This window comes from Pseudomonas chlororaphis (genome assembly GCA_001023535.1).
GTDB lineage: Bacteria > Pseudomonadota > Gammaproteobacteria > Pseudomonadales > Pseudomonadaceae > Aquipseudomonas > Aquipseudomonas chlororaphis_E.
In genome coordinates this window covers 3557368-3671360 of record CP011020.1, presented here as the reverse complement: position 1 = coordinate 3671360, position 113993 = coordinate 3557368, and the positions used below count along the sequence as shown (strand labels likewise).

General features: G+C 60.8%; 109 protein-coding genes and 2 pseudogenes (2 of these 111 only partly in view). 68 read left to right on the top strand and 43 right to left on the bottom strand.

Annotated features, from left to right (window positions below; translation table 11 throughout):
• From VM99_16285 to VM99_16190, 20 genes and pseudogenes are all read left to right on the top strand, one after another.
• A protein-coding gene (locus VM99_16285) for a cytidylate kinase (protein ID AKJ99552.1) crosses the window boundary here: on the top strand, window positions 1–129 show its final stretch. Its footprint begins 561 nt before the window's first position; 129 of the gene's 690 nt are visible here — the last part of the coding sequence; its start codon lies beyond the left edge, outside the window; it ends in the stop codon at window positions 127–129.
• Between the two features lie 120 nt (window positions 130–249).
• Window positions 250–1944 carry a 30S ribosomal protein S1 gene (rpsA, locus tag VM99_16280; GenBank protein AKJ99551.1) on the top strand — a complete coding sequence of 565 codons (1695 nt, stop codon included), beginning with the start codon at window positions 250–252 and terminating at the stop codon, window positions 1942–1944.
• A gap of 200 nt (window positions 1945–2144) precedes the next feature.
• A complete protein-coding gene (locus VM99_16275) occupies window positions 2145–2423 on the top strand; it encodes a lipoprotein (GenBank protein ID AKJ99550.1) in 279 nt (92 codons plus the stop codon).
• A gap of 144 nt (window positions 2424–2567) precedes the next feature.
• Complete coding sequence (locus VM99_16270) at window positions 2568–2861, top strand: integration host factor subunit beta (GenBank protein ID AKJ99549.1); 294 nt, start codon at window positions 2568–2570, stop codon at window positions 2859–2861.
• Between the two features lie 24 nt (window positions 2862–2885).
• A complete protein-coding gene (locus VM99_16265; GenBank protein AKJ99548.1) occupies window positions 2886–3125 on the top strand; it encodes a hypothetical protein in 240 nt (79 codons plus the stop codon).
• A gap of 208 nt (window positions 3126–3333) precedes the next feature.
• Entirely contained in the window at window positions 3334–4410 is a 1077-nt protein-coding gene (locus VM99_16260) for a dTDP-glucose 4,6-dehydratase (protein AKJ99547.1), read from the top strand.
• Window positions 4407–5303: a dTDP-4-dehydrorhamnose reductase gene (locus VM99_16255; protein ID AKJ99546.1), complete on the top strand. Its 897-nt coding sequence runs from the start codon at window positions 4407–4409 to the stop codon at window positions 5301–5303. The genes VM99_16260 and VM99_16255 overlap by 4 nt, the downstream gene beginning before the upstream one ends.
• A complete protein-coding gene (locus tag VM99_16250) occupies window positions 5300–6178 on the top strand; it encodes a glucose-1-phosphate thymidylyltransferase (GenBank protein ID AKJ99545.1) in 879 nt (292 codons plus the stop codon). The genes VM99_16255 and VM99_16250 overlap by 4 nt, the downstream gene beginning before the upstream one ends.
• A 162-nt stretch (window positions 6179–6340) precedes the next feature.
• Window positions 6341–7408, top strand: a complete 1068-nt coding sequence (locus tag VM99_16245; GenBank protein ID AKJ99544.1) for a hypothetical protein — start codon at window positions 6341–6343, stop codon at window positions 7406–7408.
• Between the two features lie 40 nt (window positions 7409–7448).
• Entirely contained in the window at window positions 7449–8444 is a 996-nt protein-coding gene (locus VM99_16240; protein ID AKJ99543.1) for a dTDP-4-dehydrorhamnose 3,5-epimerase, read from the top strand.
• Window positions 8445–8501: 57 nt separating this feature from the next.
• Window positions 8502–9623 (top strand): aminotransferase, encoded by a 1122-nt coding sequence (locus tag VM99_16235; protein ID AKJ99542.1) that lies wholly within the window; start codon window positions 8502–8504, stop codon window positions 9621–9623.
• Between the two features lie 6 nt (window positions 9624–9629).
• Window positions 9630–10901: a polysaccharide biosynthesis protein gene (locus VM99_16230; GenBank protein ID AKJ99541.1), complete on the top strand. Its 1272-nt coding sequence runs from the start codon at window positions 9630–9632 to the stop codon at window positions 10899–10901.
• A 71-nt stretch (window positions 10902–10972) separates the two neighbouring features.
• Window positions 10973–11659: pseudogene (locus VM99_16225) on the top strand (hypothetical protein).
• Window positions 11660–11914: 255 nt separating this feature from the next.
• Window positions 11915–13090 (top strand): hypothetical protein, encoded by a 1176-nt coding sequence (locus VM99_16220; protein AKJ99540.1) that lies wholly within the window; start codon window positions 11915–11917, stop codon window positions 13088–13090.
• Between the two features lie 53 nt (window positions 13091–13143).
• Window positions 13144–14277, top strand: a complete 1134-nt coding sequence (locus tag VM99_16215; protein AKJ99539.1) for an epimerase — start codon at window positions 13144–13146, stop codon at window positions 14275–14277.
• A 10-nt stretch (window positions 14278–14287) separates the two neighbouring features.
• Window positions 14288–14854 carry a hypothetical protein gene (locus VM99_16210; GenBank protein AKJ99538.1) on the top strand — a complete coding sequence of 189 codons (567 nt, stop codon included), beginning with the start codon at window positions 14288–14290 and terminating at the stop codon, window positions 14852–14854.
• A 41-nt stretch (window positions 14855–14895) separates the two neighbouring features.
• Entirely contained in the window at window positions 14896–15849 is a 954-nt protein-coding gene (locus VM99_16205) for a hypothetical protein (protein ID AKJ99537.1), read from the top strand.
• The gene (locus tag VM99_16200) at window positions 15846–16826 is read left to right on the top strand and encodes a hypothetical protein (GenBank protein AKJ99536.1); all 981 of its coding nucleotides are present in this window, start codon (window positions 15846–15848) and stop codon (window positions 16824–16826) included. The genes VM99_16205 and VM99_16200 overlap by 4 nt, the downstream gene beginning before the upstream one ends.
• Window positions 16827–16837: 11 nt before the next feature.
• Window positions 16838–17863 (top strand): glycosyl transferase, encoded by a 1026-nt coding sequence (locus tag VM99_16195; protein AKJ99535.1) that lies wholly within the window; start codon window positions 16838–16840, stop codon window positions 17861–17863.
• A gap of 72 nt (window positions 17864–17935) precedes the next feature.
• Complete coding sequence (locus VM99_16190) at window positions 17936–19930, top strand: membrane protein (GenBank protein AKJ99534.1); 1995 nt, start codon at window positions 17936–17938, stop codon at window positions 19928–19930.
• 158 nt (window positions 19931–20088) lie between these two features.
• On the opposite strand, the gene VM99_16185 is transcribed toward VM99_16190, so the two are convergent.
• Window positions 20089–20583: a dTDP-6-deoxy-3,4-keto-hexulose isomerase gene (locus tag VM99_16185; GenBank protein AKJ99533.1), complete on the bottom strand. Its 495-nt coding sequence runs from the start codon at window positions 20581–20583 to the stop codon at window positions 20089–20091.
• A gap of 425 nt (window positions 20584–21008) precedes the next feature.
• On the opposite strand from VM99_16185, the gene VM99_16180 reads away from it, so the two are divergent.
• Together VM99_16180 and VM99_16175 are read left to right on the top strand one after the other, a co-directional pair.
• Window positions 21009–21341 (top strand): competence protein ComEA, encoded by a 333-nt coding sequence (locus VM99_16180; protein ID AKJ99532.1) that lies wholly within the window; start codon window positions 21009–21011, stop codon window positions 21339–21341.
• Between the two features lie 227 nt (window positions 21342–21568).
• Window positions 21569–22420, top strand: a complete 852-nt coding sequence (locus VM99_16175) for a hypothetical protein (protein AKJ99531.1) — start codon at window positions 21569–21571, stop codon at window positions 22418–22420.
• 501 nt (window positions 22421–22921) lie between these two features.
• Here VM99_16175 and VM99_16170 read toward each other — a convergent pair.
• Window positions 22922–24286 carry an ethanolamin permease gene (locus VM99_16170; protein ID AKJ99530.1) on the bottom strand — a complete coding sequence of 455 codons (1365 nt, stop codon included), beginning with the start codon at window positions 24284–24286 and terminating at the stop codon, window positions 22922–22924.
• A 374-nt stretch (window positions 24287–24660) separates the two neighbouring features.
• On the opposite strand from VM99_16170, the gene VM99_16165 reads away from it, so the two are divergent.
• The 6 genes from VM99_16165 to VM99_16140 all read left to right on the top strand — a co-directional run bounded on the left by VM99_16165 (window position 24661) and on the right by VM99_16140 (window position 32660).
• Window positions 24661–24750 carry a potassium ABC transporter ATPase gene (locus VM99_16165; protein AKJ99529.1) on the top strand — a complete coding sequence of 30 codons (90 nt, stop codon included), beginning with the start codon at window positions 24661–24663 and terminating at the stop codon, window positions 24748–24750.
• Window positions 24751–24758: 8 nt separating this feature from the next.
• Entirely contained in the window at window positions 24759–26453 is a 1695-nt protein-coding gene (locus tag VM99_16160; GenBank protein AKJ99528.1) for an ATPase, read from the top strand.
• Between the two features lie 10 nt (window positions 26454–26463).
• The gene (locus VM99_16155; GenBank protein AKJ99527.1) at window positions 26464–28518 is read left to right on the top strand and encodes a potassium-transporting ATPase subunit B; all 2055 of its coding nucleotides are present in this window, start codon (window positions 26464–26466) and stop codon (window positions 28516–28518) included.
• Between the two features lie 63 nt (window positions 28519–28581).
• Complete coding sequence (locus VM99_16150) at window positions 28582–29127, top strand: ATPase (GenBank protein AKJ99526.1); 546 nt, start codon at window positions 28582–28584, stop codon at window positions 29125–29127.
• A 128-nt stretch (window positions 29128–29255) separates the two neighbouring features.
• Window positions 29256–31907 carry a histidine kinase gene (locus tag VM99_16145; protein AKJ99525.1) on the top strand — a complete coding sequence of 884 codons (2652 nt, stop codon included), beginning with the start codon at window positions 29256–29258 and terminating at the stop codon, window positions 31905–31907.
• A gap of 54 nt (window positions 31908–31961) precedes the next feature.
• Entirely contained in the window at window positions 31962–32660 is a 699-nt protein-coding gene (locus VM99_16140) for a transcriptional regulator (protein ID AKJ99524.1), read from the top strand.
• A gap of 168 nt (window positions 32661–32828) precedes the next feature.
• Here VM99_16140 and VM99_16135 read toward each other — a convergent pair whose 3' ends face one another.
• Window positions 32829–33866 (bottom strand): alpha/beta hydrolase, encoded by a 1038-nt coding sequence (locus VM99_16135; protein AKJ99523.1) that lies wholly within the window; start codon window positions 33864–33866, stop codon window positions 32829–32831.
• A gap of 206 nt (window positions 33867–34072) precedes the next feature.
• On the opposite strand from VM99_16135, the gene VM99_16130 reads away from it, so the two are divergent.
• The 3 genes from VM99_16130 (at window position 34073) to VM99_16120 (ending at window position 36193) form a co-directional block, all read left to right on the top strand.
• Entirely contained in the window at window positions 34073–34363 is a 291-nt protein-coding gene (locus VM99_16130) for a lipoprotein (protein ID AKJ99522.1), read from the top strand.
• A 126-nt stretch (window positions 34364–34489) separates the two neighbouring features.
• Complete coding sequence (locus VM99_16125; protein AKJ99521.1) at window positions 34490–35251, top strand: metal-chelation protein CHAD; 762 nt, start codon at window positions 34490–34492, stop codon at window positions 35249–35251.
• A gap of 144 nt (window positions 35252–35395) precedes the next feature.
• Window positions 35396–36193: an acyl-CoA thioesterase gene (locus VM99_16120; GenBank protein ID AKJ99520.1), complete on the top strand. Its 798-nt coding sequence runs from the start codon at window positions 35396–35398 to the stop codon at window positions 36191–36193.
• Between the two features lie 18 nt (window positions 36194–36211).
• On the opposite strand, the pseudogene VM99_16115 reads toward VM99_16120, so the two are convergent.
• From VM99_16115 to VM99_16105, 3 genes and pseudogenes are all read right to left on the bottom strand, one after another.
• Window positions 36212–36424 (bottom strand): annotated as a pseudogene (locus VM99_16115) (terminase).
• A 286-nt stretch (window positions 36425–36710) separates the two neighbouring features.
• On the bottom strand, window positions 36711–38192 hold the full coding sequence (locus VM99_16110) for a chemotaxis protein (GenBank protein AKJ99519.1): 1482 nt from the start codon (window positions 38190–38192) through the stop codon (window positions 36711–36713).
• A 207-nt stretch (window positions 38193–38399) separates the two neighbouring features.
• Window positions 38400–39209 (bottom strand): preprotein translocase subunit TatD, encoded by an 810-nt coding sequence (locus VM99_16105; protein AKJ99518.1) that lies wholly within the window; start codon window positions 39207–39209, stop codon window positions 38400–38402.
• A gap of 231 nt (window positions 39210–39440) precedes the next feature.
• On the opposite strand from VM99_16105, the gene VM99_16100 reads away from it, so the two are divergent.
• The 3 genes from VM99_16100 (at window position 39441) to VM99_16090 (ending at window position 42008) form a co-directional block, all read left to right on the top strand.
• Complete coding sequence (locus tag VM99_16100) at window positions 39441–40862, top strand: glycosylase (GenBank protein AKJ99517.1); 1422 nt, start codon at window positions 39441–39443, stop codon at window positions 40860–40862.
• A gap of 98 nt (window positions 40863–40960) precedes the next feature.
• Complete coding sequence (locus VM99_16095) at window positions 40961–41395, top strand: DoxX family protein (GenBank protein AKJ99516.1); 435 nt, start codon at window positions 40961–40963, stop codon at window positions 41393–41395.
• Window positions 41396–41699: 304 nt separating this feature from the next.
• The gene (locus VM99_16090) at window positions 41700–42008 is read left to right on the top strand and encodes a hypothetical protein (GenBank protein ID AKJ99515.1); all 309 of its coding nucleotides are present in this window, start codon (window positions 41700–41702) and stop codon (window positions 42006–42008) included.
• 12 nt (window positions 42009–42020) lie between these two features.
• Here the strand turns inward: VM99_16090 and VM99_16085 are convergent, their stop codons facing one another.
• From VM99_16085 to VM99_16075, 3 genes are read right to left on the bottom strand one after another with little or no spacing between them, the layout of a single operon-like run.
• On the bottom strand, window positions 42021–42518 hold the full coding sequence (locus VM99_16085) for a transcription elongation factor GreB (protein ID AKJ99514.1): 498 nt from the start codon (window positions 42516–42518) through the stop codon (window positions 42021–42023).
• A gap of 34 nt (window positions 42519–42552) precedes the next feature.
• Window positions 42553–45057, bottom strand: a complete 2505-nt coding sequence (locus VM99_16080; GenBank protein AKJ99513.1) for an ABC transporter permease — start codon at window positions 45055–45057, stop codon at window positions 42553–42555.
• A complete protein-coding gene (locus tag VM99_16075; protein ID AKJ99512.1) occupies window positions 45057–45740 on the bottom strand; it encodes an ABC transporter in 684 nt (227 codons plus the stop codon). The genes VM99_16080 and VM99_16075 overlap by 1 nt, the downstream gene beginning before the upstream one ends.
• Before the next feature lie 10 nt (window positions 45741–45750).
• Here VM99_16075 and VM99_16070 point away from each other — a divergent pair, with 10 nt between their 5' ends.
• The 3 genes from VM99_16070 (at window position 45751) to VM99_16060 (ending at window position 47812) form a co-directional block, all read left to right on the top strand.
• The gene (locus VM99_16070; protein AKJ99511.1) at window positions 45751–46356 is read left to right on the top strand and encodes an esterase; all 606 of its coding nucleotides are present in this window, start codon (window positions 45751–45753) and stop codon (window positions 46354–46356) included.
• Window positions 46357–46412: 56 nt separating this feature from the next.
• Window positions 46413–46706 carry a hypothetical protein gene (locus VM99_16065; protein ID AKJ99510.1) on the top strand — a complete coding sequence of 98 codons (294 nt, stop codon included), beginning with the start codon at window positions 46413–46415 and terminating at the stop codon, window positions 46704–46706.
• A gap of 134 nt (window positions 46707–46840) precedes the next feature.
• On the top strand, window positions 46841–47812 hold the full coding sequence (locus VM99_16060; protein AKJ99509.1) for an ErfK/YbiS/YcfS/YnhG family protein: 972 nt from the start codon (window positions 46841–46843) through the stop codon (window positions 47810–47812).
• 126 nt (window positions 47813–47938) lie between these two features.
• Here the strand turns inward: VM99_16060 and VM99_16055 are convergent, their stop codons facing one another.
• The gene (locus VM99_16055; protein ID AKJ99508.1) at window positions 47939–48190 is read right to left on the bottom strand and encodes a lipoprotein; all 252 of its coding nucleotides are present in this window, start codon (window positions 48188–48190) and stop codon (window positions 47939–47941) included.
• Between the two features lie 635 nt (window positions 48191–48825).
• On the opposite strand from VM99_16055, the gene VM99_16050 reads away from it, so the two are divergent.
• Complete coding sequence (locus VM99_16050; GenBank protein AKJ99507.1) at window positions 48826–49107, top strand: acetyltransferase; 282 nt, start codon at window positions 48826–48828, stop codon at window positions 49105–49107.
• An 87-nt stretch (window positions 49108–49194) separates the two neighbouring features.
• Here the strand turns inward: VM99_16050 and VM99_16045 are convergent, their stop codons facing one another.
• Complete coding sequence (locus VM99_16045; GenBank protein ID AKJ99506.1) at window positions 49195–50271, bottom strand: phospho-2-dehydro-3-deoxyheptonate aldolase; 1077 nt, start codon at window positions 50269–50271, stop codon at window positions 49195–49197.
• Between the two features lie 222 nt (window positions 50272–50493).
• Between VM99_16045 and VM99_16040 the strand changes: the two genes are divergently transcribed.
• The 4 genes from VM99_16040 to cysB all read left to right on the top strand — a co-directional run bounded on the left by VM99_16040 (window position 50494) and on the right by cysB (window position 54053).
• Window positions 50494–51447 carry a 2-dehydropantoate 2-reductase gene (locus tag VM99_16040; protein ID AKJ99505.1) on the top strand — a complete coding sequence of 318 codons (954 nt, stop codon included), beginning with the start codon at window positions 50494–50496 and terminating at the stop codon, window positions 51445–51447.
• Between the two features lie 18 nt (window positions 51448–51465).
• A complete protein-coding gene (locus VM99_16035; GenBank protein ID AKK01773.1) occupies window positions 51466–52371 on the top strand; it encodes a 5'-nucleotidase in 906 nt (301 codons plus the stop codon).
• Between the two features lie 96 nt (window positions 52372–52467).
• Window positions 52468–52968, top strand: a complete 501-nt coding sequence (locus VM99_16030) for a universal stress protein UspA (protein ID AKJ99504.1) — start codon at window positions 52468–52470, stop codon at window positions 52966–52968.
• 110 nt (window positions 52969–53078) lie between these two features.
• Complete coding sequence (gene cysB, locus VM99_16025; protein AKJ99503.1) at window positions 53079–54053, top strand: CysB family transcriptional regulator; 975 nt, start codon at window positions 53079–53081, stop codon at window positions 54051–54053.
• 9 nt (window positions 54054–54062) lie between these two features.
• Here the strand turns inward: cysB and VM99_16020 are convergent, their stop codons facing one another.
• Both VM99_16020 and VM99_16015 read right to left on the bottom strand, forming a co-directional pair.
• Window positions 54063–54545, bottom strand: coding sequence for an elongation factor GreAB (locus VM99_16020; protein ID AKJ99502.1), 483 nt, complete (start codon window positions 54543–54545; stop codon window positions 54063–54065).
• Between the two features lie 2 nt (window positions 54546–54547).
• Window positions 54548–54934 (bottom strand): hypothetical protein, encoded by a 387-nt coding sequence (locus VM99_16015; protein AKJ99501.1) that lies wholly within the window; start codon window positions 54932–54934, stop codon window positions 54548–54550.
• 127 nt (window positions 54935–55061) lie between these two features.
• Here VM99_16015 and VM99_16010 point away from each other — a divergent pair, with 127 nt between their 5' ends.
• Both VM99_16010 and VM99_16005 read left to right on the top strand, forming a co-directional pair.
• Window positions 55062–56195, top strand: coding sequence for a hypothetical protein (locus VM99_16010; GenBank protein ID AKJ99500.1), 1134 nt, complete (start codon window positions 55062–55064; stop codon window positions 56193–56195).
• A gap of 48 nt (window positions 56196–56243) precedes the next feature.
• Entirely contained in the window at window positions 56244–56813 is a 570-nt protein-coding gene (locus tag VM99_16005) for an elongation factor P (protein ID AKJ99499.1), read from the top strand.
• A gap of 120 nt (window positions 56814–56933) precedes the next feature.
• Here the strand turns inward: VM99_16005 and VM99_16000 are convergent, their stop codons facing one another.
• The 3 genes from VM99_16000 to VM99_15990 all read right to left on the bottom strand — a co-directional run bounded on the left by VM99_16000 (window position 56934) and on the right by VM99_15990 (window position 59211).
• Window positions 56934–57947: an alpha/beta hydrolase gene (locus tag VM99_16000; GenBank protein ID AKJ99498.1), complete on the bottom strand. Its 1014-nt coding sequence runs from the start codon at window positions 57945–57947 to the stop codon at window positions 56934–56936.
• 36 nt (window positions 57948–57983) lie between these two features.
• The gene (locus VM99_15995) at window positions 57984–58403 is read right to left on the bottom strand and encodes an organic hydroperoxide resistance protein (protein AKJ99497.1); all 420 of its coding nucleotides are present in this window, start codon (window positions 58401–58403) and stop codon (window positions 57984–57986) included.
• A gap of 346 nt (window positions 58404–58749) precedes the next feature.
• Window positions 58750–59211, bottom strand: coding sequence for a MarR family transcriptional regulator (locus tag VM99_15990; protein AKJ99496.1), 462 nt, complete (start codon window positions 59209–59211; stop codon window positions 58750–58752).
• A 145-nt stretch (window positions 59212–59356) separates the two neighbouring features.
• Here VM99_15990 and VM99_15985 point away from each other — a divergent pair, with 145 nt between their 5' ends.
• On the top strand, window positions 59357–60106 hold the full coding sequence (locus VM99_15985) for a membrane protein (GenBank protein AKJ99495.1): 750 nt from the start codon (window positions 59357–59359) through the stop codon (window positions 60104–60106).
• Here VM99_15985 and VM99_15980 read toward each other — a convergent pair.
• Window positions 60096–60986, bottom strand: coding sequence for a LysR family transcriptional regulator (locus tag VM99_15980; protein ID AKJ99494.1), 891 nt, complete (start codon window positions 60984–60986; stop codon window positions 60096–60098). The genes VM99_15985 and VM99_15980 overlap by 11 nt on opposite strands.
• 61 nt (window positions 60987–61047) lie before the next feature.
• Between VM99_15980 and VM99_15975 the strand changes: the two genes are divergently transcribed.
• On the top strand, window positions 61048–61266 hold the full coding sequence (locus VM99_15975) for a hypothetical protein (protein ID AKJ99493.1): 219 nt from the start codon (window positions 61048–61050) through the stop codon (window positions 61264–61266).
• 64 nt (window positions 61267–61330) lie between these two features.
• Entirely contained in the window at window positions 61331–62560 is a 1230-nt protein-coding gene (locus VM99_15970; protein ID AKJ99492.1) for a cytoplasmic protein, read from the top strand.
• A gap of 134 nt (window positions 62561–62694) precedes the next feature.
• On the opposite strand, the gene VM99_15965 is transcribed toward VM99_15970, so the two are convergent.
• Window positions 62695–64041, bottom strand: a complete 1347-nt coding sequence (locus VM99_15965; GenBank protein ID AKJ99491.1) for a phospho-2-dehydro-3-deoxyheptonate aldolase — start codon at window positions 64039–64041, stop codon at window positions 62695–62697.
• A 128-nt stretch (window positions 64042–64169) separates the two neighbouring features.
• Between VM99_15965 and VM99_15960 the strand changes: the two genes are divergently transcribed.
• A complete protein-coding gene (locus VM99_15960; GenBank protein ID AKJ99490.1) occupies window positions 64170–64925 on the top strand; it encodes a spermidine synthase in 756 nt (251 codons plus the stop codon).
• A 327-nt stretch (window positions 64926–65252) separates the two neighbouring features.
• Complete coding sequence (locus VM99_15955; protein AKJ99489.1) at window positions 65253–66926, top strand: RNA helicase; 1674 nt, start codon at window positions 65253–65255, stop codon at window positions 66924–66926.
• A gap of 178 nt (window positions 66927–67104) precedes the next feature.
• On the opposite strand, the gene VM99_15950 is transcribed toward VM99_15955, so the two are convergent.
• The gene (locus tag VM99_15950) at window positions 67105–67872 is read right to left on the bottom strand and encodes an aromatic ring-opening dioxygenase LigB (protein ID AKJ99488.1); all 768 of its coding nucleotides are present in this window, start codon (window positions 67870–67872) and stop codon (window positions 67105–67107) included.
• Between the two features lie 103 nt (window positions 67873–67975).
• Between VM99_15950 and VM99_15945 the strand changes: the two genes are divergently transcribed.
• Window positions 67976–68629, top strand: coding sequence for a thiopurine S-methyltransferase (locus VM99_15945; GenBank protein AKJ99487.1), 654 nt, complete (start codon window positions 67976–67978; stop codon window positions 68627–68629).
• A 98-nt stretch (window positions 68630–68727) separates the two neighbouring features.
• Here the strand turns inward: VM99_15945 and VM99_15940 are convergent, their stop codons facing one another.
• Complete coding sequence (locus tag VM99_15940) at window positions 68728–69615, bottom strand: protease HtpX (GenBank protein ID AKJ99486.1); 888 nt, start codon at window positions 69613–69615, stop codon at window positions 68728–68730.
• 301 nt (window positions 69616–69916) lie between these two features.
• Window positions 69917–71128 carry an aminotransferase gene (locus tag VM99_15935; GenBank protein ID AKJ99485.1) on the bottom strand — a complete coding sequence of 404 codons (1212 nt, stop codon included), beginning with the start codon at window positions 71126–71128 and terminating at the stop codon, window positions 69917–69919.
• Window positions 71129–71348: 220 nt separating this feature from the next.
• On the opposite strand from VM99_15935, the gene VM99_15930 reads away from it, so the two are divergent.
• From VM99_15930 to VM99_15920, 3 genes are all read left to right on the top strand, one after another.
• Window positions 71349–71744 carry a peptide methionine sulfoxide reductase gene (locus tag VM99_15930; protein ID AKJ99484.1) on the top strand — a complete coding sequence of 132 codons (396 nt, stop codon included), beginning with the start codon at window positions 71349–71351 and terminating at the stop codon, window positions 71742–71744.
• Between the two features lie 241 nt (window positions 71745–71985).
• Window positions 71986–72471 (top strand): glutathione peroxidase, encoded by a 486-nt coding sequence (locus tag VM99_15925; GenBank protein AKJ99483.1) that lies wholly within the window; start codon window positions 71986–71988, stop codon window positions 72469–72471.
• Entirely contained in the window at window positions 72468–72929 is a 462-nt protein-coding gene (locus VM99_15920; GenBank protein ID AKJ99482.1) for a MarR family transcriptional regulator, read from the top strand. The genes VM99_15925 and VM99_15920 overlap by 4 nt, the downstream gene beginning before the upstream one ends.
• Here VM99_15920 and VM99_15915 read toward each other — a convergent pair.
• Window positions 72913–75234, bottom strand: coding sequence for a histidine kinase (locus tag VM99_15915; protein AKJ99481.1), 2322 nt, complete (start codon window positions 75232–75234; stop codon window positions 72913–72915). The genes VM99_15920 and VM99_15915 overlap by 17 nt on opposite strands.
• A 163-nt stretch (window positions 75235–75397) precedes the next feature.
• Between VM99_15915 and VM99_15910 the strand changes: the two genes are divergently transcribed.
• Window positions 75398–76288, top strand: a complete 891-nt coding sequence (locus tag VM99_15910) for an ATPase AAA (GenBank protein ID AKJ99480.1) — start codon at window positions 75398–75400, stop codon at window positions 76286–76288.
• A complete protein-coding gene (locus VM99_15905; GenBank protein AKJ99479.1) occupies window positions 76285–76767 on the top strand; it encodes a GAF domain-containing protein in 483 nt (160 codons plus the stop codon). The genes VM99_15910 and VM99_15905 overlap by 4 nt, the downstream gene beginning before the upstream one ends.
• A gap of 110 nt (window positions 76768–76877) precedes the next feature.
• On the opposite strand, the gene VM99_15900 is transcribed toward VM99_15905, so the two are convergent.
• The 7 genes from VM99_15900 to VM99_15870 all read right to left on the bottom strand — a co-directional run bounded on the left by VM99_15900 (window position 76878) and on the right by VM99_15870 (window position 87095).
• Complete coding sequence (locus VM99_15900; GenBank protein ID AKJ99478.1) at window positions 76878–79829, bottom strand: membrane protein; 2952 nt, start codon at window positions 79827–79829, stop codon at window positions 76878–76880.
• Between the two features lie 115 nt (window positions 79830–79944).
• Window positions 79945–83562, bottom strand: a complete 3618-nt coding sequence (locus tag VM99_15895) for a histidine kinase (GenBank protein ID AKJ99477.1) — start codon at window positions 83560–83562, stop codon at window positions 79945–79947.
• Window positions 83563–83572: 10 nt separating this feature from the next.
• The gene (locus VM99_15890) at window positions 83573–84199 is read right to left on the bottom strand and encodes a LuxR family transcriptional regulator (GenBank protein ID AKJ99476.1); all 627 of its coding nucleotides are present in this window, start codon (window positions 84197–84199) and stop codon (window positions 83573–83575) included.
• A gap of 429 nt (window positions 84200–84628) precedes the next feature.
• Window positions 84629–85957, bottom strand: coding sequence for a deoxyguanosinetriphosphate triphosphohydrolase (locus tag VM99_15885; protein ID AKJ99475.1), 1329 nt, complete (start codon window positions 85955–85957; stop codon window positions 84629–84631).
• A 99-nt stretch (window positions 85958–86056) separates the two neighbouring features.
• A complete protein-coding gene (locus VM99_15880; protein ID AKJ99474.1) occupies window positions 86057–86392 on the bottom strand; it encodes a hypothetical protein in 336 nt (111 codons plus the stop codon).
• On the bottom strand, window positions 86389–86778 hold the full coding sequence (locus VM99_15875; GenBank protein AKK01772.1) for a membrane protein: 390 nt from the start codon (window positions 86776–86778) through the stop codon (window positions 86389–86391). The genes VM99_15880 and VM99_15875 overlap by 4 nt, the downstream gene beginning before the upstream one ends.
• A 2-nt stretch (window positions 86779–86780) precedes the next feature.
• Window positions 86781–87095, bottom strand: coding sequence for a membrane protein (locus VM99_15870; GenBank protein ID AKJ99473.1), 315 nt, complete (start codon window positions 87093–87095; stop codon window positions 86781–86783).
• Between the two features lie 339 nt (window positions 87096–87434).
• Here VM99_15870 and VM99_15865 point away from each other — a divergent pair, with 339 nt between their 5' ends.
• Window positions 87435–88643 (top strand): ammonium transporter, encoded by a 1209-nt coding sequence (locus tag VM99_15865; protein ID AKJ99472.1) that lies wholly within the window; start codon window positions 87435–87437, stop codon window positions 88641–88643.
• An 8-nt stretch (window positions 88644–88651) separates the two neighbouring features.
• On the opposite strand, the gene VM99_15860 is transcribed toward VM99_15865, so the two are convergent.
• Window positions 88652–90364, bottom strand: coding sequence for a sodium:proton antiporter (locus tag VM99_15860; GenBank protein AKJ99471.1), 1713 nt, complete (start codon window positions 90362–90364; stop codon window positions 88652–88654).
• A gap of 189 nt (window positions 90365–90553) precedes the next feature.
• Between VM99_15860 and VM99_15855 the strand changes: the two genes are divergently transcribed.
• The 3 genes from VM99_15855 (at window position 90554) to VM99_15845 (ending at window position 92165) form a co-directional block, all read left to right on the top strand.
• Window positions 90554–90832 carry a glutaredoxin gene (locus VM99_15855; protein AKJ99470.1) on the top strand — a complete coding sequence of 93 codons (279 nt, stop codon included), beginning with the start codon at window positions 90554–90556 and terminating at the stop codon, window positions 90830–90832.
• A 52-nt stretch (window positions 90833–90884) separates the two neighbouring features.
• The gene (locus VM99_15850; GenBank protein ID AKJ99469.1) at window positions 90885–91205 is read left to right on the top strand and encodes a transcriptional regulator; all 321 of its coding nucleotides are present in this window, start codon (window positions 90885–90887) and stop codon (window positions 91203–91205) included.
• Window positions 91206–91277: 72 nt separating this feature from the next.
• On the top strand, window positions 91278–92165 hold the full coding sequence (locus tag VM99_15845) for a pseudouridine synthase (protein ID AKJ99468.1): 888 nt from the start codon (window positions 91278–91280) through the stop codon (window positions 92163–92165).
• Between the two features lie 186 nt (window positions 92166–92351).
• On the opposite strand, the gene VM99_15840 is transcribed toward VM99_15845, so the two are convergent.
• On the bottom strand, window positions 92352–92573 hold the full coding sequence (locus tag VM99_15840) for a lipoprotein (GenBank protein ID AKJ99467.1): 222 nt from the start codon (window positions 92571–92573) through the stop codon (window positions 92352–92354).
• A gap of 75 nt (window positions 92574–92648) precedes the next feature.
• Window positions 92649–93248, bottom strand: coding sequence for a molybdopterin-guanine dinucleotide biosynthesis protein A (locus VM99_15835; GenBank protein AKJ99466.1), 600 nt, complete (start codon window positions 93246–93248; stop codon window positions 92649–92651).
• Between the two features lie 78 nt (window positions 93249–93326).
• On the opposite strand from VM99_15835, the gene VM99_15830 reads away from it, so the two are divergent.
• Both VM99_15830 and VM99_15825 read left to right on the top strand, forming a co-directional pair.
• The gene (locus tag VM99_15830; GenBank protein AKJ99465.1) at window positions 93327–93866 is read left to right on the top strand and encodes a molybdopterin biosynthesis protein B; all 540 of its coding nucleotides are present in this window, start codon (window positions 93327–93329) and stop codon (window positions 93864–93866) included.
• Window positions 93850–95076, top strand: coding sequence for a molybdenum cofactor biosynthesis protein MoaA (locus tag VM99_15825; GenBank protein ID AKJ99464.1), 1227 nt, complete (start codon window positions 93850–93852; stop codon window positions 95074–95076). Before VM99_15830 ends, VM99_15825 begins: the two co-directional genes overlap by 17 nt.
• Before the next feature lie 57 nt (window positions 95077–95133).
• Here the strand turns inward: VM99_15825 and VM99_15820 are convergent, their stop codons facing one another.
• Window positions 95134–95328, bottom strand: coding sequence for a hypothetical protein (locus VM99_15820; protein ID AKJ99463.1), 195 nt, complete (start codon window positions 95326–95328; stop codon window positions 95134–95136).
• A gap of 463 nt (window positions 95329–95791) precedes the next feature.
• Here VM99_15820 and VM99_15815 point away from each other — a divergent pair, with 463 nt between their 5' ends.
• Window positions 95792–96709, top strand: a complete 918-nt coding sequence (locus VM99_15815) for a lipid kinase (protein ID AKJ99462.1) — start codon at window positions 95792–95794, stop codon at window positions 96707–96709.
• Here the strand turns inward: VM99_15815 and VM99_15810 are convergent.
• The 3 genes from VM99_15810 to VM99_15800 form a co-directional block, all read right to left on the bottom strand.
• A complete protein-coding gene (locus VM99_15810) occupies window positions 96693–97352 on the bottom strand; it encodes a LuxR family transcriptional regulator (protein AKJ99461.1) in 660 nt (219 codons plus the stop codon). The genes VM99_15815 and VM99_15810 overlap by 17 nt on opposite strands.
• The gene (locus VM99_15805; GenBank protein ID AKJ99460.1) at window positions 97349–98242 is read right to left on the bottom strand and encodes a histidine kinase; all 894 of its coding nucleotides are present in this window, start codon (window positions 98240–98242) and stop codon (window positions 97349–97351) included. Before VM99_15805 ends, VM99_15810 begins: the two co-directional genes overlap by 4 nt.
• Before the next feature lie 196 nt (window positions 98243–98438).
• Entirely contained in the window at window positions 98439–98909 is a 471-nt protein-coding gene (locus VM99_15800; protein AKJ99459.1) for a hypothetical protein, read from the bottom strand.
• Between the two features lie 479 nt (window positions 98910–99388).
• On the opposite strand from VM99_15800, the gene VM99_15795 reads away from it, so the two are divergent.
• Together VM99_15795 and VM99_15790 are read left to right on the top strand one after the other, a co-directional pair.
• A complete protein-coding gene (locus VM99_15795) occupies window positions 99389–100312 on the top strand; it encodes a chemotaxis protein CheW (GenBank protein AKJ99458.1) in 924 nt (307 codons plus the stop codon).
• Window positions 100313–100384: 72 nt separating this feature from the next.
• Window positions 100385–101194 carry a molybdenum cofactor sulfurase gene (locus VM99_15790; protein ID AKJ99457.1) on the top strand — a complete coding sequence of 270 codons (810 nt, stop codon included), beginning with the start codon at window positions 100385–100387 and terminating at the stop codon, window positions 101192–101194.
• A gap of 83 nt (window positions 101195–101277) precedes the next feature.
• On the opposite strand, the gene VM99_15785 is transcribed toward VM99_15790, so the two are convergent.
• The 6 genes from VM99_15785 to VM99_15760 all read right to left on the bottom strand — a co-directional run bounded on the left by VM99_15785 (window position 101278) and on the right by VM99_15760 (window position 108906).
• The gene (locus VM99_15785; protein AKJ99456.1) at window positions 101278–101562 is read right to left on the bottom strand and encodes a hypothetical protein; all 285 of its coding nucleotides are present in this window, start codon (window positions 101560–101562) and stop codon (window positions 101278–101280) included.
• A gap of 93 nt (window positions 101563–101655) precedes the next feature.
• Window positions 101656–102198: an exonuclease gene (locus tag VM99_15780; GenBank protein ID AKJ99455.1), complete on the bottom strand. Its 543-nt coding sequence runs from the start codon at window positions 102196–102198 to the stop codon at window positions 101656–101658.
• A gap of 62 nt (window positions 102199–102260) precedes the next feature.
• Entirely contained in the window at window positions 102261–104234 is a 1974-nt protein-coding gene (locus VM99_15775) for a 3-methylcrotonyl-CoA carboxylase (GenBank protein AKJ99454.1), read from the bottom strand.
• 40 nt (window positions 104235–104274) lie between these two features.
• Window positions 104275–105432 (bottom strand): acyl-CoA dehydrogenase, encoded by a 1158-nt coding sequence (locus VM99_15770; GenBank protein AKJ99453.1) that lies wholly within the window; start codon window positions 105430–105432, stop codon window positions 104275–104277.
• Window positions 105433–105468: 36 nt separating this feature from the next.
• Entirely contained in the window at window positions 105469–107085 is a 1617-nt protein-coding gene (locus VM99_15765; GenBank protein ID AKJ99452.1) for an acetyl-CoA carboxylase, read from the bottom strand.
• Between the two features lie 30 nt (window positions 107086–107115).
• Window positions 107116–108906: a terpene utilization protein AtuA gene (locus VM99_15760; GenBank protein AKJ99451.1), complete on the bottom strand. Its 1791-nt coding sequence runs from the start codon at window positions 108904–108906 to the stop codon at window positions 107116–107118.
• Between the two features lie 177 nt (window positions 108907–109083).
• On the opposite strand from VM99_15760, the gene VM99_15755 reads away from it, so the two are divergent.
• The 3 genes from VM99_15755 (at window position 109084) to VM99_15745 (ending at window position 111685) form a co-directional block, all read left to right on the top strand.
• Entirely contained in the window at window positions 109084–109710 is a 627-nt protein-coding gene (locus VM99_15755; protein ID AKJ99450.1) for a TetR family transcriptional regulator, read from the top strand.
• A 114-nt stretch (window positions 109711–109824) separates the two neighbouring features.
• Window positions 109825–110601 (top strand): amino acid ABC transporter substrate-binding protein, encoded by a 777-nt coding sequence (locus VM99_15750; GenBank protein ID AKK01771.1) that lies wholly within the window; start codon window positions 109825–109827, stop codon window positions 110599–110601.
• Window positions 110602–110671: 70 nt separating this feature from the next.
• Window positions 110672–111685 (top strand): acetyltransferase, encoded by a 1014-nt coding sequence (locus tag VM99_15745; GenBank protein ID AKJ99449.1) that lies wholly within the window; start codon window positions 110672–110674, stop codon window positions 111683–111685.
• 69 nt (window positions 111686–111754) lie between these two features.
• On the opposite strand, the gene VM99_15740 is transcribed toward VM99_15745, so the two are convergent.
• Window positions 111755–112303 carry an RNA polymerase sigma70 gene (locus VM99_15740; protein ID AKJ99448.1) on the bottom strand — a complete coding sequence of 183 codons (549 nt, stop codon included), beginning with the start codon at window positions 112301–112303 and terminating at the stop codon, window positions 111755–111757.
• A 292-nt stretch (window positions 112304–112595) separates the two neighbouring features.
• Here VM99_15740 and VM99_15735 point away from each other — a divergent pair, with 292 nt between their 5' ends.
• Window positions 112596–113993, top strand: the beginning of a protein-coding gene (locus VM99_15735) for a peptide synthase (GenBank protein ID AKJ99447.1). It continues 11589 nt past the right edge of the window; 1398 of the gene's 12987 nt are visible here — the first part of the coding sequence; the start codon lies at window positions 112596–112598; the stop codon falls past the right edge of the window.

Sequence of the window (113993 nt, the reverse complement as noted above, 5' to 3'; positions counted from 1 at the left end):
ACCCAGCGCGCAGTGGCCCCGCTCAAGCCGGCGGCCGATGCGATACAGCTGGATTCCACGGAGTTGTCCATCGATCAGGTGTTGCAACGCATCATGAGCGAAATCGCACTGCGCGATCTCGCCGGGTGACCAGGAAGCTCTGCAGGGGACCAGTCATAGTCCTGCGGTGCTTCTTCTACATGAAACTAACCCACACCGTCTGGGGTGTGGAGCCGGGCGTATCCTTCGCCCCAATCATCAGGAATTAAAATGAGCGAAAGCTTTGCGGAACTCTTTGAAGAAAGCCTAAAAACCCTGAACCTTCAGGCTGGCTCCATCATCACCGGTGTTATCGTCGATATCGATTACCAGGCTCGCTGGGTAACCGTTCACGCTGGTCTGAAGTCTGAAGCACTCATCCCGCTTGAGCAGTTCTACAACGACGCTGGCGAACTGAACATCAACGTCGGTGACGAAGTTCACGTTGCGCTGGACTCGGTTGAAGACGGCTTTGGTGAAACCAAGCTGTCCCGTGAAAAAGCCAAGCGTGCTGAATGCTGGATCGTTCTGGAAGCGGCTTTCGCAGCTGAGGAAGTGGTCAAGGGCGTTATCAACGGTAAGGTTAAAGGCGGCTTCACTGTCGACGTTAACGGCATCCGTGCGTTCCTGCCAGGTTCCCTGGTTGACGTCCGTCCAGTGCGCGACACCACGCACCTGGAAGGCAAAGAGCTGGAATTCAAGGTCATCAAGCTGGACCAGAAGCGCAACAACGTTGTCGTTTCCCGTCGCAGCGTCCTGGAAGCCGAGAACTCCGCCGAGCGTGAAGCTCTGCTGGAATCGCTGCAGGAAGGCCAGCAGGTCAAGGGTATCGTCAAGAACCTCACCGACTACGGCGCATTCGTGGATCTGGGCGGCGTCGATGGCCTGCTGCACATCACCGACATGGCCTGGAAGCGTATCAAGCATCCTTCGGAAATCGTCAACGTTGGCGACGAGATCGATGTCAAGGTTCTGAAGTACGATCGCGAGCGCAATCGTGTTTCCCTGGGCCTGAAGCAACTGGGTGAAGACCCATGGGTTGCTATCAAAGCCCGTTACCCAGAAGGCACCCGCGTCACCGCTCGTGTTACCAACCTCACCGACTACGGCTGCTTCGCTGAGCTGGAAGAAGGCGTTGAAGGCCTGGTACACGTTTCCGAAATGGACTGGACCAACAAGAACATCCACCCTTCGAAAGTCGTACAAGTCGGCGACGAAGTGGAAGTCATGGTTCTGGACATCGACGAAGAGCGTCGTCGTATCTCCCTCGGCATCAAGCAGTGCAAGTCCAACCCATGGGAAGACTTCTCTGGCCAGTTCAACAAGGGCGATAAAATCTCCGGCACCATCAAGTCGATCACCGATTTCGGTATCTTCATTGGTCTGGACGGCGGCATCGACGGCCTGGTTCACCTGTCCGACATTTCCTGGAACGAAGTGGGCGAAGAAGCCGTACGCCGTTTCAAGAAGGGCGACGAGCTGGACACTGTTATCCTGTCGGTTGACCCAGAGCGCGAGCGCATCTCCCTGGGTATCAAGCAACTGGAAAGCGATCCGTTCTCCGAGTACGTTCAAGAGAACGACAAAGGCGCAATCGTTAAGGGCATCGTGAAAGAAGTTGACGCCAAAGGCGCCATCATCACTCTGGCCGACGATATCGAAGCGACTCTGAAAGCCTCCGAAATCAGCCGTGACCGCGTTGAAGACGCGCGCAACGTCCTGAAGGAAGGCGAAGAAGTAGAAGCCAAGATCATCAGCGTTGACCGCAAGAGCCGCGTAATCCAGCTCTCGATCAAGTCGAAAGACGTTGAAGACGAGAAAGAAGCTATCCAAAGCCTGCGCGACAAGCCAGCTTCGGACAGCGTCGCTGCTGGTCCTACCACTCTGGGCGACCTGCTGCGTGCACAAATGGAAAAACAGAACTGAGTTCTGTCAGACCATAAAAAAGGGGCGACTTCGGTCGCCCTTTTTTGTGGCCGCGATTTGCCTTGGTTTCTTAAGGAGCCGGGGTTTCACGTTGGCCATGAAACCTATCCCTTAATAAAACTGTCTCTTTTGTTATGCAGATCAATCATCTATATAACGACTAAGGGTTGCCTTGAGGTGCTGGGGTGATAGGGATTTGAATGAACAGACTCTTTCTCGTGCTGTTGGTTGCAGCCCTGGCAGGTTGCTCTACCAGTGCAAAGACGCATGCCGTGCGTGGTGTCAGTGGTGTCGAGGTCGACTGCTCGGGGTTGGGTTCGGGCTGGGAAAAGTGCCAGAAGCGGGCAGCGAGGGAATGCAAAGGGGCGGGCTACAAGGTGATTACCCGATCCGACGACGCCAGGGACGACGACCAATATCCCTTCGGCTTCAATCCGGCAGGCTACCTGACTCGCACGATGCTGGTCATGTGTCGTTAGCGCCTGAAATGACGCCCATCTGCCCAAAAAAGGGGCAGGCTGAGCTTGTAGGCGATATGTCAATACTTGGGCTGTTCAAAATCCTCCGGGCATGCTAAAACCTTTGAAGCGCTGATCTAGCTGCTTGAAAAAGAAGGGAAAAATATGACGAAGTCGGAGTTGATCGAACGAATTGTCACCCATCAAGGGCTACTCTCATCCAAGGATGTAGAGCTGGCCATCAAGACAATGCTTGAACAAATGTCCCAATGCCTGGCGACTGGAGATCGTATCGAGATCCGTGGCTTCGGCAGCTTTTCCCTGCATTACCGCGCTCCTCGGGTGGGTCGCAACCCCAAGACCGGTCAGTCCGTCAGTCTCGACGGTAAATTCGTCCCTCATTTCAAGCCGGGCAAGGAGCTCAGGGATCGTGTCAACGAAGAGGAGGAGGCGGATTGAAGGCTACTAACCAAGGGGCAGGCCATGCGTAATCTAAAGCGTGTTGTCCTTGCCGTATTCCTGCTGCTGGTGATTCTGATTGTCCTGGCGTTCGTGCTGGAAAATCAGCAATCGGTTTCCTTGCTATTCTTGGGTTGGAGCGGGCCTGAGCTACCTGTCTCTGTAATCATCGTTCTTGCACTGTTGATGGGCATGTTAATTGGCCCATTATTGGGATGGCTTGTCACTCGTCTAATGCGATCTTCGCGGAAGCAGCTTATTTAACAAAAAAATAGGAAGGTTCCTACAGACAGCTCAGGAGTTGCCGGTCTATATCCATTAGTAAATCATTTATTTACCTGTAAAATGCACCGCTTGACCGCAACATGGCACATGTATGCGCCAGTCGGGGTGACGAGGCCTAGGCTTCGTATTCAAGGATTAGACAGCGCTCGGTTGGCAGCCCTGTCGTCAACTCAAGGTACGGTTTCGCGTGAAAATTCTAGTCACCGGCGGCGCAGGGTTCATCGGTTCGGCCGTCATTCGGCATATCATTTCCGACACGGCTGACTCTGTCGTGAATGTCGACAAGCTGACGTATGCCGGCAATCTCGAGTCCCTGATTGATGTGTGCCAGAGTCCTCGCTATGCATTCGAGCATGTCGATATCTGCGATCGTGCAGCCATTGACCGGGTCTTGAGAGAGCATCAACCGGATGCCATCATGCACCTGGCTGCTGAGTCCCATGTGGATCGCTCCATTTCCGGGCCCTCGGAATTTATCCAGACCAACATTATCGGCACCTATGTCTTATTGGAAGCGGCGCGCCATTATTGGGCCACTTTAGATGAGGCGCGCAAGCCCGGCTTTCGTTTTCATCATATTTCCACAGACGAAGTGTACGGCGATCTTGAAGGCCCCGAAGAGTTGTTCACCGAAACGACACCTTATCAACCCAGCTCTCCGTATTCGGCCAGCAAGGCAAGCTCCGATCACTTGGTACGCGCATGGGCCCGTACTTACGGTTTACCGACGCTGGTCACCAATTGTTCGAACAATTACGGCCCATACCATTTCCCCGAAAAATTGATTCCTCTGATCATCCTCAATGCACTTGAGGGGAAGCCGCTGCCCGTATATGGCAAAGGCGACCAGGTTCGGGATTGGCTTTATGTGGAAGACCACGCTCGGGCCCTCTACAAGGTCGTGACCGAGGGTGTCGTCGGCCAGACGTACAACATCGGCGGCCATAACGAGAAACAGAACATTGAGGTCGTGCGCACCCTTTGCGCCTTGCTGGATGAGTTGCGTCCGGGCTCGCCTTACTGTCCCCATGCAGAATTGATCAGCTACGTTCAGGATCGCCCTGGCCACGATCAGCGTTACGCCATCGATGCGAGTAAAATTCAACGGGAGTTGGGCTGGGTGCCTGAGGAAACGTTTGAAAGTGGCATTCGCAAGACTGTGGAGTGGTACCTGAACAACACCGAGTGGGTGGCGCATGTAAAGAGCGGAAGCTATCAGCAATGGATTGACCAGCACTACAACGATCCTTCGAGTGAATCATGAAGATCCTTCTGCTTGGGAAAAACGGGCAGGTAGGCTGGGAGCTTCAACGTTCACTTGCGCCACTGGGAGATGTGATTGCACTGGATCGTCAAACAGTGGATGGGCTTTGTGGTGATTTGACCGATGTTGAGGCTCTGCGCGAGACGATTCGGCAAGTCAGCCCGGACATCATCGTTAACGCAGCCGCTTACACGGCTGTGGACAAGGCTGAGCACGACGAACCTGAGCTGGCTGATCGTATAAATGGCGACGCCTGTCGGATAATGGCACAGGAAGCTGCATCGTTGGATGCCTGGCTTATTCACTATTCCACGGATTATGTCTTCAATGGCCAAGGGAGCAGGCCTTGGCAGGAAACAGATCCCACGGCACCGGTCAACCACTACGGTGCCAGTAAGCTGGCCGGCGAGCAGGTGATTATCGCATCTGGTTGCAACTACCTGATATTGCGTACGAGTTGGGTATATGGTGCTCGCGGTAATAACTTTGCCAAGACCATGTTACGTCTGGCGAAAGAACGCGAAACATTAAACGTCATTGCCGATCAAATTGGCGCGCCAACTGGGGCGGATCTCATTGCTGATGTCACTGCCCTGGTGATTCGGCGACTGGATGAAGGGGCGGGCTCTAGCGGCATTTATCATTTGGCCGCGAGTGGAGAGGTTTCCTGGCACGGCTACGCCAGTCACGTCATCGATTTCGCCCGTAGCCATGGCGAGCCGTTGATGGTAAGCGCAGTAAATCCCATCGAAACCAATGCTTATCCAACCCCGGCAAAACGCCCGCTGAACTCACGCTTGAATACCCAGAAACTGCGCGATCAATTTTCACTGCATCTGCCGGATTGGCAGAGCGGCGTCACCCGAATGCTTAGGGAAGTAATGAATAAATGACAACAACAAACCGTAAAGGGATCATTCTCGCTGGTGGATCGGGCACTCGGTTGCACCCATTGACGCTCGGTGTATCGAAACAGATGTTGCCGATCTACGATAAGCCGATGATTTTTTATCCGCTTTCAGTGCTGATGCTTGCGGGGATGCGGGAGATCTTGATTATTTCCACCCCCGAAGACCTGCCTTGTTTCAAGAAGCTGCTGGGTGATGGCAGCCTTTACGGTATTCAATTGACCTACGCCGAGCAGCCAAGTCCCGATGGCCTGGCCCAGGCGTTCATTATTGGTGAAGCGTTCATCGGTAACGATCCTTGCTGCCTGATTTTGGGTGACAACATTTTTTACGGGCAACACTTTTCGGATAATTTGCGTTCGGCCACCCATCAAAAGGAAGGCGCAACGGTATTTGGTTATCACGTGTCTGATCCGGAGCGTTTTGGGGTAGTGGAGTTCGATGACTCGGGACGTGCCCTCAGCATCGAAGAGAAACCCGTCGCTCCCAAGTCAAATTACGCCGTCACTGGTCTTTATTTTTACGATAATGATGTGGTTGGCATAGCAAAGAGCATAAAGCCTTCTGCCCGCGGTGAGTTGGAAATCACCGACGTCAATCGTGTCTACCTGGAGCGCAAGAAACTCCGTGTGGAAATGCTCGGCCGCGGTTTTGCATGGCTTGACACAGGGACCCATGATTCTCTTCTGGAGGCCAGCCATTTCGTTCATACCATTGAGCAACGACAGGGCCTTAAAGTAGCTTGCCTGGAGGAGATAGCTTTTACCAATGGCTGGATAAACAGAGCGCAATTGGCTGAGCAGGCTGAACGCCTTAAAAAGACCGGATACGGCCACTATCTTTCCAAGCTTTTGAGTTAATCGATACCCATCCGCACCAGGATTTGTTTCCTGTTGCTTAATAGATCTTAAGTAGCACATCGACGTAGCGACTGCTTAATGACAGTCGCTGTGGAATGGGCAGAAAACTCAAACTCGCTCTCAACAGCGTGCTGAAGTAGATTAAAACAAGGCTTAAAGACTATGCAAAGTGATACTGCGAATAATCAATACGCCAATGAATTTGATGCCTTCCAGATCGCGCGAGCGTTATGGAGCCAGGTGTGGGTCATTATCAGCGTAACCGCTATTGCCGTTGTCCTGGGGCTGATGTATGCGTTTTTCAGCGAGCGAGTCTTTGAAGCCCGCGCCTATCTGGTGCCTCCGACCCAAAGTGATATTGCCGAGTTAAATGCAGGGCGTACCAGGGAATTCGAGCTTGAGCCCTATACCATTGAGCAGGTATATCGTTTATTTGTGCGAAATCTACTCTCCGAGACACTGCGCCAGGAGTTTTTTGAAAGTACGTACCTTCCATCGCTGAGTGAAGATGAAAAAAAACGCTCGCAGGATGCGTTGTACGCCGAGTTCCTGAAGAAACTGAAGGTGACTCCGGTTACGGCTGATGAGGTGGGTCGCTACTCCGTGATTGCCCAGACGGGTAATGCAGAACAGTCAGTGGACTGGGTCAAGAAATATATCAAGCATGCAGAGTTACAAGCAGTCAGCGAAATCACCAAGAACGTTTCATATGAAGCCAAGGTCCGTGCCCAGAATATGGGGCGGGAGATAGATGCAAAGCGTGAAACAGGTGAGGCCATGCGTGCGGATACGTTGGTCAAATTACGAGCGGCGCTAGGTGTCGCTGAGGCGGTTGGCGTGCAGAAACCTACGATGATATTCGATGGTACCCCGAACGCGGCAACCACGAACATGACAGGGGAAATGAGCTTCTTGAGAGGCGTCGAGGCGCTTAAGGCTGAAATAAAAAGCATGGAGGACAGGTCTTCCAATGACGCATTCCTGTCCGGCTTGAGGGACCTTCAAGCCAAGAAGAGCTTTTTTGAAAAGCTGGCAGTCACCCCCCTGAAAATCGATATGTACCGCTATGACGGCAATGTTGAAGTGCCACAAGAGGCTATCAAGCCGAAAAGAACACTTGTTGTGTTGCTGGCATTGGTCCTCGGCCTGATGCTGGGTGTCTTGGCAGCGCTTTCGGTCCATCACCTGGGCGGGAAGTCGGCAAAAAAATCTCCAGGTTATCAAGTCTGAACCCTATTTTGATGTGCCCAGTTGGTTAAGGAAACACTCCATGAAATTGCTAAAAACCGATTTGCAGGACGTAGTGATTATAGAACCGACGGTTTTTAGGGATGATCGGGGCTGGTTTTTTGAAAGTTTTAATGAGCCGCGCTTTCACGACGAGCTCTCAAAGTTAGGTTTGCCCATACCCAGAAGCTTTATTCAAGACAACCATTCCTCCTCGCAAAAGGGCGTTCTTCGTGGCTTGCATTATCAGCTCGCACCCCACGCTCAGGGTAAGTTGGTCAGAGTTGTCTCGGGATCGGCCTATGACGTTGCTGTCGATATTCGCAAGGGGTCGCCCACCTATGGGAAATGGGTGGGTGCCGAGCTAAGCGCAGAAAACCATCGCATGCTGTGGATTCCTGAAGGATTCGCACACGGCTTTGTAGCGTTGGAAGATAACACGCACTTTTTATACAAGACCACGGATGTCTACAGTAAAGAACTTGAGCGCAGCATCAAGTGGGACGACCCTGATTTAGGCATCGACTGGCCTGCTGGGGCTGATTTTATTATCAGTGAAAAAGACAGGCAGGCGAGCCCGTTGAAAGACGCTGATCTTCCAAGTCTGTATACCCCCGGCAGTACTCAAGCGCTGACGCTGGACATCATTGGGGATAGCCGAGGGAGTCTGATCGCCTTGGAAAAGTCGAGTCAGATACCATTTGAGTTTAGACGCGTCTATTATATTTTTGGCACGCAACCTGAGGTCAGCCGAGGGTTTCATGCGCACAAAGATCTTCGTCAACTGGCCGTGTGTGTTTCGGGCAAGTGCCGGATGTTGATGGATAACGGCGTGACGAAGGAAGAGATCTGGTTGGACTCGCCGACAAAAGGTGTTCTGATCAATAATCTTGTCTGGCGGGAAATGCATGATTTTAGCCCGGACTGTGTGTTGGTCGTATTCGCCAGCCATGAATATGACGAAAAAGACTATATTCGAAATTACAAAGAATTTACCAATTTAGTAGCCGCCGCTGCCGTATCCAATGAGGCTGTTTGATCCCGGCTTGCTCTTGAAGCCAGCTGATTTGATCTACACGCAAAGAACAGGTGTTTAATGATTGAGTTTCTAAGTTTGAAAGATGTAAACGCGGCCTACGCTTCCGAACTCAAAGCTGCCTGTGCGCGAGTCATCGATTCTGGCTGGTATATTCAAGGAAAAGAGCTGGAGGCCTTCGAGAGTGATTTTGCGAAGGCGTGTGGCGTGCAATTTTGTCTTGGCGTAGCGAATGGGCTGGACGCGCTGACGCTAACCTTGAGAGCGTGGAAGCTCCTCGGCAGGTTGACCGAAGGCGATGAAGTGATCGTCCCTGCCAACACTTATATAGCGAGTGTCCTGGCCATTACCGAAAATGGCTTGACCCCTGTGCTCGTTGAGCCTGATGAAACCTTGAACATTTCGCCGGCGTTGATAGAGTCTTCTATCGGCCCCAAAACCAAGGCAATTATTCCCGTTCATCTTTATGGTCGCTTGGCTGATATGCCAAGTATCATGAGTATCGCAAAAAAGCATAATCTTTTGGTTTTGGAGGACTCCGCACAGGCGCACGGTGCGAGTATTGACGCAAAAGTGGCCGGTAGTTGGGGCGATGCAGCCGGATTCAGCTTCTATCCAGGGAAAAATCTCGGCGCACTGGGTGATGCTGGGGCGATTACCACGAATGACCCGGAACTGGCTACAGTACTAAAAGCACTACGCAATTATGGTTCTCACGAGAAATACAAGAATATCTACCAAGGTGTCAACAGCCGGCTTGATGAAATACAAGCCGCAATGTTGAGCGTTAAATTAAAATATCTGTCGACTGATATTCAAAGTCGCAGAAAGATTGCGCGTGCGTACAGTGACGGTATCCGTAATGCTGCGATCCGTCTGCCCATCCAGGAAAATGTGTCTCCCTTGGATTTTGAAGGCCATGTCTGGCATCTTTATGTTGTTCGCTGCCAGCACCGTGATGCTTTGCAGAAGCACTTGGCTGCATCAGGTATCCAGACATTGATACATTATCCAATACCTCCGCATAAACAGCTTGCTTACAAAAACTGGAATAGCCAGTCGTTCCCGTTAACCGAGAGGATACACGACGAGGTACTCAGCCTTCCGATTGGTCCCACCATGACCCTCGAAGACGCGAGCGCTGTGATTGATGCCTGCAATAGTTTTAATGGCCTTGGTTGAAGGCTAATGACGCTGATAAAAACAAGTCTGCTTAACGGGGTTGCCGTACTCGTTAAAATGTTGACGTTGCTTGGAATAAATAAAGTCCTGGCCATCTACGTTGGTCCTGTGGGTTATGCAGCGCTTGGGCAGTTTCAAAACGCTATTCAAATGATCACTACTTTTGCCAGTGGTGCTATTAATACAGGTGTTACGAAGTACACGGCGGAATATCATTATAACGAGGACAAGCAGCACGCCGTCTGGCGGAGTGCTGGGACTATAGCCTTGTTAGGCTCACTGCTTTGCAGTGTCGTTATAATGATATTCAGTGATGAGCTGGCGGTTGCATTTCTAAAGAACTCCGACTTTGGCGGTGTCTTCAGATGGTTTGCGGCTACGCTGGTATTCTTTACATTAAATGCGCTTTTGCTGGCGATACTTAACGGTAAAAAAGATCTGCTTCGTTACGTTTTCGCAAATATTGCTGGAAGCGTCTTTGCCTTTCTAGTGACTACGGCTTTATCAATGTATTTCGGCCTGTATGGTGCGTTGATAGCTCTGGCTATTTATCAATCAATTAGTTTTTTTGTGACTCTTGTTATTTGTCTGAAAGCGCCTTGGTTTCGCTTTAACTATATGGTGGGGCGCGTCGATTATGCAGTGGCCAAAAATTTTCTGAAATATACGGCCATGGCCCTTACATCAGCTATTTGCGTACCGGTCAGCCATATCTTCGTGCGAAACTACCTGGGTTCATCATTTGGTTGGGATGCGGCCGGCTACTGGGAAGCCATGTGGCGTCTTAGTGCCGCCTACCTCATGCTCGTAACAACGACCCTCAGCGTTTATTATTTGCCCAGGCTTTCTGAATTGGAAAGCCGGGAAGCGATAAGAGCGGAAGTTCTATTGGGCTACCGTGTCATATTGCCCTGTGCCGCGTTGTGCGGACTGATTATCTTTGTCTTGCGTGACTTCATCATACATGTGTTGTTTACAGCGGATTTCCTGCCCATGAGGAGTCTTTTCGCCTGGCAGATCGTTGGCGATACTCTCAAGATAGGTAGCTGGATCCTTGCTTATGTCATGCTGGGTAAGGCCATGTTCAAGCTCTTTATCTTTTCCGAAGTGCTTTCTGCAATTTCTTTTTATGTCATGACGGTCGTTTTTACAAAATTATTGGGCTTGGAGGGAGTGTCTCTGGCTCACGCGGTGAACTATGCAGTTTACTGGGCGTTGTTAATGCTGTTCGTTACGATGGAGTTGAAGAAAGTGAAAGCTGACGGGCTAGTTGGCTGAATGATTTGCTGGATAATGGTTTTTCTGTTGAGGCGCTTGCGTTGAATATTTATAATCCAAAAGTTTCTGTGATGATCATTACTTACAATCAGCAGCATCTGATTGCGGAAACGATCGAGAGTGTATTGACGCAAGACTATGACAATTTCGAGATTGTGGTAGCAGACGACGCCTCTACAGACGGTACGCGCGAAGTTATTCTGGACTTTTATAATAAATATCCTGATGTGATTGTGCCGGTCTTGAATGAGAAGAATCTCGGCATTACCGGCAACTCCAATGCGGCTTTTTTTGCCTGCAGCGGAGAGCTGGTCGCAGTGCTAGGTGGCGATGATCTGTTTTTACCCGGGAAGTTGAAGGCCCAGGTGGCGCTTTTCGAGGATCCCAAGGTCGTACTGTCTTACCATCCTGTGGATATTTTTAATCACGCTGATGGTGCGTTGATTTTTCGTACCAATACTACTGAAAAAGAGCGAATCAATAACGTCCACGATTTAATATCGAAGGGGGGTATTCCAGGTGCTTCTTCGGTCATGGTTAGACGTTCTGCTTGTCCTACGCACGGCTTCGATCCGCTCTTTCCCGTCGTTTCAGACTGGATCTTTTATATTGAAGTCGCGTTGCAAGGCGAAATTCGTGAACTCCCGGGTGTCTATGGCAAGTATCGTAAGCATGGCCTAGGGGCTAGCGACAGGACATTCGAATTGCTGCAAGAGTCTCTTCTGACCGTCGATCTCATTGCCGAACGTTATGAACATGATCCGGCCATTAGGGAAGCGTGCCAGCAAGGTGGCTACCGTTATCTTCTAGGTGAGCTTTTCAGGCAGGTTGTTAAGAAGAACAAGGCCAATGTCGAGGCGCTGCGTCCGTTATTCCTGAAGTACTCATCCGGAAACAAACGAACAATGACCAATTTGCTTTTTGGGATTCTGCGTCGCCCCATGATTTTCAATGTTGCTTCGGGGGTGCTGCCCCGGCTGAAAAATGCCCTAAAGCGACAGGTATAAACGACTATGCTGAACCCTGCATTTGTTTATATTGCCATGTGGTCGCTGGTCCTGTTGCTGTATTTTTTTGACTTGACCACAAATTTGGTCTCCCCCTCGGCGGTGGGACTGATGGTGATAATCATGAATATGGTCAGCATACTGTTATTGTATTTGCTTTTAAGGGGGCGGAAAAAGATCGAAGTTCCCAGTGAAGCACAGACCGATTTTTATATAAGTGTCGTGTCGCGTTTTTTAATGTTGTTAGGGTGTGTGTGGTTTCTTGGCACCGCTTTCGAGATTTATTATTCGGGGGGCGTGCCTCTTTATTGGCGTTTGGTGGGTATTAATAAACTGTACACCGAGTTCGGTGTGCCTTCCCTCCATGGAGTCATGAATGCCTGCTATCTGCAGGTGCTGTCAATGGCGACTTATTTGTCTATAAAAAAACACTCCAAAAAAATGGCTGTATTGATTCTGGTTCTTTTGCTATGGCCGGTGTTGATGCTGGGCCGCGGTATTCTGCTGAGCGGATTGATTCAGGTCGTTTGTGTTGCGTTGCTACTGACGAAGGTATCCTCTAAGAAGATACTTTCGCTGGCTGTCGTCGCTGTGGCGGTTGTGGTGATTTTTGGCTACCTGGGTGACATGCGGCAAACCTCAAACCCCTTTGCCTATTTGGTATCTGGTCAATCCGGAGAAGTGTTTGATGCCTTGCCCAGCGGTTTTCTCTGGTTTTACGTCTACCTGACAGCCGGGCTCAGTAATTTTTTCCACAACATTGATACTGTGATTCCAAACTGGTCGGTATCCTATTCGATGTCCAATATGCTGCCTTCGATTGTGAAGGCGTATTTTGAGTTGGATGCCAGGAACGATCTGTTCACGTTTGTGGATAACAATTTGAATACCTCTACTATTTATGCGGGTTTCGTATCGGACACCGGGGCTTTGGGTGGCTTTATATTTGTTGCGCTGATTCAATTGGTTTGCTGCTGTGTATACAAGGTCTCGCTCAGGGGGCGACCCTGGGGGATCTTTGCTTATTCGGTAGCCTTTCAGATTCTCGTGTTTTCAATTTTCTATGATATGTTTTTCCTGTTGCCGACATTGTTCCAATTTTTTATCTGCTGTTCTCTGTATGTTTTTGCCGGCCTCCGTTCCGGTAGACATGAAAAATACGCGCGGCAAGACGCACCCTAAGCGCCCATGTCAGACGCAAAGATGTTTTACTGTTGATGGATAGAGGTACCGTTATGAAAAAGATTCTAATCACTGGTGGTGCAGGGTTCATAGGTTCGCACCTCGTTCCCAAACTGTTGAAAACGAACCATACCGTTAGAATTCTGGATCCTCTAACCGTTCAGGTGCATGGCAGTCTACCTGTTGACCTCGATTGGTTGAATGGTGAAGGCATCGAGTTCATTCGCGGAAGTGTCACTTCGCGAGAAGATTGGACAAAGGCGCTTGAAGGCGTTGACGGCATCGTTCATTTGGCGGCAGAAACCGGCACTGGTCAATCGATGTACGAGATTGCCCGCTATAACGAGGTTAACTCCCAAGGCACTGCCTTGATGTTTGACGTTCTGGGCAAGTTACCGGCGCATCGTGTTAAGAGAATTATTCTCTCCTCAAGTCGTTCGGTATATGGAGAGGGGGCCTATATCAACCCTCTCACTCAACAGCGTGTATGCCCGACCGCTCGTTCCGCTGACGCGCTGAGTAAACAAATGTGGGAACCTCTTTGCCCCTTTACAGGCGATGCATTGCAACTTGTACCGACGAAGGAAACGGATCTGATCGCCCCGTCCTCGTTCTATGCGGCGACCAAGTATGCGCAAGAGGATCTTGTCAGGATTGGCAGTCAGTCAATGGGCATAGATTATACGATTTTCCGTTTGCAGAATGTTTACGGTGAGCGACAGTCGCTCAATAATCCGTACACTGGCATATTGTCCATATTTTCCACCAAGATTCGTCGCGATACCGTTCTTCCACTTTTCGAAGATGGCCTCGAGAGCCGCGATTTTGTGCATGTCGATGATGTGACAGATGCGTTGGTTGCGGGTTTGCTTGTTGAAAAATCACCCAATACCGTCGTTAATGTGGGTAGCGGGATTGCCACCTCTGTTAAGGAAGTCGCCGAGGAGTTGACAGTCGCGTTCGGGAAAAAACCGAATGTTCAAGTGACCGGGCAGTTTAGAGTTGGCGATATTCGTCATAATTACGCTGATATTGAACGGTTGAATAAGTTGCTCGGTATTCATCCCAAGATTACGCTGAAAGAAGGTCTCAAGCGCTTCGCTGAGTGGGTGCTCCAGCAGCCGTTGCCAGAGGATCAGCTGGAAAAGGCTAATCAAGAATTACGCGCTCGAAAGTTGATGAATTAAGGAGCTCGCCATGGAGCAGGACAACCCGGGTTTGTGGCGTCTGTTGTGCGCAGACATTGAGAGGCAGAGGGCACTATTCAAGGCTCCTGCGACCAGGTCAAAGATGAAGTTGGTGTTGGCTATGGTTTCTCCTAGATTTGCTCCCGTGCTGCTCTACAGGCTAGCATATTCAATGAATTCCAACGGGCTGAAAATAATCGGCCGGTTTTTTTCCTTGTTGAATTACACCGTCTTTGGGATAGAAATAGCGGTTGCCTGCAAAATTGGTCCGGGCCTGTTTTTCCCCCATACCCAGGGAACCGTTATCGGTGCTGTCAGCGTAGGCGCAAACGCTGTTATCTATCAAGGCGTGACGCTGGGCGCCAAGGATCTGGATTTTACCTACGACGCGGACCACCGTCCCGTTATTGGTAACGATGTGGTAGTCGGTGCCGGGGCGAAAGTGCTGGGGGGGATAACGGTGGGCGATAATGTTACGGTGGCCGCCAACTCGGTGTTGCTGACGAGCATGCCGGCAAATGTCATCGTCGCCGGCATGCCTGCAAAAATCGTTAAACAGCGAGCGACGTTGGTGTGAATGAATTGTTAAAGAATAAAAACGTCTTATACGTGGCTCCGATGTTTTTTGGTTATGAGTCCGAGATAAAGGGAGAACTGGAGCAACAGGGCGCCAGCGTCACTTTTCTATTGGACCGTCCATTCGAATCGCCTTTTCTAAAGGCGCTCACAAAGTTTCGTCACGCGTGGGTAATCGGCGCTGCCGATCGATATTATGAACGACAGATGAGCTCCGTTCATACGGAGTTTGACTACGTTTTTGTTGTCAATGGACAGACGCTCTCTGCGAAAACACTTTCTGCGTGGCGTGAACGGTATCCAAAGGCAAAATTTATCCTATATATGTGGGATTCTTTTTCCAATCGACAACAGACGCTTCATAATCTAAAGTATTTTGATAGTGTGTTTACCTTCGATAAAAATGATGCTGAAAAGTACAATGTCAATTTTCGACCTTTATTTTTTTCTGCGGGTTTTAATGCTGTCGTCGAGACGAAGACAGAATACGATATAAGTTTTATTGGTACAGCACACACCGATCGGTTTTTTATTGTCGATAAAATAGATCGCCAATTGGATGCGTCAACAAGAAGATATTGGTATCTTTACTTGCAGGCCAACTGGGTTTATTGGTTCTATCGCTGCTTTAATCGCGCCTATCGGAATGCCAGGAAAAGTAATTTCAAATTCGCGTCGATACCCAAGTCTGAGGTTCAGCGTGTTTTTAACGTTTCAAATGCGATACTCGATATAGAGCATCCTCAGCAGACGGGGTTGACCATGCGTACGTTGGAAACATTAGGGGCAAGGAAGAAGCTGGTTACCACCAATGCAAGCGTTAAACAGTACGATTTTTACGCTGAAGATAATATTCTTGTCATTGATCGTTGGGAACCCGTTATCAGCAAGGCGTTTCTTGAACGGCCTTATAGGGCTGTTGATCCTCATATTTATCATCGCTATAGCCTGGCCGGCTGGCTTGATGAAATTATTATGCTGGTGAACAAAAAATGAAAATCCTAGTGACGGGGGCAAGTGGCTTTATTGGGCGTTCTTTGTGTCTTGATCTTCAGGCAAAGGGGTTTGCCGTGCGTGCGCTTATGCGCAAGCCTTCGGCGGCCGCCGCAGATTATGAATGCCTGTTCGGTGAGCTGGACAATGAAGAGTTCCTTTCCGAAGCGTTGTCTGGCGTAGATATCGTTGTCCATCTCGCGGGCAGGGCGCATCAATTTGGCAAAGCCGCCAAGGATGTCTCGGCGATGTTCAAGGTGAACAGAGACTTCACCTTGAGGCTCGCCTCCATTGCGGAGCAGCGCGGAGTCAAGCGCTTTATTTTCGTCAGTTCTATTGGTGTCAACGGGGTCGAAACCGGATTAGCGCCTATTGACGAAACCAGCCCTGCCACCCCCGTCAAGGATTATGCTTTATCCAAGTACGAGGCCGAAGTCGCCCTCAGCCGTGCATACATAGAGGGTGCCAGTGGGATGGAATTGGTTATTATCCGTCCGCCCCTTGTTTATGCGGCCAATGCGCCGGGTAATTTCCAACGTCTGTTGAAACTCGTCAGGAGCGGTTTGCCCTTGCCCTTTTCTGGGGTCGCCAACCGAAGAAGCATGATCTCTCTTGATAATTTGACTGATTTTATACGCGTGTGCGCCATTCATCCCGATGCCGCTGGAGAGTTATTTCTTGTATCCGACGGTGACGACCTCGCCTTGCCGGAAATCATTGATGCTCTTTCTGTTGGCATGGGGAAGCGGCCCCGGGTTTTCTATTTTCCTGTCAAGCTCATTTATGCGGCCGGCCAGCTCGTCGGTAAGCGTGCTTTGGTAACCCAGTTGTGTGGATCTTTCGTTGTCAACCCCGCAAAGGCGATGAAACTATTAGGGTGGACACCACCTTTTTCTTCTCGCAATGAGCTTGTCAGGTCGGCACGGGAGTTTATGTTGTCCGCAGAAAAGTGTCGTTCAAGACCGGAACAGTCTGAATAAAGGAGTTTTTAATGCTGTGGTTCGTTTTGCCGGTTATCGCGATTGCTTCCTTCCTGCTGACCTGGGTCCTGCGTCGGTATGCATTGGCTCGCAGTCTTATAGACGTACCTAACGCCCGCAGTTCCCATACTGCACCCACGCCCAGAGGCGGCGGGGTGGCAATTGTCCTATGCTTTTTCGCAGCGGTGGCGGCATCGTTTTTCCTGGGCATCCTGCCATTGAATCCGGTCGCGGCGCTCTTAGGGGCAGGATCGTTGGTGGCTATCCTGGGTTTTCTGGATGATCATGGGCATATTGCTGCCAGATGGCGCCTGTTGGGTCACTTTATCGCCGCGTTTTGGGCGTTATACTGGGTCGGTGGCCTTGCACCGCTTTCCATGTTCGGCATGAACGTGGAGTTTGGTGTTTTTGGTTATGTGGTTGCGGCGTTGTTCCTGGTCTGGATGTTGAATCTTTATAATTTTATGGATGGTATCGACGGGATCGCCAGTGTCGAGGCTATAACGGTCTGCCTGAGTGCTGCGCTGCTAGGTGGGTTGCAGGGTGCTGGCAACTTTGTCGGTCCGTTGTTGCTTGCCAGTGCTGTGCTGGGCTTCCTGTGCTGGAATTACCCGCCTGCGAGGATTTTCATGGGCGATGCCGGGAGTGGTTTCCTGGGTATCACGTTGGGCATTTTTGCACTTCAGTCTGCCTGGATATCGTCTGATCTGTTTTTTGCCTGGCTGATCTTGCTCGGCGTTTTTATCGTGGATGCAACAGTGACGCTGATTCGCCGTCTACTGAGAGGAGAAAAGCTCTACGAAGCTCATCGCAGCCATGCCTACCAATTCGCCTCGCGGCATTACAAGCAACATTTGCCTGTGACATTGACAGTGGGAGCACTTAATCTGCTGTGGCTGCTGCCTATGGCTTTTCTGGTGGTCGAGGGGGTTGTGCAAGGCGTTGTTGGGGTACTGGTAGCGTATGTACCTTTGATTTTATTGGCACTGAAGTTTCGAGCTGGCTTGGCAGAGGGTACTCAGCAGAAACTGGTTTAGGTTTCTGGCCTCTGGATCTTCATCGAGAAGAGACTGACTGTTCAGCCGTTTTATTAGGTACCCAAAGGATTTATGGATAAATTACGAACTTTCTTGCTGGAGCTATCGCGCCGGCAGAAGCGCTTGATTCAAGTGTCTGCGGATATCGTTCTGGTCTGGTTGGCGCTGTGGCTTTCGTTTGTGGTGCGTTTGGGCGTCGATGCGCTGATCAATCCATTCACTGCCCATCAGGTTCTGTTCCTGAGTGCGCCGGCCATCGCGATTCCGTTGTTTATCCGTTTTGGAATGTACCGCGCGGTGATGAGGTACTTTGGCAATGACGCACTTATCGCCATCATCAAGGCTGTCAGCCTCTCTTCGTTGATTCTGGGGATCGTCGTCTTCTGGTACAGCAATCATCAGAACATTGTGCCCAGGTCGATCATCTTCAACTATTGGTGGCTTAGTCTGATCATGATTGGCGGACTGCGCCTGGCGATGCGTCAGTACTTCCTGGGCGACTGGTTCACGGCGGCGCAGCATGTTCCTTTCACGAATCGTGACGATGGATTGCCAAAGGTCGCCATCTATGGCGCAGGTGCTGCCGGTAACCAATTGGTAGCTGCACTGCGTATGGGGCGTGTCATGCGTCCGATAGCGTTTATCGACGACGATAGCAGTATCGCCGATCGGGTGATCGCGGGTCTGCAGGTCTACAAACCCAAAAACATTCAGCGCATGATCGATGTCACGGGGGCTCAGGAAATTCTACTGGCCATTCCCTCGGCAAACCGGGTAAGGCGTCGTGAGATCTTGGGCTTCCTCGAAGGCTTCCCCCTTCACGTACGCAGTATTCCCGGCTTTATGGACTTGGCAAGCGGGCGCGTAAAAGTTGACGACATTCAGGAAGTCGATATCGCCGATCTGTTAGGCCGTGATGCAGTACCGGCCCAGGAGAGCTTGCTCGAGCATTGCATCAAGGAGCAGGTGGTTATGGTGACGGGCGCCGGAGGGTCGATCGGCTCGGAACTGTGCCGCCAGATACTTGAATTGCGCCCGTCGACATTAATAATGTTCGAACATAGCGAGTTCAATCTGTACAGCATCTTGTCCGAGTTGGAGCAGCAGGTTGCCAGGAAGTCCCTTTCCGTACGTCTTTTGCCGATCCTGGGTTCAGTAACCAACCCGCGTAAACTGCTTGACGTGATGAATGTATGGCAAGTGAACACTGTCTACCATGCAGCAGCCTATAAACACGTTCCTATAGTCGAACATAATATTGCCGAAGGTGTTCTGAACAACGTCATTGGTACATTGAATACCGCCCAAGCGGCTCTGCAGGCAGGGGTTGCCAATTTTGTTTTGATTTCCACAGACAAGGCTGTACGTCCTACCAACGTCATGGGCAGTACCAAACGTCTGGCAGAGCTAACGCTGCAGGCGCTTAGCCGGGAAATAGCACCGGTGCTTTTTGGCGATAATGCCAACGTATCACGTGTCAATAAAACCCGTTTCACGATGGTTCGTTTCGGTAATGTTCTCGGCTCGTCAGGTTCGGTCATCCCTTTGTTCCATAAGCAGATAAAGTCAGGTGGACCGCTGACCGTCACTCATCCGAAAATCACCCGATATTTCATGACGATCCCAGAAGCTGCACAACTGGTTATTCAGGCCGGGGCCATGGGGATGGGGGGGGATGTTTTCGTATTGGACATGGGAGAACCGGTCAGGATCGTCGAACTGGCCGAGAAGATGATTCATCTGTCGGGCTTCAGTGTGCGTTCGGAAAAGAACCCCCATGGAGACATTGCCATAGAGTTCACGGGGCTGCGGCCTGGAGAGAAGTTGTACGAAGAGTTATTGATTGGCGATAACGTAGTGCAAACTTCTCATCCGATGATTATGAGTGCCAATGAAGACTTCATACCTTGGGATGCGTTGAAGGGTAAATTGGCTGAGTTGATCACCGCCGTCGAGACTGACGATTATTCGCGTGTACGCCAGTTGTTGCGCGATACAGTCAGTGGTTATGCACCCGATGGAGAAATAGTGGACTGGATCCACCAGCAAAGACGACGCGACCCTTGATCAAGACTGAGCGTTCACTGGTCAGGGTAAGCAACGGTCTCTGCCCCGCTTGTTCTTGAACGATGATAAAGACGTTCGATAAATGCGCAGGGCACACCTTCAGGAAAATTGAGGATGTGCCCATTCTGTTTGGGTGCCGAAACCGTCCAAAGGCTCGTTCAAGCCTGGTTTTGGCCTTCATCCTTGCGCTGCAGTATCTTTGCTGGGTTACCCACCACCGTGACATTGGCGGGCACTGAACGGGTGACCACCGCCCCTGCGCCAATCATCGCGTTCTCCCCAATAGTTATTCCTGGAAGAATAGTGCAATTGGCGCCCAAGGAGGCGCCTTTGCTTATTACGGTTCTGTCGAAGCTTTCAGGATAGACCTTGCTTCTCGGAAAGCGGTCATTGGTGAATGTGGCGTTGGGACCAATAAACACATCGTCTCCGATGGAAACACCATCCCACAGCTGAACACCGCATTTGATTGTTACCCGGTCTCCTACGACGACGTCGTTTTCGATGAACACGTGGTCGCAGATATTGCAGTCCTGGCCGATTTTGGCCCCGGGTAGCAAGTGGGTGAAGGCCCAAACCCGAGTGCCTTTGCCTATCTGGGAGGTTTCGCATAAAGCGTGGGAATGCACGAAGTAATCTTTATGATCGCTCATTGTTATCCGTTCCATTGGATGGTTGGAACACCACCCTGTGTTGGCAAGTTTCGTTAGATTATTGGCTTATAAGCCATTGATCCAGCGGCTGATAATAAAGTAACTGCTCAAATTTTTCTGTGCTACAGGCAAAGCGAAAGAGTCATGGCGATTGATAAACTCGGGAGCAGGGGCCCTTGCAGGGGATTTCGCAGCTCGAAGTAGGTGGCCTTAGCTTGAGCATCGATGTGTTTTTGCCGTCACCGTTTCGCTCGCGTGGGATGCGATTGACCTACCCATTCGCGTGAGCCCCTGAAAGTCTAATACGCCTCGTTATTACATTTTTTGCAATGGTCGCCTTTTTGACAGCCCTCAATCATCGCCTAAGTTTGGAATGCAGCGTCACAAAGCTGCTTCCTCTTGACGGTATCAAGGAGCTTCATTTTATGCGTAAAGGATATTTTTACCCGCTGATTTTTGCCCTCCTGGCCAATGCCTCAGTCGCGGTAGGCGCGACCGCAGTGGTCAAGCCCGAGGTGGCAATGCCTCCTGTGGTGCAGAGCTCGGTGTCTTCGCAAGAGGGCAAGGTGGATTTAAACCAGGCAGATGCTACGACGCTTCAGCGTGAGCTGACTGGGATAGGTAAGGCGAAGGCTGATGCAATTGTTGCATATCGTGAAAGTAATGGCGCTTTTTCGTCAGTCGAAGAGTTGCTGGAGGTCAAGGGCATTGGTAAAGCAATCCTGGACAAAAATCGGGATAAACTGGAAGTGAATTGAGCTGAATCGAAAGGAATGGCCAGTCGATGGGACTGGCTTTTTCCGTTTTATCGATAGCGGGCTGCGTGGGTTCGCTCTTTGAGTGAATTGATCCACTTTTTTGCCGCTTATAGGCCATTCAAACTGAAGCATGACGCTGGACTCGACCTCACCGTTCATATCCCGTTGGATGAGCAGCCTCATAGCCTCATCGGCCGCTCGCTAACAGGCGATCAAGGAGCCTTGCCATGTACAAAGACTACCCAGCTGCCTACCAGGTCAGCAAAGGTTCCGCCCTCCAGGTGGACAAGCCTTTCTACGACCGAATCCGTACCCGGCAGGACCAGCGCACGCTGATCGAGCAGTTCGAAGTCCCCATTCGCACTGGCCGTGCCTGGCATGTACCCGCCGGGCACGTCTTTCGTGTCACCACGCCGCAGGGCCCGCAGGTCGGCGACTTCAACGTCTGGAACGCCCACGACCCGCGGGAGCGATTGTGGGCCGCGCGTACCCGGCAGTTGCAGGGCGCCCATGTCAGTACCCACGACCGTTTGTGGTCGAACTTGCCGTTCCTGCGGCCGCTGGTGACCATCACCGACGACAGCCTGGCCGGTTATGGCATCGATGAGCACGGGGGGCGGTTGCACGATCTGCTGGGCACGCGTTGCGACCCTTACGTCAACAAGATGCTGACCGGCGAGGATTTCCACCATCACTGCCATTCGAACCTGACTCGCGCGGTGTTGCCCCACGGCTTGACCGAGTTCGATGTACACGACGTGCTGAATATCTTCCAGTGCACCGGGCTGAACCATGACGACATGTACTTCATGAAGGCCTGTCCGGCACAGAAAGGCGATTACCTGGAGTTCTTTGCCGAAATTGATCTGTTGTGCGCCCTGTCCACCTGCCCGGGCGGTGACCTGTCACTGGCCATGTGGGGGCCGGATGCGCAGGATCCATTGAGCGTCTGTCGGCCACTGGGGGTGGAGATCTATCGGTTGGACGACGCATTGTTGGAAGGCTGGAGCCAGCCTGAGCGGGCGGCGTACAAGGGGTTGCATGGCTTGCACATTGCCAGGGCGGATTGGGAGAAGTAACGCAGTAGGCGGACAGGACGCGGCCTTCTGTGGCGAGGGGATTTATCCCCGCTGGGGCGCGCAGCGGCCCCTTTTAAAACCCACCCAGTCGATCAGATAGACCGCGTGACAGGTTTTGGGGCTGCTGCGCAGCCCAACGGGGATAAATCCCCTCGCCACAAAAGTTTTGTGTCAGGCAGCACTCCACAGTGTTGTGCCAGCCAGCAGCCAGCACTCAACGATCCTTGGCCTCCTTCGCGTCCATCTCGGCGTTGCGCTCGGCAACACGCTTGCGTTGTTCGTCCGTCAACTCGACCTTGTTGGCGGTGTCGCGCAGCATCATCAGACCACCAACGATCGAGCCGATTGCAACAATCAGAATCAACCAGGCATACCAGGGCATAGGGCTCTCCTTGAGGGCGCGGCCAGTGGGCGTCTGTTCGCCAATCTGCCGCGCCTACCACTTATGAGCGAAGCTCGTTCGCAGTGGTTCCATACTACGCCCGTTCGGCCGGCTTCACCTCAAGGCCCGGTCAGCATTGCATCGGCTGGAGCCGCCGCTCGCAGTTGTGCGGTCAGGGTGAAGTAGACGAAGCCCGCCGCCATGAACGCGACGAAGATCAGGCCGATCAGCGCATTGAACCAGGCCATCGCCACCAGGCATACCACCGCCAATACCAGGGCGATTCCCGGTACGAGAGGGTAGCCCGGCGCGCGGAAGGTGCGCTCCAGGTTGGGCTCGGTTTTGCGCAGTTTGAACAGGCTGAGCATGCTCATGATGTACATGACGATCGCACCGAACACCGCCATGGTGATCATCGCGGCGGTCAGGGTCATGCCGCCGAGGTTGATCAGGCCGTCGCTGTAGATAGCGGCAATGCCGATCAGGCCTCCGGCGATGATGGCGCGGTGTGGCGTCTGGAAGCGTGAGAGCTTGGCCAGGGAGGCGGGCAGGTAGCCGGCGCGCGCCAGGGCGAAGAACTGCCGCGAGTAGCCCAGGATGATGCCGTGGAAACTCGCCACCAGGCCGAACAGGCCGATCCACACCAGCATGTGCAACCAGCCGGAGCTTTCGCCGACCACGGTTTTCATGGCCTGTGGCAGCGGGTCGTTGATGTTCGACAGGGTGCGCCAGTCACCGACGCCGCCGGCGAAGAACATCACTCCCATCGCCAGCACCACCAGGGTCAGGATGCCACTGATGTAGGCCTTGGGGATGGTGCGTTTCGGGTCCCTGGCTTCTTCGGCCGCCATGGCCGCGCCTTCGATGGCCAGGAAGAACCAGATGGCAAACGGGATGGCGGCGAACATTCCGGCAATGGCAGGGGCACCGAATACGTCGGAGCCGGCCCAGCCGTTCAAGGCGAAGTGACTGAAGCTGAAGGCCGGGGCCACGACGCCCATGAACACCAGCAACTCGGCCACCGCCAGGACGCAGACGATCAGTTCGAACGTCGCGGCCAGCTTGACCCCGAGGATGTTCAGGCCCATGAACACGATGTAGGCGCCAACCGCCGCGTGCTTGGGGTCCAGGGCCGGGAATTGCACGTTCAGGTAGGCCCCGATGGCCAAGGCAATGGCGGGCGGCGCGAAGACGAACTCGATCAGCGTCGCCAGCCCGGCGATCAATCCGCCTTTCGCGCCGAAGGCACGACGGCTGTAGGCAAACGGTCCGCCGGCATGGGGAATGGCCGTGGTCAGTTCGGTGAAGCTGAAGATGAAGCAGGTGTACATGGCCGCGACCATGAATGACGTCACCAGAAAACCCAGTGTTCCGGCCACGCCCCAGCCGTAGCTCCAGCCGAAATACTCGCCGGATATCACCAACCCGACGGCGATCCCCCATAAATGCAGGGTGCCCAGCGTGGGTTTGAGTTGTGTGTTCATCGGTGGCTCCCCTCGATCCATAGCAAAAGCGCTGGGGAAGGCAGTGCAGTGGGCGTGCCAGTGTGTCGGGGGCGGTCGCAACGGGTGAAATCCTGTCGTATCGGGGATGTTCCTTGCTTGATGTGCCCCTGTTGTGCGCCAGTTGAGGGCGTTGGCGCTGATGGTGCCGCCTTCGCGGGCAAGCCCGCTCCCACACTGGACTTGCGCTGAGCAGTCGGCGGGCTGGCTCGCGAAGAAGCCCGCCCAACCATCGATTCAGCCGTTTTTTTACAGATTCTTTATCCCCCAACCGCTCTCTCGATCTCGTTCCTTTACGCACGCCGTGCCGACAATCACTCCACACACGGCACGACGCCGTACGACGGAGAAATCCCATGAGTGTTCTGGACGGGGTGTCGCTGCTGTTGGCAGTGGCGCTGTTCATTTACCTGCTGGTTGCGCTGTTGCGCGCGGATCGGAACTAGGAGCGGCTATGCACGGTTATGATTTCGGGCTGATCCTCGCTTTTTTCGCCCTGGTGCTGATTCCAGCACCGTTGCTGGGGCGTTTTTACTACCGGGTGATGGAGGGCCAGCGTACCTGGCTCTCTCCGATTCTCGGGCCCGTGGAGCGGGGTTGCTATCGGCTGGCAGGCGTTGATCCCGGCGCTGAGCAGAGCTGGCAGAAATACACCCTGGCCTTGCTCGCGTTCAACCTGGCGGGCTTTGTGCTGTTGTTTGCGATTCTTCTGTTTCAAGGGCATCTGCCGCTCAACACCGAACAACTGCCGGACATGGAATGGACCCAGGCTTTCAACACGGCCGTGAGTTTCATGACCAACACCAACTGGCAGTCCTACAGTGGCGAGGCGTCGGTGAGCTACCTGAGCCAGATGGTCGGCCTGACGGTGCAGAACTTTGTCAGCGCCGCCACCGGCCTGGCGGTGCTGGTAGCGTTGTGTCGCGGGATCGGGCGCAAGTCCGCCGCGACGCTGGGCAACTTCTGGGTCGACATGACCCGCGCCACCCTTTACGGGCTGTTGCCGTTGTGCCTGCTGTTGGCGCTCTTCCTGGTGTGGCAGGGCGTGCCGCAGACCTTCGCTCACTATGTGCATGGGATGACCCTGCAGGGCGCCGATCAGGTGATCCCGCTGGGGCCGGCGGCCAGCCAGATTGCGATCAAGCAATTGGGCACCAACGGTGGTGGGTTCTTCGGCGTCAACTCGGCGCACCCGTTCGAGAACCCGACGGCCTGGAGCAACCTGTTCGAGCTCGCGTCGATCATCCTGATTCCTGCCGCGCTGGTGTTCACCTTCGGCCATTACGTCAAGGACCTGCGCCAGAGCCGGGCAATCATCGCCTGCATGCTGGTGCTGTTTCTGATCGGTGGTGCCACGTCGCTGTGGGCCGAGTACCAGCCCAACCCGACCTTGAACAACCCCGCCGTCGAACAAACCGCGTCGCTGGAAGGCAAGGAAGCGCGCTTCGGGACCACCGCGACGGTGCTCTGGTCGGTGACTACCACGGCGGCCTCCAATGGCTCGGTCAACGGCATGCACGACAGCCTCAACCCGCTGAGCGGCATGGTTGCGCTGGTGAACATGATGGTCGGCGAGGTGATTTTCGGCGGTGTCGGCGCAGGGCTCTACGGCATGTTGCTGAACGTGCTGATCGCGGTGTTCCTGTCCGGGTTGATGATCGGCCGCACACCGGAATACCTGGGCAAGAAGCTCGGCGCCCGGGAAGTTCAGTTGCTGGTGGTCACCCTGCTGGTGATGCCGGTGAGTGTGCTGGTGCTGGGCGCCATCGCCGCAAGCCTGCCCGGGCCGGCAGCCGCGGTGAGCAACCCGGGTGCCCACGGTTTCAGCCAGTTGCTGTACGCCTACACCTCGGCGGGGGCGAACAACGGCTCGGCCTTTGGTGGGTTCAGCGCCAATACCCCTTTCCACAACCTGATGCTGGGCCTGGGCATGTTGATCGGTCGTTTCGGCTACATCCTGCCGGTGCTGGCGTTGGCCGGTAGCCTGGCACTGAAGAAAACCGCGCCGATCGGGCAGAACAGCTTCCCCACCCACGGCCCGCTGTTCGTCACTTTGTTGACCGTGACGATTCTGCTGGTGGGCGGCCTGACCTTCCTGCCGACCCTGGCCTTGGGGCCGATCGCCGAACACCTGAGCATGGGCTTCTGAGGAATTGATGATGAATATGCCGATGAGCAAAGCCGTCGTCGCCAAGACGTCGGACCCCCTGAAAACCAACTTCTCGTCCTTGTGGCGGCCAGCGCTGGTGCAAGCGTTCGTCAAGCTCGACCCACGCCAGTTGCACCGGGCCCCGGTGATGCTGGTGGTGGAACTGACCGCTATCCTCACCACTGTGCTGTGCTTCGTTCCCGACACGGCGGTGCCGACGTTCGTCGCCGTGCAGATCGCTCTGTGGCTGTGGTTCACCGTACTGTTCGCCAACTTCGCCGAAGCCTTGGCCGAGGGGCGCGGCAAGGCGCGGGCCGACAGCCTCAAGGCCGGCAGCGAAGGCCTGAGCGCACGGCGCCAGACCGCCAACGGATTTGAAGTGGTGCCCGCTACCCGTCTGCGCAAGGGCGACGTGGTGCGTGTCGCGGCCGGGGAGATGATTCCCGGGGACGGCGAGGTGATCGAAGGCATCGCTGCCGTCAACGAGGCGGCGATCACGGGTGAGTCGGCGCCGGTGATCCGCGAGTCCGGCGGCGATCGTTCGGCGGTCACCGGCAACACTCGGCTGGTCTCCGACTGGTTGCTGGTGCGCATTACCAGCAACCCTGGCGAGTCCACCCTGGACCGCATGATCGCCCTGGTGGAGGGAGCCAAGCGCCAGAAAACCCCGAACGAAGTGGCACTGGACATCCTGCTGATTGGCCTGACGTTGATCTTCCTGCTGGTGGTGGTGACGCTGCAACCCTTCGCCCATTTCGCCAACGGCAGCCTGCCGCTGGTGTTCCTGGTGGCACTGTTGGTCACCCTGATTCCCACCACCATCGGTGGGCTGCTGTCGGCCATCGGCATCGCCGGCATGGATCGGCTGGTGCGCTTGAACGTGATCGCCAAGTCCGGTCGCGCGGTGGAGGCGGCGGGGGACGTGCATGTGCTGATGCTGGACAAGACCGGCACCATCACCTTTGGCAACCGACGCTGTGCCGCGGTGCATGCCGCCCCTGGGGTGAGCGCCAGGGAGTTGGCCGAAGGTACGCTGTTTGCCTCGCTGGCCGACGATACGGCCGAAGGCAAGTCTATCGTCGAGTATCTGCGAGGCCTGCATCCGCTGCCCGAACCTGGCCTCGAGTCGCTGACCGCCGTGCCGTTCAGCGCCGAAACGCGCTTGTCCGGGGGCGATTACCAAGGGCGCATTTATCGAAAGGGCGCCGTGGATTCGCTGCTGGATTTCATCGGTATGCCACGCAGCGAGTTGCCGGCGGCATTGGCCCGGGAAGTCGACAAAATCGCTCAGAGCGGTGGCACGCCGTTGTTGGTGTGCATGGACGGCAAGCTGCTGGGTGTCATTCATCTCAAGGACGTGGTCAAGCCAGGCATTCGCGAACGCTTCGCCGAGTTGCGCAAGTTGGGCATCCGCACGGTGATGGTGACGGGGGACAACCCGCTGACCGCCGCCGCGATTGCCGCAGAGGCAGGCGTCGACGACGTGCTGGCCGAGGCCACGCCGGAGAAAAAACTGGCGCGCATCCGCCATGAGCAGAATGACGGTCGGCTGGTGGCGATGTGCGGCGACGGTGCCAACGACGCCCCGGCCCTGGCCCAGGCCGATGTCGGCATGGCCATGAACGACGGCACCCAGGCGGCGCGGGAAGCGGCCAACATGGTCGACCTCGACAGCGACCCGACCAAGTTGCTGGACGTGGTGCAGATCGGCAAGGAATTGCTGGTGACCCGTGGTGCGCTGACGACGTTCTCCATCGCCAACGACATCGCCAAGTATTTCGCGATCCTGCCGGCGCTGTTCGCCTCGATTTATCCACAGCTCGGCGTGTTGAACGTGATGCACCTGAGCAGCCCGCAAAGCGCGATTGTGTCGGCCATTGTCTTCAACGCCCTGATCATCGTGGTGCTGATCCCCCTGGCCTTGCGCGGCGTACGGGTGCAAGCGGCGAACGCGGCGGCCTTGTTGCGGCGCAACCTGCTGATCTATGGCCTGGGTGGGATCGTGGTGCCGTTCGTGGGGATCAAGCTGATCGACATGGCGTTGACGGCGTTGAGGCTGGTTTGAGGTGACTGCACTTCTGGCAGGCGCCCTCGCCACACCTGTGTGTTCTGATTCGAGGAGTTTGAAATGTCCACTCTGATACGCCCGGCCCTGAGCCTGATTCTGCTGATGACCCTGGTCACCGGTGTCGCTTACCCACTGGTGGTCACGGGCGTGGCGCAAGTCGCGTTTCCCGCCCAGGCCAACGGCAGCCTGGTGAGGGATGCCGAGGGCAAGGTCCGCGGCTCGTTGTTGATCGCCCAGGACTTCACGGGCGATGCCTGGTTTCATCCACGGCCATCGGCCGCGGCCTTCGCCACGGTCGCCAGTGGCGCGAGCAATCTGTCGCCCAGCAATCCGGCCCTGGCGGCACGAGTGATCGCCGACGCCGAGAAGTTGCAGGTGCCCGGCGCAGGCCCAGTGCCGCTGGCGCTGCTGACCACCTCCGGCAGTGGCTTGGACCCGCACTTGCCACCGAGCGCAATTGCCTATCAACTGGCGCGTGTCGCTGCGGCGCGCAACCTGCCGGTCTCGACGCTGGAGCAACTGCTCGATGCCCATGTCGAGCAACCCCTGGTGGGGCCGCCGGTGGTGAATGTCCTGGCGCTGAACCTGGCGCTGCAAAAGCTGTAAACCCTGTGGGAGCGAGCTTGCTCGCGATGGCTTTGTATCAGTCGGCCTGAGTGGCGACTGTCCCACCGCCATCGCCAGCAAGCTCGCTCTCACAAGGGCTTGATTAATGCCTGAACGAGACCCCCAACATGAGCGATTCCGGCCGCGCCGACGCACTGTTAGCCCATCTACCGCGCAACGGCCGTGGCCGGCTCAAGGTCTTTCTTGGCGCGGCGCCCGGCGTCGGCAAGACCTACGCCATGCTGCAAGCGGCCCACACCCAACTGCGCCAGGGCGTGAAGGTGATTGCCGGTGTGGTCGAGACCCACGGACGCAGTGAAACCGAAGCGCTGTTGGGCGGCCTGCCGCAGCAGCCGCTGGTGCGTTCGGAGTATCGCGGCGTGATGCTCGAGGAGATGGACCTCGACGGTCTGCTCGCGGCCCGGCCGGCCCTGGCCCTGGTGGATGAGCTGGCCCACAGCAACGCCCCGGGCAGCCGCCACCTCAAGCGCTGGCAAGACATCCAGGACCTGCTCGCCGCCGGTATCGATGTCTACACCGCCGTCAACGTCCAGCACCTGGAAAGCCTCAACGACCAGGTGCGCGGCATCACGGGCGTGCAGGTGCGCGAGACGCTGCCGGACTGGGTCCTGCAGGAGGCCGACGAGTTGCTGCTGATCGACCTGCCGCCGCGCGAGCTGCTGGAGCGCCTGCGCGATGGCAAGGTCTACGTACCGGAACAGGCTCGCGCGGCCATCGACGCCTTCTTCACCCAGACCAACCTGACCGCCTTGCGCGAGCTGGCCATGCAGACCGCCGCTGCCCAGGTCGATAACGATCTGGCCCAGGGCTATCGGCAACTGGGCCAGGCCGCTCCGGCGGTACGCGGGCGATTGCTGGTGGGCGTGGACGGTGACCTCCAGGCGGAGCGTCTGGTACGCCACGCCAGTCGCGTCGCCCAGCGGCGGCATTTGCCATGGAGCCTGGTGCACGTGGACAACGGCAGTGTCCACGACGAAGCCTCGCGCCAGCGCTTGCAGAATGCTCAGCAACTGGCCGAACGCCTGGGTGGCGAAGTGGTGTTGCTGCGGGCCGCGGAGGTGGCTCGGACACTGATCCAGCATGCCAGCGAACGTCGCGCCACACTGTTGCTGGTGGGCCAGTCCAGCCCCCGTCTGCGTCGACGTTGGCTGGGCGGTGGCCTGGCCTCACGGCTGCTGCGCGATGCCCGAGGCCTGGAAATCAACGTGCTGGACGGCGACGAACAACCGCGCCCGGCTCGTGTGCGTTCAAGCCGCGTGCAGACCGGCTTCGATTACGCGCTGGCATTGGTCGCGACAGTCATGGCCAGTGCCCTGGCTTGGGGGATCTCGGGGGTGTTGGCGTTGCCCAATATTTCCCTGGTGTTCCTGATGGCGGTGTTGCTGGTGGCCGTGCGCAGCAGCCTCGGCCCGGCGCTGGCTTGCGCGGCGCTATCGTTCCTGGCCTACGACTTCCTGTTCATCCCGCCCAATTTTTCCCTCACCATCCAGCGCGAAGAAGATGTGCTGACCCTGGTGTTCTTTCTCTTGATGGCCGCGTTGACCGGCAACCTGGCCGCCCGCCAGCGTCGCCAGTTGCAGGCGCTGCGCGACACCCAGCAGGAAACCAGTGAACTGCTCGACCTGTCGCGCAAGCTCACCGCCGCTACCGATCGCCAGGCCGTCATCAGCGCCGCCACGCAGCACCTCGGTGGCGGGCACGACTTGCAACTGTGCCTGCTCAACCGCGACGGCCAAGGTCACTGGAAGGTCGAGAGCGGCGAACCGCTGACGTTCACCGAAGCCGAACGCGCGGCCGCCGATTGGTCCTGGCAGCACGATCAACCGGCCGGCGCCGGCACCGGGACGTTGCCATCCGGACGCTGGTGGTGGTGGCCGCTGTCGGCAGAGGGCGGCCCGCTGGCCTTGCTGGGTGTGTGTCCGATGGAAGGCGCGCAGCTCAGTGGCCAGCGCCGCCGTTTACTGGCGGCCCTCAGCCAGCCATTGGCCCAGGCGCTGGCCCGGGCACAATTGGCCCAGGACCTGGAAGCGGCGCGCCTGCACGGGGAAACCGAACAGTTGCGCAGTGCCTTGCTGGCGTCGGTGTCCCATGATTTGCGCACACCGCTGACCGCCATGCGCGGCAGCATCGACAGCCTGCTGGCGCTGGGCGAGGCGATCCCGCTGGAGGACCGCCGCGAATTGCTCGAAGGGACGCGCGATGAGGCCGAACGACTGGACCGCTATATCCAGAACCTGCTGGATATGACCCGCCTGGGGCACGGCGCGCTGAAACTGGCGCGCGATTGGGTGTCGCCGGCCGATATCGTCGGCAGTGCCCTGAACCGCCTGCGCGCGGTGTTGGCGCCCCTGGCGCTCGCGGTTGAAGCCTCGCCTGAACTGCCGTTGCTGTACGTCCATGCGGCGCTGATCGAGCAGGCGCTGGTGAACGTGCTGGAGAACGCTGCGCGTTTCTCGCCGGCCCATGGGCGGCTCCGGTTGAGTGCCGGGGCGACGGACAGCGAGGTGTTCTTTGCCGTCGCCGATGAAGGGCCGGGCATTCCCGAAGAGGAGCGGGAGAAGATTTTCGACATGTTCTACACCGCTGCCCGTGGCGACCGCGGCGGGCAGGGCACCGGGCTGGGGTTGGCGATCTGTCAGGGCATGGTCGGCGCCCATGGTGGGCGCATCAGCGTGGGTGATGGCCTGGACGGGCGCGGCACCTGCATCACTTTGCACCTGCCGTTGCAGACGCAACCGGGCCTGGACGATGAAGCCTGAGCGGCCCTGCGATATGCTTGCCGCTTGCTACCCACCCAGCGTTGAACGAGCCCCATGAACCAGACCGCGACCCTCTTGGTCATCGATGACGAACCGCAGATCCGCAAGTTCTTGCGTATCAGCCTGGCCTCCCAAGGCTACAAGGTGCTGGAGGCCGGCACGGGGGCGCAAGGGCTTGCCCAGGCGGCGCTGAACAAGCCCGATTTGCTGGTGCTCGACCTGGGGTTGCCGGACATGGACGGCCAGCAGGTGCTGCGTGAGTTGCGCCAATGGTCGACGGTGCCGGTAATGGTGCTCTCGGTGCGGGCCAGCGAAGCGCAGAAGGTCGAAGCGCTGGACAACGGCGCCAATGATTACGTGACCAAGCCGTTCGGGATCCAGGAATTCCTCGCCCGCATCCGCGCCCTGTTGCGCCAGGCCCCGGCCGGGGCGCCTGAGGAAGCGGCGCTGCGATTCGGCCCGCTGACGGTGGACCTGGCCTACCGACGGGTGTTGCTGGATGGCGCCGAGGTGGCCCTGACCCGCAAGGAATATGCGGTGCTGGCGCAGTTGGCGCGGCACCCGGGGCGGGTCATCACCCAGCAGCAACTGCTCAAGGACATCTGGGGCCCGACCCATGTCGAAGACAGCCATTACCTGCGGATCGTGGTCGGTCACCTGCGCCAGAAACTGGCCGACGACCCGACCCGGCCTCGCTTCATCGCGACCGAGGCGGGGGTGGGGTATCGGTTGTTGGGGGAGGGTGGGCCTTAACCCATCGGGCTTCAGTCAAACGACGTTGTGGCGAGGGGATTTATCCCCGCTGGGCTGCGAAGCAGCCCCAAACCAGGCCTTGGAGTGGGGCAGAACGATTGAAGGGAGGCGCTTGGCGCCCCAGCGGGGATAAATCCCCTCGCCACCAGAGCGTGGCGATGATCATGTCTATTTCTGCTCATTCTCATACCGATCCAGCGTGTCGCTGGCAATCTCCCGCCCCAGCGCGATCAGCTCCGGGGCCTTGTAGAACTCGAAGAAACGGCACACCCGCTTCGGCACGTTGATCAGTACATCTGGCGGATAACCGGCAATCTTGTACTGGGCCAATGACGTCTGCATCACCTCGAAACTCTGGTTGATCAAATCCAGCAACGAGGCGGGACCGACGTTGTCGATGATGAACGAACCCGTGGCGGATTTCGGCGCGCCTTCGGCCTCGGGCGCCGCGGCCGGTTGCTGGCCTTCGGGTTCCGCCGATTCCAGCCAGGGATTGATCTCGGCCGCCTCGGCCTTCAGCGCCTCCTGTTCCAACAGCAACAGTTGCTCGGCCTGCTTGCGGCGAAACGGCAGGCGCGAACCCAGCGAGCTGACGAGGGTGTCGAAGCGTCGCCGGAACGCGGCGGGTCGCTGGATGACCGGGAGCTTGTACTGCTTCTGGTTGGTGGCGTTGAGGTTGACCGCGATGATCAGGTCGCAATGGCTCGAGACTACCGGCACGATCGGCAGCGGGTTGAGCAGGCCACCGTCCACCAGCATGCGGTTGCCTTGCATCACCGGGGTGAACAGACTGGGGATGGCCGCCGAGGCACGCATCGCCTGATGCAGGCAGCCTTCCTGGAACCAGATTTCCTGCTGGTTGGTCAGGTCGGTGGCGACGGCGGTGTAGGGAATGCGCAGGTCTTCGATGTTGAGTTCGCCGACGATCTTGCGGATCTGGCCGAAGACTTTCTCGCCGCGAATCGCTCCCAGGCGAAAGCTCACGTCCACCAGCCGCAGGACATCCAGGTAGTCGAGGCTTTCAATCCAGTGGCGGTAATCCTTGAGCTTGCCGGCGGCATAGATCCCGCCGACCACCGCGCCCATCGAACAACCGGCGATGCAGGCAATGTCGTAGCCACGTCGTTCGATTTCTTCGATCACCCCGATATGGGCATAGCCCCGGGCGCCGCCCGATCCCAGTACCAATGCGACACGTTTTGTCATGACCCGGCCTCTTGTCGAACAGACTTCAACAATGCACTGATCAGCTGCTTGGCTCAATCGTTGTGGCGCAGGCGTCGTTTTTTGACACGCCGCCGTGGCATTTGCGTATGCTCGCCCACGCTGGAATATACGCGGCTGGCCTCGGCACTTTTTGCCGGCGAAACCGTCTTACCTGCACGACTGTTTACCTGACTCGAGGTGTAATGATGAAAGCCCGGATCTGCCTTCCCCTGGTAGCTTCCCTGATGGTTCTGGCCCTGACCGGTTGCGCGGCCAAGACCGCTTACCGTGACAGCTGCGGTACCCAGCTCGATGCCGCCTGGCATGAACTGGACCTGGCCAAGGCCGAAGGCTTTGCCGGCACCGTCAGCTACTCCAAGGCTCTGTCGCTGTTGACCGGCGCCAAGACCCAGCAGCAATTCGAAGCGTTCGAAGGTTGCTCCAAAAAAGCCGAGAAGGCGCGCTTCTACATTCGTGAGTCTCGCGCTGGCCGTTGAGCCTCGCGAATCCATTACAGGACGTTAAAAGCAGCGACAAGCGATGGGTTGCAGGCTACAAGTGAAGGGCGCACCGTGTTCTTCACTTGTAGCCCGCAGCGCTAAGCTGCTTACGGAGTAGTGTCCATGATCGATCGGCTGGTGGCCCGGATACTGGGCCTGGAAGTCCGCCTGCTGGCCTGTCAGGCCCGCCTCAATGCCCATACCGACAGCGAAGCGCTGCATGACCTGCGGACCACCGTCCGCCGCCTGCGCAGCCTGCTTCGTCCGCTGCGTGGCTTGCCCGGGGTCGAACAGCTGGAAACCGCCGCTTCGGCGGTCGGCACCCTGACCACGCCGTTGCGCGACCGGGAAGTCCTGGCGGCCTACCTCGAACAACATGGCCAGGTGGAGGCGGCGCGCCGCCGCCGGGCGCTGATGGCCGACGCGTACCCCAGCGTGGCCGGCAGCCCGGAGCTGGGCCAGTTGCTGATGATCCTCGATGCCTTTCCTCGCTTCATTCGCGCTGCCCAGCGGGAGGGACTGCTCAAGGGCTTGCGCAAGCGCATCGAAAAGCGCCTGGACAAACAATGGCAAAAACTCGGTGAAGCCTTGCGCGACCCTGCCCATGACCGTCACCGGTTGCGCCTGCTGATCAAGCGCGTGCGCTACGCCCTCGAAGCCTACCCTGAACTCGACCGCTTGCCCGAGGCGGCCATGCCACGGCTCAAGTCCGCCCAGGGCGCGCTGGGTGACTGGCACGACTGCTGGCAATGGCTGGCCAGGGCCGAGGAAGAGGCCGACCTGCGATCCTGCGTGCCCACCTGGCAGCGCACGATGGAAAAGGCCGAGGCCAAGTCCGACAAGGTGCTCGATAAGCTCATTGCGAGCTGCTTCGAAAAATCCTGAGTTTCCCTGTGTGGGGCGAGCTCGCTCCCACTGATTCAATAGCGGCGGCTTATCTGCCAGTCTCTTTGGCCGGAATGAGCGCTGTGCCGCTTGCCGGCGCTGGTTAAGATCCCTTCATCTCTTTTCCCTGCTTTCGAGGTCGTCATGCGCTTTTCCGATTTGATCGATGCCGTGCGCCGTCAACCAGAGGCCGTCACCATCGCGCCTGAATGGGGCCAGGGGCGCGCCACGTTTGGCGGGTTGGTGGCGGCGTTGCAGTATGAGGCGATGCGTGCCCGGGTGCCGGCGGATCGCCCGGTACGTTCACTGGCGATCACGTTTGTCGGCCCGGTCGAGCCGGATGTGCCGGTCAGCTTTGAAGTCGATGTACTGCGCGAAGGCAAGGCGGTGAGCCAGGTGTTGGGGCGCGCCGTGCAGAACGGCCAGGTGGTGACGGTGGTGCAGGGGAGTTTTGGCGCCTCGCGTTCTTCCGTGGTGGCGGTTCAGGCCGACCCGGCGCCGGAGTTCAAGAGCGTGGAACAGTGCCAGGAGCTGCCTTACGTCAAGGGCGCTACCCCTGAATTCATGCGTCACCTGGCCATGTGCTGGAGCGTCGGTGGATTGCCGTTCACCGGCAACACATCCCGCAGCATGGGTGGTTGGGTGCGTTTGCGCGGTGATGTTAAGGAAGAACCGTTGAACGAGAGCCACATCCTGGCGCTGGTGGATGCCTGGCCACCGGCATTGCTGCCTCATCTCAAGCAAATGGCCCCGGGCAGCACGCTGACCTGGACCATCGAGTTTGTCCAGCCGTTGCTGGAGCTGACGACCCTGGACTGGTGCAAGTACCTGGCCGAGATCGACCATGCCCAGGATGGCTACGGCCATGTCGCCGCCAAATTCTGGTGCGCCGATGGCCGCTTGATCGCCTTGAGCCGGCAGACGGTGACGATTTTCGCCTGAGGCGATGGATCACGGATGGTGGCGCTGCAACCCCAATGCGGCGACCACGCCGATGGTGCCGATGGCGATGTCCGCCGCGCTGGCACTGAACACCCCGGACACAAGCAGCAGGAACGCAATGATGAACAGCGGCACCGCCATCAGGTGCAACACCTGGTGGGTCGGTTGGCGGTCAGGGGCGGGCCAGGTGCGCCATTGCCAAGCGGGTAAGTGAGGGTGACGTTTGCCCATGATGCATGTCCTTGAGTTCACGAAATCGAATAACCCAAGAATAGGCCCGGCCGGGTGAAGCGGCGAATCGCGCTTGGCTATCGATGTGATAGGGCGAAACAGGTGTTGGGAAGATCCACTTTTTGTGGCGAGGGGATTTATCCCCGTTGGGGTGCGAAGCGCCCTCAAAGGCGCCTCCGTAAGGTTGGGTACCTCGGTCAAATGCTTTGGGGCCGCTGCGCGACCCAACGGGGATAAATCCCCTCGCCACAAACAGCAGCCACCCCAGGCCGGTAGGATTGGCGCCCTAAAACTTCAACTGCCCGATCGCTTTGTTCAACTCGCCCGCCAGGGTCGCCAGCTCATGGCTGGTGGTGGCCGAGTCGACGGTTTGGCGCACGGTGTTTTCGGTGACGTCGCGAATACTCACCACCGCCCGGTTCATGTCCTCGGCAACCTGGCTCTGCTGTTCGGCCGCGACGGCGATCTGGGTGTTGCTCTCGCGCATCTGGGCCACGGCGGCGGTGATCTGCGCCAACGCATCGCCGGCCTCGCGGGCCTGTTGCACGCAGTCGTCGGCCTTGTACGAGCTCTCCTGCATGAAGTCCACGGCGTCCCGTGTGCCGGCCTGCAGGGCCACGATCATGGTGGTGATTTCGTCCGTGGAAATCTGCACCCGCTTGGCCAGGTTACGGACCTCGTCGGCCACTACGGCAAAGCCCCGTCCCATTTCTCCGGCCCGTGCCGCCTCGATGGCAGCGTTCAACGCCAGCAGGTTGGTTTGTTCGGCAATGCTGTGGATCACACTGACCACGCCGCTGATCTTCTGGCTGTCTTCGGCCAGGCGCTGGATCATCTCGGCGGTCTGTTGCACCCCCGAGGACAGCCCGGTGATCGACTGCTGTACGCGGCTCACCACGTCATGACCGTTGCCGGCCAAGGTGTCGGCGGTCTTCGACAGGTCACGGGTGGCGCTGGCGTGCTGGGCGATGTGGTAGACCGTGGCAGACATCTCGTTGATCGCCGTGGCGGCCTGGTCGGTCTCGCTCTGCTGGCCGAGCATGCCGTGGCGCACGTCGGTCATGCTCGACGCCAGGCGTGCCGCGCCGGTGTCTAACTGCCGAGCCGTGCTGGCGACGGTGTCCACGACCCGTTGATAACCGGCCTGCATGGCATTGAACGCGGCCGCCATCTGGCCTACTTCATCCTTGCAGGCCAAGGGGACGCGGGCGGACAGGTCACCGGTTTTTTCCACGTGCAGCATGACGTCCTTCAGCGTGTTGAGCTGGCTGAGCAGGAAGCGGATCAACAGTTGCGAGGCCCCCAGCATTGCCAGCATCAGCACGAATACCGCCACGGCGTATTGGCTGAAGCGTTCGCCAAACACCTGGCCCAGGCTGACGCCATGGGCCAGGACGGCCAGTTGTTGGCCGTCGCCGCGCCGGATCACTTCGGCTCCCAGTAGCGGGTCGTCGCCCAACAACGGGCTGGCATCCAGTTCGACCCAGCCGTTGGCTTGCGTCAGCGCCGGCAGTGGCTGTTCATGGAACACCGGTACCTGGTCGCGCTGGAGCGCCAGGACGGTGTCGACCTTGGGCAGCGGCTGCCCGGCCGGCCAGGCGCCCAACAGGTACGCCTGGGCCTGGGCATTGGCCTGGGCCGCATGATTGCGCGCCTGCTGTTCAAGGTGCACTGCGTAGAGCACCAGCAGCAGGGTGGTGACAAAGGCGACCGCGTTGACCGCCCAGAATTTGTACTTCAGTGAGATATTGCTAAGCCAGGCACCCATGGAAGGTCTTCTCTGATAGCGGAAACAGTTTTGGCAAGGTGCCATTATTGTGCCGCTCCCCCAGGGCTGGGAGGTTGATGTGGGTCAACAGACACCCCAAAACCCTCTGTGGGAGTGGGCTTGCTCGCGAAAGCGGTGGGTCATTCACAGCAGGATGAACGGGTCTAGTGCATTCGCGAGCAAGCCCGCTCCCACACAGAGGTGTGTTTAAACCGATAGGACGGGCAATCCAAAAAACGCCCGTGCGCACGCAGTGGAATGGGCCGCCAGGTCTTCCGGGGTTTCGCCACGGTGTACGGCCACTTCCCGTAGCACCTCGGTCAGATAGGCCGGTTCGTTCCGGCCGTTTTTCGGCTTGGGCCGCAGCGTGCGCGGCAACAGGTATGGCGCGTCGCTTTCGAGCATCAGGCGGCCGTGAGGGATGTCGCGCACCAACGGATGCAGGTGCGTGCCCCGGCGTTCATCACAGATCCAGCCGGTGATACCGATGTGCAGGTCCAGGTCGAGGTAGCTGAACAGGGCCTTTTTTTCACCGGTGAAGCAGTGCACGACGGCGGCCGGCAACCGGTCGCGAAAATCCCGCAGGATGTCCAGCAGCCGCTGGTTGGCGTCACGCTCGTGGAGAAACACCGGCAATTGCAGTTGGACCGCCAAGGCCAGGTGCTCTTGCAGCACCTTCTCCTGCTGCGGCCTGGGGGAAAAGTCGCGGTTGAAATCCAGCCCGCATTCACCCACCGCCCGCACGCGGTCGTGGCTCAACAGGTCCTTGAGGTGCCTGGCGCTGTCGGCGGTCCAGTCGCTGGCGCTGTGGGGGTGAATACCGGCAGTGGCGAACAGACGCTCGCCGCGCTCATCCAGGCGCTCGCACAGTGCCAGGGCCTGTTCGCTGCCCTCGATGCTGGTGCCGGTCAAGACCAGTTGGCAGACCCCCGATACATAGGCGCGGTCGAGCACTGCCTGATGTTTATCGGCAAAACTGGGGTTGGTCAGGTTGACGCCGATATCGATGAGTTGCATGGTGCTACCTCGGCCCAAAGGCCGGAAAGCATATCAGAGCTGTAGATTTATAAGAAAAGCCAAGAACTACAACGAGTTGTGGCTGTCTGTTGAGGCCGCGAGACAGGTCGGGTTGGTATAAACGCTATCACTGTGCCAGTCTTTCGCACTTTTCAGCGCCCCAAGCGCTCTGTTTCTGTCGGCCCCGGCCTCGTTTTCGAGGCGGCCGGCAGTGTTCCTTCCGGAGAGTGGATGACACGTCCCCAGGCGTTGCTACTGCTGTGTTGCTCGCTGCTCTTGCCGATCCCGGCGGACGCGCGGCTGCCTGGGCCGGTGCAGGTCGTGGCGCCGGGCACCGTGCGCGACCTGGCGCAAATCCGCAGCAGCCGGGTGCTGAAGGTGCTGGTCAACCAGAGTCGCAACAGCTCCGGCGAAGTCCAGGGCCAGCCCATCGGTGTCGAATACCACCGGTTACGCGCCTTCGAGCAGTACCTCAACGGTCACGCCCGGGACGGCCAGGAAATCACCCTCAAGATCATCCCCAAGGCCAAGGATCAGTTGCTCGGTGCGTTGCAGCGTGGCGAGGGCGATCTCGTGGCCCCCGGCGAGCTGCTCGAGCCCCTGGCCAGCCATGCGGTCAGCCCCAGCGATCCGATCCGCAGCGATGTGCCATTGCTGCTGGTGGGCATCAAGGGCGAGAAGCGCTACAACCGCGTGGAACAACTTTCCGGTAAGACCCTGGCCCTGCCCAACGGCAGTGCGGCGGGGGATGCGGTGAGCCAGATCAACCAGAAACTGGCCCTGCTCAAATTGCCGCCGGTGAAAATCGAATGGGTCGACCCGACCCTGGCGGTGGAAGATGTGCTGGAGATGGTCCAGGGCGGGATTTTCCATCTGACCATCGTCGAGCAACCCATTGCCGAACGCTGGGGCAAGATTCTTCCCAAGTTGCGCTTCGACCGCCAGGTGCTGATCGGCGAGCCCGGCGATGAATACTGGTTCGTGCGTCGTGATGCCGCCATGCTCCGGGCTAGCATCGACCGGTTCCTGGCGACCTACAAAGTGCCGGACAACCAGGACGCAGCGTTCCTGCGCATCTACCGGCGGCTGTACCAGGTTCACTATCCGCTGGCCCGCGCCGATCGCCAGCGCCTGGAGAAGCTGCGTCCGGTGTTGCAAAAACATGCCGAGGCCCAGGGCATGGACTGGCTCAACCTGGCGGCCCTGGCCTTCAAGGAGTCAGCCCTGCAACCCAGCGCTCGCGGTAGCGGTGGCCCCACCGGGCTGATGCAGATCACCCCGTCGGCAGCCCAACGGGTGGGGGTGGACAACATCCAGAACCTCGACGCCAACGTGCAGGCGGGCGCCAAGTACCTGGCCATGATTCGCCGCAAGTTTTTCGCCAGCCCCAAGCTCAATGAGCGCGAGCGCATGGCATTCGTCCTGGCCGCCTACAACATGGGGCCGGAGCGCGTCCGGGGCATGCGCGCCGAAGCCCGGCGACGGGGGTTGAATCCCAACCAGTGGTTCTTCCAGGTCGAGCGCATTGCCATGGAGCAGGTGGGAATGGGCGCCGTCAGCTACGTTAATAGCGTGAACAAATACTATTTGGCTTTTGATCGGGAGCGAGAGTCCCTGGAGCCGAACGGGCAGAAGGTCGCTTTACGGAAATGATCAATTAAATTGATTGGTGTGTCGCAATTTTTGCGCTTTTAGCACAAGTTTTTTTGATTAATATGGCGTCCAACCACCACACATCTAGGGATGAACCCATGAGCTCGCTGATCAACAAAATAATGTCCACCCGTGCCGGCTACGGCCTGACTGTCCTGCGTATTGCCGTCGGCATCATCTTCGCCGCGCACGGTTCGCAGAAGCTCTTCGGCCTGTTCGGCGGCTACGGCCTGGCTGGCACGGCGCAATGGATGGAAAGCATTGGCCTAACCCCTGGCTACCTGATGGCGACATTGGCCGGCGGTACCGAGTTTTTCGCCGGGCTGGCGCTGATCATCGGCCTGCTGACCCGTCCGGCGGCACTGGGCCTGGCCTTCCTGTCACTGGTGGCGATTTTCTCGGTGCACATTGGTAACGGTTTGTTCATGGCCAACAACGGCTATGAGTTTGCCCTGGCGTTGTTGGCGGGCAGCGTTGCCATCCTGGTCGAAGGCGCTGGCAAACTGTCGGTGGATCGAGCCATCGCCGGCTGATGCTCAACTGAAAACAAAGGCGCTTTCCTTTTTCGAGGAAAGCGCCTTTTTCTTTTGCGGCTGACAGCCGCCATGGTCGTGCCCTCCCACAGGGGGTGACCCTGCCGCCGTTCTTGACACCGCCCGGTCAGCTTCTCTAGGATGCCGCTCATGCGCCGATTTAAACAGCTACTTGCGGGGCGCCAGGTGACTCATCCAGTTGCCGACAGAAGCCGGGTTACGTGGCTTCGAAGTACCGCTAAAGCGCTGGTTCGGTGTTGCCTCTCACCTGCCATGCAGACTTTTGAGGCAGAGACACGACACGATGAATGCACCCAGCCCCCTTGTACGTCTTGCGCCCATCACGGCGAACCTAGTGCAACGCAATCCGAAAATCCTCCTGGGTGGCACCCACCAGCCCACGTTGCTGCGCTATCTTGACGGCTGGCCGCGACGTAACCACGGGCCGGCCGCTTTCCTGATCCAGTTTGTCGAAGACGGTGAATCCTTGGCGCGTTTCGCCAATGACAGTTTCGACCTGGCCGTTATCCAATCACCCAGCGCGGCGGACGCCCCCGAGATGATCCGGCAACTGACCCGTGTCGCGCGGCAGGGGCTGATTACCCGCCGTTGAGGTGTCCGGCCCTTACGGATAGGTGATGTCGACGATATAGACCATTTTTTCGCCGGTCGGTGTCTGGACCTTGACTTCCGCATCCAGGGCCTTGCCAATCAGGGCCCGGGCCAGTGGCGAGTCGATGCTGATCAGGTTCTGTTTCAGATCCAGTTCGTCAGGGCCGACGATGCGATAGCGCGACGCCTTGCCTTCCTCGTCCTCGACGGTGACCCAGGCGCCGAAATACACCTTGTTGGGATCGCTGGGCTTTTCACTGACCACCTTCAGCGCTTCAAGGCGCTTGGTGAGAAAGCGCACGCGACTGTCGATTTCCCGCAGCATTTTCTTGCCGTAGGTGTACTCGGCATTTTCCGAGCGATCACCCTGGGCCGCCGCCTCGCTGACCGCCTGGGTCACCTGGGGGCGGCGCACATGCCACAGCTCATGGAACTCCGCGCGCATCCGCGCTTCACCCTCGGGGGTGATCAGCGCGGTACCGGCGGTGCGGGGTGGGCGATAGCGGCTCATGGCAACTTCTTGTAATGGCGAAGCCGGAAGTCTATCAACCCTCGCGCAACACTGTCAGCGGGCTGGCATTGAGCGCTCGTCGGGTGCCGAACACCCCGGCGCCGCCGATCAACAAAGCGCCCACCAACGGCAACAACAGCAGCCACGGATGCGGATGCCATGGCAGGTCGAACGCGTAGCGGTAGAGCACCAGGCTCACCAGCTCCGAGCCCAGGGCCGCGAGCAAGCCGCTGACCGCGCCCAGCAGGCCGAATTCGATGCGTCGGGCCTTGACCAGCAATGGTCGTTCGGCACCCAGGGCCCGCAACAGCGCACCCTGGCGAATCCGCTCATCGAGGGTCGCCTGCAGGCCGGAGAACAGCACGGCCATGCCTGCCGCCAGGACGAACAGCAGCACATATTCCACGGCCAGGGTGACCTGGGCCAGGATGCTGCGCAGCTGTTCGAGCAGCGCCTCGACTTGCAGGATCGTCACCGCCGGGAAGGCCCGGGACAGGTCGACGATCTGCTGGTCGTGGCCCGCCGCCAGATAGAAGCTGGTGAGGTAGGTGGCCGGCAGGTCCTTCAGCGTTCCGGGCTGGAAGATCATGAAGAAGTTGGGCTGGAAGTTGTCCCAGTTGATTTCCCGCAGGCTGGTGACCTTCGCTTCGCGGTTGACGCCGCCCACGCTGAAGACCAGGCGATCACCGAGCTTTATCTTGAGGTTGTCGGCGACTTTGCCTTCCACCGAAACCCCCGGGATATCGTCTGGTGGTTGTTGCGGCCACCAGGTGCCGGCCGTGACGACGTTGCCCGCCGGCAGGTCCGCGGCCCAGGTCAGGCTCAAGTCGCGCTGCAGGGCCCGGTCACCGGCGGAGTCCTTGGTGACGAACTCGCTGGCCGGCTCGCCATTGATACTGATCAGACGCCCCGGCACCACGGGGTAGAGTGGCGCCGATTGTGCCGACAGCGCCACCAGCTTGTCGGTGAAGGCCTGCTTGTCGTCGGGCAGGATGTTCAGGGCGAAATAATTGGGCGCGTTCTTCGGCAACTGGTTTTGCCAGGTGTCCAGCAGCTCGCCGCGCAACAGCGCAATCAGCGCCATGGACAACAGGATCAAGCCAAATGCCAGGGCCTGGCCGGCCGCCGCCAGGGGATGGCGCAGCAGTTGGCCGAGGCCGAGCCGCCAGGGCAGGGCGGCGCGGGCCAGCAGGCGACGCAGGCTCTGGAGCAGCAATAGCAACAGCCCACCGAGTACCAGCGCCGCGACGACGCCGCCACCGAGCAGGGCGAACGTGAGGACCAGGTCCAGGCTCAGGCGCCACATGATCAGGCCCAGGGCGCCCAATGCGGCGCCATAGACCACCCAGGTGCTGGACGGGATCGGCAGCATGTCCCGGCGCAGCACGCGCAGCGGCGGCACCCGGCCCAGCGCGGCCAACGGTGGCAGGGCAAACCCCGCCAGGGCCACCAGGCCGGTGCCGATCCCGGCGATTGCCGGCAGCACGCCCCCTGGCGGAACCGCCGTGGGCAAGAGGTCATGCAGCAGCGCGAACAGGCCCAATTGGGCGATCCAGCCGAGTAGGGCGCCGCTGATGCTGGCCAGGAGGCCGAGCACTGCCAATTGCAGGCTGAACAGCACCATGGTTTCCCGGCGTGACAAACCCAGGCAGCGCAGCAGGGCGCTGGCATCGAAACGGCGGGTGGCAAAACGGTTGGCCGACAGCGCGACCGCGACGCCGGATAACAGCACCGCCACCAGGCTGGCCATGTTCAAGTAGCGCTCGGCCTTGCCCAGGGCTCCACCGATCTGCCGGTTGCCGTCGCGGGCATCCTGCAGGCGCTGGTTAGGCTCAAGGCCTGGCTTGACCAGGTCGCGATAGGTTTGCAGCGCCGGCGCCGGGCCGCGCCACAGGTCGCGATAGCTGACACGGCTGCCGGGTTGCACCACGCCGGTGGCGTCCAGGTCCTTGAGGTTGATCATGACCCGCGGCGTGAGGCTATAGAAATTCCCGGCGCGATCGGGTTCATAGGTCAGGACCCGGCTCAGGCGCAGGGTCTTGTTGCCGATGTCGATGCTGTCGCCGATCTTCAGGTCCAGGGCCGTCAGTAGCCGGGACTCGACCCAGGCTTCGCCCGGGCTCGGACGCCCGCCGGTTTCTTCCGGCGCGAACGGCGCGGCGGCGCTCTTCAGCTCGCCGCGCAATGGGTAGAGGTCATCGGCAGCCTTGACGCTGGATAACTGGATGCCATTGTCAGTGGCGACGACGCTGGAGAACTCCACCACCCGGGCATGTTCCAGGCCCAGTTCGGTGCCGCTGCGGATCTGTTCCGCGCGGGCCGGCGAGCTGCCTTCGAGCAGCAGGTCGGCGCCGAGGAACTCGGTGGCACGCAACATCATCGCGCCGTTGAGGCGGGCACCGAAGTAGCCGATGGCGGTACTCGCCGCCACCGCCACCAGCAGGGCGAAGAACAACACCCGCAACTCGCCGGCGCGGGCGTCGCGCAGCAATTGACGAACAGCAAGACTGAACAGGCGCAACAGCGGCAAGCGTGCCATCAAGGCTCCAGGGGCGCGACCATCTGGCCGGCTTCAAGTCGGATCAGGCGCCGGCAGCGATGGGCCAGGCGTTCATCGTGGGTGACCAGCACCAGGGTCGTGCCGCGTTCCTTGTTCAGTTCGAACAGCAGGTCGCTGATGCGCTCGCCGGTGTGGCTGTCGAGGTTGCCGGTCGGTTCGTCGGCAAACAGCACATCGGGTTCGGCGGCAAAGGCGCGGGCAATCGCCACGCGTTGCTGCTCGCCGCCGGAGAGCTGGCGGGGCGAGTGGGTCAGGCGCTGGCCCAGGCCGACCCGTTGCAGCAGTTCGGCGGCGCGTTCGCGGGCGTCCTTGCGCCCGTCCAGCTCCAGCGGCAGCATGACGTTTTCGAGGGCGTTGAGGCTGTCGAGCAACTGGAACGACTGGAAGACGAAGCCTACGTGCTCGGCGCGGATCCGCGCCCTCTGGTCTTCATCAAGGGCGCTCAGGGCCTGGCCGGCGAGCGTGACCTCGCCGCTGCTGGGCAGGTCGAGGCCGGCCAGCAGGCCCAGCAGGGTGGATTTGCCGGAGCCGGACGCGCCGACGATCGCCAGGCTGTCGCCTTTGTTCAGTTCCAGGCTGAGTTCGTGCAGGATGGTCAGTTCACCTTCCGCGCTGGAGACCACTTTGCTAAGGTCCGTCGCGGTGAGAATGCTTGAGCCCATGGAGAATCCGATGCGTGTGTGGTTTTTGAGTGCCGGCCTGGCCTTGATGTGCATGGTCCAGAACGCAGCGGCGGGTACAGTCCTGATCGTTGGCGATAGTATCAGCGCGGCTTTCGGCCTGGATACCCGGCAGGGCTGGGTGTCGTTGCTTGAACAACGGCTCAAGGCCGAGGGTTTTGACGACAAAGTGGTCAATGCGTCGATCAGTGGCGACACCAGCGCGGGAGGCCAGGCGCGGCTGCCGGCGCTGCTTGCAGCCCATAAACCGGACCTGGTGGTCCTGGAACTGGGAGGCAACGATGGCTTGCGCGGACAACCGCCAACACAATTGCAACAAAACCTTGCAGCGATGATCGACAGCGCCCGTGCCAGCGGTGCCAAGGTCCTGCTGCTGGGCATGCAACTGCCGCCCAACTATGGGCGGCGGTACACCGATGCGTTTGCCCAGGTCTACAGCACCCTGGCCGAGGAGAAGAAAGTCCCCCTCGTGCCGTTTTTCCTCAAGGACGTCGGCGGTGTTCCGGGGATGATGCAGGGCGACGGATTGCACCCGTCCGTCGCCGCCCAGGGCAAGTTGCTGGAAAATGTCTGGCCGACGCTGAAACCGCTGCTTTGACGCTTTTCTAGAGGCGGGCTTTCGGCTAATGTGGCGCCCCCGATTTGGAGCCCCCGATGCCGCGTCCCGCCTGGTCCTTGTTTGCCTACCAACTGATCGAGCCTGACGAGCAGTTGGACCTGTTCGCCTGCCAGGAAGTGCGGGTGCATCTGGTGACTCGGCAGCTGGAACTTGGCGGCTCCGCCGACCGTACGCTCTGCGGCAGCCTGCTGCCGGCCCAGCCGCGCTGGTCGAGTGTCGATCGGCGGATCTTCCAGGACCATCGCCTGTGTTCCTTGTGCCGGGCGATCCTCGAATCCCAGAAGCGCGGCACCTCGCCGATCTGGCCGGAGCTGCGGTTCGAGCTGTAATGCCTGCGGGAGTCTGTGCAGCCCTCGATCTGCTGCACATCGGACGCCTTGATGCCGCCCTCCCCGAAGTAACAGGCTGCGGTGTACAATCGGCGCTTTCATACCCTCTGTTCGATCTGCGAAGGATTTCCCGGATGTTGCCGCGCTTGCCTGCCGTCGCCCGCTGCCTGTCTCTAGCCGCCCTGTGTATGGCCGGCCCCGTTGCAGCACTGGAGCTGCCTTTGCCACCGCCGGGTGAAGACATCATCGGCCAGGTGCAAGTCATCAAGGCCAAGTACGAAGACACCTTCGCCGACCTGGGCACCACCTATGACCTGGGCTACACCGAGATGGTCGCGGCCAACCCGGGCGTCGACCCCTGGTTGCCGGGCGCGGGCACCGAGATCGTGCTGCCGACCCGCTTCATCCTGCCGCCGGGGCCGCGCGAGGGGATCGTGATCAACCTGGCCGAGTACCGCCTCTACTACTTCCCCAAGGGCCGGAACGTGGTCTACACCTTCCCGCTGGGGATCGGCCGTGAAGGCTGGGGCTCGCCGATCGCCCACACCAGCATCATTGCCAAGACGCCTAACCCGACATGGACCCCGCCAGCCTCGATCAAGGCCGAGCACGCCGCCGATGGCGACCCGCTGCCGAATGTGGTGCCGGCCGGCCCGGATAACCCGCTGGGGCCTTTCAAGTTCACCCTGGGCACCCCGGGCTACCTGATCCATGGTTCGAACAAGAAATTCGGCATCGGCATGCGTACCAGCCACGGTTGCTTCCGGATGTTCAACAACAACGTCCTGGAAATGGCCGGCATGGTGCCGGTGGGCACGTCGGTGCGGATCATCAACGACCCCTACAAACTGGGCTTGAGCGGCGGCAAGGTTTACCTCGAAGCCCACACGCCGCTGGATGACAACGGCAACCCGTCGGTGGTGGACAAGCACACGGCGGTGATCAACGCGATGCTCAAGCGCGAAGACATCACCAGCAACCTGCGCATGAACTGGGATGTGGTGCGGGACGTGGTGGCGGCCGAAGATGGCCTGCCGGTGGAGATCGCCGTGCCGAGCACGTCGGCCCCGATGGTCTCGAGTGCACCGATCGACCTGCAGCAGTAATAACGCTCCAAGGCAACCCGCCGACGTCTCGCGAGGTCGGCGGGTTTTTTATTACCCGAAAAAAACACCGGGCAATAAAAAGCCGACCCATGAATGGGTCGGCTCGATAACAATCCCGAAGGACTATTACTTGCGGCTAGCTTTGTCCAGCATGCGCAGAGCACGCTCGTTAGCTTCGTCAGCAGTCTGTTGTGCTTTTTGAGCAGCAGCCAGAGCTTCATCAGCTTTACGGTAAGCTTCGTCTGCACGAGCTTGGGCGCGAGCAGCTGCGTCTTCGGTAGCAGTCAGACGTGCTTCGGTTTCTTTCGATGCGCTGCTGCAACCGGTAGCCAGAACTGCGGCCAGGGCCAAAGCAGAGAATTTCAGAACGTTGTTCATCGTGTTCCCCTTCAAGGACTTTCTATTAGTGACTGTCTCCCCAGACTGGGGAGTTAGCCGGCGTACATACTACCCATTACTTGTAGTAAGTAAACTGACGTAACGCAAGAAGCAAAAAAATTGTAGGCGGTGATTCTTTTTCGAGCAACTTTTCTGTGCGCTGTTGAACAAGCACCAGCGCCAAGCCCCAGACTGGAGTGTCTAGATGAAGAAAAGTTCCGCGCCGGGATCAACTCCCCAAAGGCCCGCTAACGTCGTTGTTGATTGATTCGCCTAGACTTTTGTACATTTTTTGCGCAATCTCCCAGGCATCTTTATTGGGTCTTGGCGGTGACTTTAACTACCGGCGCTCGTCTCAAGACTCAACAACTGGCGATGTTCAGCTATTGCACCGCGACACCGACTTCAGCACGGCGATGGCGCCCGGTCGATAAAACCGACGAGGTTACCCCTTCGATGACAGGTGTGTCTTGAGCATTTGCGTCATTGGTGCCTACTATTCACGACGTGCTCGGGTTTGAGCGGATCGGTTTTGGCGCTCGGTGACCAGGAAGGCACGGGGTGGCGTAGATGTTCCTTCGCCGGAAAAACATCGGTAAGGTAGGGGTCAGCATTCAGACCCGCGAGGAGTAGTGATGAGCGAGGCGTTGTCCATCCACCATGACCAGGCTGGTCATCAATTCGAGACCACCGTGGACGGTCATCGTGCCTATCTGACCTATATGGACCTGGGCAAGCAGACCCTGGACATCTATCGCACCTTCGTGCCCAACGCCCTGCGCGGCCGGGGCATTGCGGCGGCGCTGACCGAAAAGGCGCTGCAGTACGCCGAAGAGATGGGCTACACGGTGATCCCGTCCTGCTCCTACGTGGAGCGCTACATGGAGCGTCACCAGCGGCACGCGGCGAAGCTTTGACCGAAGACGGATTCCCCAATGAAAAATGCCGGGCTTTTCAGCCCGGCATTTTTTTGCCTCGATCTTCCTGATAGGGAAGACGCTCGATCAGCCGCGCTGACGCTTGGGCAGCACGTCCTTGAGTTTGGCGTGCATGCTGCGCAGGGTGTTTTCGGTCGCGCTCCAGTCGATGCAGGCATCGGTGATGGAGACGCCGTACTGCAAGTCGGCGAGGTCTTTCGGGATCGCCTGGCAACCCCAGTTCAGATGGCTTTCGACCATCAGGCCGATGATCGACTGGTTGCCTTCCAGGATCTGGTTGGCCACGTTCTCCATCACCAGCGGTTGCAAGGCGGGGTCCTTGTTGGAGTTGGCGTGGCTGCAGTCGACCATGATGTTCGGCTTGATCTTCGCCTTGTTCAGCGCCTGTTCACACAGCGCGACACTGACCGAGTCGTAGTTCGGCTTGCCGTTACCACCGCGCAGCACGACGTGACCGTAGGCGTTGCCCTTGGTGGTGACGATCGACACGCCGCCTTCCTGGTTGATGCCCAGGAAGCGGTGAGGGCTGGAAACCGATTGCAAGGCGTTGATGGCCACGGTGAGGCCACCGTCGGTGCCGTTCTTGAAGCCCACCGCCGAGGACAGGCCGGACGCCATCTCGCGGTGAGTCTGGGATTCGGTGGTGCGCGCACCGATGGCCGACCAACTGATCAGGTCCTGCAGGTATTGCGGCGAGATCGGGTCCAGCGCTTCGGTGGCGGTGGGCAGACCCATTTCAGCCAGGTCCAGCAACAACTGACGACCGATGTGCAGGCCGTCCTGGATCTTGAACGAGTCGTCCAGGTACGGGTCGTTGATCAGGCCTTTCCAGCCGACGGTGGTACGCGGCTTCTCGAAATACACCCGCATCACCAGGTACAGGGTGTCGGACACTTCCGCCGCCAGGACCTTCAGGCGCTCGGCGTATTCGTGGGCGGCCTTGATGTCATGGATCGAGCAGGGCCCGATGACCACGAACAGGCGATGGTCGCTGCCGTCGAGGATATTGCGGATGACTTCCCGGCCCTTGGTCACGGTGCGCAGGGCAGCGTCGCTCAGGGGGATATCGCGCTTGAGCTGGTCAGGCGTGATGAGGGTCTCGTTGGAGGCGACGTTAAGGTCATTGATCGGTAAATCAGCCATCGTGTTACTCGTCAGGTCACGGGTGCCGGCCGCCAGCGATCCCCGCGCGGCGGTGCACAGCGGATTTAAGCGCGTCGGGGAGCCGAACCTTATCGCGTTACGAGGGGGCTCGACAATGGGCAGGGGCCGGTTTGAAGGGGATTTATCCCCGGTGGGATAAGTCCCCGGGTCCCGGGGGGCTGTGCAATGATGTGCAGGGCCGTTTACCAGAGGAGCGCAAAGATGCAGGCAGGTGTTAAACCGCGGATCGGCATGATCGGCACCGGGGCCATTGGCGGGTTCTATGGCGTGATGTTGGCGCGTGCCGGTTTTGACGTGCACTTCTTGTTACGCAGTGAGTTCAATGCGGTGGCCGAAGGCGGGTTGCAGGTCGACAGTGCGGTTCATGGCGCACTGGCCCTCAACCCGGTCCAGGCCTACCGCTCGGCGGCCGAGATGCCGCCCTGCGACTGGTTGCTGGTGGGCGCCAAAACCACCAGCAACGCCGAGTTGGCCCCGGTCATCCGCCAGGCGGCTGCGCCCGGGGCAAAGGTCCTGCTATTGCAGAACGGCCTGGATGTCGAGGAGGCGCTGCGCCCCTTGCTGCCCGACTCGCTGCACCTGTTGGGCGGGCTCTGCCTGATCTGTGTTCATCGGGCCGGTCCCGGTGTCATCACCCACCAGGCGCTGGGCGCGGTCAACATCGGTTACCACATCGGTCCGTGCGGCGATCAGGCTGAACGCATGCTGATTGTCGAAGAGGCTGCGACGCTGTTTCGCCATGCCGGCATCGATGCCCAGGCCATGGCCGACCTGCAACAGGCCCGTTGGCAGAAATTGGTGTGGAACGTGCCCTACAACGGTCTCTCGGTGTTGCTGGGGGCCAGCACCACGCCGTTGATGGCCGATGCCGCCAGTCGCGAGCTGATCCAGGCGTTGATGCGCGAAGTGGTGCAGGGGGCCCAGGCCTGCGGTCATCACATCGCACCGGGCTACGCCGACTACCTGTTCGCGATGACCGAGAAGATGCCCGACTATTGGCCGAGCATGCACCACGATCATCTGCATAAACGCGCGCTGGAACTGGAGGCAATCTACGCCCGGCCGTTGGCGGCGGCGAAAGCGGCGGGGTGTGCGCTGCCGAAAATCGAAGCCTTGTACCAGGCGTTGGCGTTCATGGATCGGCATAACCGCTGAGCGCGGATGGGGGGCGACATGGCAAACAATATTGACGACAAGCTGGTGCTGGCGATTTCATCGCGGGCGTTGTTCGACCTCAGCGAAAGCCACAAGGTGTACCTGTCCAGTGGCGTCGAGGCCTACCGGCAATACCAGATCGAGCACGAAGATGAAGTCCTGGCGCGGGGAGACGCGTTCGCCCTGGTGGAGAAACTGCTGAGCCTCAATGCGCACCTGGGGCGTGCCCGGGTCGAAGTGGTGCTGGTCTCGCGCAACAGTGCCGACACCGGTCTTCGGGTGTTCAACTCGATTGGTCACTATGGCCTGGCGATCTCGCGTGCCGCGTTCGTCGGCGGCCGGAGTCCTTATCCCTACCTGAAGGCGTTCGGCTGCGACCTGTTCTTGTCCACCCATGCCGAAGACGTGCGCAGTGCCCTTGATGCCGGGTTCGCCGCGGCGACCATTCTCTCCGGCGGTGCCAGCCGCGCCGCCAGCGAGGAATTGCGCATCGCGTTCGACGGCGACGCGGTACTGTTCTCCGATGAGTCGGAGCGCGTTTATCAGGCTGGTGGTCTCGAAGCGTTCCAGGCCAGCGAACGGCAGGCGGCCCGTGAGCCCTTGCGAGGCGGACCGTTCAAGGGCTTCCTGGCCGCGCTCAATGCCCTGCAACGCGAGTTTCCCGAGGACGCTTGCCCGATTCGCACGGCGCTGGTGACGGCCCGTTCGGCACCGGCTCACGAGCGGGTCATCCGAACCTTGCGTGAATGGGATATTCGCCTGGACGAGTCGCTGTTCCTTGGCGGCCTGACCAAGTCGGCATTCCTTGAAGCCTTCGCCGCCGACGTGTTTTTCGACGACCAGACCGGCCACTGCGAATTGGCCCGTGAGGTGGTCGCCACGGGGCATGTCCCCCACGGCATCAGTAACGAGGTGAAGCCCTGACGACCGGTTGTTCAGGACGCTAAGCCGCACGTCGTGCTGGCGAAGGCGCTGCTAAGCTCAATCCATCTCCGCCATTCTGGCACGCGAGGAGGTCACATGATTCGTTCGATGCTGTACGCCACAGACCTGGGGCTCTACGCCCCTTATGTGATGCAGCATGCCTTGGCGTTGGCACGGACGTTTAAAGCCGAGTTGTATGTGGTGCATGCGGTAGAGCCGATGGGGTTGTTCGCCGAATCGGTGTTGCAAAGCTATCTCGACGAGCAGGCGCTGAACGAATTTCATCGCCAAGGTCTGAATACGGTGATGGCCAACATTGAGCAACGGGTGCTCGACAGTTTTCGCGAGGAGTTGGGCGAAGGGCAGCAGGACTTGCAACTGATCAAGTCGGTCAGGGTTTTCCAGGGGGATCCTTCCCAGGTCATCCTCGAGCAGGCTGCGAAGCTCTCGGTCGATTTGCTGATCGTCGGCAGTCATTGCCAGGGGGCCAATGGAGAAAGCCCCCTGGGCAGGACTGCCGCCCGGGTATTGCAGTTGTCCCGGGTGCCGGTCTACCTCGTGCCGCTGGTGCAGCGTCGACGCCAGGGAGAGGCTTGAGGCTAAATGATGGCTTTTTATAAAAAGTTCTAGATTTATTGCCAAAACCTTTCATATAGTTATATACCGTCGCTGATGCCCGTGGCGTCCAACTGCTTTGAGGGATACATATGAAGCTTCAACAACTGCGCTACATCTGGGAAGTGGCGCACCACGACCTCAACGTTTCCGCTACTGCCCAGAGCCTGTACACGTCACAACCCGGCATCAGCAAACAGATCCGCCTGTTGGAAGACGAACTGGGCGTCGAAGTCTTCGCCCGCAGCGGCAAGCACCTGACCCGCGTAACCCCGGCGGGCGAGCGCATCATCACCACGGCCGGCGAGATCCTGCGCAAGGTCGAAAGCATCAAGCAGATCGCCCAGGAGTTCTCCAACGAGAAAAAAGGCACCCTGTCGATCGCCACCACCCACACCCAGGCCCGTTATGCACTGCCGCCGGTGATCAGCAACTTCATCAAGCAATACCCGGACGTGGCGCTGCACATGCACCAGGGCTCGCCGATGCAGATCGCCGAAATGGCCGCCGACGGCACCGTGGATTTCGCTATCGCCACCGAAGCCCTGGAACTGTTCGGCGACTTGGTGATGATGCCGTGCTACCGCTGGAACCGTTGTGTGGTCGTGCCCCAGGGCCATCCCCTGACCAAGTTGCCGAAGCTGACCCTCGAAGCCCTGGCCGAGTACCCGATCGTGACCTACGTCTTCGGTTTCACCGGTCGTTCGAAGCTCGACGAAGCCTTCAGCCATCGCGGCCTGACCCCCAAGGTGGTGTTCACCGCCGCCGATGCCGACGTGATCAAGACCTACGTGCGCCTCGGCCTGGGCGTGGGCATCGTGGCCAAGATGGCGGTCGACACCAAGCTCGACAATGACCTGGTGGTGCTGGATGCCAGCGAGTTGTTCGAGTCCAGCGTGACCAAGATCGGTTTCCGTCGCGGTACTTTCCTGCGTGGCTTCATGTGCGATTTCATCGAGAAGTTCGCACCGCACCTGACCCGTGAAGTCATGGCCAAGGCCATCCAGTGCCACAACAAGCAGGAACTCGAAGAGCTGTTCGACGGCGTCGAACTGCCCGTGCATTAAGCCAGCTTTCTAGATCGCCTCGGTGACAGCGAACTGTTGCCGGGCGCCCGCCACGACAATCTCCACTTCATCCCCTTCGAACTTGCCCAGAAGGCCCCGGCCCAGCGGCGAGCGAGGGGTGATGACCGTGATCGGCTGGCCCACCAGCGAGACCTTCAACCCCGCCGCGTCCGGCCCCAGGAACAGCCACTGCTGGCGGCCGTCTTCATCTTCCAGCCCGATCAACGTACCGACCTCGATCCCGCGCTGCTCGCTGTAGGGCCTGGGCGAAAGGTTCTGGCAACGGGTGAGGGCCTGGCGGATTTCCTCCACGCGCCTGGCCTGGCCGGCGGCGAGGTAGGCGGCCTCAAGGCCGAGGGTGTCGTATTTGTTCTCGGCGATGTTTTCTTCGTGGGTCGCGGTTTCATACGCGGTCAGGGCCGCGCGTTCGGCGATGTCGAGATCGATCCTGAGCTTGTCCAGGATCAGTTGGTGGACGGTCTGTTTGTTCATGCTCATTCGCAGAATTGCAGCACGTTGGCGCGGCTTTTTTCGCTGGGCGCGTTCTGGTCCTGTTGCAACCAGAACTGGCACTTGGGGTTGGACAGGTTGCGGGGGTTGTTGCGGACCTGGTCCAGCGCTTGCCGCTGCTCGTTGCGTTGCAGGTTCTGCTGGTATTGCTCGAACATTGGCGTGGGCGGTGGCGGGGCCGGTTGCGCCGCCGGTGGTTGTGCCAGTTGATGCACGGCAGCGGCGACCGGCGCCAGGGTTTCACCCAGGAACAATCGCGACATGAGCCAGCCCGTCAGGACAATGGCAAGGAACCCCAGCCACAGGCCAAGGGCAATACTGACGGTCAGTTTCAAGGCTGAAAGACGTGGGGCGGGCGGGTAATCAGACATGGCTGCTTCCTGGCAGGGGCATGGGCATGGGCAGGGAGTGATTGTCGCATGAAGATTAATCGCCGTCGGCTCTTCTGCATGCCTGGTTTATTCGGGACAATCAGGCCTTTGCCACAGGGAGTCGGGAATGACCGTGCGCTGGGATATTTTTTGCACCGTCGTCGATAACTTTGGCGACATTGGCGTCACGTGGCGCCTGGCTCGGCAACTGGTGGCCGAGCATCGATGCGTGGTGCGGCTGTGGGTCGACGACCTGCGGGCGTTCGAGCGGCTGTGCCCGGAGGTCGACACCACGTTGTCCGAGCAATGGCAGCAGGGTGTGGAGGTGCGCCACTGGCCGCAGCAATGGCCGACCACCGAAGCCGCCGACGTGGTGATTGCCGCGTTCGCTTGCCAACTGCCAAGTGCCTACATGGACGCAATGGCCGAGCGCCCGACACCGCCGTTGTGGATGAACCTCGACTACCTGAGTGCCGAAGACTGGGTAATCGGTTGCCACGGCTTGCCGTCGGTCAAGTACCACCACGTGCAGAAGTATTTCTTTTTCCCGGGCTTTGCGCAGGGCACCGGAGGCTTGCTGCGCGAAGCGGGCCTGCTGGAGCGCCGTCGGCAATTTCAGCTGGATGCCCAGGCGCAGACGCTTTTCCTACAGGGGCTGGGCGTCGATCGGTCGCCCGATGCGTGCCTGATCTCGCTGTTTGCCTATGAAAACAGCGGGCTCGCCAGTTGGTTCGACGCCATGGCCGCCGATACCCAGGCGTTTCACGTGCTGGTGCCCGAAGGGCGGGTGCTGGGGGATGTCCAGCGCTGGCTCGGGGTCGATGGCCTGGCCGTGGGTGCGGTGCATCGACGCGGCGCCCTGACGGTGCAGGTGCTGCCGTTCATCCGCCAGGACGAATACGATCAACTGCTGTGGTGCTGCGATTTCAACGCCGTGCGTGGCGAAGACTCCTTCGTCCGTGCCCAATGGGCCGGCCGGCCACTGCTCTGGCATATCTACCAGCAGGAAGAAGACGTTCACCTGGAAAAACTCGAGGCGTTCCTCAGGCTGTACACCCAGGGTCTTTCGGAGGCGGCGCAAAATGCGATCAGCGGTCTTTGGCGGGCCTGGAATGCCGGCCAGGACATGGCCGAACACTGGCGATCGACCCGCCAACAGCAGCAGGAACTGGCCGAACATGCCCAGGCGTGGTGTCTGGAACAGGCCTCGCGACCCGATCTTGCCGCGGCGCTGGTGAAGTTTTATGGAAATTGGATATGATACGCGGCCTAGATTTTTGTAAATCCCATCCAAATTCGGATATTCGCAATGAAAACTGGTAAAGAACTCAAACCCGGTACCGTGATTCGTATCGACAACGATCCTTGGCTGGTTCAGAAAGCTGAATTCACCAAGTCGGGTCGTAACAGCGCGATCATGAAGACCAAGCTGAAGAACCTGCTGACCGGTTACAAGACCGAAACCGTTTACGGTGCGGACGACAAACTGGACGACGTGATCCTCGACCGCAAGGAAGCGACCCTGTCCTTCATCAGCGGCGACACCTACACGTTCATGGACACCACTGATTACACCATGTACGAGCTGAACGCCGAAGACATCGAAAGCGTTCTGCCATTCGTGGAAGAAGGCATGACCGACGTCTGCGAAGCCGTGTTCTTCGAAGAGCGCCTGGTGTCCGTAGAGCTGCCGACCACCATCGTGCGTCAGGTTGACTACACCGAAGGTTCCGCTCGCGGCGACACTTCCGGCAAGGTCATGAAGCCTGCCAAACTGAAGAACGGTACCGAACTGTCGGTGGCCGACTTCATCGAAATCGGTGACATGATCGAGATCGATACCCGCGAAGGCGGTTCCTACAAAGGCCGCGCTAAATAAGCGAAGCCTTTGCATGAAAAAGCCCGACCATCGAGTCGGGCTTTTTTATTTCAGGACTAGGCACCCAATCGCCTGTGGCGAGGGAGCTTGCTCCCTCGCCACAAAAGTTTCGGCGTGCAATCACTTCAAGTGCTGCTTGAGCTCTTGCGACACTTGCAACATCGCCGAGCGCACCGCTGGCACTTGGCTAACCACGTTGAGCAAACCGTAGTCGTGGATCATTCCGTTGTAGCGCACGGCCGTGACCGGCACTCCGGCGGCGTCCAGTTTGCGCGCATAGGCTTCACCTTCATCACGCAAGACATCGGCCTCGGCGGTCTGGACCAGCGCTGGCGGCAGGCCCTTGAGCTGCGCGGTACTGGCCCGCAACGGCGAGGCATAGATCTCGCTGCGTTGCCCGGCGTCGGTGGTGTAGTTGTCCCAGAACCATTTCATCATGTTCTTGCTGAGGAAATGCCCTTCGGCGAACTGGTTGTAGGACGCGGTCTCGAAGTTGGCGTCGGTCACGGGCCACAACAGCGCCTGGAAGCGGATCGCCGGGGTGCCCTTGTCCTTGGCCATCAGGGCCACGACGGCCGCCATGTTGCCACCCACGCTGTTGCCGACCACCGCCAGGCGCTTGCCGTCGACATTGATCTGCTTGCCGTGTTCGGCCACCCATTTCGTCGCGGCGTAGGCCTGGTTGATCGCCACCGGGTAATGCGCCTCAGGTGAAGGCGTGTAGTTGACGAACACCGCGACAGCACCCGAACCCGCCACCAGGTCCCGAACCAATCGCTCGTGGGTCGGGAAATCGCCCAGCACCCAGCCGCCGCCGTGGAAGAACATGAACACGGGCAACTCACCCTTGACCCCGGCCGGACGGACGATGGTCAGGCTGATCGACTGGCCATCGGCCTGGATGGTCTTCTCACTGACATCGGCCTTGGGCAAGGTCAGCTTGACCCCGGCCTGGGCGCCCACCAGCACGGCGCGAGCGTCCTTGGGCGACAGTTGTTCCAGTGGCTTGCCGGTGCCGGCGTTCAGCGCATCGAGAAATGCCTGGGTGTTGTGTTCCACGATGCCGTTGGCGAAAGCGCTGCTGACGCTGAGGGCGAGGAGGGTACCGGTCAAGGCTTTGCTGAGCGTGTTCATGTGAGCGTCCTTAGGTTCGAATTCGGGAACGGTGGGTTAAACCGTGACGTGCAGGCGCACATCGACGTTGCCACGGGTGGCGTTGGAGTACGGGCAGACCTGGTGGGCTGCGTCGACCAGCGCCTGGGCATCGGCTTGATCAAGGCCCGGCAGGCTGATGTGCAGGTCGATGTCCAGGCCGAAACCGCCGGGGATCTGGCCGATGCCGACGTGGGCGGTGATCGAGGCGTCGTCCGGGATCTTGCGCTTGCCCTGGCTGGCGACGAATTTCAGCGCGCCGATGAAGCAGGCCGAGTAACCGGCGGCAAACAGTTGTTCAGGGTTGGTTGCTGCACCGCCGGCACCGCCGAGTTCCTTGGGGGTGGCGAGTTTGACGTCGAGGATGTTGTCGCTGGAGATCGCACGGCCATCACGGCCGCCGGTGGAGGTTGCGATGGCGGTATAGAGTGTTTGCATGGTGAAATCCTCATTTCTGGTTGATGTTTTGCGCTAAATGTTTGCGCGCTAAGTAGGTGTGAAGAGAATGTATAGCGCTAATGTTTTGCGCGCAATATAAATTTTCAAGAAAGTTTTGGCGAAAGGCCTTTCATCAGGCTGAAACTATTGAGTTAGAGCTGTTTGAAGGAGGTGAGTTTTTTTTGGTGAGGGAGGGTTTTGGTGGAAGGGCTGGCGCTTTCGCGAGCAGGGGGGCGGCTGGACGTACGCCTATCCAAGATCCAGGGTGGGAGCGAGCCAGCTCGCGAAACGGTGTGTCAGCTATCGAAGTGCTGAATCGGCTCGCTCCACCGGGACGTTCTGATGGCTACAGGGTGTCTTGCAGATGGCTGCGCAATGCCTGGAGCTCGAGTTGCAGTTTTTTCAACTGCTCCATGGTCTGGCCGCTGGCGGCGAGGATGCATTGGGGGATGCCGAGGGCTTTTTCGCGCAGGGCACGGCCTTGCTCGGTGAGTTCGACGATCACCACGCGTTCATCTTCGCGGCTGCGGGTGCGGCTCAACAGGCCTTCGGCTTCCAGGCGCTTGAGCAATGGGGTGAGGGAGCCGGGATCGGTGAGCAGGCGGGTGCTGATTTCACCGACAGTCAGGCCATCTTTTTCCCACAGCACCATCATTGCCAGGTATTGCGGATACGTCAGGCCCAGTGCCTGGAGCAACGGCTTGTAGACCTTGGTCATCATCAAGGAGGTGGAATGCAGGGCGAAGCAGACCTGGTTGTCGAGCAACAGGGCTTCGCAAGCTTCGGGGGTGTCGCGCTGGGTGGTCATGGCAGAACCTTCAAACAGAGATGAGCTGAATCTAGCGGGCGAATCTTTAATGCGCCAGATAATTCTGACGATCTGATCAGATGTTGCGTTCCCTCGCTGGCGGCGACTGCGTAGGATAAGCGCCTTGGTGAAAGGGGAGTCGTCTGTGATCGAGTTTGTGGTGTTTCTGTTGTTCGGTGCCGCGCTGGGCACCCTGGGGGGATTGTTTGGCATCGGTGGCGGGCTGATTGCAATTCCGGTGCTGGGCGTATGGTTCGGGCTTGACCAGCAACTGGCCCAAGGCACGGCGCTGGTCATGGTGGTGCCCAATGTCATGCTCGCGCTATGGCGTTATCACCAGCGCAATCGTATCGAACTGCGCCATGTCCTGCCGTTGGCGTCCATGGGCTTCTGTTTTGCCTGGCTCGGATCGATCTGGGCCGTCGGTATCGATGCCCAGAGCATGCGGATCGGTTTCGTGGCGTTCCTGGTGGCGCTGACGCTCTACAACCTTGCCCGCATGTTCACCGCGACGGCACCGCCTTCGGCGCAGATGCGTCATGGCTGGCCATGGCTCGGTGTATTGGGGGCGGCGTCCGGTGCCATGGGCGGGTTGTTCGGTGTGGGCGGGGCGGTCGTTGCAACGCCGATCCTAACCAGCCTGTTCGGCACTACCCAGGTCGTTGCCCAAGGGTTGTCCCTGGCGCTGGCCTTGCCCAGCACTGGCGTGACCCTCGCCACGTATGCCTTCCATCACGAGGTGGACTGGAGCATCGGCCTGCCGCTGGCCGTCGGTGGCCTGTTGAGCATCAGCTGGGGCGTGAAGGTGGCCCATGCCTTGCCCGAGCGGCTGCTGCGCGGGCTGTTCTGCGGTTTCCTGGTGCTGTGCGCGGTGCTGCTCGCCCTTAAAGTTTGAAGCCCTCGACAATGTGCTCGGCCAGGCACTCGGTGATCGGCGACGGATTGTGCAGGTTGCGGATCAGCATGATGCTGGCCTCGGGCAATTCCGGCAGGTCTTCGGCCTCGCCCAGCACGCGCATGTCCGGGGTCAGCAGGCTTTCCAGCTGGGCGGTGATGGCCAGGCCCGCGCCCACCACTGCCATGAGCGCCGACAGGCTCGAACTGTTGTACGCCACGCGATACTCGCGGCCCATGGCATCCAGCGCGTTGCAGGCCCACTGCCGGCAGAAGCAATCGCTGTTGAACATCGCCAGTGGCAACGGCGTCTGTTCGTGAACGTTGAAGCACGCGGCTTCGGCCCAGACAAAACGTTCCTTGCGCAGCAGCTGGCCGATTTCGTCCCCCGGTTTGCGGGTGACGATGGACAGGTCCAGGTCCTGGCGAAGCAACAATTGCTTGGACGACTCGCAGTGCACCTCGATCTCTATCAGGGGATAGAACTGGGCAAAGCGCTGCAGGATCCCCGGCAGGAACCGCATCACGTAGTCGTCCGGCGTGCCGATGCGCACCGTGCCGACCATGTGCGGTTCGCGCAGGGTATTGAACACCTCGCTGTGCAGCTTGAGGATCCGCCGGGCGTAGCCGAGCAGCACCTGGCCTTCGGCGGTGAGCTTGACCTGGCGCCCGTCACGCTCGAACAGCCGCCGCTGCAGCACATCCTCTTCCAACCGCTTCATCTGCATGCTGACGGCCGATTGGGTGCGATTGACCAATTCGCCGGCGCGGGTGAAACCGCCCTGGTCGGCGATGGCGACGAAGGTGCGCAGCACTTCCGTATCGATGCTCGGGTAACTCGACAATTGATCAATCTCCGAGATGTATTGCATAAAAAACATTCGTTGGATTGATCTTAGCGTTGGCGCGAGACTTGAGCCATCCCCAACGGAGGACATCACGATGAAAGGTCAAAAAGGATATCTACTGGTAGACAAACTCTCCCATGGCTTCTCGCTCAGCGCGCTGATGCACAAGTTTAGCCGCTGGTACGAATTGCACCACGAACGTGAACTGCTGGCCGGCATGAGCGACGAGGCACTCAAGGACATTGGCGTCAGCCGTGCCGACGTGGAACGGGAAGTGGTCCGGCCGTTCTGGGATGACCCGATGCACAAATGAGCCATCCTTTCCTACACAAACCCCTTATTGGTGAGGTAGGTTGCGAGCAGACAAGGAGATCTCCATGCCCGCGACGCTGTCCTTTACCCTCAAACAGGCCCGGCGTCTGGCGTTGGCCGCCCAAGGATTCGATGGGCGGTCGCCGCCAGCTTCGGTGCAACCCTCGCGCCTCAATCGCCTGATCGAACGCCTCGGCGTCCTGCAGATCGACTCGGTCAATGCGCTGGTGCGCTCGCACTACCTCCCGCTGTTCTCCCGTCTCGGTACCTACAACCCCGATTTACTCGACCAGGCGGCCTGGAGCCAGGGCCGACGCCGGACGCTGTTCGAATATTGGGGTCATGAAGCGTCGTTGTTGCCGATGGCGTTGTATCCGCTGATGCGTTGGCGCATGCAGCGTGCCGCCCGTGGCGAGGGGATCTACCAGCAGTTGGCGCGTTTCGGGCAGGAGCGCCAGGACGTGATTCGTCGGGTGCTGGCGTCGGTCCGGGCGCAGGGCGCCGTGGGCGCGGGCAGCTTGTCCACGCGCCAGGAAAAGGCCGGGCCCTGGTGGGACTGGAGCGAGGAGAAGCATGCCCTGGAATGGTTGTTCGCCGCAGGCGAAGTGACGGTGGCGGGGCGGCGAGGCTTCGAGCGGCTCTACGATTTGCCGGAACGGGTGTTGCCCGCCGAAATCCTGCAACAGGCGCCGCCGGACGAGGCCCAGGCTCAACGGGCGTTGCTGATGCGCGCCGCCGACGCCCTGGGGGTGGGTACGGAAAAGGACCTGCGCGACTACTTTCGCCTTGAACCGGCGGACTGCCGTGGGCGCCTGGCCGAGCTGGAGGAGGCCGGCGAATTAGTGCGCTGCCAGGTGCAGGGCTGGAAGCAAGTGGCCTGGTGTCGACCCTCGGCGAAAATCCCTCGCAAAGTGGCGGCCAGCGCCTTGTTGTCACCTTTCGATTCCCTGGTGTGGGAGCGCAGCCGTACCGAGCGGCTGTTCGATTTTCGTTACCGGCTGGAGATCTACACCCCGGTGCACAAGCGGGTGTATGGCTACTACGTCTTGCCGTTCCTGCACAACGAACGCATTGCGGCGCGGGTCGACCTGCGGGCAGAGCGGGCCTTAGGCCGACTAGCGGTGCATGCGGTGCACGAGGAGGCACCGGGGTTGGACGAGGAGGGTGTGCAGGCCCTGGCGCTGAACCTGCGTCGCATGGCCCGGTGGCTGGGGTTGGAGCGGGTCCAGCTCAACTGCCAGCGAGTGAGTGGGGTTCGGTTGGCTCTGGCATTGGCTCAGTCAAGTGGTGACTGAACGGGCCAGTTCGCGAGCAAGCCCGCTCCCACAAAGGATCTGTTGAGTTCACAAAATCAGTGACCGACTCGTTCCAATGGGAGAGCGGGCTTGCTCGCGAAAGCCATAGGCCAGGCATTACAAACCTGTCAGGTTCAGCGCCTGACCTGCTTCAACGTCTCGGCAATCAGGAACGCCAGCTCCAACGACTGATCGGCATTCATCCGTGGGTCGCAATGGGTGTGGTAGCGGTCCGACAGCCCATCTTCGGTGATCGGTCGTGCGCCGCCGATGCATTCGGTGACGTTCTGCCCGGTCATCTCGATGTGGATGCCGCCGGCATAGGTGCCTTCCGCCTCGTGGGCCTGGAAGAACTGTTTCACTTCGCCAAGGATCTGCGCGAAGTCCCGGGTCTTGTAGCCACTGCTGGCCTTGATGGTGTTGCCGTGCATGGGGTCGGAGCTCCACAGCACTTGCCTGCCTTCGCGCTGCACGGCACGCAACAGCGGCGGCAGGTGATCGCCGACCTTGTTGGCGCCCATCCGGGCGATCAGGTTCAGGCGGCCCGGGTCGTTGTCCGGGTTGAGCGCATCAATCAGGCGGATCAGGTCGTCAGGGTCCATGCTCGGCCCCACCTTGACCCCGATCGGGTTGTTCACCCCGCGCAGGAACTCGACGTGGGCGCCGTCCAACTGGCGGGTCCGGTCGCCGATCCAGAGCATGTGCGCCGAGCAGTCGTAGTAGTCGTTGGTCAGGCTGTCGCGGCGCACGAAGGCTTCTTCGTAATTGAGCAGCAGCGCCTCGTGAGCGGTAAAGAAGCTGGTTTCGCGCAGTTGTGGCGAGCTGTCCATGCCGCAGGCGCGCATGAAGGCCAGGGTCTCGTCGATGCGGTCGGCCAGATGACTGTATTTTTCCGCCAGGGCCGAGTTGGCGATGAAGTCCAGGTTCCATTGGTGCACCTGGTGCAGGTCGGCGAAACCGCCCTGGGCGAAGGCGCGGAGCAGGTTCAGGGTGGCCGTGGACTGGTGGTAGGACTGCAGCAGTCGCTCCGGGTCCGGTACGCGGCTTTTTTCGTCGAAGCCGATGCCGTTGACGATATCGCCCCGGTACGCTGGCAGCGTGACACCGTCGATGGTTTCATCGTTGGCCGAACGCGGCTTGGCGAACTGTCCGGCCATGCGCCCGACCTTGACCACCGGGCAGCCGGCGGCAAAGGTCATGACGATCGCCATTTGCAGCAGGACCTTGAAGGTGTCGCGGATCTTCGCCGCCGAGAACTCGGCAAAGCTCTCGGCGCAATCGCCACCTTGCAGCAAAAACGCCCGGCCCTGGGTCACCTCGGCGAACTGACGGCGCAACTCCCGCGCTTCACCGGCAAACACCAGCGGTGGATAACTGGCCAGGGTCTGCTCCACCCGCGACAGGTGCGCGGCGTCGGGGTAACGGGGTTGTTGCTGGATCGGCAGGGCGCGCCAGCTGTCAGGGCTCCAGGGTTGGCTCATCATGATCTCTAAGGTGGTTTACGCTCGGACAGCCATGTTAGCAGCAAATTAGTGCGTGACCTGTTTGCGTGGCTTCGCGGACAATCACGGCTTTTGCGCCGCCGGTGCGGCAACCATCAGGAGATGAAATGACAGAGGAACGCGTCGAGCATCTGCTCGCCGAGGTGCACGACGAGTTCGGCATGATCCGGGTCTTCGAAGTGGCCGATTACCGGTTTCTGGAGTTCGGCGATGCCATCGAGCAAAGCTGCGTGTTCACGGCCGACCCCAGTTGGCTCGAATACGATTACACCCGCGCCATGCTGATCGGGGCGTTGTGCCATGAGCAACCGGACAGTGCCTTGTTCCTCGGGCTGGGGGCCGGGACGCTGACCCAGGCCTGCCTCAAGTTCCTGCCGCTGGAGGACGTCGAGGCCATCGAACTGCGTCCCGACGTGCCCCGCCTGGCGATTGAATACCTGGGCCTGGATGACGATCCGCGCCTGTACATCCGCATCGGCGACGCCCTGGAGCTATTGGAGACCGCCGAGCCGGCGGACCTGATTTTCGTCGACCTCTACACCGACGTCGGCCCTGGCGTCGGGCACCTGGCCTGGGGCTTCCTGGAAAACTGCCAGAAACGCCTCAACCCGGGCGGCTGGCTGGTGATCAACCAATGGGCCACCGACGATGGCAAGCCCTTGGGCGCGGCGCTGTTGCGCGGCTTGTACCACCGGCATTACTGGGAACTGCCAGTGAAGGAGGGCAACGTGATCCTGATCGTCCCGGCGGACCTGGACCAGGCACTGGACATGCAAGGCCTGGTGGCCCGCGCCGAAGCGCTCTCGCCACAGCTGGGTTATTCCTTGCTGCCGCTGATCAAGGCGATTCGGCCGGCGACTTGAAACGTGGCGGCTCCTGTGGCGAGGGGATAAATCTCCTTGCCACATTACTGAGGTGAAGCGTTTCAGCTGGATTAAAAAAAGCTCCCTTTTCGGGCGAATTCCGGTATAGTGCGCGCCGGCCTTTAGCCGGGCCGCGTCAAGGTAGCGCAATTTCGAAGGCAACTTCGGTTGCATGTCCGCACAACGGACACACCCACGACGTTCTTTTTCATTCATTCGTTTTCGCAAATCCCCGCCGACAAAGCTGCCAGGGCGACTCTTGAGTCTCAACACGGCATGCGCAACTTTGGAGCATGGGTCTTTGCGGATGCACTTAGAGGCAGACCCATGACCCAGGAAATCGGCGGCTTCGCCGCTCTTGAACTTCATCCCAATATTGTCGCTGCAGTAGTCGCTACCGGCTATGAAGAGCCTTCGGCCATTCAGCAGCAGTCGATCCCGATCATCCTCGCCGGTCACGATATGATTGGCCAGGCGCAAACCGGTACGGGTAAGACCGCCGCGTTCGCCCTGCCGATCCTGCACCGCATTGATCCGTCCAAGCGCGAGCCGCAAGCTCTGATCCTGGCCCCAACTCGTGAGTTGGCGCTGCAAGTTGCAACCGCTTTCGAAACCTACGCCAAGCAAATGCCAGGCGTGACTGTCGTGGCTGTCTACGGCGGCGCGCCGATGGGCCCACAACTGAAAGCAATCCGTAATGGCGCACAAATCGTTGTCGCCACCCCTGGCCGTCTGTGCGACCACCTGCGTCGTGACGAGAAAGTCCTCGCCACCGTGAACCACCTGGTTCTCGACGAAGCGGACGAAATGCTCAAGCTGGGCTTCATGGACGACCTGGAAGTCATCTTCAAGGCCATGCCGGAAACCCGTCAGACCGTCCTGTTCTCGGCCACCTTGCCGCAGTCGATCCGTGCGATCGCCGAGCGTCACTTGAAAGACCCGAAACACGTCAAGATCCAGAGCAAGACCCAGACCGTCACCGCGATCGAGCAGGCTCACCTGCTGGTTCATGCTGACCAGAAGACCTCTGCCGTGCTGAGCCTGCTGGAAGTCGAGGATTTCGACGCCCTGATCATGTTCGTTCGCACCAAGCAAGCGACCCTGGACCTGGCCAGCGCCCTGGAAGCCAAAGGCTACAAGGCTGCCGCGCTGAACGGTGACATTGCCCAGAACCAGCGTGAGCGCGTCATCGACTCCCTCAAGGATGGCCGCCTGGACATCGTCGTGGCGACCGACGTGGCTGCCCGTGGCCTGGACGTTCCGCGCATCACCCACGTGTTCAACGTAGACATGCCGTACGATCCGGAATCCTACGTCCACCGTATCGGCCGTACCGGCCGTGCCGGTCGCGAAGGTCGTGCACTGCTGCTGGTCACCCCGCGTGAGCGCCGCATGCTGCAAGTGATCGAGCGTGTGACCGGCCAGAAAGTGGCCGAGGTTCGCCTGCCGGACGCCCAGGCCGTGCTCGATGCTCGCATCAAGAAACTGACCAACAGCCTGTCGCCGCTGGTGGCCGATGCCGAATCGACCCATGGTGATCTGCTCGACCGCCTGACTGCCGACATCGGTTGCACTCCGCGTGCCCTGGCTGCTGCCCTGCTGCGCAAGGCCACCAATGGTCAGGCGCTGAACCTGGCGGCCATCGAGAAGGAACGTCCACTGGTGCCGAACAGCGCACCGCGTGGCGACCGCCCTGAGCGCAGTGGCGATCGTCCGGACCGTGGTGACCGTGAGCGTCGCGCACCGATCCCGCTGGCCGAAGGCCGCGCTCGCTGCCGTACCGCCTTGGGTGCCCGTGACGGCATCGCGGCCAAGAACCTGCTGGGTGCCATCCTCAACGAAGGTGGCCTGGCGCGTGAGGCCATCGGTCGCATCCAGGTGCGTGACAGCTTCAGCCTGGTTGAACTGCCGGAAGATGGCCTGGAAAAACTGCTGACCAAGCTCAAGGACACCCGCGTGGCCGGCAAGCAACTCAAGCTGCGTCGCTACCGCGAAGATTGATCGGCCCCTGGGCTGATTGAGCGAAAAAATCCCCGACTGGTTCGGGGATTTTTTTTGCCTGTTGCGGGGTGACGGCGCTCAAGGGCGTTGAGGCCTTCGCGAGCCGCTCGCCCCCACCGCCGACACATACCCCTGTGGGAGCGAGCTTGCTCGCGAAGGGGGCGAGTCGGTCTACCGGTCAGTCAAACCGGTAGATGTCCATTCCCAGCGTCCCCATCTCGAACCCTTGGTGGGCAACGCTGAACACGCCTCCCGCCCCCCGGGCGAAATACAACGGCAGCAGGTGTTCATCGCTGGGGTGGCTGCGCACGGCATGGGGCGCCTGGCGGCGGTAGTCATGCAGCGCGGGCTCGTCGTCGGCTGCCAGTTTCTCGACCATCCAGTCGCGAAAGGCCTGGGCCCAGGGTTCGACGCTTTCAGGGCCAGCATTCCAGTCCAGGTCGCGCAGGTTATGGGTGATGCTGCCGGAGCCGATCAGCAGCACACCTTGCTGGCGCAGGCTCGCCAACGCCCGGCCGACCCGGGTCTGCAACGCGGGACCCTGGCGGCTGGGCAGAGACACCTGCACCACTGGGATGTCGGCCTCGGGGTACATCAAGGACAACGGCACCCAGACGCCATGGTCGGCGGGCCGCTGGGTATCGAGGCGTGCCGGTAGGTGCGCGGCGTTGAGCAGCTCTGCGACCTGGGCCGCCAACGCCGGGTCGCCTGCTGCCGGGTATTGCACTTGGTACAGCGCCGGAGGGAAGCCACCGAAGTCATGCCAGGTGCGAGGCTGCGGGTTCGCGTTGACCAACAGTTCGTCGCTCTCCCAATGGGCGGACACCAGGACGATGGCCTTGGGCCGGGGCAATTGTGCGGCGAGGCGAGCCAATGCCGGGCCGCTGGCGCCAGGCTCCAGCGCGAGCATCGGTGAGCCATGGGAGATAAACAGGCTGGGCAGCATGAGCGGGCTCCTGAGCGTTAAGATGCCGTCATCTTCCGTCAGGACTATGATCGGAATCTAATATAAGTTTTAGCCCGTTTTGATCGAATTTCTGGAGGGAAACATGGAGCCCGAGTTTTGGCACAAGCGTTGGTCATCGAACCAGATCGGCTTTCACTCGCCGCAGGTGAACCCTTACCTGCAACGTTTCTGGCCGCAACTGGGGGTGGCCCAGGGCAGTCGTGTGCTGGTGCCGCTGTGCGGCAAGACCCTGGATCTGATCTGGCTCGCCCAGCAAGGGTATTCGGTGCTGGGGGTGGAGTTGTCGGAAAAGGCCGCGACTGATTTTTTCCTTGAGCATCAGCTTGAGCCGAGCGTGAGCGAGGAGGGCGCATTCAAGGTCTTTCGTGCCGCCGGTATCGAGATTCGCTGCGGTGATTTCTTCGCCCTGGAGCCGGGTGATGTGGCTGACTGTTCGGCGTTGTACGACCGCGCGGCGCTGATCGCCTTGCCTGTGCCGATGCGGGAACAGTATGCGGCTCATCTGCAGAGCATTTTGCCCCGCGGCGTCGGCCTGTTGATTACCCTCGATTACAACCAGGATGAAATGCCTGGCCCACCGTTCTCCGTGGGAGATGACGAGGTGCAACGGCTGCTGGGAGGTGCCTGGCAGTTGGAGGTCTTGCAGGTGCAGGATGTACTGGGGGAGAGCTGGAAGTTTTTGCAGGCGGGTGTGACGAGGCTGGATGAGCGGGTGTATCGGATTTCCAGTCGTTGAAGCGCGGGTGAGCGCCCCAAAAGGACGCTCCGCATTCAGCCTTGGGACACATAGAGTCCCAGGCTGCGTTCCCACGCAGCGCGTGGGAACGATCATGCTCAGCCGCGACGGCGCAGGGCTTCGATCCGCTCTTCCAGAGGCGGGTGGCTCATGAACATGCGCGCCAGGCCCTGCTTGATGCCACCGTTGATGCCAAAGGCGTTCAGGGTGTCGGGCATGTGTACCGGCAAGCCTTGTTCGGCTCGCAGGCGTTGCAGGGCGCCGATCATGGCACCGGTGCCGGCCAGGCGTGCACCGGCGTCGTCGGCGCGGAACTCGCGCTTGCGCGAGAACCACATGACGATGGCGCTGGCGAGGATACCCAGGACCAGCTCGGCAAAGATGGTCGCGATGTAGTAGGCCATGCCCTGGCCTTCTTCGTTCTTGAAGATCACCTTGTCGACGAAATTACCGATGATCCGGGCAAAGAACATCACGAAGGTGTTCACCACGCCCTGGATCAATGCCAGGGTCACCATGTCGCCGTTGGCGACGTGGCCGATCTCGTGGGCCAGCACGGCCCTGACTTCGTCGGGTGTAAACCGCTCGAGCAAACCCTGGCTGACGGCGACCAGGGCGTCGTTCTTGTTCCAGCCAGTGGCGAAGGCGTTGGCCTCGTAGGCGGGGAAGATCCCGACCTCGGGCATCTTGATACCGGCTTCGCGGGACAGCTGCTCGACGGTTTGCAGCAGCCATTGTTCATGGCGAGTGCGCGGCTGAGTGATGATCTGGGTGCCAGTGCTCATCTTCGCCATCCACTTGGAGATGAACAGCGAGAACAGGGAACCGGCGAAACCGAACACCGCACAGAAGATCAGCAGCTGATTGAGGTTGAGGTCAACCCCATTGGCCGCCATGAACCCGTTGAAGCCGAAAAGGCTCAGGGTGATGCTGGCAATCAGCACGACCGCCAGGTTAGTGGCCAAGAACAGCAGGATGCGCATCATGGTGGTGGAATTCTCCTCATGCTTAAGATGTAGCGTCATGCGGGGTATATAAGGTGCTGCCGCAGGCGATTCAACTGAGCGACTATTTCAAACTGTGTCCTACAGGCGTCCTAAATGATTGAAAGACTTTTCTGAAAGTGACGAGGGAAAAAAAATGGGGCGCCAGCCCCCGTGAACGTTGAACGAGGGTGCGCGCCGGCCATCCAGCCTTGAGTGTAGAAGGCCAGCCGGCGTCATCGGAACGGATATGTTGCTGAATCAGACAGCGTGCGAGGCAAGGAGGCCTCGCACGCTGTCTGGCTTACTGGCGGTAGGACTTGAGGAAGTTGCCGATCCGGCCGATGGCCTGGTCGAGGTCATCGACCCGCGGCAGGGTCACGACACGGAAGTGATCCGGCCACGGCCAGTTGAAGGCCGTGCCCTGGACCACCAGCAGCTTTTCCGACAGCAGCAGGTCGAGGACGAACTTTTCGTCGTTGTGGATCGGGCAGACTTTCGGGTCGATCCGTGGGAAGGCATACAGCGCGCCCATCGGCTTGACGCAACTGACGCCGGGAATGTCGTTGAGCAGCTCCCAGGTACGATTGCGCTGTTCCAGCAACCGGCCCGGGGGCAATACCAGGTCGTTGATGCTCTGGTAGCCGCCCAGTGCCGTCTGGATTGCGTGCTGGCTCGGCACGTTGGCGCACAGGCGCATGTTGGCCAGCATGTCGATACCTTCGATGTAGCTCTGGGCGTGATGCTTGGGACCGGAGATGGCGATCCAGCCGGAACGGAAGCCGGCGACCCGGTACGACTTGGACAGGCCGTTGAAGGTCAGGCACAGCAGGTCCGGTGCCAGGGACGCGGTGCACACGTGCACGGCATCGTCGTAGAGGATCTTGTCGTAGATTTCATCGGAGAACACCACCAGGTTGTGCTGGCGGGCCAGCTCCAGCATGCCCAGCAGCACTTCCCTGGAATACACGGCGCCGGTCGGGTTGTTCGGGTTGATGATCACCAGGGCCTTGGTGTTCGGTGTGATCTTGGCCTTGATGTCCGAAAGGTCAGGGAACCAGTTGGCCTGCTCGTCGCAGAGGTAATGCACCGGGTTGCCTCCGGAGAGGCTCACGGCGGCGGTCCACAGTGGGTAGTCCGGCGCTGGCACCAGCACTTCGTCGCCGTTGTTGAGCAGCGCCTGCATCGACATCACGATCAGCTCGGAGACGCCGTTGCCCAGGTAGATGTCTTCGATGCCGACACCTTCGACCTGCTTCTGCTGGTAGTACTGCATCACGGCCTTGCGGGCGCTGAACAGGCCCTTGGAATCGCTGTAGCCCTGGGCGGTCGGCAGGTTGCGGATGACGTCCTGGAGGATTTCATCGGGCGCTTCGAAACCAAAGGGCGCCGGGTTGCCGATGTTCAGCTTGAGGATGCGATGGCCTTCCTCTTCCAGGCGCTTGGCGTGCTTGAGCACCGGGCCGCGAATGTCGTAGCAGACGTTGGCGAGCTTGTTCGATTTGCTGACCTGCATGGCGATGTGTTCCTGAAAATGAACGATCCAGGCGGTGAGTGAACTACCGTACTGGGGACCCTGCGCCTGTGCCCAGGCCTGACGCGGTATGGGCGTCACAATCCGTTTGAATGCGCATGGCGTGACTGCCAGACTGGCGTCTGACGAGGCGCAATCATACGTGCCGCCCGATCCGCGGAAAAGCGTCGGATCGGGCTTTTTCAATTGCCGAGGTAGGACGATGGAAAAGTTGGAGAAAACCCTTGAAGAATGGCGTGCCATGCTCGACCCGGAGCAGTACAACGTCTGCCGGCTGAAAGGCACCGAGCGGCCGTTCTCCGGTCGATACAACGCCACCAAGACCGACGGCGTGTACCACTGCATCTGCTGCAACGAACCGTTGTTCGATTCGCAGACCAAATTCGATTCCGGCTGTGGCTGGCCGAGCTTCTATGCGCCGATAGAGGGAAGCGCGGTGGTGGAAGTACGGGATATCAGCCACGGCATGATCCGCACCGAGGTCGTCTGTGCCAGATGCGACGCACACCTGGGCCATGTCTTCCCCGACGGTCCGCCGCCCACGGGCCTGCGCTATTGCATCAACTCGGTGTGCCTGGATCTCGTCCCCCGCGAATAGACGTGTGGCGAGGGGATTTATCCCCGCTGGAGCGTGAAGCGCCCCCAAGGCCTGAGCATGCGGTTTGTCAGACGGACCGAGGGGGACTGCTTCGCAGTCCAGCGGGGATAAATCCCCTCGCCACATGTCCGTTGTCGGCAACAGCCCAAGATGTTCCAGTGCTGTTTGCTGGTAATTAAATTGCACACAATTGAATTGCTCGCTATCTTGCACGCCAGTCCCATTCCTTTGGAGCCTTGCCATGAGCGACAACCTGCTGAGCATCCCGTGCACCACCCTCCAGGGTGAGCAAAAGACCCTGGCCGACTTCGCCGGCAAGGCCGTGCTGGTCGTCAACACCGCCAGCCAGTGCGGATTCACCCCACAGTACAAAGGGCTCGAGGCCCTGTGGCAGACCTACAAGGACCAGGGCCTGGTGGTGCTGGGCTTTCCCTGCAACCAGTTCGGCAAGCAGGAACCGGGTAACGAGGCGGCGATCAGCGAGTTTTGCGAGCTGAACTTTGGTGTGAGTTTCCCGCTGTTCAAGAAAATCGAGGTCAACGGGGCCAACGCCCATCCGTTGTTCGTCCAGCTCAAGCAACGGGCCCCCGGCGTGCTGGGGTCCAAGGGCATCAAGTGGAATTTCACCAAGTTCCTGATCGGCAAGGACGGCCAGGTGGTCAAGCGGTTCGCCCCGACCACCAAGCCCCAGGACCTGACTGGCGAGATCGAAGCACTGCTCAAATGAACCCGTTGCCAGCCGATGCGCTGAAGCTCGACAGCCAGTTGTGCTTCAAGCTGTACGCCGCCTCGCGGGCGGTGATCCGTGGCTACAAGCCGATGCTCGACCAGCTCGGCCTGACGTACCCGCAATACCTGGTGATGCTGGTGCTGTGGGAATGGCAGGAAACGGCGCCGGAACAACCCACCGTCAAGGCCCTGGGCGAGCGCTTGTCGCTGGACTCCGGCACGTTGACGCCGCTGCTCAAGCGCCTGGAGCAACTGGCGCTGGTCCAGCGCCAGCGTTCGCCTCGGGACGAGCGTGAGGTGCACCTGAGCCTGACACAGTCGGGGCGGGCCTTGCGAGAGCAGGTCGGGCCGCTCAAGGCCCGCCTGTTATGCGACAGCGGGATTGATCTGGACCGCCTCGGGGAACTGCGCGACGGTCTCGATCATTTATTGGGGCAGATCAGAGCGCTGACGTAGTGGGCACCCACTGGTCCAGGATCGCCGCCAGTTCTTCGCGGCGGAACGGCTTGGACAGGTAGTCGTTCATGCCCGCCGCGCGGCAGCGCTCGCGCTCCTCGGGCATGGCATTGGCCGTCAGGGCGACAATCGGCAACTGCGACCAGCGACCGCTGCGCCGGATCTGCCGGCTGGCCTCGTAGCCATCCATCACCGGCATGTTGCAGTCCATCAGCACCAGGTCGAACACATGCTGTTCGAGCTGGTCCAGGGCTTCGACACCGTGGGCGGCAATGGTGACTTCGCAGCCCAGTTTCCCCAGCATGCCCTTGGCCACCAACTGGTTGACCGGATTGTCCTCCACCAGCAACACCCGGCCACGCCTGGAGGGCGCCAGGGTATCGATCCGGGCATCGTTGATGGTGGTTTCCTCGCTTTGCAGGGCCCGGCGCAGAATCTGGTACAGCGCATGACGCGCCAACGGCCGGGCTTGTTGCAACAGCGGGGCGAGGGCCGCGGCCTGTTCGCTGGGCATGAAGCTGCCGTAGGCGGTTACCAGCAGGATCGGGGCGTCGAAGGTCGGCCGCAGGTTGAACAGGCACTCCGGGCAGTCGGTGATCAGCACGTCGGGTTCGAGCCCCAGCAGCCCGTCATCCACGGAGCGCCGTAGATAGTCCAGGCCCCAGCCGGGCAACAGCATGCCCAGCAACTCGGCCAGCCCGCTGTTGCTGTCGGTGATGGCAACGACCTTGCCGCGCAGTGGTTCGACCGACGGCGCCGGGGTGTGGCAGGGCAGGGGCAGGTCGGCGCAGAACTGGCTGCCGAAGCCGGCCTCGGAGCTGATCGTCAACCGGCCCTGCATGGCTTCGCAGAGGTTGTAGGTCAGTGCCAGGCCCAGCCCGGTGCCACCGAACTGGCGGGTGATCCCGGCGCCGGCCTGGGTGAACGGTTGCAGGATCCTGGCCTGTGCTTCCTGGGGAATCCCGATGCCGGTGTCGCAGACTTCGATCCGCACCCCCCCTTCGTGTTGGCTCAAGCGCACATCGACCCGGCCGAAGCGGGTGAATTTCAACGCGTTGGACAGCAGGTTGCTGACGATCTGGCGTACCCGCGTCGGGTCGCCCAGGACCTGGGCTGGAAACTGCGGGTCGATCAGGCAGGCCAGCTCGACGCTGGGGGCGGCATTCTGCGACAGCAGGTTGGCGGTGTCTTCGACCAGCGAGCCAAGGTCGAACGGGATGCGCTCGAGTTCCAACTGACCGGCGTCGAATTTCGACAGGTCGAGGATGTCGTTGAGCAGTTCCACCAGGACCTTGCCCGAGTCGTGGGCAATCGACAGCTGCTGCTGTTGTTCGGCCGTCAGCGGGCCGTCGAGGGACAGGGCGATCATCCCCAGCAGGCCGTTGAGCGGCGTGCGAATCTCGTGGCTCATGTTGGCGAGGAAGGCAGAGCGGGCCTCGGCCATGTCCAGTGCGGTACGCCGGGCCACTTCCAGCTCTTCGTTGGACTGGCTGAGGCGGGCGTTGATGGCCTTGAGTTCGGCAGTGCGCGCCGAGACGATGTTTTCCAGTTGCGCCAGGTATTCGGTGAGGCGGTTTTCGGCGGTGCGCCGCTGCTGGATTTCGGTGGAGATGTTCTCGAACTGTTGGTTGGCCACTGACACCAGCACGCCGATTTCGTCGTATTGGTGGCCGGCGGGGCATTCCAGGCGGCTCTGTTCGCTGCTGCCCGGGTCGCGACTGCTCAGCTCGCGGATGACCCGTACCAGGGGCTTGGTCAGCATCACGTAGAACAGCGCCAGCAGCAGGCCGGTCAGGATCAGGCTGCGGGCGAACCCGTTGAGCAGGGTGACTTCGGCCCGGCGCAGGAAGCGGCTGCCGAATGAGTAGGTGTCGACATCCAGGCGCAGCACGCCGAGGGACTCGCCAGGCAGATGGTCCAGGTAGAGACGGTCCTCGAACTGGCGCTGGGCGCCAAACAGGAAGTCGCTGATGAATCGATAGCTGCTTTGCAGTTCGGGTCGCTTGACGCTGGCCAGCACCGTCCTGTTGTTGTCCACCAGTTCGGCGCCGATGATGGCCGGTGAACGCAACAGGCCCTGGGACAGCTCCTGGGCCAGTTCCGCGTCGATGTTGTAGGCGATGCGCGAGGCCGGGTTGTGGCTGATTTCCAAAAGCGACAGGATTTCACGGTTGATCGAGGCGTCTTCGCTGGCATAATCGATGCCGATCTGCATCAGGCTCAACAAGGTGCCCAGCACGAAGCCCACCAGGACGGTCAGGCGGGCCTGTTTGTAGGACAGCCGCTGGGTGAATCTGATGTCCATTGAGTGATGAACCACTTACGTTTCCCTTCGCCGCTCAAGCATAGCTGATCATCGCTGAATTCCGGCGTGGCCGGTTTATGTTATTTGGGGTAGACCCGCCATTGGGTAAGGCGTTTCGTCGCTGCAGCGCCATCATTACCGTGAACCAGTCCGAGGAAAAGACGTGGACTCTCGATTGAATGCTTTTCTTGAACGCGCCGATGCGGTGCTGGCCCGGATCGAGCCCTTGTTGCCTGCGCCGCGCCCTGCCATCGATTGGACCCAGACCCTGGCCGCCCGCTGGCAACGGGATGGGCGCAGCGGTTTCCTGCTGCCGCTTCAGGTCAGCCTCGACATGCGCCTGTCGGACTTGATCGGCGTGGATCGCCAGGTCGAGCAACTGGGGCGCAACACCCGCCAGTTCATCGACGGCATGCCCGCCAACCACGCGCTGCTCTGGGGCTCGCGGGGCACCGGCAAATCGTCCCTGGTGCGTGCGCTGTTGGCCGAACATGCCCAGCATGGCTTGCGGTTGATCGAGATCGAGCGTGACCACCTGGCCGACCTGCCTCGGGTGGTCGAGCAGGTGGCGAAACTGCCACAGCGTTTCGTGCTGTTCTGCGATGACCTGTCGTTCGAGTCCGGCGAAGGCGATTACCGCGTGCTCAAAAGCGTCCTGGACGGCTCCCTCGAACAGGCACCGGATAACGTGCTGTTGTACGCCACCTCCAACCGCCGTCACCTGGTGCCGGAAAAGGAGAGCGACAACGAGAACTGGAAGCGAGTCGATGGCGAGCTGCACCCCAGCGAAGCCGTGGAGGACAAGATCGCGTTGTCCGACCGCTTCGGCCTGTGGCTGTCGTTCTATCCATTTACCCAGGAGCATTTCCTCGACGTGGTGGAGCACTGGATCGGTGAGCTGGCGGCCAAGGCCGGGTTGACCTGGCAGCGCGACGAGGCGCTGGACGTGCAGGCGGTGCGCTGGGCCACCGGCCGCGGCAACCGCAACGGACGTTGCGCCTACCAGTTCGCCCGTTATTGGGTAGGGCTCAAACTCTTGGAGCACAAGGCATGATCGATTTGAAGAGCACCGGCCAGGGCCTCGACGGCTATGGTCTGTTATCGGCACAGCTGCAATCCCTGTTGGCCGATGAGCGTGATTTCATCGCCAACGCGGCACAGTTCTCGGCGTTCCTGTTCAGCCAGCTGGAGGACCTGAACTGGGCCGGTTTCTACCTCAATCGCAACGACGAGCTGGTCCTGGGGCCGTTCCAGGGCCAGATCGCCTGCGTGCGGATTCCCTTCGGCCGGGGCGTGTGCGGCGCGGCGGCGGCGACCCGACAGACCCAGCGGGTTGAAGATGTCCACCAGTTTCCCGGGCACATCGCCTGCGACAGCGCGTCGAACAGCGAGCTGGTGGTGCCTCTGGTCAAGGACGGGCGCCTGATTGGCGTGCTCGACCTGGACAGCCCGAAACTGGCGCGTTTTACCGAGCACGATCAGGCCGGCATCGAAGCGATGGCGGCGATTTTCCTGCGCCTGACCGAGTGCTGAACGAGGCCAACCGGCTGGAGCAAGGCTGGCCCGCCATCGCGCGGGCCCTGTCGGGTGCATGACCTTGCGGTGGGCCGGCAGGTTTGCTCCAACACGGGGTGCGGTGCGATTCAGCATGGTCGTAATCCCGCTCGGGCCAGCAGGGCGTCCCGATCGATCTCATCGATCTGCTGCGGGTCGAGAAACTGCTCGGCGTAGCGGGCGTAGATCTGTTCTTCGATGAACAAGCCGAACAACTGCGGATCGATATGGGCGTCGCGGCACATGGTGGCCATGATGCCCAGGGCTTCGCTCAGTTTCTTGGCCTTCTTGTAGGGCCGGTCGGCTGCCGTCAGCGCTTCGAAAATATCGGCGATTGCCATCATGCGGGCCGGCAGGCTCATTTCCTCGCGCTTGAGTCCCTTGGGGTAACCGCTGCCGTCCATCTTTTCATGATGGCCGCCGGCGATTTCCGCCACGTTGTCCAGGTGGCTGGGGAAGGGCAGTTGGCTGAGCATCAGGATCGTCTGCACCATGTGATGGTTGATGACGTAGCGCTCCTCACGGGTCAGCGTGCCGCGGGTGATGCTCAGGTTGTAGAGTTCGCCGCGGTTGTACTTCCAGCGCGGCACGTCGAGCTTGAAGCCCCACGGGTTGTCCGCCGGGATCAGCTCGGCTTCGTGACGCTCGAACAGGTGCTCTGGCTTGTCCGCCAACAACGCTTCGGTGACGGGCAACGTCGGCGGGGGCGTGCGCGCCTGGCGGCGGTTTTCTTCCCAGGACACCCCCAGGCGGTCATCGAGCGTGCGCTGCCATGGGCGTTGGGCGATGTTTTGCAGGCGCTGCAGGTCGGCGTCGGCCATGGCTTCGGAGCCCAGGTTGCAGCGGGCGACGAAGGCAAAGTCGTCATCGAGGCTGGCCAGTGTCGCATCGCGTTGCTGCGCCAGTGAGGCCGGGTCGCCGCCCGCCGCCATCGCTCGCCAGTAGTCGACCCAGGCGTCTCGCTTGAGCACTTCGAAGCGCGTGCGAATCTCGTGGATCCGGTCGTTCAGGGTTTCCAGCTTGGTGGCCTTGTCGACGACGTATTCGGGGGTGGTGACCTTGCCGCAATCGTGCAGCCAGGCGGCGATGTGCAGCGCTTCCCATTCATCTTCCGTTGGCTGGTACGCCTCGAACGCCGACGCCTGGCTCGCCGCCGCGGCCTCGGCGATCATCAGGGTCAGCACCGGCACCCGCTGGCAATGGCCACCGGTGTAGGGGCTCTTGGCGTCGATCGCGCCGGCCAGCAACTGGATGAACGAATCCAGCAATTGCTTCTGTCGGGCTTGCAGGCGCTGGCCTTCGATGCTGACGGTGGCGGCCCCGGACACCGCCTGGAGAAACGCGATGCGGTCCGGTTGCAGCTTTTCCAGGTCGGCTTCGGTGCCGCTGTCGTTGATCAGCAACACCAGGACGCCGACGGTTTCCTGGTGGCGATTGCGCAAGCGGATGCCGATCAGGTGGGCCCGGGGAGCGTCCATCGCCCTCAGGACACCTTGCAGGTCGGCCGCCTGTTCGAAGCCCAGGGAGGTCACCAGATTGTCCGAGACAGCCAGTTGCTGGAGCCATTGCGGGCTGCGCTCGGCCTGCAGCTCGTAACTGTTGAGCTTGAACGCTGCCAGGTCCCGGGGGACACCTTCGATCACCAGCCCATACGGCTTGACCCGATTGTCATCGTTTTCGCGCAGGTAGATCAGCCCGGCCTGGGCCTGGCCGATGGCCACGGTCTCGAACAACACCCGCTCCAGCAGCGGCGCGAAGCGGGTCTCGGCGCGCAGGCTGGCGGTGATCTTGAAGAAGCTGGCCAGGGTCTCCTTCATGCGCGCCATCGACACGCTCAACTGGTCGACTTCCAGCACCGGTGAGCGCCGCGAGACCGGGTAATTGAAGTCGAAGCTGCGAATGGCATCGGCCTCTTGCACCAACGCGCGCAGCGGCTTGACCAGGATCCTCGATGTCAGCCAGCCCAGCGGCAGGCACAACAGCAGGGTGGCCAGGGTGATCAGCGCGCCTTGCCAACGCATGCGATAGGCCTCGTCGAGCAGTTCGTCCTCGGGCACCAGCAGCGCCAGTTCCAGGCCTTGCGGTCCGCCTTCCTGCATGTGGCTGTGCGATACGATCCAGCGCCGTCCGGCGGCCTCCAGGCGCGACGTGCCCGTGCTGTCGTCGAGGGTGGCGGCGATGGCCGGGTTGAGGTCGCGGGCCTTGACCAGGCGCGCGGATTGAGCGTCCGCCACCAGTCGGCTGCTGTCGGGATAGGCCACCGCGTTACCCTTGGGGTCGAGCAGGACGATCTCGGTGTCGGTGGTGACCTTGTGCTTGGCCAGGGTCTGTGACAGCGCCGCGAGTGTCAGGTCGGCGCCGATCACCGCTTGCTCGCCGCTGCGCCGGGCCAGGGTGGTGCCGATGGTGTGGGTGGAGAAGAACAGATAGGGCTCGGTGGTGATCTGCTCGGCGGAGCCAGCGGCGCTGCGAAACCAGCTTCGATTGCGCGGATCGAACGTCTCTTCAGCGATGTCCCGGTGATCGATGAGCGTCAGGTGTTCGTCGTAGAACAGCGACTGGGCGCGAACCGAGCCGTCGGACGTCGCTCGCTCCACGGTCCAGACCTGGTAGGCCGCGTCGGCCGGGGCGCCCACGGCGGTTTTCAGGGCCGCGCTGCGCAACGGCCGGACCATCAGGAAATCACCCAGGGCATCACCCAGGTACAACGACGCCAGGTTCGGATTGTCCCGCAGCGCCTGGCTGAAGGGCCCGAGCAAGGCCAGGCGTTGCTCCATCCGGGGTGAGCGCGTGGCCGGGTAATCGGCCAGCAGACCCAGCAGGTGGCGGATCGGTTCGTAGGTGTCGTACAAATCCAGGCGCACGTCCTGCTCGATCCGGTTGAACAGTTTTTCACTGCTGGAGAGGATGATTTGCGTGGTCTGCCGATAGTTGAAAATGCCCAGTACCACGCCGGTCAGCAGCAGAAGCAGGGTGAACATCACGCTGATATGGACGTGCAGGGGGAACCGGCGTTTATCCGTACGCGGTGCGCTGGGCATTGCAGTCACTCCAAGTGTAAGGGGCGTTCTCAAAGGGTGTTTCCGCGTGGAGGGGACGCTGATCGAGAACACCCCTGGTACGCACTGCTCAGGCAACAGCATAGTAAACGCTGGGTTATCGTGCCTTGGCGAGTGCTGTTTGGAGGGCAACCCCGACGTCGATCATGGCCTGGTCGAGGGCTTCGACGCATTCGCTGATCCGCTGCGGTGCCGAGGCGGGCTGACAGGCCTGTTCCAGTGCCTCGCAACGCTGGATCAACGACGTCGCCTGCATGATCCGGGCGACCCCCTTGATCTTGTGCGCCGTCTCGCTCAAGGCCTGGCGCTCGCCGCTCCGGGCCACGTCGAGCAGCTCCTGGCGATCCAGGCGATTGCTGTTGAGCATCTCGCTCAGCAGGCGGTGGGTGGACGAGGGATCGCCGCCGGTCAGTGCTTGCAGGCCTTGCAGGCTGAAAACCCGGGCCTGCCGGCTGGGTTTGACGGCCTTGATCCACTGGCTCAGGGCGCTCAGGCTGATGGGCTTGAACAGGCAGTCGTCCATTCCCGCGTCCTGGCACCGTTGTTTTTCCTCCGGCTGCGCATTGGCGGTGAACCCCAGGATGGTGCAGGGAGGGCGTTGCTGCTCGGACTCCTCGCGGCGAATCGAACGCGCCAATTCATAGCCGCTCATGATGGGCATGTTGCAGTCGGCGATGACCAGGTCGAAATGCCCTTGCTGCCAGACCTCGAACCCATGGGCGCCATCATGGGCAACCTGATAGGGGTAGCCGAGGTACTCCAGTTGCTGTGACATCAGCAGGCGGTTGGCCGGGTGATCGTCCACCACCAGGACGTTCAGCACGCCTGCCGCCGTTTCGATGATCGGCTCGGCGGCCACGCCGGCCGGCGCCGCTGGCAAGACGTTCAGCCGCAGCCGGACCTGGACCTGGGTGCCAAGGCCGGGCTGGCTGTTCATGTGCAGGTTGCCACCCATCATCTGGCACAGGTTGCGACTGATCACCAGCCCCAGTCCGGCGCCCTTGCGCGCCATCCGGCCATTGTTGTCGACCTGGGCAAAGGGTTCGAAGAGGCGCTTGAGGTCTGCCGGGCCGATGCCGATGCCGCTGTCGTTGACCTCAAGGTGCAAGTGCAGGACGTCGTCCTGGTCGGTGGGTGACAACCGGACCTTGACCAGCACCCGGCCCTGTTCAGTGAACTTGAGGGCATTGCTGATCAGGTTCGAGAGCACCTGTTTGAAGCGCAACGGGTCGATCGACACGTCCGGGTTGCCTTCGGCGGCGTCGAACTGCAGCGACAACGCCAGGTTTTTCTGCCTCGCCACGCCTTCGAATACCCGGATCACCGATTGCAGCATGGCCCGCAGGTTGACGCGCTCGGGTGCCAGGCTCAGGTGGCCCGATTCGATCCGGGCGATGTCCAGGATGTCGCCGATCAGCTCCAGCATGCCGGCGGCCGATTCGTAGGCCACGGCGATGGTCGAACGGTCCACATGACCCTTGTCGGTCTGTTTCAGGGCCAGTTCAAGCATGCCGATCACCGCGTTCATGGGCGTGCGGATCTCATGGCTCATGGTCGCCAGGAAGGTGCTCTTGGCGCGGTTCGCGTCTTCGGCCTGCTTCTTGGACGCCCGCAGCTCTTCGAAAAGCTGGCGTCGCTCACTGATGTCGATCCACCCGCCGATGATGCCCTGCACCTGCGCGGCCGAGTTCCGGTAGGGGAGGATCCAGTGATAGATGGTCAGTTCCCTGTCCCCGATGTGCAGGGGGCGATCGACGATCAGCGGGGTGCCTTCGGCCATCACCCGTTGATAGTCGGCCTGGTACTCCTGCGCCTCGAAGGCATTGCTCATGGCCCCCGGCATCACGTTCTTGCCAATGACGTCTTCGCGCCTGGCGTCGAACGTTTGCAGGTAACTGTCGTTGCAGCTTTGCAGGCAGCCGTTGCGGTCCCTCACGTAGATCGGGTGCGGCGTGCCGTTGAGCAGTGCGTGCATGAATTCCAACTGGTCGTTGAGGGCGAGCTCGGCCCGTTGGCGTTGCCGGATCTGGCGCTGCATGTAGGCGTTCCAGGCCAGCGACAGCAGCAACAGCAGGCCGACGCCTGCGACGATCTGGAAGAACAGGCGGTTATAGGTGCGCCAGGTATGTTGCGACGCCGATACGTAGCCGCGCCAACGGTTGTTGATCACCCCCAGTTGATCGGGGTCGATGCTGGTCAGGGCCTTGTCGAGGATGGAATTGAGTTCGGTGGCATTTTTGGCGCTGGCGAGGGCGAACAGGGCCGGCTGGGTGCCGACGGTGCTGTTGATCTGCAATGTGTCGCGCCAGGAGTGGGACGAGATGAAGTAGTTAGCCATGACCAACGAGCTGACCCCGCCGTCGACCTGGCCCTGGGCGAGCATCTCCATCGCCCCCAGGGTGCCGTCTGCCTCGACGATCCTGATGTCCGCAAAGTGCTGGCGCAGCCATTCGATCAGTGGGTTGCCCTTGGCGATGGCCAGGCTCCGACTGCCGAACTGGTCGAGCGTGGCCGGGGTGCCGGACTGTTTACGGGTCAGAAGGACGAACGAACTGTCGAGGTAAGGTCGGCTGAATTTCAATTTCTGCTGCCGTTCGCTACTGGGCAGGAATGCGGCGATCAGGTCGGCCTGGTCTTCCTGGATCGCGGCGATCATCTCGCTGTCGCTCTGGCGACGCTGGATATCCAGGCGCAGGCCGGTGCGCAGGCGGATCAACTCCAGCAGGTCGGCGCTGATCCCACGCAAGGCGCCGTCCGAATCGAAGAAGGTGAAGGGCGCGGAATGTTCATTCACCACCACCCGCACCACCGGATGCGCCGCCAGCCAGCGTTGTTCGCGGTCGGTCAGTTGGATCCGGTGATCGGCGAGGTACATGTCGCTGCCAGCACTCCAGCGCTTGGCGATGCTGGTGTGTTCGGCGAGGGGAATCTGGTTCAGCGTGGCATTGATGATCTCCAACAGGCGGGTGTCGCTGCGGCGCACCGCGAACCCGAAGCCAAAGGCCTCATGCTTGCCGAAGCTGGCCATGCGGATGTTGCTCAGGTAGCCCTTGCTGATCATGTAATGGGTGGACAGGGTGTCGCCGAGGAAGACGTCGGCCTGGCCAAAGGCAACGGCGTTGATCGCGTTCTGATAGGAGGGGTAGGTGGTCAGGTGGGCTTTGGGGTACAGGTGCTCGATTTCCTCCAGGGGCAGGTAGTGATAGACCATGCTCAGGCGCAGGCCTTCGAGGCCTTCGGCCAGGGAACGGCTTTCATTGGCGCGAGTGACGAGCACCGGCTGGTCCACGGCATAGGGCGTCGACAGCAGGATGTCGGGCTGGCGGGCTTCAAAGCCATTGGCGGTGCCCAGCAGGTCGATCTGCCCGGCCTTGAGCGCTGCCACGGCGGCGTCGCGGGATTCGAAACGCAGGACCTTCATGGGCAGGCCGGTTGCCTGGGCGAGGAGGCCGGCATAGTCGGCGGTCATGCCTTCGTAGTCGTGGCCGCTGGTGGAAAGGTCGAAGGGGGGATAGTCGGGCGCGGACGTGCCCAGGACCCATTCACGCCGACCCTGCAGCCAGGCCTTCTGGGCGTCGTCGAGCTGGATCGACGCAGCCGCCGTCGAGCGGCCCAGCAGCGTCAGGTGCTCGGGCATGGCTGGCGCCGCCGCGAGGACACTTGCATATAACCCTGCACTCACTAGCAGCAGGCATTCCTTTATGCGTCTGAGCATCCTGTTCTTCTCACACAAGTGCGTTGCGTTTCGCCATTTCGATCAGTTCTACGAGGGACTTGACCTTGAGTTTCTGCATCAGTCTTTTTTTGTAGGTACTGACGGTTTTATTGCTCAGAAACATGCCCTTGGCGATTTCCTTGTTAGTGCGGCCCTGGGCAAAAAGTTGCAGGACCATCAACTCCCTGTCGTTGACGCTCTTGAAAAGATCCAGCTCTATACTGCGCGGATCATCCGGGCGTATCGGGTTCAAGGCCTGGCTCGGAAAGTAGTTGTAGCCAGACAGTACGGCCTTGATGGCACTGACCAGTTCGCTGAGGTCTTCCTGCTTGCACACATAGCCGGAAGCGCCCGATTGCATGCAGCGGATGCCGAACAGGGTCGGCGACTGGGCCGTGAGCACCAATGTCTTGAGGGGCGTGGTCATGGCGTTGAAGCGCGAGAGGATTTCCAGCCCGTCAAGTTTGGGAATGCTGATGTCCAGGATCACCAGGTCTGGCATGCATTCGCGCACCATTTGCATCGCATCGACGCCGTTGTCAGTTTCCCCCACGACCTTATAGCCCTCATGCTCCAGGAGCATGCGAACGGCGAGGCGGATGACCGGATGATCGTCGACAATGAAAACGGAGTTCATGAATAAAATACCCTGCGAGCTTAATAAAGCGCGCACCTTAGCCCAGTTACAGCCAGGGTCGTACGAAGAGACGGGCACCCAACTTCAATTTCAGAAGTTTCCTACAAAAAAAGAGGCAAGATATTACGATGTAATCGGTTTTTTAGTAGGTGGGTGAAACAGGGTGGAGAATTAAAGGCTTTTTTGTGAAAAGGTGTTTCTTTTCGCGGAATGTTTATGCAAACAAGTGGCGTGCAGGGCTTATTGAATGTTGCGGACGGGTTTTCCGTGTTTTCTCCTGTGAAACTTGCATGAATCCGTTGTGAGGGCGGGCTTGCTCGCGAAGGCGCAGGTCATTCGATACCGTCGCAATTTGACCTACCGCTTTCGCGAGCAAGCCCGCTCCCACAGGATTGTGCCAGGCCCATCAAACCGTTGTTCCCACACCTTTTATTGACGCGTGCGGCCTGTCATCTCCTGGGCCATGTCGCTGGCGTAGCTGTCCGTCATCCCGGCGATGAAGTCGATCATGCGCAGGAATGCCGCGTGCAGTGGGCCATTCGGGTCGGGGGCGTTGTTGCCCAGCAGGTCGAGGATGCGGCGGTTCTTGAAGGAAGGCGTGCGGCCGCCATGCTGTTCGAGTGCGGCGCCGCAGAACCCGTTGAGCAGGATCTCCAACGTGGTGTACGCGCCGATCTCATGCAGGGTCTTGCGCTTGTCCTGGAAAATTTTCTTGCGGGCCATGTCCTTGGCATTCAGCACGCAGCGCTTGGCCGGGCCGTGCATGTGCTCCACCAGGTCCCCCGGCAGCGTGCCGGCCAGCAACGCCTCCTGCTGTTCGACGAATGCCCGGGCGGCGGCGTTGGTCAGGTGCTCGATGGCCTTGCCCCGCAGGATCGCCAGTTTGCGCCGCCGGGAATCCTGCGGGCCCAACTGGCGGTAGGTGTCCGGAAGGTCGTCCCCCACCAGGTCCAGGAGCAGCGATTCCACCTGTGGGTATTCCAGCAGATCCATTTCCACGCCGTCTTCCAGGTCGATCAACGCGTAGCAGATGTCATCGGCGGCCTCCATCAGGTACACCAGCGGATGCCGGGCCCAGCGCTGGTCCTCGATCTGCGGCAGGCCGAGTTTGTTGGCAATCTGCTCCAGCAGCGGCAGTTCGCTCTGGTAGCAGCCGAACTTGTGCTTCTTGTAGCCCAGGGAGTCGGCGTGGCGAGCGGTCCAGGGGTACTTCAGATAGGTGCCGAGGGTGGCGTAGGTCAACCGCGTACCACCGTCGAACTGATGGTATTCAAGCTGGGTAAGCACGCGAAAGCCCTGGGCATTGCCTTCGAAATTCAGGAAATCGCCGCGCTCGGCTTCGCTCATGGCATCCAGCCAACCTCGCCCGGCGGCCTGCTGGAACCAATAGCGGATGGCATCCTCGCCCGAGTGACCGAACGGTGGGTTACCGATGTCGTGGGCCAGGCAGGCCGATTGCACGACCATGCCCAGGTCGCTCGGCTCGCACCAGTCGGGCAGGGCGCTGCGGATGGTTTCGCCCACGCGCATGCCCAGGGAGCGCCCCACGCAACTGACTTCCAGCGAGTGGGTCAGGCGCGTGTGGATGTGGTCGTTGCTGGACACCGGATGCACCTGGGTCTTGCGCCCCAGGCGGCGGAAGGCGCCGGAAAAGATGATCCGGTCGTGGTCCTTGTGGAAGGGGCTGCGGCCCAGTTCTTGCGGGCTGTGAAGGGGTTTTCCGAGGCGTTCGCGTGTCAGCAGGGTGTGCCAATCCAAGGCCGGTTGCTCCGTTTGATAGGGTCGATGCCCTAGCTTCCCGGTTCGTGAGGCGTGGTGCAAGGGCAAGTCGATTTACCTGCCCTTGTCACCGTTGCCTCAGGGTTTGCGCGCGCTCTTGGCCAATTTGATCAACGGCAGCAGCGTCGTGGCCAGCCGGACCAAACCGGTGAGGCCGCCGGTACGCCCGGCGCGGGTGCGCCTGCCGGTGAAAAAGCCGAGCAGCGACACCGCCGCCACGCCCCACAATGGCGCGTGCTTGATGCCGAAGCCTTCGTGCCAGCTTTGCGACAGGCCGCGTACTCGTCGCAGGGGGAGCAGCAACTGCCGTGTTTCCTGGCGGATCTCCTGGCGATGCATCTCCATGCGCAGGCGCACCAGCGCCTTGCGCATTTCCTGGCGGGTCTGGGCTTGAGGGATATCAGGCAGGCTCATGGCAGCAGGCGCTCCCGATCGTTGGCCAATTCTTCGAGGGTGGCATGGAAGGGCGACGATTCGTCATAGATCGCTGCTCGCAACCGAAGGCCACAGAACAGCGCCGCCAACAGGTAGAACAGGCACAGGCCGATGATGCCCGCCAGGCGATAGGTGTCCCACACCAGGATCAGCACCAGGGCCGAGAGCCCTACCAGCAGGAGCAAGGCGAACACCAGGGCAAGGCCCGCGAACAACAGCAGGCTGACGGTGCGCGCTTTCTGTTCCTGCAATTCGATGCCGAACAATTCGACATGGCTGTGCAGCAAACCCAGGAAGGCTGCGCTCAGGCGACGTGCCGTGGGGGCGGTGCCCGCTTCGGGCGAGCCGGATTCGTCGAGGCCGATCATCAGCGTCTGGTCGCCAGCAGGCCGATCAGAAAGCCCACGCCCGCCGCGATGCCGACGGATTGCCAAGGGTTGGCCTGGACATATTCCTCGGTGGCGTCCACGGCCGCCTGGCCACGTTCGCGCATGGAATCTTCGGTCAGCTTGAGCGTTTCACGGGCGCGCAAAAGCGTTTCCTGGATCTGGCTGCGCAGCACGTCCGCCTGGTCACCCGCCAGCGTTGCGGTGTGGTCCAGCAAGCGTTCCGTGTCGTTGACCAGCGTCTGAAAATCTTCCTTCAGGATTTCTTGAGCAGTCTGTGCCTGGGTTCTGGCCATGGGGTGAATCTCCGTAAGTGACGTCTGAAGCGTTCGAGTATGAGCCTTGCCGGAAGGTTCAGTGAAAGTGACTGGTACAACTTTTGCTCTGGCTTTTGCCATGTACTGGTGCGTCAGCCCGCGCTGGTGCGCTGAAGCTGGGCGCGAGCCCGAAAACCTTAACCCAAATAATCAAAACCCGCGAAGCGCCTTGAAGCGGGACTGCGTTTCAGCCGTTTCGATGCACCAAAGCGGTTCGCTTGGCTGGCCAAAGCCGGCCACGCGTTTCAACTTGGTGCGTCGTCGGCGCGAGCGAACCGGTTTGGTGCCTTTCTCCACTTTTTCAGGTCTGCCATCACCATGGAAAATATGCAAAGTGCCGTGGACAGTCTGGTCCACAGCTCCAACACACTGTTCATCCTGCTGGGTGCGGTCATGGTCCTGGCCATGCATGCCGGTTTTGCGTTCCTGGAAGTGGGAACGGTCCGGCAAAAGAACCAGGTCAATGCGCTGTCGAAGATTCTCAGCGACTTCGCTGTTTCGACCCTGGCCTATTTCTTCATCGGCTATTGGATTTCCTACGGCGTGACCTTCATGCAACCGGCGGCGGTGCTCAGCACCGACCATGGCTACAGCCTGGTGAAGTTCTTTTTCCTGCTGACGTTCGCCGCCGCCATCCCGGCGATCATTTCCGGCGGTATTGCCGAACGTGCCCGGTTCGCTCCGCAGTTGTGCGCCACGGTGCTGATCGTGGCGTTCGTCTACCCGTTCTTCGAAGGCCTGGTCTGGAACGGCAACTTTGGTGTGCAGGCCTGGCTGCAAGCCCGCTTCGGTGCCGGTTTCCACGACTTTGCCGGCTCCGTGGTGGTGCATGCCATGGGCGGCTGGCTGGCACTGGCCGCGGTACTCCTGCTCGGGCCGCGCAATGGCCGCTACCGGGACGGTCGGCTGGTGGCGTTCGCGCCGTCGAGCATTCCGTTCCTGGCCCTGGGGTCGTGGATCCTGATTGTCGGCTGGTTCGGCTTCAACGTGATGAGTGCCCAGACCCTGCCGGGGGTGAGCGGGTTGGTGGCGGTCAACTCGTTGATGGCGATGGTCGGCGGTACCGTGGCGGCATTGCTCGTGGGGCGCAATGACCCCGGCTTCCTGCATAACGGCCCGCTCGCCGGCCTGGTGGCGGTCTGCGCCGGTTCCGACCTGATGCACCCGGTAGGTGCGCTGGCCACCGGCGCCATCGCCGGTGCGTTGTTTGTCTGGTGCTTCACCGCCGCCCAAGGCAAATGGAAGATCGATGATGTGCTCGGGGTCTGGCCACTGCATGGGCTGTGCGGTGTCTGGGGCGGCATTGCTTGCGGCATTTTTGGCCAAGGCGCGTTCGGCGGCCTGGGCGGCGTGAGCCTGGCCAGCCAACTGATCGGCACGGCGCTGGGCGTCGGCATTGCCCTGGCCGGCGGCTTTGCGGTGTATGGCGTCATCAAGGGGCTGCTGGGGCTGCGCCTGAGCCAGGAAGAAGAGTATTACGGCGCCGATTTGTCGATTCACAAGATCGGCGCCATCAGCCAGGACTGACCGATGCACTAGGGCGCCTTGTCCTGGTCGCCCGGGTAGAAGCCGTGCAGCAGGCGATAGCGGTCGTGCCGAACCTGGTCCACGTGATGGCGGACCTGCTGCTCGGGCAGGCCGAGCATGATCAGGGCATGGGAGGCCAGCATCAGGCTCGACTCGAGCAACTCCGGGACCACTTCGCTGGCCCCGGCCGCTTGCAGCTCGGCCAGTTGGCTGTCGTCGCGGGTGCGGACCAGGATCGGCACCTGCGGGTTGACCCGCCGTGCCTCCTTGAGCACGGTGATGGCGATGTCGGTCTTGTCCACGGCAATCACCAGCAACCTCGCACGATTCAAACCGACCGCTCCCAGCAGGTCGCCTCGGCGCGAATCGCCGTAATGCACGCAGCGTTCGTCGACGCTGGCTTCCTGGATGATCACCGGGTCGTCATCCAGAGCGACGAACGCCAGGCCTTCGCGCCGCAGGAACCGGCCGATGGACTGGCCGACGCGGCCGTAACCACAAATGACCACATGCCCTGACAGCCCGGCGTTGAGCGCGCTGATCTGCTCCAGTTGTGCCTCTTGGTTGGGTTTGCGGTGCAGACGGGCGGCGATGTGGGGGGCGGCACGCAGCAACAGCGGGGTCAGCAGCATCGAGCAGAATGTCGCGGCCAGCAGCAGGCCACTGATGTCGGCAGGCATCAGGCGGTTCTGCTGCATGAGTGCCATCAGGGCAAAACAGAATTCGCCACCCTGGGCCAGGGCCAGGCCACTGCGCCAGGCGGTTTCACCGTCGCTGCCGCGCCACTTCACCAGGGCAGCGACCACGCAGCCCTTGATGAGCATCAGGCCGAGCGTCAGGCCGAGGATCAACAGCCCGTCGTCGACGAACAATTGCAGGTCGATCAGCATGCCAATGCTGACAAAGAACAGCCCCAGCAGGATGTCGCGGAAGGGGCGGATGTCGGCCTCGATCTGATGCCGGTAGTGGCTTTCACCCAGCAACATGCCCGCCAGGAATGCCCCCAGGGCGGGGGACAGACCGAGCAGGTGAGTCAGCCATGCCGTCAGCAGCACGATCACCAGGGCCAGCAGCACGAACAGTTCTGCGGACCGCGAGGCAGCCACCTCATGGAACAATCGGGGCAGCAGCAGGCGGCTGGCCAGCAACAAACCAGCGAACAGCACCAGGGTCTTGCCGAGGGTCAGTGGCAGCGCCCAATACCACGGGTGCTCGCTGCTGCCGGCGAATACCGGCACCAGGGTCAACAGCAGCACGGCGATGACGTCCTGGAACAACAACACCCCGATGGCGTTCTGGCCATGGCTGCTGAAGATTTCCCCCAGGCTGGTCAGTTCCTTGCTGACGATGGCGGTGGACGACAAGGCCAGCCCTGCCCCCAGCAACAGCGTCGCGGCCAGGGGCGCGCCAGAGAAGGCCAACAGCCCGGCGAGGACCGTCCCCGTGGCGAGTACTTGCAGGCTGCCGAGGCCGAACACCACCCGACGCAGCTCGAGCATTTTCGACAGGGAAAACTCCAGCCCCAACGAGAACAGCAGGAACACCACCCCGAGTTCGGCCAGGTCGGGCAGTTCTTCGCTGTCGTTCACCCAGTCCAGCGCGGTCGGCCCCACGGCCAGCCCGACGCAGAGATAGCCCAGCACGGGCGGCAGTCGCAGGCGTCGGAACAAGGCGATGACCACCAGGGATGAGGCAAGAATGATCAGCAGATTGGCAAACAAGGGGCACTCCGTTTCAAGACGACAACTGACAGCGTAGCGGGGGAAAGGCACCCAGCCTCGCCGCAAAAGCCTCAATCTTCAGTGATTTGCATCAGCGTTTTGCCGAAACACCCTGAAGCGAGGCAGCGGCTCGACGGTTTCCCGGTGCGGGCCTAGAATGACCGTCTATCTTTTTTGGGTCTACCTGCCATGTCTCCTGAATGCCAGCTGCTCGGCACCCTGGGTTGTCACTTGTGTGAAGTTGCCGAGGGTGTGTTGATGCCTTTCGTCGAGCATGGATTGCTGGTGGAACTGGTGGACATCGCCGAGAGCGAGATGCTGACCGAGGCCTATGGACTGCGGATCCCGGTCCTGCGGCGAACCGATACCGGCGCGGAGCTGGACTGGCCTTTCGACGATCCCGACCGGGTGGCCGCGTTCCTGCTTGAACCGTTCGCACCTTCCATTCGCCCGCGGTCATTGGCGTAAGCTGCATTCTTCGGTTACTGTATGCCCATACAGCTATCTGGAGTGCGTTCCCTTGGTCAATGTCGAACAACTGAAAAGCAGCGTAAACAGGATGTCCGCGGACGTTGTGCGCGAGGCGGTCCTGGAACTGCGCCTGGATGGCTTGGTCACCGAAGGCAAGACACCTTTCAATAAATTGCATTTCAACACCTGTTTCGCCGAGATCGAGGCGTTGTTCCAGCGTGCCGGCTATCACAAGCAACTGGATGTAGTGGGTTACCAGGGCTTGCTGTACGCATTGTACGACCCTGGTCGCTGGGAGGCGGTGGAGGTATTGCGCTGGTTGAAGGAGTTCACCGAGGCGGCAGCCAAACCGGCGTCGGTCCCGGCCTGAAGCAATCATTGTTGGGCGGGCTGGCGCGACTGGTGGATAATACCGCCCTGCGAAAAGGCTCAAGAGTTTTCCATGGTTTCATCATTTTCCGCTGCACACCATCAGGCCAGCACGTTGTACCTGCCCCCGGGCTCCTGGCCGACGGTGCTGGAGTGCCTGTGCGAACATTTCAAGGCCATCAGCCGCGAGCAATGGCTGGACCGGATCGCTCGCGGGCGGGTGCTGGACGGGGAGGGCAACGCGATCCGTGCCGACCTGCCGTACCGTGAGGGCCTGCGCATCCACTATTTCCGTGAAGTGCCCGACGAGAAGCCGATCCCGGTGGTGGAGTCGATCCTGTACGCCGACGAACACCTGGTGGTGGCAGACAAACCACATTTCCTGCCGGTCACGCCGGCGGGCGAATATGTCGAGCAAACCTTGTTGCGGCGGCTGATCCGACGCCTGGACAATCCCCACCTGGTGCCGTTGCACCGAATCGATCGACACACTGCCGGCCTGGTGCTGTTTTCCGCCAACCCCGACAGTCGTTCGGCGTATCAAGCGTTGTTCCCCACCCGGCAGATCGAAAAGCACTACCAGGCCATTGCCCCGGCGCTGCCTGGGTTGAGCTTTCCCCGCGTGCATAAAAGCCGAATGATCGATGGCGAGCCGTTCTTTCGGATGTGTGAGGGGCCGGGCGAGCCGAATACTGAAACGGCCATCGAAGTCCTGGAGCGAAACGGCGAGCTTTGGCGCTATGGCCTGTCTCCGGTCACGGGCAAGAAGCACCAGTTGCGGGTGCACATGAATGCCCTTGGGGCGGGTATCTGCAACGATCCCTTTTACCCCGACGTGCTGCGGGATGTGGAGGACGATTACGCCAACCCGCTCAAGCTGCTGGCGCAGGGGCTGCGTTTTAACGACCCGCTGAGTGGTCAGGAGCGGGTGTTCGAGAGCCGTATTACGTTGCAGTGGTGAGCTGAGGCGGGGCTCTGGTCACAGGCTAAGTTGCCCTGATCGAAACTTTTCCGTTCACCACGGCTGCTTTCTCTAGAACGGTCCCATAAAAAAAAAACGGCGCTTGCCTTTGAAAAAAGGCAGGCGCCGGTTTTTTTGGTCAACAGCAATGCGCCGCTATTTCACAGCAGACGCCAGCGTCGAAGATTACAGATCCTTGACGGTACGAACCTGATCCTTGTTCACGCGGGTTTGCTTGCCATCCAGTTGCTCGAATTCATAGAAGCCGCTTTCTTCGTCGTACTTGGGTGTGTCGACGGCCTGGATTTCGCGACCGTCATTCAAGGTGATCACTGTTGGCGAGGCGCAACCGGCGAGGGTGGCGAGGCCCAGAGCAAGCATGAAAGTGGCGAGGGTCCGTTGAGTCATGGTGTTTCTCCGAAATGGATTCTTCAAGTTACTAACCCTCAGACGTATACAACGCGCGCAAGTTCCTGGCTAGTGTCAATCTGACACGCCTTTGTAACGGGTCAGTAATTCCGGCGTGTTCAGGTTGGCCAGTCGCGGGTCGTCGGCGGGGCATTGCAAGGCAACGGCGTGCAGCGTGCGCATGATCCGGCCGGGGCTGCGTTCGCCGTCGTGCCAGGCCTTCTCGAAGGTGTCGGCCAATGTCAGTGGGATGACGCACAGCAGCGGTTCCCAATGCTCGCCGTGCCGCACCATCAGCGGTTTGTCTGGGTGCTGGCTGGCCGCCCGGCGCATGCTGTCGAGCAGGCCGGCATCGATTTGCGGCACATCACACGGCAGCACCAGCAACTGTGCGTGTCGGGCCACCTTGAGGCCGGCGCGGATGCCTGCCAGCGGGCCGGGAAAGTCACCCTCGTCGTCATGCACCAGTTGGTCGGCGTACACCGCGTAGCGTGCCGGATTGCGGTTGCACGAAATGATCAGGTCGTCGCTTATCGCGCGGGTCTGGCGGTGGAGATGGGCAATCAATGGCTCGCCTTGCCACTCCAGCAGGCCCTTGTCCTGGCCGCCCATGCGTTGGCCGCGTCCGCCTGCCAGCAGCAGGATCGAGCAGGGGGGCAGGGGCGTGTTGGTCATGTTGTGTCTCCGCACGGGCGAATAAATGAAGCGCTGTGATATAACACCGGCCTGTTTCCCCTACAACTGGACGAGCCTATGAAAGCCAAGGCTGATGTACCTTTCGTGCCGCTCAATATCGCGGTGCTGACAGTCAGTGATACCCGTACCCTGGAAACCGATACCTCCGGGCAGGTCTTTGTCGATCGGCTGATGGCGGCCGGCCACAACCTGGCGGCGCGGGTCCTGCTCAAAGATGATTTGTACAAGATCCGCGCGCAAGTCGCGACCTGGATCGCCGAGGACGTGGTGCAGGTGGTGCTGATCACCGGCGGCACCGGGTTCACGGGGCGCGACAGCACCCCTGAAGCGGTCACGTGCCTGCTGGACAAGCAGGTCGATGGCTTCGGCGAGTTGTTCCGGCAGATCTCCGTGGCGGACATCGGCACCTCCACCGTCCAGTCGCGGGCCCTGGCCGGCCTGGCCAATGGCACGCTGGTGTGTTGCCTGCCGGGTTCCACCAATGCGGTGCGGACCGGTTGGGATGGGATCCTGGCTGAACAACTGGATGCACGGCACCGACCCTGTAATTTCGTGCCTCATCTGAAACAGGCGGCGCCGTGTGAATCCCGTGGGTAAACCGGGCAAGGCCGGGGCCTTGATGGCTGTCGAAGTGGCGTTGCAGCGCTTGCTCGACATGGCGGCAGCCGCGCCGATCGTCGAGCGCGAAACATTGCCGTTGGCTGCGGCACAGGGAAGGGTGCTCGCGCAGGACCTGGTGTCGACCCTTGATTTGCCGCCATGGCCCAACAGCGCCATGGACGGCTATGCCTTGCGGCTGGCGGACTGCAAGGACGAGCCGTTGGTGGTCAGCCAGCGGGTTTTTGCCGGGCAGGCCCCGGCGCCGCTGGCGGCTGGAACCTGTGCGCGAATCTTCACCGGGGCGCCTGTTCCTGCGGGCGCGGATTGCGTCGAGATGCAGGAAAATGCCGTGGTCGAAGCTGACGAGCGCGTTCGCTTCACCGAGCCCATGGTTATTGGCCAGAACATCCGCCCTCAGGGGCAGGAAACCACCGTCGGTGAGCAGGTCCTTGCGGCGGGTACGCGCCTGGGGCCGGTCGAACTGGGGTTGGCGGCATCCCTGGGGTGCGCATCGCTGGAGGTGGTGCGTAAGGTTCGTGTGGGTGTCCTGTCAACCGGCGACGAGCTGGTCGAGCCGGGCCAGCCACTGGGGCCGGGGCAGATCTACAACAGTAACCGCGTGCTGCTGTGTGGCTGGCTGCGAGGCCTGGGTTGTGAGGTGGTCGACGCGGGTATCCTGCCCGACGACTTGCCGACCACCCGTGAACGCCTGGCGCAGTTGTCGGATGTCGACCTGATCCTGTCCACCGGTGGCGTCTCGGTGGGAGAGGCGGACTTCCTGGGCATTGCCTTGCGCGAGGACGGTGAGCTGGCGCTTTGGAAGCTTGCCATCAAGCCTGGGAAACCGCTTACGTTCGGGCACTACCGTGGCGTGCCGGTGATCGGCCTGCCCGGGAACCCGGCTTCGACTCTGGTGACGTTCGCGCTGTTGGCAAGGCCTTATCTGCTCAGGCGCCAGGGTGTCGAGTCGGTGATGCCGCTCAAGTTCAAGGTGCCGGCCGGTTTCGCCTGGCCGAAGGCGGGCAGCCGACGGGAGTACTTGCGAGGCCGAATGGAGAATGGTCGCGCGATCATCTATCGCAACCAGAGCTCCGGTGTCCTGCGCAGCGCGGCCTGGGCCGAAGGGCTGGTCGAGGTGCTGGAAGGGCAGACCCTGGTCGAAGGCGACGAAGTGGGTTTCATCCCCCTGAGCGAAGTCCTGGGCTAGCGCCGTGCAGTGTCGTGGGGCCCGGGACGGATACCCGGGCCCTCGCTTGCATGGCCATTATCCCGTGAGCAGTGCCACCAGTTGGTCGAAGCGACTGTTGGCCACCCAGCCCAACAGACCGAGGACCACCGCCGCCGCGCCAGCCGAGTAGGCCAGCCTGTGGCGGATCACCCTGACGTCGGTGCGAATCTCATCCATGTCTTTGCGGATGTACTTGAGGTGGGTTTCCAGTTCAACGACGCGCGGTTCCAAATCAACTCCTCCAGCGGGATGACTGCAATGCTTGCAATCGTTTTGAGGGTCGGCCCGTCCGCTCCCAAAAGACGCGAGCTGTGGGGGCGACAGCTTGTATTCACGGCTATGCATGGGACGGTTCATCCCCTTGGCCATTACGTTCAGAACCCTTGATCCGGCCCCGACGGGCCGTGACGTATCTATTCATGGTCTGGCACTTCCTTGTGTGGTGATGAGCGTTTTACCGGTTTGGCAAAACAGAATGCCAAGTTGTCTCAATAGCGCTGGAGGGTCAATTGAGCTGATTCGCCGGGTCTTGTAAGAAAACTCTTCGAATGCAGAAGTATCGGTCGGGCCACCCCTGCGCATGGGGTTCGCTTGGGCAGTCGTTTGCGATTTTTCCATTAAATTGAGCCAGGCCGGGCTTTTTCGGCGCAATGAGTGGTCCCATTTGCTGAACCTTCCAATGACGGAGACGACGATGAGCAAGGGCAAGGCGCTGTTGATTTTGCATGGCAAGCAAGCGCTCAACGAAGAGGTTCGCGCGGCCGTGATGCTCAAGCGCGAGCAGGGGTGGGACCTGGCAGTGCGGTTGACCTGGGAGGCCGGGGACGCCCGACGATGCGTCGAGGAAGCCCTGGCGGCGGGCTACGAGCAATTGATTGCCGGCGGCGGTGATGGAACCTTGCGCGATATCGCCGAGGCGATGGCCCTCAATCCCGGCGATGCCAGCCTGGTGCTGATGCCGCTGGGCACCGCCAATGACTTTGCCCGCGCCGCCGGTGTGCCGCTGGAACCGGAACAGGCCCTGGACTTACTGGACGTGGCCGCCCAGCCCGTCGACCTGGGCGAGGTCGGCGGGCGGATGTTCCTGAACATGGCCACGGGCGGCTTCGGCAGCCAGGTTACCGCCAACACGTCCGAAGACCTCAAGAAGGTCCTCGGAGGCGCCGCCTACCTGTTCACCGGCCTGTCGCGATTCAGTGAGCTGAGCGCCGCCTATGGCGAGCTGCAGGGGCCTGATTTCCATTGGGCGGGGGATCTGTTGGCGCTGGGCATCGGCAACGGCCGGCAAGCGGGAGGAGGGCATGTACTGTGCCCCGAGGCGTTGGCGGACGATGGGCTGCTGGATATCAGCATCTTGCCGGCGCCCCAGGAGGTGGTCGGCACGTTGAAGGACTTGCTGGCGGGCGGGCTGGGCATCGACAACATGTTCGTGCGCGCCCGCTTGCCCTGGGTGGAGATCAAGGTCGCCCAGGGCCTGGACATGAACCTGGACGGTGAGCCATTGCAGGTCGACACGCTGCGTTTCACGGTGCGCCCGAAGGCGCTGCGCGTGCACCTGCCGACCGATTCGCCGCTGTTGGGAGGCTCGGCGGCGCTCAATCGTCCAGGCTGATGATCTGCTCGCGTACCGCGAACAACACCAGGCCGGCGACGTCATGGATCTGTAGGCGCTTCATGATCTGCGCCCGGTGGGTTTCCACGGTCTTGATGCTCAGGCTCAGGCCGTTGGCGATTTCCCGGGTGGACTTGCCGCGCACGATCAGCCGCAGTATTTCCAGCTGGCGCGCGGTCAGGTTATGGGTCTGGGCAGGTTCGGGCTGACGTTTCTGGACGCGGGTCAGCGCCTGGTTGATCACGGTATGGGCGATGGCCGGGCTCAGGTAACGCTCGTTCTTGCGCAGCGCTTCCAGGGCATGTTTCAGCTCATTGACGGTGGTGTCCTTGAGCAGGTAGCCGTGGGCGCCGCATTCCAGCGCCTGCATGATCAGCGCCGGATCCGTGTGCATGGACAGGATCAGTACCTTGCTGTGGGGGCGCACCCGCTTGAGTTGCTGCAAGGCTTCCAGGCCGCCGGTGTCCTTCATGGAGATGTCCAGCAACACGATGTCGGGCTCGAGCCGTTCCACCAGCTCCACCAACTGCTTGCCGTCGCTGGCTTCGCCGATGACCGCGTAGCCTGGGATATCCATGACCAGGGCTCGTACGCCGGCCCTGATCAGGGAGTGGTCATCGACCAGAAGCAAATTACAGATCAATGGAGAACCTTATTCTTGCTGGCCCGTTCCAGGGCGCGGGGCGCCCAGGGGAAGCGTGCTTCGATGTGAGTGCCTTTGCCGGCCTCGCTGGTGACCTCGAGCGTGCCGCCCAGTTGCTCGACCCGCTCCGACATGCCGGCCATGCCGCGCTGGCCTTCGCGGCCAGGGTGGGTGGCCGGGGCGAACCCCTGGCCATCGTCGCTGATCAGCAGGGTGAGGCCATCCGGTAGGCGTTGCAGGCGCACCAGCAGGTTGGTCGCGCGGGAATGGCGCAGGATGTTGGTGACCGCTTCCTGGGTGATCCGGAACACGGCGACCGACATTTCTTCGGGAATGCCGGTCATGCGCTGTTGGCAATCGAGGCTCCATTTCACCGGCGCATTGGCCAGCGTCTTGAGCAGGTGCGCCCGCAGGCTGGCTTCCAGTCCCAGGCTGGCCAACTGCCTGGGGTTGAGGATCGCTGACACGTCGCGGACCTTGTCGAGGGTCTCGCTGAGGGTGTCGCAGAGGATGGCGCACTGGCCCTGCAACTCTTCCGGCATCCGCTGCTTGAGCCATTCGCTTTGCAGTTTCGCGGCGGTCAGCAGTTGGCCGATGTCGTCGTGCAATTCGCGGCTGAGTCGATGGCGTTCGTTTTCCTGGACTTCAAGCAAGCGGTCGGCCAGTTCCTGGGGCTGCAGCTTGATGGATTTGCGCGACAGTCGATGGCCGATCCAGACACAGGCCACGGCCACCAGGTTCAGCACCACCACGCTCAGCGGCAATGTATGGGCGAACAGGTAGGTCAGCAGGCAGCCCACGGCCGAGCAGACGCACAACAACAATGTGAAGCGGCGGGCATTTTCTCGGGAGGGAGGCCAGGTGATGAATGACTTGAGGCTGGCGTACATAGCGGATGGAGCCAATGATGTTCGCTGCGGGCTGGCCGGTCAGCGCATCTGACAGGCCGGGTTGGGTAAACGTTTCAGGTCGAGGGCCGCTTCGGTTGGCGGCCATGACGGCGCGGTCGTGAAGCGACTGACGCGAGAGATACTACCACTTCGCGCAACGTTGGTCGCGCTCGGCATCGCGCCGTCGGCATCGAAGTCAGGCTTGTTTCTGGGCGTAATGCACCAAGGCCAGTGGGCGTGAGGCAGCCAGCGCCTCGCAGGGGCTCTGGCCAACCTGGAAGGCAAAGGCTTCGATCAGCGAGGTCTGTTCGCTGCGATCCAGGCCCAGCGTGCCGGTGGTGTGATCGACCAGTTCCAGTTGCCAGGCCATCAGGGTGAAGCAGTCCTTCAAGGCGCACAGGGCCTGGTCATGCAGTTCCATGTGATTCTGCGCATGGCTGAGCAGGCCATGGATGTGCAGCGAGAATTCCGAAAGGGCTTCCAGGGCGAGGGCATTGGCCTTGCCTGCCAGTTTCAGCAAGGTACTGAGCATGCAGTCGATCGCATCCCTGTCATTGCTGATCAATTGCAAATGGCTCAGGCACTCTTCCGACTTGGCCAACAGCGTCTCGGCCTCGACCAGGAGTTCGGGCAGGCGCTCATTCCAGTTCCTGCGATCATTCGGCATGCTTATCTCCACAACATCATGTCAGGCGAAAGAAAACCGTGTACAGCGAACGGCTGGATCTCAAGGTCGACGACGGACACGCGCGCGGCATGAGGTCCGGGCCGATCAACGGCGACGAACCCGCAAACGATTGCACGGGTGGGCTCGGCTACAAGGCCGGAATCCGATGTCCTGGGGGCGCGCACAGAAGCCTGACTCCGTTCAGCAATGAGAATGGCGTCACATTAATGGCTATTGGATAGCGGGAATATCAGGTTGGACCTGATTGTGCCTAGGGGAATCCCTTAGGCAGCGGAACCTAATGCGCAAACCGAGGTCGCGCAGCGGGGGAAATAGCGGATGAAAATGCTGCGCCAGTAAAGCATGATGTTAATGTGACATCAATGCCCCGCGCTTGTATTTTATCAGGGGTCAAGATCCGGCGGACCCAGCCGATATCCCTTTCATTGGATTCATCCGAACAAGCCCAGGAGTCATCGATGGCCGGCATTCTCGACACAGTAGATCAACGAACCCAACTGGTGGGTGAGAATCGCCTGGAAATTCTCATGTTTCGCCTGGCGGGCCGGCAACTGTTCGCCATTAACGTGTTCAAGGTCCAGGAAGTGCTGCAACTGCCGAAGCTGACGCTGATGCCCCAGCGCCATCCCTTCGTCTGTGGCGTGGTCAATCTGCGGGGCCAGACGCTGCCGGTGATCGACCTGTCCCAGGCCATCGGTATGCGGCCGCTGGTGCCGGGTGCCAACAGCACCATCATCGTTACCGAGTACAACCGTTCGGTCCAGGCGTTCCTGGTGGGCGGCGTCGACCGCATCGTCAACATGAACTGGGAAGCGATCCTGCCACCTCCGGGCAGTGCGGGACGCGAGCATTACCTGACGGCCATCAGCAAGGTGGACGATCAGTTGGTGGAAATCATCGACGTGGAAAAGGTCCTGGCCGAAATCGTGCCGTACAACGCCAAGGTCTCCCGGGACAAACTCGAAGACCCGGTGCTGGAGCGTGCCCGTGGCCGCGAAGTGCTGCTGGTGGACGACTCCAATGTCGCGCTGTCGCAGTTGCGCGACACCCTGGGCCAGTTGGGGGTGAAGATGCACATCGCCAGCGATGGCTTGAAAGCCCTGAACATGCTCAAGGCCTGGGCCGATACTGGCGAGGTGATGACCGACAAGTTGCTGATGATCTTCACCGATGCCGAAATGCCGGAAATGGACGGCTACCGCCTGACCACCGAGATCCGCAACGATCCGCGGTTGCGGGGGCTCTACGTGGTGCTGCACACCTCGCTGTCCGGCAGCTTCAACGACTCGATGGTCAAGAAGGTGGGTTGCGACAATTTCCTCTCCAAATTCCAGCCGGACAAACTGGTGGATGTGGTGCGCCAACGCCTGTCGCTTGACTGAGGTCGATGGGTGGTTTGCTTCAACGGTCGGCTCGTATAAGGTGGCACTTTTTCGCCCCCAGGGAAGTTGACCATGTTGCGGCTGAGCGCGCTGTACCGTTATCCGTTGAAGTCCGGCAAGGGCCAGCCCCTGCAAGGGATTGGCCTGGACAAGCTCGGGCTGGACGGTGACCGGCGCTGGATGCTGGTGGACGAAGGCACAGGGCGTTTCCTGACCCAGCGGGCCGTGGCGAAGATGAGCCAGCTCTCGGCCTTGTGGAATGAGGCCGGTGGGTTGACGCTCAGCGCACCGGGCCACGGCGCCATTGACGTGGCGCTGCCTTCCACGCTCGAGGAGCAACTGCGCGGGGTGATCATCTGGCGCGACACCTTGCGGGTACCGGACGCCGGCGACGAGGCAGCGGCCTGGGTCAGTGCGTTCATTGGCAACCCCACCCGGTTGGTGCATGTGCCGGTGGAACTGGCGCGCACCACTGCCGCCGGTTACGGCAAGGATGACGACAAGGTCGCGTTTGCCGACGGTTTTCCGCTGCTGCTGATCGGCCAGGCCTCATTGCAGGACCTGTCCAATCGGGTCGGGCGTCCATTGGAAATGCTGCGCTTTCGCCCCAACCTGGTGGTCGAGGGCAGCGAGGCGTTTGCCGAGGATGGCTGGAAGCGCATTCGTATCGGCGACGTGGAGTTCCGACTGGTCAAGCCATGTTCGCGTTGCATCATGACCACGGTCGATCCGCAAACCGGTGATCGCGACCCCAACCGCGAACCTTTCGCGACCTTGCAGCAATACCGCTCGACCCCTGACGGCGCGATGTTTGGCCAGAACCTGGTCAATGACGGCAATGGCCGGCTGGAAGTCGGCATGCCGGTTGAGGTGCTTGAGTAAGTCTTGCGCTTGAAAAAAATGCCCGTGTCATTGGACACGGGCATTTTTGTTTCTCATACCGACACTTTGTGACTGCTTGACGGTCAGCCGCGGTATTCACACAAGTAAGCGGTGTCGACGGCCACTTTGAGCTGGAACTTGCTGTCGGCCGGTACGTTGAACTGGCTGCCCGCCGCGAAGGTTTCCCAGTCGCTGCTGCCTGGCAGTTTTACGGTCAGGGCGCCGGAAACGACGTGCATGATTTCCCGCTGGGCCGTGCCGAATTCGTATTCGCCCGGTGCCATGACGCCGATGGTCGCAGGGCCTTCGGCAGTGCCAAAAGCGATCGACTTGACGGTGCCGTCGAAGTACTCGTTGACTTTAAACATGGGCGATTCCTCGAAAAAGGGGCTGAAAAAGGCCGGCCAGTATGCACAAGGCGTCGGTGTTCGTCATCTGCCGAGCGGGTTCGGACCCGCCCCTCAACCCGGCAGTACCAATGGCAACAGCCGCGCGGTGTTGCGGGCATCCTCCAGCGCGCGGTGCTGTTGACCGCAGAATTGCAGGCCCGCCAGTTGCAACGCGGCATTGAGGCCCAGGGGGCGTTCCAGGCGACGGGCCTTGGCGAAGCGCTGCTTGAGGTTCATGTGCGGCAACTGGCCCAGCACGCTGTGCAGGTGTTGGTGCTGCCATTCCTGGAGCAGTTGCTTGCGGTCGTAGTCGCCCCAGCTGACCCAGCCTTCGAGGTTCGAATGATACGGCGCCAACCAGCGTTCGAATGCCGGCCAGACCTCGGTCAGCGGTGCGGCGCCGTCGATGTTGGCCTGGGTGATGTGGGTCAGTTCGCGACAGAAGGACGTGAGCAGCGGACGTCTCAAGGGGCGTACGAAGCGCTGGAAATGATCGACCTCACGCCCGTCACGATTCACCAGCGTGGCGCCGATTTCGATAATTTCCATTTCGGTTACCGGCCAGCCACCTTCATCGGTGGTGGCCTCCAGATCAATCACCAGCCAGTGAGGCATCGCAAGGTTCCCGGTATCGGCGTGCTGATGGCTTTGAGCGTAGTCAAACCCGGCGCATCCGCCTAGTGCGCTGTCTCGACTCGCAACAAAACCTGCTGCTGCCTGACCTGTTCGCCGGGCGCGACCTGCAATTGCCTGACCACTCCGTCGAAGCCCGCCTTGAGGGGGTGCTCCATTTTCATCGCTTCCAGCACCAGCAACAGCTGGCCCTGGCGAACCCGCGTGCCTTCGCTGACCAGCACCTCGACGATCGCGCCGTCCATGGGGGCCTTGAGCAGGCCGTCGCCAGGGGCGCTGGCGGCGGGCGTGATGGGGGCGCGGGTCCGGTCTTGCAGCGGCAGGCCACCGGGGCGGGTGAACAACCACAGATCGTTGCCGTCGAGGCGCCAGCGATGGCGTTGGCGAAGGCCATCGAGCATCAGCACGGCGCCAGACTGGTCGACCTCCAGCCATTTCAGTTCGACCGAGCGTTCGGCGCCGTGGATGCTCAGCGTCCCGTCGGGCCTGGCCAGCAGGTCCAGGGTCCAGTCGCGCTCGCCCATGCCGATCCGGTAACGCAGCGCCGAGCCGGCGTTGTTGCGCCAGCCGCCCAGGTCGGCGGCATGCCGGGCGCGGGCGCATTGATAGAACAGGGCCGTGGCGATGGCGAGTTGCTCGGCGGATGGCGTCGGCGCCTGTAGGGCGACATGCCGGACAAAGTGCTGCTCGATGAAGCCGGTGCCAACGTCGCCGTCGATGAAGCGCGGATGCGCCAGCAACGCCGCCAGCAACCGCTGATTGCTCTGCACGCCCAGCAGTACGCAATCTTCCACTGCCCGCAGCAATCGGCGTCGGGCTTGCTCGCGGGTGGCGCCGTGGGCGATCAGTTTGCCCAGCATCGAGTCGTAGAACGGCGTGATGGCCTGGCCTTCCAGCAAGCCGTGGTCGATTCGCACGCCCTCGCCCGTGGGGGGCGCCCAGCCGATCAAGCGGCCGGTCTGCGGCAGGAAATCCGCCGCGGGGTCTTCGGCGTACAGGCGCACCTCCATGGCATGCCCGTTCAGGTGTACCTGGTCCTGGCGCAGCGGCAGGGGCAGGCCGGCGGCGATGTCCAGTTGCCAGGCCACCAGATCCTGGCCGGTGATCAGTTCGGTGACCGGGTGTTCGACTTGCAGGCGGGTGTTCATCTCCAGAAAGTAGAACCGACCGTCCGCGGCCAAGAGGAATTCCACGGTCCCGGCACCGACGTAGTCCACCGCGCGGCCCGCCATGAGCGCCGCATTGCCCATGGCCTGGCGCAGTTCGGCGGTCATGACCGGGCAGGGCGCTTCTTCGATGATTTTCTGGTGGCGCCGCTGGATCGAGCAGTCCCGCTCGCCGAGGTGGATCAGTTGACCGTGGTGGTCGCCGAAAATCTGGATTTCCACGTGGCGCGGGTCGAGCAGTGCCTGTTCGAGGATCAGTTCAGCGTCGCCGAACCCGTGCAGCGCCTCGGCGCGAGCGATGCGCAGTTGTTCAGGCAGGTCCTCGGCCCGCTGCACCAGGCGCATGCCCCGGCCACCGCCACCGGCGCTGGCCTTGATCATCAGCGGGTAGCCGATGCGCGCGGCTTCCCGGCACAGGCTGTCGTCGTCCTGGGCTTCACCTTCATAGCCCGCGATGCAAGGCACGCCGGCGGCGAGCATGGCGATTTTCGAGCGGCGCTTGCTGCCCATCCGTTCGATGGCCTCGGGACTGGGACCGATGAACACGATACCGGCCGCCGCGCAGGCCCTGGCGAACCCGGCGTTTTCGGCGAGGAAGCCGTAGCCGGGGTGGATCGCATCGGCGCCGGTGCGCCGGGCCGCCTCGAGGATGGCCGTCGGATCCAGGTAGGACTGCTGGACCGAGGCCGGGCCGATCAGCACGGCCTCATCGGCCATGCGCACATGTCGCGCATCGGCGTCGGCTTCGCTGAACACCGCGACCGTGCGATAACCCTGGGCCTGGGCGGTGCGCTGGATCCGACAGGCGATTTCGCCGCGGTTGGCAATGAGCAGTTTGCTGAAGACGGGCATGGGTTCTGTCCTGGGTTCTGCGGTGTCTGGTGGGCCGCTTTCAGTGCTGCTTGTCCGGCAACGTCCCCATGAGCTTGCACAGGATGCCCAGCATGATCTCGTCGGCCCCGGCGCCGATGGACACCAGCCGTACGTCGCGGTAGGCCCGGGCGACCGGGTTGTCCCACATGAAGCCCATGCCACCCCAGTATTGCAGGCAGCTGTCGGTGACTTCCCGGGCCAGGCGTCCGGCCTTGAGCTTGGCCATGGACGCCAGCCGGGTCACGTCCTGGCTGTTGATGTATTGCTCGGTGGCCTGGTAGACCAGCGCCCGCAGGCATTCGACCTCGCAGGCCAGTTCCGCCAGGCGAAAGTGGATCACCTGGTTGTCGATCAGGGCGCTGCCGAAGGTCTTGCGCTCACGGCAGTACTCGATCGTGCTGTCGATGCAACGCTCCATGCCCTTGAGCATGTTTGCCGCGCCGAACAGCCGTTCTTCCTGGAACTGCAGCATCTGCATCATGAACCCGGCGCCTTCCTGGCCGATTCGATTGCGTTGCGGCACGCGCACGTCATCGAAGAGCACCTGGGCGGTCTGCGAGCTGCGCATGCCGAGTTTGTCCAGGGGCTCGCCGAGGCTGATACCGGGGCTGCGCATGGGCACCATGATCAGGGATTTGTTGTGGTGGGGCTTGTCGTCGGAGGTGTTGGCGAGCAGGCACATGAAGTCGGCGCTCGGGGCGTTGGTGATCCACATCTTGCTGCCGTTGATGAGGTAATCGTCGCCGTCCTTGCGGGCCGTGGTCTTGAGCCCGGCGACGTCGGAACCGGCGCCGATCTCGGAAACGCCGATGCAGCCCACCTGTTCGCCACGGATGGCCGGGCGCAGGAACTCTTCACGCAGTGCATCGGAGCCGAAACGCGCCAGCGCTGGCGTGCACATGTCGGTCTGTACGCCGATGGACATCGGGACGCCGCCGCAATGAATCGTCCCGAACGCTTCGGCCGCGACGATCGAATAGCTGTAGTCCAGGCCCATGCCGCCGAACTGTTCGGGCTTGGAGATGCCCAGCAAACCCAGGTCGCCGGCCTTGCGCAAGACCTCGTGGATAGGGAACTGCCCGGCTTGCTCCCATTCGTCGACATAGGGGTTGATGTCGCGCTCGACGAACTGGCAAACGCTACGCCGCAGTGCTTCATGTTCCTGGCTGAAGATCATTTTTTTGTTCTCCGTGGTCGCAAATCCATCACCGGGTCAGAAACGGGCCACGCCAAAGCTGTTGGCTTGCAGCGACCGCCGCTCGGCTTCGTGGCAGATGTCCAGCAGGTAGCCCAGCAGTGTGCGGGTGTCACGCGGATCGATGAGCCCGTCGTCCCAAAGGTGGGCGCTGCCGTAGAGGGCGCTGGACTGGCTGTCGAGTTTTTGCGCGGTGGTCTGTTCGAGCAGGTCCAGCATCTTCGGGTCGGGGCTCACGCCCTGCCTGATCTGCGTGGCCTCGGTGACGATGCGCAGCACCTTGCCGGCCTGGGCGCCGCCCATCACGGCCGTGCGGCTGTTGGGCCAGGCGAAGATGAAGCGCGGGTCCAGCCCGCGACCGCACATGGCATAGTTGCCGGCGCCGTAGGAACCGCCCACCACGACCGTCAGCTTGGCCACCCGGGCATTGGCCACGGCCTGGATCATCTTGGCGCCATGCTTGATCACACCTTGTCGTTCCGATTCGGTGCCGACCATGAAGCCGGTGGTGTTGTGCAGGAACAGCAGCGGCGTGCGGCTCTGGTCGCACAACTGGATGAACTGCGCGGCCTTGCTGGCGCCCTTGGCGGTGATCGGGCCGTTGTTGCCGATCACGCCGCAGGCATGGCCGCGGATGTGCAGATGGCCGCAAACGGTTTGCGGGTCGAATGCTTGCTTGAACGCCAGGAACGCCGAGCCGTCGGCGATGCGGGCGATGATTTCCGCCACGTCGTAGGGCTTCTTCGGGTCGTCGGGCACCAGCCCCAGCAGGTCGTCGGCGGGGTACAACGGCTCGGCCCAGGTCCGTTCGGGCGAGGGCGCCAGTTGCGCGTTCCAGGGCAGCAAGCTGAGGATCTCCCGGGCCAGGCGTATGCCGTCGGCATCGTCCTGCGCCAGGTATTCGGCGGTGCCTGCCACTTGCGCATGCATCTGCGCACCGCCGAGTTCCTCTTCGCTGGCGACTTCGCCCGTGGCGGCCTTGAGCAGCGGCGGCCCGGCCAGAAACAACCGCGCCTTGTCGCGCACCACCACCACGTAGTCCGACAGCCCCGGCTGATAGGCCCCGCCGGCGGTGGCCGAACCATGGACCACGGTGATCTGCGGCAGGCCCATGGCCGACATCCGTGCCTGATTGGCAAAGCAGCGCGCCCCTTCGACAAAGATCTGCGCGGCATAGTTGAGGTTGGCGCCGCCGCTTTCGGCCAGGGTGACGACCGGCAGTTTGTTTTCCATGGCGATCTGTTGCAGGCGCAGGGTTTTCTGCAAGCCGCTGGGGGAAATGGTCCCGCCCTTGATCGCGCTGTTGTTGACCACCACCAGCACCCGCACGCCGGACACATGGCCGATCCCGGCGATCAGGCCACCGCCGGCCTGGCTGCCATCCTTGTCATCATGGCGCTTGTAGCCGGCCAGGCTCGCCAGTTCGAGGAACGGCGCGCCGGGGTCCAGCAGCAGGTTCAGGCGCTGGCGCGGCAACAACTGGCCGCGCTGGTCGAAGGTGTCCTGGGCCTGGGCGGCTTTTTCCAGCACGGCCTGTTCGATCGCGCGCAGTTGCTCGACGCCCGCCAGCATGGCCGCGTGGTGGCGGGCGAAGTCGGTGCTGTGAGGGTCAAGCAGCGTTTCGATGACCGGCATGGACCGTTCTCCTTTTTCGATGCGAACGCGCTAGTCGAGTTGATCGGCGATGCTTTGCGGCACCGGTATCTGGATATCGAGCAACTGCTGGGCCAGCGCCTTGCCCTGGGGGTCGCCGCGCAGGCTGGCGGCACCACCGCCGCCCAGGGCGTTTTCCAGCAGGAAATTCAGGCTATGGGTGCCCGGCAGGTACCAGCGTTCGACGCGGCCCAGCAACGGGTCAAGGACGTGACTCATCCAGTCGACCACCACTTCCGGCGTCAGGGCTTCGGCGATCCACGGCAGGTATTCGGGCGCACGCGCGATCACGCCGATATTGACGTGGTTGCCCTTGTCGCCGGAGCGCGCCACCGCCAGCTTGACCAGCGGCACGCTGGCATCGGCCCGACCCTGGGGTTTGGGCACGTCTGCGGCGAGCGGCAGGTCGTCGGTTTGCAAGGTGTCGAGAGGGGGCAGGGGGCACGGGTGGCGTTGCCCCTGGCATTCAATCGCGAGCGTGCAGTGGGCTTTGTCGATCAGGAACGAAAACAGGCGGATTAACGGCGACACCGTCGGCCTGCCACCCACCATGCCGGTCAGCCCGGGTGCCATGCCGGTGGCAGCCTGGGCGATTTCCCGGGAAAACAGCACCAGCGCTTGCCTGTCCGGGTGCCGAACCGCCAGTTTGAGCACCACTTCACGGGTGTCCTGGCGCCGGCGGTGCTGACCGTAAGTGGCTTCGCTGCCCAACAACTCGACGTTCACCTCGCGGTAGGGCGCCCAGCCGCGCTGGCTGAACATCTGCGAGGTCCTGGCGATAATTGCCTGGCCGACCCGTTCAGCCTTTGCCACCGCATCGATACCGGCGATCAGGCAGGTGGCGGTGCAGCGGTAGCCGTCCAGCCCGGTGGCGCAGACCTTGTACTGGTCGCTGGGCGGCAGGCCCCGGGCGCCATGGACGCGTACCGCATGCTTGCCTTGCTGGATCAGCCGGACCTGGCTGAAATCGCAGATCACGTCGGGCAGCAGGTAGCCTTGCGGGTCGCCGATCTCGTACAGCAATTGCTCGCCGACTGTCAGTGGCGTGATCAGCCCGCCGGTGCCGGGGGCCTTGGTGACGATGAATTGGCCATCGGCGCTAACGTCGACGATGGGAAAGCCGATGTGCTCGTAGTCCGGTACCTCCCGCCAGTCGGTGAAGTTCCCGCCGGTGGATTGTGCCCCGCACTCGATGAGGTGGCCTGCCAGCGCGGCCTGGGCCAGTTTGTCGTAGTCGTCCCAGGCCCAGCCGAATTCATGTACGAGAGGGGCACTGACCACGGCGCTGTCCACCACCCGCCCGGTGATCACGATGTCCGCGCCCAGGCGCAAGGCTTCGACGATGCCCGGCGCGCCGAGGTAGGCGTTGCTGGACACGCACGCGGGCGGCAGGGGCTCGCCGCTGAACATCTCGCGCAGGCCCTGGCCGGCGAGCCGATCCCATTGCCCTTGCAAGTCATCGCCCAGCAGCACGGCGATCTTCAACGGCACGCCCGCCTGGTCACACGCCGCTTGCAGCGCCGCGGCGCAGGCCTGGGGATTGACTCCGCCGGCGTTGCTGATCACGCGGATCCGCTCGGCGTGCAAGCGCGGGAGCAGTGGCGTGAGCACCTCGATGAAGTCCGTGGCATAGCCGGCCTGGGGATCCTTCAGGCGCGCCCCGGCCAGGATCGACATCGTGACTTCCGCCAGGTAGTCGAACACCAGGTAGTCCAGCGCGCCTCCTTCGACCAGTTGCGCGGCGGCGCTGCAGGTATCGCCCCAGAAGGCGCTGGCGCAACCGATGCGGATCGTTCCTGGCATGAGATTCCCTCCGGCAAGCGTGGCTCGAGACTACCAAGCAAGCGCTTGGTCTGTAAACGGCTGCGGGTTTTCCACCCGAGCGCTTGCTTGGTGGCCTGGGTCGGCTTAAATTGCCCGCGCAGCTCTGTTGATTGGGACGCGGCCGCGCATAGGTTGATCGACTGTAGGAGAGAATGGGTGGACGAGCAAAAAGCCCTGGATGTGATGCACGAGCTGGTCGACAACGGGCAACTGACCGACCCGCAGAGCGCGCGTGGCAAACTGCTCCAGAGCGCTGCCCATCTGTTTCGCAACAAGGGCTTCGAACGCACCACCGTGCGCGACCTGGCGAGCGCCGTGGGCATCCAGTCGGGCAGCATCTTTCACCATTTCAAGAGCAAGGACGAGATCCTGCGGGCGGTGATGGAAGAAACCGTGCGCTACAACACGGCGTTGATGCGGGCCGCGCTGGCCGAGGCGAGTGGCGTGCGCGAACGGGTACTGGCGCTGATCCGCTGTGAATTGCAGTCGATCATGGGCGGCACCGGCGAGGCGATGGCCGTGTTGGTCTACGAATGGCGCTCGCTGTCCCAGGACGGGCAACGGCAGGTGCTGGCCCTGCGCGACATTTATGAAGACTTGTGGCTCGAGGTTCTGGGCCAGGCCAAGGCGGCCGGGTATATTCGCGGAGACGTGTTCATTACCCGGCGTTTCCTCACCGGCGCATTGTCCTGGACCACCACCTGGTTTCGCGCCGAAGGCAACTTGAGTCTCGATGAGCTGGCCGAGCAAGCCCTGATCCTGGTGCTTGAAGAAAAACAATAATCAAGCGGTGCTTTAAATCGCCATAGGGCTGGCTAAGCGGCTGAAACCGCCTAGCTTGATTGTATTGACGGGTACTTTTGGGGAGTGGGGATCTTGACGTTTTCGCCGATGGGGATGACTTCCCGTGTGCTGCTGGCTGCCCTGGCCGCTTTCCTGGCGTTGCCGGCCTCGGCGGCGCAATTGGTCCGGATCGGTGCCGCGCATTTTCCACCCTACACCGTTCGTCCCGAGAACGGTGCCGACACGGGCCTGCTGCCGCAGATGGTGGAGGCCTTGAATCAATCGCAGGCAACCTATCAGTTCGTCCTGGTCCCGACCTCCATACCTCGCCGTTTCAACGACTTCAAGCAGGGCCGGGTCGACATGGCGATTTTCGAGAACCCCGACTGGGGCTGGCAGGATGTGCCGCATACGGCTGTCGACATGGGGCTGGAGGACGCCGAGGTGTTCGTCGCCCAGCGCCAGCCGGACCGCCAGCAGAATTATTTCGCCGACCTGAGGGGCAAGCGCCTGGCGCTGTTCAGCGGTTACCACTACGCCTTTGCCGAATTCAACGCCGACCCCAAGTTCCTCGCCGGCCAGTACAACGCCACCCTGACGTACTCCCACGACAGCAACCTGCTGATGGTCTTGCGCGGGCGCGCCGACATCGCCTTGGTGACTCGCTCGTACCTCAACGATTATGTGCTGCGCAATCCTGAGGTCGGCCCGCAATTGCTGGTGTCCGAACGTATCGATCAGGTCTACCACCATTACGCCCTGATCCGGCCCCAGGCACCCATTACCAGCGAGGCGTTTGCGCAACTGTTGCAGACGCTGCGGGACAACGGCCAGCTGTTGAAGATCTTCAAGCCGTACCAGATCGAGCTGGTGCCCACGCACGCCCACTGAGCGGGCCCTAAATTTCCCGGCGCGGCTCACGTCCCTCGTTGACTACCGACGACTACGCGAGCCCCTTTCCATGTCCAATCTCAACCAGCCCATGGCGTTGCCCCTGCCCGGCGGGCGCCGTCTCGGCGCCGATGAAACCGAACGCCACCTGAGCCTGATGCTTGAAGGCGCGCCGCTGATCCGGCTGCGTCTGGAGCGCGGGCCCGAGTTGCATGTCCACTTGCAGGAGGTCCACGACCGTCCCGTGGGCCCGGCGCTCTGGGCGGCCTGCTACTGGTTGTTTGCCCGTGACCCGGACTGTCGACGCCTGGTCTGGCACCTTCAGGAGCGCCCCGGCGAAGCCTTGCTCAGTGGCCTGTTGACCAGCGCCGGGCGTCCCGGCGAATACGTCTGCGAGCGCACGATGTTCTGGCAGTTGCCGCAACCCTGGCTGGGGGAGTCGTTCAATGGCAGTTACCCGCAGCAGATGATCATCACTGATGGCCGGCGTCATCCGCGCCGGCCGGTCAAGCCGCGTGGCGAGGTGTACCGGCGCTTCGACGCGCGGCTGGGCGCCTGGGTATCACTGCGTACCCTGGAGATCGAGCAGGACCTGGAGCGTTTCAACCGCTGGCAGAACAGCCCGCGGGTGGCGAGCTTCTGGCAGGAGGAGGGCACCCTGGCGCAGCATCGCGAGTACCTGGACACGCTGGCGGACGATCCCCGTGTGCTGACCCTGATCGGCTGTTTCGATGACCAGCCGTTCGCCTATTTCGAAGCCTACTGGGCCAAGGAAGACCGTATTGCGCCGTTCTATGAGGCCGGGCACTACGATCGCGGCATCCACATGCTGGTGGGCGAGGAACAGCACCGCGGGCCGCACAAAGTGGCGAGCTGGTTGTCGGCGCTGGTGCATTACCTGTTCCTCGACGACCCGCGCACCCAGCGCGTGGTGGCCGAACCTCGGGCTGACAACGCGCGGATGATCGGGCACCTGCACAACCAGTGTTTCCACTGTGAAAAGGAATTCGACTTCCCCCACAAGCGCGCGGCGCTGATGATCCTGGGGCGGGAGCGGTTTTTTGACCGTTGCTCACTGATGTAGGGCAGGGCGTGCGGCGGACACCTGTGCAAGCGAGTCCGCCCGCGAAGGGGCTATCCGATGGCCCGGCGCTTATCGCCGGGCGAAGGTGTCCCCGCGTACCCCGGACACCTTGCGGCAGTGCACCAGGGCGTCGCGGATCATGAAGTTCACCAGGGTCGGCGAGACGCCCAGTTCCTTGGCAATGTCTTTCTGTGGCACGCCGTGCAGGCGGTACATCTCGAAGGCATAGCGGGTTCGGCTGGGCAATTCGGTGAGCGCATCGGCGATGTGCTCCAGCGTGGAGAAGTTGATGTGGGAGGTTTCCGGCGACGCACCCTGGATCACCACGTTCAAGCCTTCCTCTTCCGGCCCCGCGTATTTCTGCTCCAGCGCCTGCTTGCGATAGTGGTCGATCGCCAGGTTGCGCACGATCTGGAACAGGTAGCTGAGCTGTGCCTTGAACGACGAGGTGATCTGCGGTGCCGATTGCAGTCGGAAGAACGCGTCCTGCACCACATCTTCCGCGCGGGACCGGCACCCGGTGATACGCGCGGCAATCTTGACCAGGATCAAGCGATTATCGACGAACGCCTGAAGTAACGGTGACTCACACCTGCTTGTGGATACTTGTTCCGTCATGGAATTCACCTTGCTGCAAAAAGTTAGCAGGACGACTGATCTGTCCGACCTGTCCTACGCATCGAGCGCCAAATTAGGCTTAATGATAATGATTGTCAATTGAGAAAAAGAATTATTGCAGCGTGTAAGTCCAGCGCCTGAAGCGCGACCCATTGCCGCAGTCGGATCACACCCCTGACAGGGTTGGCGCACGCGATCGCCGACTAATTCTTTGCCCGTGGCATCCGTTCCCTTGGTTGGATGGAAGAACACCCGATACCACTTGCAAGCCGAATTTCAGGCAGGAAACCTCATGACCGACGCGTTCGAACTCCCCAGCACCCTGGCCCATGCCCTCCAGCGCCGCGCCGCGTTGACGCCGGACCGGGTGGCCCTGCGCTTCCTTGCCGATACCCCGGAGCAGGGTGTGGTGTTGAGTTATCGCGACCTGGATGTGCGTGCCCGAACCATCGCCGCCGCCTTGCAGGCCGAGGCAGCGTTCGGCGAACGTGCGGTGCTGTTGTTCCCCAGCGGCCCGGATTACGTCGCGGCGTTCTTTGGTTGCCTGTACGCCGGCGTGATCGCGGTGCCGGCCTATCCACCGGAGTCCGCGCGCCGTCATCACCAGGAGCGCCTGCTGTCGATCATCGCCGACGCCGAGCCGCGCCTGTTGCTCACCAGCAGTGATTTGCGCGAGCCCTTGCAAGCCCTCGAATCGGCGCCGCCGGTGCTGTGCGTCGATACGTTGCAGCCTGGGCTCGCCGAGCAATGGCTGCCACCCACGTTGCAGGACGATGACATCGCTTTCCTGCAATACACCTCCGGCTCCACCGCCTTGCCCAAGGGCGTGCAGGTCAGCCACGGCAACCTGGTGGCCAACGAGCTGTTGATCCGCCAGGGTTTCGGCATCGACCTGAACCCCGATGACGTCATCGTCAGCTGGCTGCCGCTGTACCACGACATGGGCCTGATTGGTGGGCTGTTGCAGCCGGTTTTCAGTGGTGTGCCGTGCGTACTGATGTCGCCTGGCTACTTCCTGGCCCGGCCCCTGCGCTGGCTCGAAGCGATCAGCGAGTACGGTGGCACCATCAGCGGTGGCCCGGACTTCGCCTACCGGCTGTGCAGCGAGCGGGTCAGTGAGGCGGCCCTGGAGCGTCTCGACCTGAGCGGTTGGCGCGTGGCCTATTCGGGGTCCGAGCCGATTCGCCTCGATACACTGCAACGCTTCGCTGAAAAGTTCGCCCCGTGCGGCTTCACCGAGGCCAGTTTCATGGCCTCCTATGGTTTGGCGGAAGCCACCCTGTTCGTGGCCGGCACGCCGCGTCGCCAAGGCATTCCTTCGCTACGGGTGGACGACGCGGCACTGGCGCTCAACCGTGTCGAGCCGGGGCAGGGCAGTGCGGTGATGAGTTGCGGTGTCAGCCAGCCGGGCCATGCCGTGCTGATCGTCGAACCCACCACGTTACAGGTGCGCGAAGACAACCAGGTCGGCGAAGTCTGGGCCGCCGGGCCCAGCATCGCCCACGGCTACTGGCGCAATCGCGAAGCCAGCGCCCAGACGTTCGTCCAGCACGCCGGTCGCACCTGGCTGCGCACCGGCGACCTGGGCTTCCTGCGCGGCGGCGAGCTGTTCATCACCGGTCGCCTGAAGGACTTGCTCATCGTGCGCGGGCACAACCTGTATCCCCAGGACATCGAGCAAGCCGTCGAG

Excerpts from the sequence above, each read along its gene's own strand:
- VM99_16200 (AKJ99536.1), top strand. The coding sequence starts at position 15,846 with ATGAAAATCCTAGTGACGGGGGCAAGTGGCTTTATTGGGCGTTCTTTG.
- VM99_16170 (AKJ99530.1), bottom strand. The coding sequence starts at position 24,286 with ATGAACACACAACTCAAACCCACGCTGGGCACCCTGCATTTATGGGGG.
- VM99_16055 (AKJ99508.1), bottom strand. The coding sequence starts at position 48,190 with ATGAACAACGTTCTGAAATTCTCTGCTTTGGCCCTGGCCGCAGTTCTG.
- VM99_16235 (AKJ99542.1), top strand. The coding sequence starts at position 8,502 with ATGATTGAGTTTCTAAGTTTGAAAGATGTAAACGCGGCCTACGCTTCC.
- VM99_16135 (AKJ99523.1), bottom strand. The coding sequence starts at position 33,866 with ATGACAAAACGTGTCGCATTGGTACTGGGATCGGGCGGCGCCCGGGGC.
- VM99_15955 (AKJ99489.1), top strand. The coding sequence starts at position 65,253 with ATGACCCAGGAAATCGGCGGCTTCGCCGCTCTTGAACTTCATCCCAAT.
- VM99_15745 (AKJ99449.1), top strand. The coding sequence starts at position 110,672 with ATGTCCAATCTCAACCAGCCCATGGCGTTGCCCCTGCCCGGCGGGCGC.
- VM99_15805 (AKJ99460.1), bottom strand. The coding sequence starts at position 98,242 with ATGTACGCCAGCCTCAAGTCATTCATCACCTGGCCTCCCTCCCGAGAA.
- VM99_16060 (AKJ99509.1), top strand. The coding sequence starts at position 46,841 with ATGTTGCCGCGCTTGCCTGCCGTCGCCCGCTGCCTGTCTCTAGCCGCC.
- VM99_16110 (AKJ99519.1), bottom strand. The coding sequence starts at position 38,192 with ATGGGTGCCTGGCTTAGCAATATCTCACTGAAGTACAAATTCTGGGCG.
- VM99_15905 (AKJ99479.1), top strand. The coding sequence starts at position 76,285 with ATGATCGATTTGAAGAGCACCGGCCAGGGCCTCGACGGCTATGGTCTG.
- VM99_16145 (AKJ99525.1), top strand. The coding sequence starts at position 29,256 with ATGAGCGATTCCGGCCGCGCCGACGCACTGTTAGCCCATCTACCGCGC.
- VM99_16080 (AKJ99513.1), bottom strand. The coding sequence starts at position 45,057 with ATGGCACGCTTGCCGCTGTTGCGCCTGTTCAGTCTTGCTGTTCGTCAA.
- VM99_15940 (AKJ99486.1), bottom strand. The coding sequence starts at position 69,615 with ATGATGCGCATCCTGCTGTTCTTGGCCACTAACCTGGCGGTCGTGCTG.
- VM99_16160 (AKJ99528.1), top strand. The coding sequence starts at position 24,759 with ATGCACGGTTATGATTTCGGGCTGATCCTCGCTTTTTTCGCCCTGGTG.
- VM99_16150 (AKJ99526.1), top strand. The coding sequence starts at position 28,582 with ATGTCCACTCTGATACGCCCGGCCCTGAGCCTGATTCTGCTGATGACC.
- VM99_16210 (AKJ99538.1), top strand. The coding sequence starts at position 14,288 with ATGGAGCAGGACAACCCGGGTTTGTGGCGTCTGTTGTGCGCAGACATT.
- VM99_16155 (AKJ99527.1), top strand. The coding sequence starts at position 26,464 with ATGAATATGCCGATGAGCAAAGCCGTCGTCGCCAAGACGTCGGACCCC.
- VM99_15840 (AKJ99467.1), bottom strand. The coding sequence starts at position 92,573 with ATGACTCAACGGACCCTCGCCACTTTCATGCTTGCTCTGGGCCTCGCC.
- VM99_16165 (AKJ99529.1), top strand. The coding sequence starts at position 24,661 with ATGAGTGTTCTGGACGGGGTGTCGCTGCTGTTGGCAGTGGCGCTGTTC.
- VM99_16140 (AKJ99524.1), top strand. The coding sequence starts at position 31,962 with ATGAACCAGACCGCGACCCTCTTGGTCATCGATGACGAACCGCAGATC.
- VM99_16030 (AKJ99504.1), top strand. The coding sequence starts at position 52,468 with ATGATTCGTTCGATGCTGTACGCCACAGACCTGGGGCTCTACGCCCCT.
- VM99_15925 (AKJ99483.1), top strand. The coding sequence starts at position 71,986 with ATGAGCGACAACCTGCTGAGCATCCCGTGCACCACCCTCCAGGGTGAG.
- VM99_16245 (AKJ99544.1), top strand. The coding sequence starts at position 6,341 with ATGCAAAGTGATACTGCGAATAATCAATACGCCAATGAATTTGATGCC.
- VM99_16100 (AKJ99517.1), top strand. The coding sequence starts at position 39,441 with ATGACACGTCCCCAGGCGTTGCTACTGCTGTGTTGCTCGCTGCTCTTG.
- VM99_15900 (AKJ99478.1), bottom strand. The coding sequence starts at position 79,829 with ATGCCCAGCGCACCGCGTACGGATAAACGCCGGTTCCCCCTGCACGTC.
- VM99_16000 (AKJ99498.1), bottom strand. The coding sequence starts at position 57,947 with ATGAACACGCTCAGCAAAGCCTTGACCGGTACCCTCCTCGCCCTCAGC.
- VM99_15915 (AKJ99481.1), bottom strand. The coding sequence starts at position 75,234 with ATGGACATCAGATTCACCCAGCGGCTGTCCTACAAACAGGCCCGCCTG.
- VM99_16125 (AKJ99521.1), top strand. The coding sequence starts at position 34,490 with ATGATCGATCGGCTGGTGGCCCGGATACTGGGCCTGGAAGTCCGCCTG.
- rpsA (AKJ99551.1), top strand. The coding sequence starts at position 250 with ATGAGCGAAAGCTTTGCGGAACTCTTTGAAGAAAGCCTAAAAACCCTG.
- VM99_15815 (AKJ99462.1), top strand. The coding sequence starts at position 95,792 with ATGAGCAAGGGCAAGGCGCTGTTGATTTTGCATGGCAAGCAAGCGCTC.
- VM99_16230 (AKJ99541.1), top strand. The coding sequence starts at position 9,630 with ATGACGCTGATAAAAACAAGTCTGCTTAACGGGGTTGCCGTACTCGTT.
- VM99_16190 (AKJ99534.1), top strand. The coding sequence starts at position 17,936 with ATGGATAAATTACGAACTTTCTTGCTGGAGCTATCGCGCCGGCAGAAG.
- VM99_15830 (AKJ99465.1), top strand. The coding sequence starts at position 93,327 with ATGAAAGCCAAGGCTGATGTACCTTTCGTGCCGCTCAATATCGCGGTG.
- VM99_15765 (AKJ99452.1), bottom strand. The coding sequence starts at position 107,085 with ATGCCGGTCATCGAAACGCTGCTTGACCCTCACAGCACCGACTTCGCC.
- VM99_15980 (AKJ99494.1), bottom strand. The coding sequence starts at position 60,986 with ATGTTTTTTATGCAATACATCTCGGAGATTGATCAATTGTCGAGTTAC.
- VM99_15920 (AKJ99482.1), top strand. The coding sequence starts at position 72,468 with ATGAACCCGTTGCCAGCCGATGCGCTGAAGCTCGACAGCCAGTTGTGC.
- VM99_16215 (AKJ99539.1), top strand. The coding sequence starts at position 13,144 with ATGAAAAAGATTCTAATCACTGGTGGTGCAGGGTTCATAGGTTCGCAC.
- VM99_16095 (AKJ99516.1), top strand. The coding sequence starts at position 40,961 with ATGAGCTCGCTGATCAACAAAATAATGTCCACCCGTGCCGGCTACGGC.
- VM99_15950 (AKJ99488.1), bottom strand. The coding sequence starts at position 67,872 with ATGCTGCCCAGCCTGTTTATCTCCCATGGCTCACCGATGCTCGCGCTG.
- VM99_15935 (AKJ99485.1), bottom strand. The coding sequence starts at position 71,128 with ATGCAGGTCAGCAAATCGAACAAGCTCGCCAACGTCTGCTACGACATT.
- VM99_16270 (AKJ99549.1), top strand. The coding sequence starts at position 2,568 with ATGACGAAGTCGGAGTTGATCGAACGAATTGTCACCCATCAAGGGCTA.
- VM99_15740 (AKJ99448.1), bottom strand. The coding sequence starts at position 112,303 with ATGACGGAACAAGTATCCACAAGCAGGTGTGAGTCACCGTTACTTCAG.
- VM99_15770 (AKJ99453.1), bottom strand. The coding sequence starts at position 105,432 with ATGATCTTCAGCCAGGAACATGAAGCACTGCGGCGTAGCGTTTGCCAG.
- VM99_16120 (AKJ99520.1), top strand. The coding sequence starts at position 35,396 with ATGCGCTTTTCCGATTTGATCGATGCCGTGCGCCGTCAACCAGAGGCC.
- VM99_15780 (AKJ99455.1), bottom strand. The coding sequence starts at position 102,198 with ATGCCTCACTGGCTGGTGATTGATCTGGAGGCCACCACCGATGAAGGT.
- VM99_15870 (AKJ99473.1), bottom strand. The coding sequence starts at position 87,095 with ATGGCCAGAACCCAGGCACAGACTGCTCAAGAAATCCTGAAGGAAGAT.
- VM99_16085 (AKJ99514.1), bottom strand. The coding sequence starts at position 42,518 with ATGAGCCGCTATCGCCCACCCCGCACCGCCGGTACCGCGCTGATCACC.
- VM99_16075 (AKJ99512.1), bottom strand. The coding sequence starts at position 45,740 with ATGGGCTCAAGCATTCTCACCGCGACGGACCTTAGCAAAGTGGTCTCC.
- VM99_15945 (AKJ99487.1), top strand. The coding sequence starts at position 67,976 with ATGGAGCCCGAGTTTTGGCACAAGCGTTGGTCATCGAACCAGATCGGC.
- VM99_15845 (AKJ99468.1), top strand. The coding sequence starts at position 91,278 with ATGGTTTCATCATTTTCCGCTGCACACCATCAGGCCAGCACGTTGTAC.
- VM99_15800 (AKJ99459.1), bottom strand. The coding sequence starts at position 98,909 with ATGCCGAATGATCGCAGGAACTGGAATGAGCGCCTGCCCGAACTCCTG.
- VM99_16035 (AKK01773.1), top strand. The coding sequence starts at position 51,466 with ATGGCAAACAATATTGACGACAAGCTGGTGCTGGCGATTTCATCGCGG.
- VM99_16005 (AKJ99499.1), top strand. The coding sequence starts at position 56,244 with ATGAAAACTGGTAAAGAACTCAAACCCGGTACCGTGATTCGTATCGAC.
- VM99_16240 (AKJ99543.1), top strand. The coding sequence starts at position 7,449 with ATGAAATTGCTAAAAACCGATTTGCAGGACGTAGTGATTATAGAACCG.
- VM99_16275 (AKJ99550.1), top strand. The coding sequence starts at position 2,145 with ATGAACAGACTCTTTCTCGTGCTGTTGGTTGCAGCCCTGGCAGGTTGC.
- VM99_16010 (AKJ99500.1), top strand. The coding sequence starts at position 55,062 with ATGACCGTGCGCTGGGATATTTTTTGCACCGTCGTCGATAACTTTGGC.
- VM99_15965 (AKJ99491.1), bottom strand. The coding sequence starts at position 64,041 with ATGAGCCAACCCTGGAGCCCTGACAGCTGGCGCGCCCTGCCGATCCAG.
- VM99_16185 (AKJ99533.1), bottom strand. The coding sequence starts at position 20,583 with ATGAGCGATCATAAAGATTACTTCGTGCATTCCCACGCTTTATGCGAA.
- VM99_16250 (AKJ99545.1), top strand. The coding sequence starts at position 5,300 with ATGACAACAACAAACCGTAAAGGGATCATTCTCGCTGGTGGATCGGGC.
- VM99_16105 (AKJ99518.1), bottom strand. The coding sequence starts at position 39,209 with ATGCAACTCATCGATATCGGCGTCAACCTGACCAACCCCAGTTTTGCC.
- VM99_16220 (AKJ99540.1), top strand. The coding sequence starts at position 11,915 with ATGCTGAACCCTGCATTTGTTTATATTGCCATGTGGTCGCTGGTCCTG.
- VM99_15975 (AKJ99493.1), top strand. The coding sequence starts at position 61,048 with ATGAAAGGTCAAAAAGGATATCTACTGGTAGACAAACTCTCCCATGGC.
- VM99_16255 (AKJ99546.1), top strand. The coding sequence starts at position 4,407 with ATGAAGATCCTTCTGCTTGGGAAAAACGGGCAGGTAGGCTGGGAGCTT.
- VM99_16180 (AKJ99532.1), top strand. The coding sequence starts at position 21,009 with ATGCGTAAAGGATATTTTTACCCGCTGATTTTTGCCCTCCTGGCCAAT.
- VM99_16175 (AKJ99531.1), top strand. The coding sequence starts at position 21,569 with ATGTACAAAGACTACCCAGCTGCCTACCAGGTCAGCAAAGGTTCCGCC.
- VM99_16020 (AKJ99502.1), bottom strand. The coding sequence starts at position 54,545 with ATGAACAAACAGACCGTCCACCAACTGATCCTGGACAAGCTCAGGATC.
- VM99_15930 (AKJ99484.1), top strand. The coding sequence starts at position 71,349 with ATGGAAAAGTTGGAGAAAACCCTTGAAGAATGGCGTGCCATGCTCGAC.
- VM99_15865 (AKJ99472.1), top strand. The coding sequence starts at position 87,435 with ATGGAAAATATGCAAAGTGCCGTGGACAGTCTGGTCCACAGCTCCAAC.
- VM99_16040 (AKJ99505.1), top strand. The coding sequence starts at position 50,494 with ATGCAGGCAGGTGTTAAACCGCGGATCGGCATGATCGGCACCGGGGCC.
- VM99_15775 (AKJ99454.1), bottom strand. The coding sequence starts at position 104,234 with ATGCCCGTCTTCAGCAAACTGCTCATTGCCAACCGCGGCGAAATCGCC.
- cysB (AKJ99503.1), top strand. The coding sequence starts at position 53,079 with ATGAAGCTTCAACAACTGCGCTACATCTGGGAAGTGGCGCACCACGAC.
- VM99_15760 (AKJ99451.1), bottom strand. The coding sequence starts at position 108,906 with ATGCCAGGAACGATCCGCATCGGTTGCGCCAGCGCCTTCTGGGGCGAT.
- VM99_16065 (AKJ99510.1), top strand. The coding sequence starts at position 46,413 with ATGCCGCGTCCCGCCTGGTCCTTGTTTGCCTACCAACTGATCGAGCCT.
- VM99_15785 (AKJ99456.1), bottom strand. The coding sequence starts at position 101,562 with ATGTTTAAAGTCAACGAGTACTTCGACGGCACCGTCAAGTCGATCGCT.
- VM99_16015 (AKJ99501.1), bottom strand. The coding sequence starts at position 54,934 with ATGTCTGATTACCCGCCCGCCCCACGTCTTTCAGCCTTGAAACTGACC.
- VM99_15835 (AKJ99466.1), bottom strand. The coding sequence starts at position 93,248 with ATGACCAACACGCCCCTGCCCCCCTGCTCGATCCTGCTGCTGGCAGGC.
- VM99_15890 (AKJ99476.1), bottom strand. The coding sequence starts at position 84,199 with ATGAACTCCGTTTTCATTGTCGACGATCATCCGGTCATCCGCCTCGCC.
- VM99_15895 (AKJ99477.1), bottom strand. The coding sequence starts at position 83,562 with ATGCTCAGACGCATAAAGGAATGCCTGCTGCTAGTGAGTGCAGGGTTA.
- VM99_15990 (AKJ99496.1), bottom strand. The coding sequence starts at position 59,211 with ATGACCACCCAGCGCGACACCCCCGAAGCTTGCGAAGCCCTGTTGCTC.
- VM99_15855 (AKJ99470.1), top strand. The coding sequence starts at position 90,554 with ATGTCTCCTGAATGCCAGCTGCTCGGCACCCTGGGTTGTCACTTGTGT.
- VM99_16050 (AKJ99507.1), top strand. The coding sequence starts at position 48,826 with ATGAGCGAGGCGTTGTCCATCCACCATGACCAGGCTGGTCATCAATTC.
- VM99_15970 (AKJ99492.1), top strand. The coding sequence starts at position 61,331 with ATGCCCGCGACGCTGTCCTTTACCCTCAAACAGGCCCGGCGTCTGGCG.
- VM99_16205 (AKJ99537.1), top strand. The coding sequence starts at position 14,896 with ATGTTTTTTGGTTATGAGTCCGAGATAAAGGGAGAACTGGAGCAACAG.
- VM99_16045 (AKJ99506.1), bottom strand. The coding sequence starts at position 50,271 with ATGGCTGATTTACCGATCAATGACCTTAACGTCGCCTCCAACGAGACC.
- VM99_16130 (AKJ99522.1), top strand. The coding sequence starts at position 34,073 with ATGAAAGCCCGGATCTGCCTTCCCCTGGTAGCTTCCCTGATGGTTCTG.
- VM99_15995 (AKJ99497.1), bottom strand. The coding sequence starts at position 58,403 with ATGCAAACACTCTATACCGCCATCGCAACCTCCACCGGCGGCCGTGAT.
- VM99_15880 (AKJ99474.1), bottom strand. The coding sequence starts at position 86,392 with ATGAGCCTGCCTGATATCCCTCAAGCCCAGACCCGCCAGGAAATGCGC.
- VM99_15750 (AKK01771.1), top strand. The coding sequence starts at position 109,825 with ATGACTTCCCGTGTGCTGCTGGCTGCCCTGGCCGCTTTCCTGGCGTTG.
- VM99_16265 (AKJ99548.1), top strand. The coding sequence starts at position 2,886 with ATGCGTAATCTAAAGCGTGTTGTCCTTGCCGTATTCCTGCTGCTGGTG.
- VM99_16070 (AKJ99511.1), top strand. The coding sequence starts at position 45,751 with ATGCGTGTGTGGTTTTTGAGTGCCGGCCTGGCCTTGATGTGCATGGTC.
- VM99_16195 (AKJ99535.1), top strand. The coding sequence starts at position 16,838 with ATGCTGTGGTTCGTTTTGCCGGTTATCGCGATTGCTTCCTTCCTGCTG.
- VM99_15795 (AKJ99458.1), top strand. The coding sequence starts at position 99,389 with ATGGCCGGCATTCTCGACACAGTAGATCAACGAACCCAACTGGTGGGT.
- VM99_15790 (AKJ99457.1), top strand. The coding sequence starts at position 100,385 with ATGTTGCGGCTGAGCGCGCTGTACCGTTATCCGTTGAAGTCCGGCAAG.
- VM99_16090 (AKJ99515.1), top strand. The coding sequence starts at position 41,700 with ATGAATGCACCCAGCCCCCTTGTACGTCTTGCGCCCATCACGGCGAAC.
- VM99_15960 (AKJ99490.1), top strand. The coding sequence starts at position 64,170 with ATGACAGAGGAACGCGTCGAGCATCTGCTCGCCGAGGTGCACGACGAG.